This window comes from Streptomyces sp. NPDC096132 (genome assembly GCF_044763345.1).
Lineage (GTDB): Bacteria > Actinomycetota > Actinomycetes > Streptomycetales > Streptomycetaceae > Streptomyces.
The window spans coordinates 1-114805 of record NZ_JBIWGA010000018.1 but is presented as its reverse complement, the minus strand read 5'-3'; the positions used below and the strand labels follow the sequence as shown (position 1 = coordinate 114805).

Sequence of the window (114805 nt, the reverse complement as noted above, 5' to 3'; positions counted from 1 at the left end):
CGTCCGGACCGACGGGGACTGACCCACGCGGCCACGGAGGGGACCTCAACGGCCAGCGGCGCGCCCCTGCCCGCTCCTGCCTGGCACTGCTGTGGGACGGACGACAGCAGTGAAGAAGGAGAGATCCCGGCCAGGTTCTCGTGGACCGGCGCGGAGGACGGGGATCGATCATCTAGGCTCCGATCGACACCGGGACGGCGAGAACGGGACAGCCGAAGCAGGCCACGGTAAGTCAGCCGCGACCATCGCGAAAGAGGCGATGAACGCGCCACGCCGGGTCGGCTCTCCGGGGATTCCCACGAGAAGGGCGAGCACCTGCGTGCGGCGGACCTGCGTCCTCGGTCCGCGCGTCCCCGGTCCGTCACCAAGACCGACCAATTGGTCTACAGGAAGGATTCACTCGTGACCGAGTTGAGCATCTCCACCGCTGCGGGCACGTTCGACGCCCTCGTGGCCGGCCCGCCCGAGGGCCGCCCGGTTCTGCTGCTGCACGGTTTCCCCCAGACGGGACGTGCGTGGGAGCGGCAGATCGAGGCCCTTGCCGCACAGGGCCGCCGCGTCGTCGCACCGGACCAGCGCGGCTACTCCCCCGGTGTGCGCCCCGAGCGGCCCGAGGACTACCGGCTCGACATCCTGGCCGACGACGTCGTCGCGATCACGGAGGAACTGGGCTGGGCGGCCTTCGACCTCGTCGGCCATGACTGGGGAGGCGCGGTCGCGTGGTGGGTCGCCGGTGCCCACCCCGGCCGTGTGCGCACTTTGGCGGTCGTCTCGACACCGCACCCCGGCGCCCTGGCCGAGGCCCTGGGCACCGACGAGGACCAGCGCAAGCGATCGCAGTACATGATCGACTGGCGCGAGACACCGGCGACCGAGAACCGCATGCTCGCCGACGACGCCGCGGAGTTGCGCGCCGCCTACGCGGGCAGGATCCCGCAGGCAAGTGCGGACGCCCACGCCCGGCACCTGTCCCGGCCGGGTGCCCTCACCGCGGCACTGAACTGGTACCGGGCCGGCCGCCCCGACGGCGAGGTCGGCGTCATCGACGTCCCCACGCTCTATGTCTGGAGCACGGACGACGCCGTGTTCGGCCCGGCGGCTGCGCGGAACACCGGCCGGTGGGTCGGCGGGCCGTACCGCTTCGAGACCCTTGAGGGCGTCAGCCACTGGATCCCCGAGGAGGCGCCCGAGACGCTGAACAGCCTCCTCCTCGAACATCTGCGGGCGCACGGCTGACAGGGGCGCGTCGCACGCCCTGCCGACCGTTTCCCACTGTGCCCGGTTCGAGAGCCCCGGACCGGGCACAGGCGCGGGCTGTACTCAGCCGACAGCAGACGCACCGCCACAAGACCGCCGAAAGGTACCAGTCGGTCGTCCAGCTCCGCTGACAAGGGATCCACGGAGGCCGGCGCGACCGGGGCGAGATCCGGGAGGTCTTCGAGCGGGAGAGGAGCGAGTGGGGACGCTCCGCGCCCAAGGGGGCGGCGCCCCGCCAAGTGGTGTCGGGGAGCAAGGCCGGAATCCGCAGGTCGGAGGCGGTGGCTCCGCCGGATCGAGCATGGACACGCCTCAGCCGGACGCTTCGCGGCATGCAGGCTCCAGAGAGAGCGCCATGGGCCTCGAACCGGAACGCCGAGCGCTTGATCCCCCGCACCACGTCCTGACACGTCCTGCGGCACGACCCCCAGGGGCCCCACCGACACGCCCGCCGAACTCGCCGGGGCGGCGCGCCTCGATCTGCGCGAGACGTCTCTGCGCGCCGAGGTCGGTGTCTGCGGCGCCGACTCGCGAACGATGCAGGTAGGACGGGACCCGCCAATGCGGCGGGTGGTCCGCGAAGTGGTCCCAGAGCCCGCCGGGGCCGGTGCGCCGTTCGATGGGCGTGTACGGCAGATCCGGCTCGGCCGGCGCCCTCCCTGCCGCGCCCCTCTCACCCCACATTTCACCTGAACTTGATCGATCGACTCAATCAGAGGACCAAGTCGCTATAGTGGATGCATGGCTCATGTGTCCGCGGCGGAGCGCCGCCCCCAGCTGATCAACGCGGCCATCGACCTCATGACCAGGGAGGGAGTGGCCGCCGGAAGCACCCGCGCCATCGCCGCCGAACTGGGCGTGGCCCAGGCGACAGTGCACTACACCTTCGGTACCAAGGAGGATCTGTACCGGGCCGTCATGGAGCAGTTGACCCACGATCTGATCGAGCAGGTGGAACGCGCCGTACCGGAGGGCACCGGTTTCGAGGAGACGGTGGCCGCGCTGGCCTCGGCGCTCTGGCGGACACTGCGGGAGCAGCCGACCAGTCACCAACTCCTCACCGAACTGTCCATGTTCGCACTGCGTACGCCCCGTCTGCGGGAGGCCCTGGAAGGCCACTACCGCGAGGTCATGGGCGTGACGACGAAGCTCGTGGCCGAGGCCGCCGAACGCACCGGGCACCAGCTCGCCCAGTCCGCCGAGACCATCGCCCGGCTCTTCCTGGCGGGCTTCGACGGTCTGTCGGTGCAGCATCTCTCGCTGCGCGACGAGGAAGCCGAACTCGACTGTCTCCAAGCGCTGGTGTCGGCGGCCGTGGCCCTGGCCGGAGGCCGCCTGGAGCTGGTGGCACTGCCGGACGGCCCCTGACGGATCGCACCACGGCCCACCGGGACCCGGCGCCGTGGTATCCGTTCGCCCCAGGCCACCCGAGCGGCCCGGCGTGGCGCACGCAGTCAGCCTCGAACGGCTCGTAGGGCTGCGCGGCGCGTCGCCTGACGGGCCACGCACGACACAGCAGGGCCACCTCGTCCCGCACATGGCGGCACGGGATGGCCCTGGCATACGAGACTCCGGCGTACGCGCTCCGAAGGGTGGGGCCGGTCGGACCCCGCGTGACGCGACCCGACCGCCTCGCCCTCGGTCCCTCCGCGGACGGCCCCTCTCCGGGGCCGGCCGACGTGGACGGCGTCGGTCACCCCACGGGCGAGGCCACCGACCGCCGGTCCTCCGCGGCCTTCGCGCTCGCCACCGTCATCCTCATCAGGGGGATCGAGGACCCCATGGTTCCGCATGCCAGGACGAGGCTCAGTATGCCGGCGCCGGCGCCGTCGAGGATTCCTCCGACCACCAGAGGTCCGATGCCGGTGCCCAGGGCACCCGCCCCGCTCAGGGAGGCCACCAGACGTCCGGTCGGATCGATGAGCGCCGCGGCGGCGAGCATCTGCACCAGGACTGCCAGCTGACACGCCTGCCAGAGAACGGCCGCGACGACGAAGAGCACGGGATCGTGGGTGAAGGTCAGGAGCGCCATCGCGAGAGCCTGGGCCGTGACGAAGCCGACCATGGACCGCATCCGCCCGAAGTGCCGGGCAGCGATGGGCCCCACGACGGCGCCGGCCAGCCCCACGACGCTGGAGCCGGCGAGGACGGCCGCGACGGCGGAGTGCGACATCCCGGTGTGCTGACGGCCCAGGACCGAGGCGTACGACCACGCGCCCTGGGTGACCGCCCACAGCAACGCGGTACCGACGAGCAGTACCACCGAGGGCCTGCCCGAGGCCGCCTCGGCCGTGCCGGAGGATTCCGGGCCCGGTGCCGGAGGGCCGTCGGGGAGCCGACGAACCAGGGGCCAGGCGAGCAGGCAGCACAGTGCCATGAGCAGGAATCCGGCACCCTCCGCCAGGTCGTTGTTGGCCACCGGAACACCCATGATCAGCAGAGCGGTCGCAGCTACCACGCCGCAGACGGTGACCGCGGACGCCTTGTCGGCGTCGTCGGTGGCGGCGAGTGCCGCGGTGGCCGCCGCGTAGACCGCGCCGAGCCCCGCGCCGAGGACCAGGTTGGCCAGGATCAGGGTCACCGGGTCGGTGGCCAACGCCGCCCCCAGGAAGCCCGCTCCCGACAGTGCCAGGCCCAGACGGGCCATCCGTACGCGCCCGGGGCGGGCGGCCCGCCGGGCCAGCAGCAGGGTGACGACCGCGGTGGCCATGAGCTGGGTCGCCGCCACAAGCCCGGCGCCGGAGTCCGACAGCGTGAAGCGCGAGGCGAAGTCGTCGACGAAGACGGGCATCACGTTCGCTCCGCCATTGCCCAGGGTCACTCCGGTGACAAGGGCCACCGCGACGCCGAAGGTCAGGGCGGTTCCGCCGCGGGCGCTCACCGGGTGCTCGCCTGCGAGGAGCGGGCGACGGCCGGCGATCCTCGGCGTGGTGCCGAACGTGCAACAGGCATGGGAACCTCACGAGTTCGAGAAGGAGCGGGACATGTGGCGGGAAAGGGGGCCACGGACGTGCCGCACGTCCGTGGCCCCGTCGGTCGGCGAGGCGGGTGCGAGGACCGGTGGCCGTCGCGCCCGGGGCGTCAGCCGGCCCAGACGTCCTCGACGTAGCGGCCGGACTCGATCATGGCGCTCAGCCAGGCGGTGGCCTCCTCGTCGTCGGCGCCGGTGTACTTGCGGTAGGTGGCCATGAACGCCTCCCGCACGGCGGGGGCCATGCGGCGGCCGTCACCGCAGATGTACACCCGTCCGTCGGCCTCCAGGGCCGCCCAGACCTCGTCGTTCTCCCTCGCGATGCGGTCCTGGACGAAACGGGCGCCGTCCTCAGGGGCGTGGGAGAAGGTGGGCCGCATGCTGACAGCCCCGGCAGCCTCCGCCGCCTCGAACTCCTCGCGGTGCAGGTAGTCGACGTCCGGGTGGTCGCAGCCGAAGTAGCACAGCAGGGTTCCGGTGGACCGCGTGTGGTGGCGGTCGAGCACGGCCCCGCGGAACGGCGCGAGCCCGGTCCCCGCGCTGACCAGGATCACGGGTACGGACGGGTCCTGCGGCAGACGGAAGTCCTCGTTGCAGGGCAGGACCCTGGCCTGGACGGTGTCGCCGGACCGGACGGTCCGCAGGTGGTGCGAGGCGATGCCGTGGAACGTGCCCTCTCCGCCGCGGTGCGGTGCGGCGAGCAGCGACACCATCAGGTCCACCTCATCGGGTGCCGCCGTCGCGGAGGAGGAGATCGAGTAGTGGCGAGGGCGCAGGACCGGCAGCAGTTCCAGGAAACGCTCGAAGGGCAGCTCGCAGGCACGGTAGCGCTCCAGCAGGTCCAGGACGCTGCGCCCGGCGGCCGTCACCTGCTCGCGGAAGCCCTCGGGGTCCATCGCGGCGAGTTCGGACAGGGGGCGCTTCTCGGGCGGGCAGGCGGTGTGCTCGGCGAGGACGGCTACCTGCTCCGGTGAGGCGGGGTCCTGCAGTTCGACGAAGTCGGTGAGCAGGCGGCGCAGGGTGAGCGGGCGGTCCACGGGCAGCGCGCCCCGGCTGCGTCGGCGGGCCCGCAGCCGGACGGTGCGGTCCAGGTCGAGTCCGAAGCGGTCGGCGACCCGCCGGACGAGGGAGGCCGGATTGCTGGGGAGGACGGCCATATGGTCGCCGGTACGGTAGGTGACGCCCTCGGGCAGCCGCAACCGCAGGAAGCGCTTCGAACGCCCCAGTTCATGCTCCATGTCGACCAGTTCGCGGGCTTCGAGTACTTCCATCGGCTGGACGCCGTGCCGTGCCGCCAGTCCACCGATGACGGAGTCCGTCGCGTCCTCCAACTCGTAGAGCCCCGTCTCCGCTCCGGTGTCCGGCTCCGTCGTGACCGCCTCCCCGGTGGCGCCGTACCCCTCCAGCAATACGGTCCACAGGTCGTCGGTCCACCGGTCCACCGTTCCGGCGAAGTCGCCGGAGGCGTCCGCGGTGCCACGCTCCAGCAGTGACGTCGCACCGGCCGCGGCGAGCCTCTCGTCGATGAGGGCCGGGACACGCTGGTAGGTGGCTGCCCAATTGCGGTCGCCCACACCGAGGAGGGCGTAGTGGAGGCCGTCGAGCGAGCCGGGTTCAAGCCCCTCCAGCCACTCCATGAACTCGGCGGCGTCATCGGTGGGCCTACCGTTGTAGGAGGCCGCCACGATCACCACGGGTCCGCCGGTGGCCGGAAGCTTGCCCACGGCGTCGTTGAGCGAGGTCACTGATGGGGAGAAGCCTCGTTCGCCGCTGTCCGCCGCCAGGTCGTGTGCGATGCCCGCGCAGGTGCCCAGGTTGGAGCCGTGCAGCAGGGTCAGCGCGGTTCCTGTGGCACGCCGTGTCGTGGTCCGGTCGCCGGCCGCGGGAGCGCCGGCGGCGGTGGCCGCGGCGATGGGCAGGCGTCGCTCGCCGCTGGTGCGCCGGGCGAGGGTCAGCGTGAACTCGTCGGGCTTGAGGGTCAGCGACTGCTTGATCTTCAGCTGGTAGTCGGTGTGGTCGATCAGCCGGTAGCGGTGGATCACCAATGCGAGGACCAGTGTCGCCTCGTGCAGCGCGAACTGGCGTCCGATGCAGGCGCGTTCACCGCTGCCGAACGGCTTGAATAGGTGCACCGGACGCTCCGCCTCCCGCTCGGGCAGGAAGCGGTCAGGGTCGAACAACTCGACGTTCTCGCCCCAGGCCGGGTCCCGGTGCAGCCGGGGGATGAGCACCTGGATCGACTCGCCCTTGCTCACGGCGTACTTCCCGCCGATGACCGTGTCCTCCAGCGGCTCCACCGCATAGGCGGGAGCCGTCGGCCACAGCCGCAGGCCCTCGTTGAGCACCTGACGGATGTACGTCAGCTTCCCTACGTCCCCATAGTCCGGCTCGGGGGCGTCGGTGTCGCCCCACAGCGCGTCGACCTCCGCCTGCGCGCGGGCAAGGACCTCGGGGTGCTTGGTCAGGTAGTACAGGGCGAACGACAGGGCGCCGCTGGTGGTCTCGTGGCCGGCGATGAGGAACGTGATCGCCTGGTGGCGGATGTTGACGTCGTCCAGGGGTTCGCCCGTCACCGCGTCACGGGTGTGCAGCATGCGGCCGAGCAGATCGTCGGTGGCGGTGTCCCCGGAGGCCCTGCGCTGCCGGATCACCTCGTCCACGAGGTCCCGCATCACCGTGACGTCGGCGCGGAACCGCTCGGCCTGCCGCCATTTGAACAGTTCCATACCGGGGATGGACTCCCCCTTCGCCTGGGCGAAGCCGAGCGCGCGCGTCAGCGCGGAGACGAAGGGGTGCGCCTCCTCCCGGCCGAACGACTCGAAGTCGTAGCCGAAGCCGCACAGCCCGATCGTGTCGAAGGTCAACCGCGTCATGTCCTCGGCAACGTCCACGGGCTCCGTCCCCGCCGCCCGGTCCCACTTCCCGATCAGCTCACGGGCCACCTTGAGCATCGTCGCGTGATAGCCGCGCATCGCGCCGAGAGAGAACGCCGGCATGAGAACGTCGTGCGCCTTGCGCCAGTTGGGCTCGTCGTTGAAGGCCGTGAACAGCCCGTCGCCACCGATCTCCCGCAGGATCACGAGGTCCGGATGCACGTTCTTGCGGAACCTGGTCTCGTCCGCCAGCTCGGCGACCAGGTCGAGGCCGGAGGCGAAGTTGATCTCATTGCCGAAGACGCGGAGTTTGAACAGGGGGCCGAGCTCCTTGGCCTCCTTCATCACGTAGAGCAGACCGTCGGCGCCACCAGGAATGTCGAAGGCGTGGCCCACCAGAGGCAGGGCGGGGCGCTGGGGGATCGGTTCCGTTCCGCGCACGTTCGCATGAGTCATGAGCTTGCCTTTCGTTCCGCGCAGGCTGTCGTGACCAACCATACAGGCGACATTGTCAGGTGACAATGTCGTACGATTTTATTGGTCGACACAGTCGATGGTGGAACCCCAAGGAAACGGAAGACCACCATTCGAACCGGCCTCGCGCACCCGCCCGCTCCCGACCACGGGACAGCCGCCCTCGCGGCACGGGACCGCCGCCACCCGAGCCATCGACTGTCGTCGCGCGAGACAGGAAGCGGGGCCCGGCCGACGGCGACCACCGCAGACCTTGAACAGACCCCGAAATCACCCCTTACCGCCCTCAAGGTCAGCAACTGAGATCTATTAGCATCTGACCCTGTTTGCACGACACATCGCGAGGTGCAGCGTGACCAGCATGATCACAACCGCGGGCAATCTGCCCGCACCCCTCACGAGCTTCGCGGGCAGGCGCCGCGAGGTCGCCGAGATCCGACGCCTGCTCGGCGAGGTGCGCCTTCTGACACTCACGGGAGCCGGCGGGGTGGGCAAGACCCGGCTGGCCCTGGAAGCAGCCACCGGGTTGAGCAAGTCGTTTCCCGACGGCTTGTGGTTGATCGACCTGGCCCCGATCCAGGACCCCGCGATGGTGGCGCCCACCATCGCGAGCACCCTCCGACTACCAGATCTCGGCACCAGACCCGCCCTCGACCAGATCACGGATCACCTCACCCACAACCGGGCACTGATCGTCCTGGACAACTGCGAGCACCTGGTCGACGCATCCGCCGAGCTGGCGAAGAAGCTGCTCCTGGCCTGCCCGGGGCTGCGCGTCCTGGCCACGAGCCGTCAGACGCTGGAGGTCACGGGCGAGCACGTCCTCACCGTCCCTCCGCTTCCGATACCGGACGAGGCGATCGAACTGCTGCAGGAACGGGCCATCGCCGTCCGGCCGGACTTCCGCATCACCGACTCGAACCGCGCTCAGGCCGTCCGGCTGTGCACCGAGCTGGACGGGCTGCCCCTGGCCATCGAACTGGCCGCCTCCCGCCTGCGCACACTTCCCGTCGACCAGCTGACGGACCGTCTGCGAAACAGGTTCGCCCTGCTCAACGGCGGCTGCCGGACCAAGCCCCCACGCCAGCGCACGTTGCAGGGCATGATCGAGTGGAGCTACGACCTGTGCACGCCGGCCGAGCGACTGCTGTGGAACCGGCTGTCGGTCTTCGTCGGCGGCTTCGGCCTGGACGCCGCCGAGGAGGTCTGCGCGGGTGAGGGCATCGCGGAACACGAGGTTCTGGACCTGCTCGACCGGCTGGTGGCCCAGTCCGTCGTATTGGCGACCGAAGCCGAGGGGCTGCCCCGCTACCGTCTGCTGGAGACCATCAGGGAGTACGGAAGAGCTCGGCTCACTGAGTCGGGAGGAGAGCAGCGAGCGCGGCGGCGGCACCAGGAGTTCTTCCTGGCCCTCGCAGAACGGACCGCAGCCGCGTGGTTCGGCCCGGGCCAGGAGGAGACACTGGCCCGGCTGCGCGCCGAGCACAACAATCTCCTGGCGGCACTGGACTTCTGCGGGTCGGCGGTCGTGGAAGTGCCGGAACACCCACAGGCCCGGCCGGCACTCCCTGGACCGGAGGAAACGGAGTTGGTGGATCAGGATCAAGCAGACGCACAAACCACGCTCCGCCTGGCCACGGCGCTCCGCTTCCACTGGTGTGCCGACGGGTTCCTCGGCGAGGGGCGCCGTCAGTTCGAGCGGCTGCTGACGGCGGCACCCGAGCCGACTCCTGTCCGGGCGAGGGCGCTGTGGGCGGCTGCCTGGGTGGCACTGCTGCAAGGCGCTCTCGCGACGGCCGACCGGTGGCTGGACGAAGCCGAAGAGCTGAGTGAACGGCTCAACGATCACTCCGTCCTGCCGTATGTGCACGGCTTCCGCGGTGCGTCGGCGGCGTTTCGGGGCCGGATGGAAGAAGCCATGCCCCTCTACGAGGAGGCCCTGGCCGCGCATCGGGCGGCCGGTGAGGGGGGCGAGATGCTGTTCTGGCAATTCCAGGTGGCCATCACCCAGGCCCATCTCGGAGACCCGCGTTCCGCGGACACCAGTAGGCGTGCGGTGGAGATCGCGGAAGCCCACGGGGAACGGCTCTACGGGTCGTACGCACTGTGGGCACTGGGTTACGCGCTGTGGGCGGACGGCGACATGGAAGAGGGCCTGTCGTTGACCCGGGCCGCGCTGGAGACCCTTCGAGGCTTCAACGACTACGCCGGGACCGCGGCGGCACTGGAGGTGTTCACCTGGATCACGGCGTCTCGCGGCAATCACGAGCGGGCGGCTCAGCTGCTGGGCTCCGTGTACGCCCTGTCCCGGGAGATCGGCGCCTGCCCCGTCTCCACCCTGGGCACGCACCGCGCACACTGCCGGGAGACGGTCCTCTCCGCACTGGGTGAGGCCGGATACGACAAGGCCGTCGCGGAAGGCGCCAGGCACGACAGTCCGGCTCAGGCCATCGCCCTCGCTCTGGCCCCGGGAACCGACACCGGCCAAGGAACCTCGGCCACGGCCACGAGCTCGCTGACCTGCCGGGAGCGGGAAGTGGCCGCGCTGGTGGCCAAGGGCATGACCAACCGGAAGATAGCGACCGTGCTCAGTCTTTCGCCGCGCACCGCGGACCGCCACATCGAGAACATCAGGGCCAAGCTCGGCGTCAGTTCCCGCGCCCAGATAGCGGCCTGGTGGGTGGGGAGCCGGGGGTCCCTCTCGTAGGAGCAGCAGGGTGAAACTACCCATCCCGCCCGACGGGGGAAGTACCCATTGAGTCGCGGGAACCCTGCGGCGATGCTCCTCACATGAAACACACAGGGGAGTCCGGAAGCGCGCCAGGCCCGCCTTCGGACCGCGAGCACCGACGAGGCCCGGCCACCGCCCTCAGCGGCGGCGCGCCACGCAGGGCGCACCCCTGAGACGGTTCACCCGCGCCGGACCCCGCTCGGCGTCCGGCTGCGAGTCAGTGATCAACAGCCCCGGCGGATCCCGGACCTCACTGTCCGGGGACACGGACCGACCCGCAAACGCCCTGGGCGATCGCGATCCGATTTCGCGCTGAAGGCCGCGGACGAACCCGCCGCCCCGCATGTGCGGCCGGTGCACGGCCGCACAGTGCACAGCGCCCGGGTGCGCGACCCCAGGTAGCCCCGACCACCCACAGCGCCTCATGGGAGCGCTCCCGTAGTTCGGTCAAGCAGGGAACGAATGCGCATGAAAATTCCTCCGATCCGGCCACCCCCTGGGGTGGAGGGTCGGAAATATCCCGATATAGGACGGTCGACCGAAATCCTCTGCCCATTCGGGAGAAACGACGGATCCCTAGTTCTCCACACGCCCAAGAAAGGGGAAAAGTGAGAAGAAACACAAGAATGAAGCGTCTCATCGGAGTGACGCTCGCAAGCGTCGTCGCATTCGCATTTCCGATGACAGCCGACGCCACGGCGGCAGCCTCCCCGGAAGTCCCGCAGAAGGCACCGAGCCAGACGCAGCTGCAGCAGCTCGACAGGGTCGCCACCGCGCACTCCGCACTCGGCGTCTTCGGCGAGGCCGGCACGTCCAACCCTCTGCTGGTGCTGCCCTCCGGGACATCTGCCGCCGAGAAGGCACAGGTCAAGGCAGAGATCCCCGCCGGCTTGAAGGTCAGGATCAAAGTCAGCAAGCTCACCAGGAACGAGGTCTCCGGCGTCTTCAAGACCCTCAAGGAGGCCAAGTGGCACAAGGATGCGCGCAAGTACGGCGTCGGCTACACCTACGACGGCGAGAAGGACAAGGTAGTCGTCAACCTTGAGGCTCCCAGGTCTGCGGCGAGTTCCTTGCAGTCACGGTTCCCGGACGCGGTCGAGACGATGCCCGGCCGCTTCACGCCGAACAACAACCGGTTCAACGACTACTCACCCTTCTGGGGCGGAGGTTCGATCAACGGCGGGGGGATGACTTGCACCGCCGGCTTCACCGTCAAGCACCGGGTGGACGGCCAGAAGCAAATGATCACCGCTTCGCACTGCTTCGACTGGAACACGGAGGTCAAGACCCCGGCCGGCAATTCTCTCGGAAATGTCACGCGAATCCACCAGTGGATCGACGCCGAGGCGATAACGGGCAAGAACTACACCGGGCGCATCTTCACCGGCGGCTATGCCTCGAGCGAATCCACCGCCTGGGTCAGCAACTACACCGACTGGATGTACTGGGGCCGCAAGCTCTGCGTCAGCGGGCAGACCACCTTCAACCACTGCGGTCACCCGATCTCGTACTCCACATACGGCTTCTGCTACATGTGGTTCGGTACCTGGCACTGTGTCGACCAGAACGACGCCTTCCTCATGGACCGTGGAGGGACCAACAATCCCTGCTACTGCAACGGAAACTTCACCAAGCCCGGTGACTCGGGTGCGCCCGTCTACGAGCCGGGGGCCTATGGAGACGCCATCATCGCGGGCATTCACCACGGCGCCGTGTGGAACTACAACGGCGCCGACCGCATGATCAACATCAGGGCCGCCACGATCCTCCGATCGATGAACGCCGACATGGTGTACGGCGACGGCTGAGCCTGCGTGTCGGCCACGGGGTGGCCCCGGATCACCGCGGGCCACCGCGCGGCATCATCGCCTCAGCCTCTCGTCCCTGTCCGCAGGACAGCAAGCTCATCAAGGACGACCTCTGGCCCGGGCCTGGTCATGACCAGGCCCGGGCCACCCTCCCTGCGGACACCATCCCCTGTCGCCGAGCGGCCCCACATCCATCCGGTCGCTCCCCAGCCGGTCGCCGACGCGAAGCCTCATCACTCCGTCGACTCTCCTGCCGACCATGACACGGCAGCCGCCCGCAAGGCGCTGCCCCCACGCACCTGGAGTCTCACCATGAAACCCTCCGGCCGCCGAGCCACCACCTCATCGAGCGCACGCACGGACCACGGTTCCGGCCACAGTGGACATGTAGGCTTCCGGATCGGTGGATGGCTCGCCGCCAGCACGCCCTATGTGGCGCCCCTGGCCGCCATCGGCGGGCTGCTGACCGTCCTCGCCTTCGCCATCAGCGGCCCCGACATCACTATGACGATGTCGACGCTCCTGAACGACGGCTCGTGGACGGACCCCGACACCTGGGCCGCGCTGCTGCTGCAGACCGGCGTCAGCGCACTGGCCCTCTTCGCACCGCTCGTCGCCGGGTACGTCGCCTACGGCATGGCCGGACTGCCGGCGCTGGCCCCCGGTGTCATCGGCGGCATGGTCGCCATGAACTTCCAGTCCGGCTATCTCGGCGGTCTGGCCGCCGGCGTGACAGCGGGCACGGTCACCCTGCTTCTCCAGCGGATCACCGTGCCCTCCCCACTACGGAACGCCGCCTCCATGGTGCTCTGCCCGTTCCTCTCCACAGTGGTCACCACAGCGGCGGTCTATGTGGTCGCCGGACCGCAGATCGCCTCCCTCGCACAGTGGCTGAACCACGAACTGCCGCCACTGACCTGGGGAAGCAGCGTCGTGTGCGGCATGGTGCTCGGTCTGATGGTCAGCTTCGACCTCAGCGGAACCATCAGCAAAGCGGCCATCGCCTTCGCCGTCACAGGCATCGAGACCGCGCCGAACAGCCTCAACTTCACCCTCATGGCGACGGTGGTGGCGTCCGCCATGGTCCCGCCGCTGGCCCTGTCCCTCGCCACCCTGGTGCGCGGCTCCCTGTTCACTCCGGCCGAGCGGACCTACGGAAAGGGCGCCTGGCTGTTCGGGGCGGCCTTCGTCCCGGAGGGGGCCATCCCGTTCGCTCTGGCCGACCCGTTGCGGGTGATCCCGGCCTCCATGGTGGGCGGCGGCGCCGCCGGCGCCCTGACGATGACCTTCGGCAGCACCCTGACGGTGCCCTACGGCGGCGTCTTCGCCGCAGGGCACCTCGGCGGAGCCTTGCTCTTCCTGGCGGCCGTGGCCGTGGGCGTGCTCGTGACGACAGCCCTCGTGCTCGTCCTCAAGGGTCTGCCACGTACGGCGGCCGGGACAGTCCCCGTCATCCGCGCGAAGGTCGGGGCGGCACGCTGACCACTTCCACCCTCAGCCCGGCCGAGTGCGGTCCGCACTCGGCCGGGCGACGTCGTTCGCGCGGCCCGGAGCCGCTCCCCCACCGACTCAGCCCTTCGCCCCGGGCTCAGCCGGCGGTGGCGTGCGACTGCCAGAACGCGACCGCGTCGTCGAGCCAGCCATCGGCGGGCGTACCGACGCCGAGACCGTATCCATGTCCTCCGGAATCGGTCCTGTGGTACTCCACCGCGATACCGATGGTCCACCTCGCCCACACGGGGCGACACGGCCACGCGCGGTGGGCCGGGGTACGTTCCGCACCCGCGGACCTCCGAGCCGGACCGTTGCCTGGCTGCCGGGCTCAGCGACCAAACCGCAGCCCGCGGCCGACGCGTGATCCGTTTCGTACCGCAGAAGCTGCCCCGTCAGCGCGCCCGGTGCGTCACGTCTGCCCGACAGCCCTTTCAAGCCCGTCGAGGATCAGCCCGAGCCCGAATTCGAACTCGTCGCTGTAGTCATAGCCGGGGCCGAGCACGTGCTCGGCCGTCAACTCGGCCAGGTGCGGATACTGGTCGGTCGGGATCTGCGCCAGGATGCCCTGAGCCAGTTCCGCGGTCTCACCCGGCGTATCGAACGGGAGGCCGCGCTCCTGCAGGGCGAACCCATAGATGTAACTGTCGAGGGCCGAGTACGCGTGCGCTGTGAGCACAACAGAGAAGCCGGCCCTCCGAAGGCACCCGATGACGGCGTCGTGATGCCGCAGCGTCCGGGGGCCGGGCGACGTGCGAGACTCCATCAGGCCGATCGCCCAGCGGTGGCGGGACAGAACCTGGCGAACCGAGATCGCCCGCTGACGCATCGCCGTCTTCCAGTTACCCCCATCGCACGGCAGATCGATCTCACCGAACACCAGGTCGATCATGCCATCAAGGAGGTCCTCCTTGTTGGCCACGTGGGTGTAGAGGGACATCGCCTCGACCTCGACCGCCTCGCCGAGCTTGCGCATGCTGAGCGCCGCGAGCCCGTTCTCGTCCGCCAGGGCGACAGCGGCGCGGAGCACTCTTTCACGGCTGAGTGGGATCCGGGGCGCTCGATGCCGCGCAGTCCGCCGGGTCATCTGAAGTCCTCTCGTCATCGACCTTGACAACCTTACGCCGTACGGATGAACCTTACAACGTAAGGACCTCAAGGGATCTGGAGCGGAGCGATGCGGAGCGAGCGATTCGACAACCCGACACAGCCGGCCGCTGTGGCCGCCGAGGGGAAGACCATGAGATCGATCGTCCAGGACCGGTACGGGCCGGCGCCCGAGGACGTTCTCCGGCTGACGGAGATCAGTACGCCCACGATTGGACGTGCCGAGGTACTGGTGAAGGTGCACGCGGCCAGCGTGGACCGGGGCACATGGCACCTGATGGCCGGCCTTCCCTATCCCGTCCGAATGGCAGGATTCGGACTTCGCAAGCCGAAGAGCTCCAACCCGGGCCGCAACCTCGCCGGGACCATCGAAGCAGTCGGAGCCGACGTGACCGGCGTCAAGCCGGGTGACGAGGTGTTCGGCATGTGCAGCGGCTCGTTCGCCGAGTACGCGCGAGCCCGGACCGACAAGCTCTCGCGCAAGCCGGCGAACCTCTCCTTCGACCAGGCGGCTGCCGTGCCCGTCTCCGGACTCACCGCCCTGCAGGCCGTTCGCGACCATGGACGAGTCCGGGCCGGACAGAACGTGCTGATCGTCGGCGCGTCGGGGGGCGTCGGAACCTTCGCCGTACAAATCGCCAAGGCATACGGAGCCGAAGTAACGGCCGTGTGCAGTACATCGAAGATGGACCTGGTCCACGGCATCGGCGCGGACCAGGTCATCGACTACACCCGAGCGGACTTCGCCGACGGTCAGAACCACTACGACGTCATCCTCGACATCGGAGGCAACCGTCGGCTCTCACATCTCCGCCGCGCCCTCACCCCGAAGGGACGGCTCGTCATAGTCGGAGGCGAGACCGACGGACGGTGGCTCGGCGGCGCTGACCGTCAACTCCGGGCTCAGTTGCTGTCGGCGTTCATCGATCAGAAGCTCGGCACCTTCATCACATCGGAGAACGCCAAGGACCTGACGGCCATCCGCGAGCTCATCGAGTCCAGCAAGGTCGCCCCCGCCATCGACCGGACCTACCCGCTCGGCAAGGTCGGCGAAGCCATCCGCCACATGCTGGACGGACGGACCCGCGGCAAGCTCGTGATCACTATCTGACCGGACACCTGAACGACGGCGCCGACCAGCGCCCCCGGAGTCCCCCGAAAGGCTCCCGGAGCCGACTGCCTAGGCTGCGGGCGTGAACTACAGCGAACTTGAGGCGGATGTTCTCCGACTGATCGTCGGAGCCACGGAGGGTCACGCTCGTGCCTTCGGGGAGGAGACGGTCACTCGTCTCATGCGGCCGGAACTCTCGTCGGCGCGCCGATGACGAACTCACCGAAGACTCCCGGGTGGCACGCACCACCGCTTGTTCGAACATCCTGACGATCAGCGCCGCCGAGCTGCGGGACAAACTTGCGACGATCTATGACGCCATCCTGATTGATGACGGTCTGGACACCGGAGTCCTCACCGTCATCAGCGCGTTGGCGCGATGGAAGAGCTATCTGGAGCAGAACCGGCGCGGCGAGCTCTACGAACTCGCCATCCGTTCCATCGAGGACGTCGACCACCAGGTGTCCACCGATCTCGACGACTTCCTCGCCGCACCGGAGATGGCCTCCGAGTACGAGCGCGTCCGTCGGCTGCTGGACCCCGGCGCGCGGCAGACGCCGGACTCGGCGCACGCGGTCCGGGATTCCAACACGTGATCTTCCTCATCCGCATCGAGCCGTAGCGCTCTCCGCCTCGCTCGTCGGCACCTGGCGGCCGTAGGCGCCACACGCGCGGGTCGAGAACACCGCCGATGTCCGCCGCAAATCGGCCCCTCGCAAGGGCCGTCGGCCAACGAGCTGCTCCGGCGGCGCCCACGTCAGGTGGAGGGGCGTATGTCACCGGGCACAGACCGGCCTGCCGGACCCGCGCCTGCTCTGCCCAGTGAGCCGGGAGAACGTTCGTCGGGCCGGGCCACTCGCGTGGGCGGCGTGCTTCTTGGGTGGCGAGTTCTCAGCCGGCCGTGGAGTGTGACCGCCAGAACGCGACCGCGTGGCTGAGCCAGCCGTCGGCAGGCGTACCGACGCCGAGACCGTATCCATGTCCTCCAGAGTCGGTCCTGCGGTACTCCACGGCGACGCCGACAGCACGCAGGTCCTCGACAAGGCGATCGACCGCGGGCACCGAGATCACCTCGTCGTCCGCGGCGACGGTGACGAAGTACGGCGGGAAGGATGCCGAGTACGGTCCGAACGGGGTACCCGGATATGCGGTGATGATGGCGGCGGGAGGGTGGAACCCGTGCGCCCGTGCGCCCAGCGGTCCGTCGGTGCCCCAGCTCGACACGAGCCGTCCCCCGGCCGAACTGCCCCAGACCGAGTAGTCGTCCAGGCTGAGACCCCATGCGTCGGCGTGTTCGGCGAGCAGGATCATGGCCCGGGCCATGTCCTCGTTCGCGCGTGCCAACGGCACTGAGACAGCGTCGTTGGCTTCCTTGCCGACGCGGTACTTGAGGGCGGCGACGTTGTATCCGAGCGCGTGCAGGGCCCTGGCATGGGGGAAGGCTTCCTGGATGGAGGCGACGGAGGTGAATCCGCCGCCGGCGGCGACGAACGCGAGCGGTTCGCCCTGGACACCGGGGACGAAGAACAGACCTGCCGCCGCCTTGTCCGGTTCGGCGGCGATCTCGTCCCCGCTGTAGAGGGGGTGGAAGATGGTCCTGCCCTGGTTGACCTGGTCGATGAGGAAGTTGAGACCGTCGACCATGGTCTGCGGATCCCAGGCGCCCAGGTGTGGTGCAAGTGCCTCGATGGTGAGCGGGCGGGTGATCTCGGCGTACTCGCCGGACTCCCAGGGCACCATGTAGTCGCCGAAGCCCGCGAACGCCGGGTGGTTGACGATGTCCGCGAAGGTCGAGTCGGTCGACAGGTGCGCGAACGAGCGGGCGCTTCCGGTGGCGAGTGCGACGTCAGGGTTGGTCATTGAGATCCTCCAGGTCGTGGACGCGTCATGCACGCGACGGGCTCATGCGATGTGCGGGGGGGGTCAGAGGTCGTGAGACCCGGCGAACACGGGCCGAGCCGCGGGGGCCATGCCTCGTGAAGAGCCCTTCGTCTGGGCAACGGCTGGCTGCGGCATGCCGACACACCCCGTCACGGGCTCCGTGAACAAGCTCTCGGCTGTCCGCCGTTCGCGATGCCTCGCAGCGGGCGACCGTTCTGCGGCACTCGGCCGGCCGCGCTGTCGGCGGCGGCACCAGGTGTGGATGGCACCGCGGTGTCCTTCGAACGCCGGTCGCGGGGGAACCCGAAGTGCCTCGGCTCGCGATCTCAGGCCGGGCGAGCCGCCCTCACAGAACTTCTTCGAGGCTCGCCGGACCGCCCAGCAGAGCCGGCCCGTCGACGAAGCGGCCGTCGGCGACACGCCGCACGAATGCGACGGTACGGTCCACCGCCTCGGTCGCCTCGGGCAGGAACCCCGTCCCCGCCTGCCACACGTGGAACATCTTCGGCCACACCTGCAGTTCGACCTCCACACCCTCCCGTGCCGCGCGGTCGGCCACCGTCAGCGAGTCGTCGAGGAGGCGCTCGGCGCCGGAGACCTGGAGGAACAACGGCGGCAGACCAGTCATGTCGGCGAGGACGGGACTGACCAGGGGGTCGTCAGCGGAGTGCCCGGCCAGGTAGTCGTCGTGCATGGCCTGGCCGAGCCCGTCCGGCAGCAGCGGGTCGGAGTCCGCGTTGTCGGCCCAGCTCCCCTGGGAGAACCGTTCTTTTCGCAGGTCGAAAACGCCGCCGTAGAGCACTCCGGCGAGGATGCCGGGGTGGTTCTCCGACGAGCGGCTCAGCAGAACCTCGAGCGCGAGGTTGGCGCCCGCGGACTCCCCGGCCACCACAACCCTCGGCGCCAGCGAAGCGGCATGGTCGAACGCGGCCAGGCAGTCGTCGAGTCCCGCCGGGAAGGGGTCCTCGGGAGCCAGCCGGTACTCGGGCAGCAGCACCCGCGCCTTGGTCCCCAATGCCAGGTGCGCCGCGAGCCCGCGTGATCCCCGGGCCAGCCCTGAGCGGAACCCGCCGCCGTGGATAAAGAGGATCACCAGGTCGTCGCGGGCACCGTCCGGAGTCATCAGGTACGAGCCCGCCCGGAGCACCTCGGCGGACTCTTCGACAACGCCCGGCACCGGGCGGTACATGTCCGCGAGGCCGGCTGCCTGCTCGCGTTCCGCCGCGAGATCCATGGGCCCACGCTGGGCCGCGGACTGGTAGAACCAGCCCTTCATCAGGGCATAGGTGGCACTGGGCATGGCGGACGGCTCCTTGTCGGCACCCCGTGCGGGGGATCCCTGTCGCCACATCGGTGGTGACGTCGTACAGAAGGGATCGTACCCTTGAATCCCGAATAGGAGTAGGTTTTCATTGCCGGGGCACGCCGGAACACTCCGGTCGCAAGGTCGACCGAAGGGCGCACGGCCACAAGGGGCCACTTTCACCACAGCAATGAATCGATTCAACATTTCACAAATCCACCGGTCCCGTTCCGGGGGCCGTGTCGCATCCCGAGGTTTACATGCCTGACATCTCTGCAGTGAAGGCCGCACTCACCGGCCAGCGGATCGAGACGCCGTCCTGGGGGTACGGCAACTCCGGCACCCGCTTCAAGGTCTTCGCCCAGACCGGCGTCCCCAGGACGCCCTACGAGAAACTGGACGACGCCTCGCGGGTCCACGCGTTCACGGGAGTGGCGCCCAAGGTGTCACTGCACATCCCCTGGGACAAGGTCGACGACTACGGCGCGCTGGCCAAGTACGCGCAGGAGCGGGGCCTGGAGTTGGGCGCGATCAACTCGAACACCTTCCAGGACGACGACTACAAGCTGGGCAGCGTCTGCCACCCGGACTCGAAAGTACGACGGAAAGCCGTTGACCACCTGCTGGAGTGTGTCGACATCATGGACGCGACCGGCTCGACCGACCTCAAGCTGTGGTTCGCCGACGGCACCAACTACCCGGGCCAGGACGACATCGTGGCCCGGCAGGACCGGCTGGCCGAGGCGCTGGCGGCGGTGTACGAGCGGCTGGGGGACGAGCAGCGGATGCTGCTTGAGTACAAGTTCTTCGAACCCGCTTTCTACAGCACGGATGTCCCGGACTGGGGCACGGCGTACGCGCACTGCCTCAAGCTCGGGCCGAAGGCGCAGGTCGTGGTCGACACCGGGCACCACGCACCGGGGACCAACATCGAGTTCATCGTCGCCACCTTGCTGCGCGAGGGCAAGCTGGGCGGGTTCGACTTCAACTCACGCTTCTACGCCGACGACGACCTGATGGTCGGCTCCGCGGACCCGTTCCAGCTGTTCCGCATCCTGTACGAGGTCTCTCGGAACGGCGGCTTCGAGACCCGGCCGAACGTGGCGTTCATGCTCGACCAGTGCCACAACATCGAGGCGAAGATCCCTGCGGTGATCCGGTCGGTCATGAACGTCCAGGAGGCCACGGCCAAGGCCCTGCTGGTCGACCGGGAGGCGCTGCGCGCCGCGCAACAGGCCGGTGACGTGCTGGAAGCGAACGCGGTACTGATGGACGCCTACAACACCGACGTACGACCGCTCCTCGCCGAAATCCGCGAGGACGCCGGCCTCGACCCCGACCCCGTCGCCGCCTACCGGGCCTCGGGGTGGCAGGAGCGGATCGCCACCGAACGTGTCGGCGGTACCCAGGCCGGCTGGGGCGCCTGACTCTCCCGCCCCCGCACACCCGCAACGTTCCCCTATACAAGGAAGACACCCGCTCATGGCTACCCATCCCGAAGCCGCTGCTCTGCTCGCTCGGTCTCGTCGGCTTGGTGCTGACCCCCGTAATACGAACTACGCGGGTGGCAATACGTCCGCCAAGGGGACCGACATCGACCCCGTCACCGGGGGTGATGTCGAGTTGATGTGGGTCAAGGGGTCCGGGGGTGATCTGGGGACTCTGACCGAGGGTGGGCTGGCCGTGCTGCGGCTCGACCGGTTGCGCGCGCTCAAGGGTGTGTATCCGGGGGTGGAGCGCGAGGACGAGATGGTTGCCGCGTTCGACTACTGCCTGCACGGCAAGGGTGGGGCGGCGCCTTCGATCGACACCGCCATGCACGGGCTGGTCGACGCCGCGCACGTGGATCATCTGCACCCCGACTCCGGGATCGCGCTGGCCTGTGCCGCCGACGGGGAGAAGCTGACCGCCGAGTGCTTCGGGGACAGCGTGGTGTGGGTGCCGTGGCGGCGGCCCGGATTCCAGCTCGGGCTGGACATCGCCGCCGTGAAGGCCGCGAACCCGCAGGCCGTCGGCTGCATCCTCGGCGGACACGGCATCACCGCCTGGGGCGACACCGCCGAGGAGTGCGAACGCAACTCGCTGCACATCATCCGTACCGCCGAGGCGTTCCTCGCCGAGCGGGGAAAGGCCGAGCCGTTCGGGCCGGTCGTCGAGGGGTACGCCGCCCTCGCGCCCGAGGAGCGGCGTGAGCGCGCCGCCGCGCTCGCCCCTTACGTTCGCGCCATCGCCTCACAGGACAAGCCTCAGGTCGGGCACTTCACCGACGCGGACGTCGTGCTCGACTTCGTGGCGCGTGCCGAGCACCCCCGGCTCGCCGCGCTCGGTACCTCCTGCCCCGACCACTTCCTGCGCACCAAGGTCCGGCCGCTCGTCCTCGACCTCCCGGCGTCCGCTCCCCTCGACGAGGCGATCGCGCGACTCAAGGAGCTGCACGCCGAGTACCGCGAGGAGTACGCCGCCTACTACGGGCGCAACGCCCTGCCCGACTCCCCCGCGATGCGCGGCGCCGACCCGGCGATCGTGCTGATCCCGGGCGTCGGCATGTTCAGCTTCGGCAAGGACAAGCAGACCGCGCGTGTCGCGGGCGAGTTCTACGTCAACGCGATCAACGTGATGCGCGGGGCCGAGGCGGTCTCGACGTACGCGCCGATCGAGGAGTCCGAGAAGTTCCGGATCGAGTACTGGGCACTGGAGGAGGCCAAGCTCCAGCGGATGCCCAAGCCGAAGGCGCTGGCCACGCGGGTCGCGCTGGTGACCGGTGCGGGCAGCGGGATCGGGAGGGCCATCGCCGAGCGGCTGGTCGCCGAGGGTGCCTGTGTCGTCGTCGCCGATCTCAACGCGGAGAACGCCTCGGCTGTGGCGGAGGAGCTCGGTGGGCCGGACAAGGCCGTCGCCGTCACCGTGGATGTGACCAGCGAGGAGCAGATCGCCGAGGCGTTCAAGGCCGCCGTGCTCGCCTTCGGTGGAGTCGACCTCGTCGTCAACAACGCCGGGATCTCCATCTCCAAGCCGCTCCTCGAGACCTCCGCGCGCGACTGGGACCTCCAGCACGACATCATGGCGCGCGGTTCGTTCCTCGTCTCGCGTGAGGCGGCCCGGGTGATGATCGCCCAGGAGCTGGGCGGTGACGTCATCTACATCGCGTCCAAGAACGCCGTCTTCGCCGGGCCGAACAACATCGCCTACTCCGCCACCAAGGCCGACCAGGCACACCAGGTGCGGCTGCTCGCCGCCGAGCTGGGCGAGCACGGCATCCGGGTCAACGGCGTCAACCCCGACGGGGTCGTGCGCGGGTCCGGCATCTTCGCCGGCGGGTGGGGTGCCCAGCGTGCCGCCACCTACGGCATCGAGGAGGAGAAGCTCGGCGAGTTCTACGCCCAGCGGACCATCCTCAAGCGCGAGGTGCTGCCCGAGCACGTCGCCAACGCCGTGTTCGCGCTGACCGGCGGCGAGCTGACGCACACCACGGGACTGCACGTCCCGGTCGACGCCGGCGTCGCCGCCGCCTTCCTGCGATGACGACCGCAGCTCCGCGAGCCAGTCGGCCGGGGATCGCCGTGTCAGCGCGGCGGTCCCCGGTTCGAGGTTCACGTCCGGCGTCAGAGTCTCCTCGCCCAGCGCCTCTACCCCACCTCGCCCTCTCCGTACTCCTCAACCAGCCGCGCCCACCGCGGAGGTACACCACATGAGCACCATCCCGCCGTCCTCCGCCTTCCCCTCCGCGTTCGCGGCTGTCGATCTCGGGGCGACCAGCGGGCGAGTCATCCTCGGCCGGGTCGGCCCGGACAACCTCGACCTGACCGAGACCCACCGGTTCGCCAACACCCCCGTCCAACTGCCCGACGGGCTGCGCTGGGATGTCCTCGCCCTGTTCCAGGGCATCCTCGACGGGCTGCGCGAGGCTGCCCGCGCCGGAGGTGTCGGCTCCGTCGGTGTGGACACCTGGGCCGTGGACTACGGGCTCCTCGACTCCTTCGGTTCACCGGTTGGTCACCCCTACCACTACCGCGACAGCCGCACCGAGGGGGTCGCCGACCGCGTCTGGTCCAAGGTCGGGCCCACAGATCTGTACGAGATCACCGGCGTGCAGCATCTGCCCTTCAACACCGTCTTCCAGCTCGCCTCCGAAACGGGGAGCGCGCGGTTCGCCTCGGCCCGCACGCTGTTGCTCATGCCGGACCTGTTGGTCCACTGGCTGACGGGATCCATCGGCGCCGAGGAGACCAACGCCTCCACGACCGGGCTCTTCGACGCCCGAACCGGAACCTGGTCCAAGGACCTGCTCGACCGTCTCTCCATCGATCCCGGTCTGCTGCCGCCGCTGCGCGCCCCTGGCGACCCGGCCGGCGTCATCCTGCCGCACGTCGCCGCCTACACCGGGCTGGCGACGGACACACCCGTCACCACCGTCGCCTCCCACGACACAGCGTCCGCGGTCGTCGCCGTACCGGCCACGGAGCCCCACTTCGCCTACATCTCGTGCGGCACCTGGTCGCTGGCCGGGCTCGAACTGGACAGCCCGGTCCTGACCGAGGCATCCCGGGCCGCAAACTTCACCAACGAGCGCGGAGTCGACGGCACCATCCGCTATCTCCGCAACATCATGGGGATGTGGCTGCTGGAGGAGTGCCGCCGCACCTGGACCCGGCAGGGCCTTCCCTCGCACATCCCCAGCCTGCTCGCCGACGCGGCCCGTGCCGAGCCGTTCACCGCGGTCGTCGATCCGGACTCCCCCGAGTTCCTCTCTCCCGGCGACATGCCCGAACGCATCCAGGAACACTGCCGTCGCACGGGCCAACCTGTCCCCGACAGCCGGGGGGCCATGGTCCGCTGCATCCTGGAGAGCCTGGCCCTGGCCCACCGCCGCACACTCCGTCAGGCCGCCGAGCTCGCCGACCGTGACATCACCCATGTCCACCTCGTGGGCGGTGCCTCCCGCAACGACCTGCTCTGTCAGCTCACCTCCGACGCCACCGGCCTTCCCGTGATCGCCGGCCCGACCGAGGCCACCGCTCTGGGTAACATCCTCGTGCAGGCCAGGGCCGCCGGCCTGATCGGTGACCTGCCCGCGATGCGCCGACTCGTCGCCGACACCCAGCACCTGCGGCGGTACGCCCCTCGGGGCGACACGGCCGTCTGGGACGCCACCGAGGCCAGGCTCACGCCCACCGGAAAGGACTCGTGATGCGCGTCGCGCTCTTCGCCACCTGTGTCAACGACGCCGTCTACCCGTCCACCGCCATCGCCACCGTCAAGCTGCTCGAACGTCTTGGCGTGGAGGTGGATTTCCCCTCCACACAGACCTGCTGCGGTCAGCCGCAGTTCAACACCGGCTACCGCCGGGAGACCGAACCGCTGGTCCGCCGCATGGTCCGCGCCTTCGAGGGTTACGACCACGTGGTCACCCCGTCGGGGTCCTGCGCCGCGATGGTGCGGGACAACTACCCGCGCATCGGCGCCAGGGCGGCCGGGGAAGGACGCGGTGGAGAACTCGCCGACGGTGCCGCGTCACTCGTGCCGCGGACATACGAACTGACCGAGTTCCTGGTGGACGTGCTGGGCGTGACCGATGTCGGAGCCTACTTCCCGCACACGGTCACCTACCACCCGTCCTGCCACGGCCTGCGCATCCTGGGGTTGGGCGACCGGCCGCGCAGGCTGCTCCAGGCCGTCAAGGGGCTGGAGCTGCGCGAGCTGCCCGGGTCCGACGAGTGCTGTGGCTTCGGCGGTACGTTCGCGCTGAAGAACTCCGATGTATCGGCGGCGATGGGCGCCGACAAGGTGCGCAACGCCGAGTCGACGGGCGCGGAGGTGCTGTGCGCCGCCGACAACTCGTGTCTCATGCACATCGGCGGCACCATGACCCGGCTGAGCACCGGCATGCGGCCGGTGCACATCGCGGAGATCCTGGCGAGCACGGAAAAGGAGCTGCTGGCATGAGCGGCGGGACGTTCGTCGGGATGCCGGCCTTCCCCAAGGCGGCCCACGAGGCCGTCAACAACCAGACCCTGCGCGGAAACCTGCGCCACGCCACGCACACCATCCGCGCCAAGCGGGCCAAGGCGGTCGCCGAGGTGTCCGACTGGGCCGAGCTGCGGGAGGCCGGCAAGCGGATCAAGGACCATACGCTGCGTCATCTCGACCGCTATCTCGTGCAGTTGGAGGAGTCGGTCACGGCGGCGGGCGGGACCGTGCACTGGGCGGCCGACGCCGAGGAGGCCAACCGGATCGTGGCCGATCTGGTGAAGGAGACCGGCGAGTCCGAGGTCGTCAAGGTCAAGTCCATGGCCACCCAGGAGATCGGGCTGAACGAGGCCCTTCTCGAAGAGGGCATCCGCGCCTACGAGACCGATCTCGCCGAGCTGATCGTGCAGTTGGGCAAGGACCGGCCCTCGCACATCCTCGTCCCGGCCATCCACCGCAACCGGGGCGAGATCCGGGACATCTTCGCGAGGGAGATGGGCGAGTGGGGGCGCGCGGCACCCGAGGGGCTCACCGACACGCCCGCCGAGCTGGCGGAGGCGGCCCGGCTGCATCTGCGGGAGAAGTTCCTGCGGGCCAAGGTGGGCATCTCCGGCGCCAACTTCATGGTCGCCGAGACGGGCACCCTGGTGGTCGTCGAGTCCGAGGGCAACGGGCGGATGTGCCTGACCCTGCCCGAGACCCTGATCTCCGTCGTGGGCATCGAGAAGATCGTGCCGACCTGGCGGGACCTGGAGGTCTTCCTCCAGACCCTGCCCCGCTCCTCGACCGCCGAGCGCATGAACCCGTACACCTCGACCTGGACCGGCACGACGGACGAGGACGGTCCGCACCACTTCCATCTGGTGCTGCTGGACAACGGCCGCACCGACACCCTCGCCGACGAGGTCGGCCGCCAGGCCCTGCGCTGCATCCGCTGCTCGGCCTGTCTGAACGTCTGCCCGGTCTACGAGCGGGCCGGCGGGCACGCCTACGGCTCCGTCTACCCCGGCCCGATCGGCGCCATCCTCAGTCCCCAACTGCGGGGCACACAGAGCGAGATCGACGCCTCGCTGCCGTACGCCTCCTCGCTGTGCGGTGCCTGCTACGAGGTCTGCCCGGTCGCCATCGACATCCCCGAGGTGCTGGTGCACCTGCGCGAGCGCGTCGCAGATCAGGGCGGGGGCGGACACCGGCTGGAGAAGGCCGCGATCAAGGCCGCAGGTTGGATCCTCGACCGTCCGGCCGTGCTCGCGGCCGGTGAGCGGCTCGCGTCCAGGACCCGCGGAGTGCACCCCAACCGGCTTCCGGGCCCGGGCGCCCGTCAGTGGACCGAGAGCCGCGATCTGCCGAAGATGCCTGCCGAACCGTTCCGCGACTGGTGGAGGAAGAACCGCTCATGACCACCTCCCGTGACCGAGTCCTGGCTCGGGTACGACGCGCGCTCGCCGACGCGCCCGATGTCCCCGAGGTATCCCGCGACTACCTCGTCAGCCATACTCCGGACGCGCCCGCCGCGATCCTCGACCTCCTGCACGAGAACCTCGCCGACTACCGGGCCGTGGTCCACCGCAGCGCGGAGGACCAACTCCCGGCCCTGATCGGTCGCCTGCTCGCCAAGGACGGGGTCGGCAGCGTCGCCGTCCCACCGGGGCTGCCCGCCGCGTGGCTGACGGACACCGACGCCGAACAGTGTCCCGACGACGGTGCGTTGTCCCCGTACGAACTCGACGGCATCGACGCCGTGGTCACCAGTTGTGCACTGGCCATCGCCGAGACCGGGACCATCGTCCTGGACGGCGGTCCCGGTCAGGGCCGCCGTGCCCTGACCCTCGTCCCCGACCTCCATGTGTGCGTCGTCCGCGCGGCCGACCAGGTCGTGGCGTCCGTGCCCCAGGCACTGCCCCGTCTCGACCCCACCCGCCCGCTGACATGGATCTCCGGACCTTCCGCGACCAGCGACATCGAACTCGACCGGGTCGAAGGCGTACACGGCCCACGAACCCTGCAAGTGATCATCGTGACCGGCTGAGCGGGGCGGCGGCTACGCGTCGCCTCCGCCGGTGCGGACCGTGATGCGCTCCGCACCTGCCTGTCGCGGCAGCGTGGCCGGAGTCGAGCCCCCACCGGTCATCCCGCGGGTCAGTCGCTCCCCCTCGATGTCCACGTCGGGCAGGACGCGGTTCAGGAACCTCGGCAGCCACCACGCCCGGTCGCCGAGAACGGCCATCACCGCCGGTACGAGCGTCATCCGGACGACGAACGCGTCGAGCAGCACCCCGACACCGAGGGCGAATCCCATCCCCTTGATGACCTGCATGTCGGCGAGGACGAAGGAGCCGAAGACGGCGATCATGATCAGGGCGGCGGCGGTGACAACCTTGGAGCCGTGCCCGAAGCCCCGGATCATGGCGTCGGTCGCCGGTCGCCCGTGGGCGTACTCCTCACGCATCCGCGAGACGAGGAACACCTCGTAGTCCATCGCCAGGCCGAAGAGGATCCCGACGAGGAGCATCGGCAAGAAGCTCAGGACCGGTCCGGTCTCCTTGATCCCGAGGAGACCGGAGAGCCAGCCCCACTGGAAGACCGCGACCAGCGCGCCCAGGGAGGCACCCAGCGACAGCAGGAAGCCCAGGGCCGCCTTCAGCGGTACCGCAAGCGCGCGGAAGACCACGATCAGCAGGACGAGGGCCAGGCCCATCACCAGCAGGCAGTACACGGGCAGGGCGGCGGAGAGTTTGTCCGCCACGTCGATGTTGACCGCGGTGGTGCCGGTGACGTCGATTGCCGTGTCGGTGCGGTCCTCGACGGCGTCGCGAGCATGCCGGATCTCGGCCAGGACCCGCTGGGTGGCCTCCGTCTCGGGGCCGCTGGACGGGGTGACGCTGATCAGGGCCGCGTCTCCCGACTTCGCGGGCACCACGGGGGACACGGCGGCCACACCCGGCAGCCCCTTCACGGTCGAGGTGACTTCCTCTGCCGCGGACGCCACCGCCTTCTTCCCGCCTTGGACGAGGACGACCAGGGTGCCGCTGTAACCGGGACCGAAGCCGTCGTCGACGAGCTTCTGGGCGCGGGCCGAGGAGGTGTCGGCGTCCTGTGTGCCGCCGAGCCCGAGCCGCAGGTCGGCCGCCGGAACGGCGAGGATTCCCAGGCCGAGCAGGGACACGACGAGGACGGTCCAGCGGCGCCGCGCCAACAGGCCGGCCCAGCGCACACCCGTGGCGGGGCGGTCCTTCCGAAGGGCGGCGCGTTCGGTGGAGCGCCTCAGCACCGGCACCGAACTGGTGGCGATCCTCCGGCCGATCAGGCCGAGCACGGCGGGGAGCAGGGTGACGGCGATCAGTACGGAGAGCACCACGGTTGCCGCGGCGCCGAGGCCCATCACCGTGAGGAACGGGATGTGGACCACGGACAGCGCGGCCAGCGCGATCACGACCGTGGCGCCCGCGAACACGACCGCGCCGCCCGCCGTGGCGGTCGCGAGCCCCGCGGACTCCTCGGGATCCATGCCGCCCCGGACCTGTGTCTGGTGGCGGGAGACGATGAAGAGGGCGTAGTCGATGCCCACGGCGAGCCCGAGCATCACGGCGAGGATGATCGACGTGCTGTCCATCGTGACGACGCTCGTCAGGGACATCAGGCCCAGGACGCCGACGGCCACACCGACGAGCGCGGTGGCCACCGGGACGACCGCGGCGCGCAGGGAGCGGAAGACGAAGACCAGCACACCGAGGGCGATCAGCACGCCCACCGCTTCCCCGGGCCCCATCACCTCGACCTTGGCCTGGGAGAACGCGTCACCGCCGAGTTCCACGGTCAGCCCGGCCCGGCGGGCCCCCGATGCGGCCATCTCGACGCCCGCCTTGGTGGCCTCGGGCAGGGTGTCGCCCTTCTTGGCGGAGAAGGTCAGCTGGGCGATGCCCGTCCTGCCGTCGGCCGACACCGTTCCCGCCTTCACGTCCGGGGCAGTGGCCGCTGTCACGCCCGGGACGTCGGCGATCCGGTCGACGGTCCGGCGCACGGTCTTCGCGCTGTCCCCAGTGATGACGGCCGCGCCGTGCGGCGTCCGGAACACGATCTTCCCGGTCGTGTGCCGGTCGTCCGTGGGGAACTTGGACCGCACCACGTCGAGTGTGCGCTGGGCCTCGGTGCCCGGAATGGTGGTGGCGGAGGCGAAAGGCCTCATCAGACCGAGCGCGGCCACGACCGCCATGAGAAGGAGGACGGACCATGCGCCGATGACGGACCATTTACGCCGGTAGGCGAAACGGCCCAGGCGGTACAGAAGCGTGGACACGCGAGAACTCCCGGATGCCAGGAACGGAGAAGGGATCTGTGTGATCCACGCTAGGAACGTGGCGCCCGCTTCCCCGCCGATACGGCCTCCGAGAGCCGGTCTTCACACACAACTCCCATGAACGGAGGCACGGCGATCCGACATGATCGAACAACACCACGGGGTGCGGTGCGCGCGACGGGAGACAAGCGACATGAGTGACCGGACGTCCACTGACGACGCCGCGTCGCCGCCGCGACTCGGACGGCTTCTGCTGGTCGACGACGAGCCGGCGATCCTGGACTCCGTCGGGCGGTTCCTGCGGTTCATCGGGTACGACGTCCGCACCGCCGCCACGGCGAAGGAGGCCCTGACGGCCGCGCGGGACTTCCTGCCCGAACTGATCCTGCTCGACGTGATGCTGCCGGACGGCGACGGTTTCGAGGTGATGCGGCGCCTGCGCGCGGACGGTCTGCCGCACGCCGTCGTCTTCCTCACCGCCCGGGACACCCGGCAGGACCTGGTCAGGGGCCTCACGGCAGGCGGTGACGACTACATCACGAAGCCCTTCGGCCTGGACGAGGTGGCCGCCCGGATCGGTGCCGTGCTGCGCCGTACCCGGCGTACCGGCCGAGAGGACCCGGTCCTGCGGGTGGCGGACCTGGAACTGGACCAGGCCATGTACACCGTGCGGCGCGCCGGGGCCGCCATCGACCTGTCCCCCACGGAGTTCCGGCTGCTGCGCTACCTGATGCTGCACAGCGGACGGGTGGTCCCTCGTGCCCAGCTCCTCGAGCACGTCTGGTCGTACGACTTCAACGGAGATGACACCGTGGTCGCCACCTACGTCAGTTATCTGCGCCGCAAGCTCGACCCGCTGGGCCCCCCGCTGATCCACACGCAGCGCGGCGTCGGCTACAGCGTCCGGGAGCCGGGGTGCTGAACCGTATCCGGCGGTGGCCGCTGCGGACCCGGCTCGGCACGCTCGTCACCGCCCTGTGCGCGTGTGCAATGGCCGCAACCGCGTTCGCCTGGGTCGTCAGCGGGGACGCGGCCGTCATCGTGACCGTCGAACTGGCCGGGCTGACCGGCGTGGCAGTGGTCAGCACCGCGGTGGTGCGCCGCGAACTGCGCCCCCTGGAGCGGGCCGCGGACACCGCCGACGCGATCGCGGCCGGCGGTTTCGGCCACCGGCTCACCGTGGCCGCCACGGACCCGACCACCGAGGTCGGCCGGCTCACCGAGGCGCTGAACGGCATGCTCGAACAGATCCAGGCCGCCCTCAGCGCACGCGAGCGGTCGGAAGAGCGGATGCGCCAGTTCGTGGCCGACGCCTCGCACGAGCTGCGCACCCCGCTGCAGTCCCTGCGCGGCTACGCCGAGCTCTACCAGCGGGGCGCGCTGCCGGATACGGCCGCGGTCGACGAGGCCGTGGAACGCATGCTGTCCGAGATCCACCGGATGACACGGCTGGTCGAGTCCCTGCTGACGCTGGCCCGGTTCGACGTGGAGGACGCGGCGGACCTGGAGCCGGTCGACCTCAGCCGGATCGCCCACGACTCCTGCCGTGACGCCGCCGCGGTGGAACCAGAACGTCCGTTCCGGTTGGCCATCGAGGCCGAAGTGGTCGTCCTCGGCGACGAGGCACAACTGCGGAGCCTGCTGGCCAACCTCCTCGGCAACGTCCGTATGCACACGCCCGCCGACACGCCCTGTCGCGTCGAGGTGCGTACGACGGGAGACGAGGTACTGCTCCGGGTGGAGGACGAGGGACCGGGCATCCCCGAGGACGCCGTCGCCCACGTCTTCGACCGCTTCTACCGTGCCGACAAGGGGCGCAGCCGCACCCGCGGGGGCAGCGGGCTCGGTCTGGCCATCGTCGCCGCCGTGTCGGAACTGCATGGCGGCCGGATCCACCTCGACAGCGGCCCCGGCCGCGGCACCCGGCTGGATGTCGTGCTGCCCCTCATCGATGACCGGCACTTCCCGTGAACGCTATCCCTGCGAACAAAGGAACACCATGGCCAGGATCACGGACAGGACGGTCCTGATCGTCGGGGCCTCGTCGGGAATCGGCGCGGAAGTGGCGCGCCTGCTCGCCCCCGGCGGGAACCGGTTCGTCCTCACGGCACGGCGCGCCACCGAACTCGCCGCGGTGGCGGATGAGGTGCGTGCGGCGGGCAGCGCCTGTCTGGACCTCCCCGCCGACGCCCTGGACCCTCGGGCGGCCGCCGAAGTGGTGAAGGCAGCGGTCGCGGAGTTCGGCGCCGTCGACGTCGCGCTGCTCAACGCCGGCCAGGGCCCGGACATGCCGATGGACCAGGTGTCCGTTGCCGACGTCTCGCAGATCATGGCACTCAACTACGACGTGGTGGTCAACTACCTCGTCCCGCTGGTCGGGCAGATGGGAGGCCAGCCGGCCGGAGGCCTGATCGCGCACACCAACTCGTTGGCGGGTCTGATGGGCCTTCCCCGTCAGGGTCCGTACTCGGCGGCGAAGGCAGCCGCGCGCACGCTCCTCAACGCGGCGCGGGTCGAACTGGAGCCCCGGGGCATCCGGTTCACCTCGATCCACCCCGGCTTCGTCGCCACCGACCGGATCAGTGGGGACGGCTTGCCCAAGCCGTTCCAGATCAGCCAGGAGCGAGCGGCACGACACGTCGTACGGGCCCTGGAGAGGGAACCGGCGCAGGCCTACTTCCCGTGGCCCACAGCGGCGTTGGTACGCACGCTGCGAGCTCTGCCCACGCCGGTGTCCGCGCTCCTGCTCAGGAGGTTGGCCTCCGGCCAGGAACGCGGCGCCGTCAGGCGCGTCCCTCCAGTTCGGCGAACTTCGCCTCCAGGTCGCTGAGGAACTTCTCGCTGTTCGGGATCATTCCCGCGATCGTCCGGACCGTGGTGCCGGCGGGGGCGGGCCCCGATCCGCCCTCGATGAACTCGGCCGCCTCCGGGATGTAGGAGATCAGCAGGTCCTTGAAGACACGGGCGGCCTCCTCGCGGTCCATCAGGGCGTCGATGTCCATGTCCACCGACAGCGGGGGCAGTTCGGCCGCCTCGGAATCGAGCGTCACCGTCCAGCTGTGGCGGCCCGATCCGACCCCGACGATCTCGTCGCCGTCCGGCAGGAGGACCTCGGCGGTGGTGTTGGGCGGCACGAGCGCTTCGACGGTCAGTTCCGTCCCGGTCAGGGTCCAGGAGACCGCGGCCTCACCGTACGGAGTGCGCAGCTTCGCGCCCGCGTGGGTGAGGTCGCCGCCCGGGCGGGGCTGGATGCGCAGGCGCCGGTAGCCGGGGGCGGCGGGGGCCAGGCCGGCGACGGTGCGATGCAGCCAGTCGGCGACGGCGCCGAGGGCGTAGTGGTTGAAGGAGGTCATCCCGCTGGGGTTGACCGTACCGTCGGGCAGCAGGCTGTCCCAGCGCTCCCAGATCGTGGTCGCGCCCATGGTGACGGGATACAGCCAGGACGGGCACTCCTTCTGCAGGAGCAGGCGGTACGCGGTGTCCGCGTGGCCGGTGCGGGTCAGGGCGTCGCAGATCAGCGGGGTGCCGACGAAGCCCGTGGCGATCTTGTGGCCGTGGCCGCGGACCAGCTTCGCGAGCCGCTCGCCGACGCGGGCGCGCTGGGCCTCGGAGTCCAGCAGCTCGAAGCAGATCGCCAGGGCGTACGCGGTCGGCGCGTCGGACATCATCCGGCCCGCGCCGGTGACGTACTCCTGCTGGAACGCCGTCCTCACCTCACCGGCCAGGGCGCGGTAGCGTTCGGCGTCCGCGGTGTGGCCCAGGATCCCGGCGGTGCGGGCGAGGAGTTCGGCGGAGCGGGCGAAGTACGCCGTGGCGACCAGCTCGCCCGGGGTCGCGGCGCCGTCGGGCCGCCCGGCGGGGGCCGTCGGGTCGAGCCAGTCACCGAACTGGAAGCCGCTGTCCCACAGCCGGCTGTCACCGGCGAGCGAGGCCACGTGCTCCACCCAGGCCCGCATCGAGCCGTACTGGGCGGCCAGCACACCGGTGTCGCCATAGCGCTCGTGGAGCACCCAGGGCACGAACACGGCCGCGTCGCCCCAGGCCGCGGTGGGGGTGTCGGCACCGGCCACCCCCACTCGGGGCACCACGAACGGCACCACGCCGTCCGCGCCCTGCTCGACGGCGAGATCGGCGAGCCACGAGCCGAGGAAGCCGGCGCTGTCGTACAGGTACGAGGCGGTCGGCGAGAAGACCTGGATGTCGCCGGTCCAGCCCAGCCGCTCGTCACGCTGCGGACAGTCGGTCGGAACGTCCAGGAAGTTGCCCCGCATGCCCCACACCACGTTCTCGTGCAGGCGGTCGACGAGCTCGTCGGAGCACTCGAACGATCCCGTGCGCTCCAGATCCGAGTGCACCACCACGGCGCGTACCGCCGAGGGATCGAAGCCGTCCGGCTGTCCCATGATCTCGGCGTACCGGAAGCCGTGGAAGGTGAAACGGGGCTCGAAGACCTCCTCGCCGTCTCCGCGCAGGATGTAGCTGTCGGTCGCGGCGGCCGTGCGCAGGGGCCTGGTGCACAGTTCGCCGTCCTCCAGGATCTCGGCGTGCCGCAGGGTGACCTGGGTGCCGCTCGCTCCGGTCACGGTCAGCCGCAGCCGGCCGACAAGGTTCTGGCCGAAGTCGAGGAGTGTCCTGCCGGAGGGGGTGGTCGTCACGGAGACCGGGGCGATCTCCTCGATCCGGCGTACCGGAGGGCCGTCGGGCGCCACGAGGGTGCCGAGGTCGCGTTCCAGGACGCGCACCCCGCCCCAGCCGGACTCGTCATGGCCGGGCCGCGACCAGCCGGAGCGCTCCAGCCGGGCGTCGTACGCCTCGCCGTCGTAGATGCTGGAGGAGAGGAGTGGACCGCTCGCCGCGCGCCAGGACCCGTCGGTCGTGATCCGCTCGGTCGTACCGTCGGCGTACTCCACCTCCAGCTGGGCCAGCAGGGCGAGGCGGTCGCCGTAGACCGCCCGGGTCTTGCCGTCGAAGCCGATGCGGCCCCGGAACCACCCGTCGCCCAGGACCGCGCCGATCGCGTTGCGGCCCGGCCTGAGCAGGTCGGTGACGTCGTGGGTCCGGTAGCGCAGGCGCTTGTCGTACGCCGTCCAGCCCGGCGCCAGGACCTCGTCGCCGACGCGGACGCCGTTGATCTCCGCCTCGTACACGCCGAGCGCGGTGGCGTACAGGCGTGCCCTGCGCACGGGACCGCGCAGCTCGAACTCACGGCGCAGGAACGGCGAAGGCTGGTCCGCCTGCGGGTCCTCGTCCCAGTCCGGGGTGACGAAGACGGCCGACCAGTCGTCCGGAGCGAGCAGCCCGGCCTCCACCGGTGCCGGCGTGCTCCACGCGGAGACCGCGCCGTCGGAGCCGGTGACCCGGACCCGGATGTCGGCCCTACCGCGCGCCGGGAGCGCGTCGAACGGCCAGGGCACGAGGACGGAGTCGGCCGACTCGACCCGCGCCGTGACGGCGGGATCGTCGCTGTCGGGCACGGTCAGCTCGATCTCGTACGCCGTCTGGGTCCAGTCCGGGACCTCGGTGAGCGTGGTCCACGACAGCCGGGGGCGTCCGGTTCCGAGACCGAGCGCATCACGCACGTGCTCGAACCGGACGTCGCTCACGACACCCGTCCGGTCAAGGGCTACCTGACTCACAGTGGTCCTCACTCTCGTGCCTGGCACGACCGCGTGCCTGTATACAACGTAAGCCGCCGCATTGAATCGATTCAAAACCCGCGGGCGAGAACAGGCCGCCCGACAGGGGTGGCCATAAAGATCCAGACAGCGACTCAAAAAGTTATGGACGAAACCCTAGCCATGAATCCCGAACGTAGCTAGGTTTCCGCCATGTGAACTTCTCGTTCACGCTAAATCCCACCGGCTCAGAGGCCTACGGGAGCCGCACCCACTCCCTTGTCCGCCCCGCCCTCGCCTCACGGCAGAACAGCCGAGACGAGACAGGTTGACAAGCCGAGATGCCACTCCCAGCATGACCGCCACGGAATTGAAAGGTTCCAACTAGCGGGCACGTTTGCGCCGTTGCCCACCCCTCGGACGCGTCGTTCGTGTCGTACGAACCTCCCCCACCGCCACGACGAGGTCCCCCAGCCCCAACCGCCGCTCACCACCCTCCCTCCAAAGAGAGGCCACATCGCCGTGCCTTCCTCCACCACGCCCTCGCCATCACCCGCGACCACACCGGCACCAGCGGCCAAGACCCCCCGAGCCGGCATGGGCGCCCGTCTCGCTCTCGTCGCCCTCGCGCTGATGTGGCCCACCCAGCTGCTGTCGCTGGCCGGCCTGCTCGGCGGCAACGCCCAGGCCTCGGTGGCGATCCACTTCCGCACGACCGAAATCGCCTGGTTCATCCTGGTCAACGCGCTGGTCGGCACCGTGATCGCGCCGTTCGTCGTGAAGCTCTCCGACTTCTACGGCAAGCGCAACGTCATGATCGTCATCACCGTCGTCGGTCTCGTCGGCGACATCATCGCGGCTCTGGCCACCAACTACACCACGCTGCTCGTCGGCCGTGGCATCGCCGGCTTCTACGCCCCCATCGCGGCCCTGGCCTACGCGTCCGTCCGTGAGCTGTTCCCGCCCAAGCACGTGGGTGCGGCCAGCGGCGTGATCGGCAGCGGCATCGCCTTCGTCGCCATCGGCGGCCCCTTCCTCACCGGCTGGGTCATCGACTCCTTCGGGTGGCGGGGTGTGATGTGGTCGCTTGCCATCGCCACGGCCATCGGTCTGGTGCTCCTGCTCACGGTGGTCCCGGAGACCCCGCACCGGGCGGAGCGGACCAAGGTGAACTGGCTGGGCGGCGTCCTCCTCGGCGGCGGCGCGGCGGCACTCACGTACGGCATCGGCAAGGGGGGCGAGTGGGGCTGGACCGATTCCAGCACCCTGTCCTTCTTGTTCGGGGGCGTCGCGGCGATCCTGCTCTACGTCGTCTCCGACCTCAAGGTCACCCACCCGCTCTTCGACCTGACGATGGCGTCCCGTCGTGGCGTCTGGTCCGTCTTCCTGGCCACCGCACTGATCGGCGCGACCATCTTCGGCACCGGCATCATCGGCCAGCTTCTGGTGCTCTACCCGAAGATCCCCCAGGTGTCCGACGGGCTCGGCATGACCGCCACGCACTACGCGGTGATCGGCATCCCCGCCAGCATCCTCATCCTGGTCGTCGGCTTCGGCACCGGTGTCGCACTGCGCAAGATCGACGCCCGCCTGCCGCTGGCGCTCGGTGCCGCGTTCGCCGCCGTCGGGTTCCTGCTCCAGCGGAACTGGCACTACACCAGCGTCCAGCTCATGCTGCTCGGGATCTTCTCCGCGATCGCCATGGGCCTGATGGTGTCCTCCATCCCGGTCCTGATCATCGAGGCGGTCAGCCCCGAGGAGCAGGCCACCGCCAACGGACTGCAGAGCATGGCCCAGGGCGTATTGACGACCATCGTCACCCAGATCGTCTACGTGATCCTCGCCAAAGACAGCACGGTGCTCCAGGGCACCCGCTTCTACCAGGACGCCGGCTACAAGAACGCGATGCTGTTCGGTGCCGTCCTGGCCGTGGTCGGACTGCTCTCCGTCGCCCTGGTCCCGAAGCTCAGGCGTGCCGAGGAGGTCGAGGCGGGCGAGGCTGTGGCCGCCGCCTGAACACGTCCCCCTCTCCGGGGTCGCCGCCCGAGCACTGCCCCGTCGCGGCGGCCCCGGATCCCCCACCCGCCCGCCCGAAAGGCAGGAACGGCCCATGACCCGTCGGCAGACGGTGGACGAAGCGGACCTCACCCGGCGCCTCGACGCCATGTCCCTCAAAGAGAAGGTGACCCTGCTCACCGGCGGCGACGCCTGGACCCTGACACCGGTCGTCGCCGCCGGCCTCGCTTCCCTCGCCTTGTCCGACGGACCCGCGGGCCCCCGCGGCACCGCCTTCGGTGACGCCGTGACCCCCTCTCTCCTCTTCCCCAGCCCCACCTCTCTCTCCGCCGCCTGGGACGAGGAGACCGCGTACGAGGCTGGTCGGCTGATGGGGCTCAAGGCCCGGCAGATGGGCATCCACGTCCTGCTCACCCCCACGGTCAACCTGCACCGCTCGCCCCTGGGCGGACGGCACTTCGAGTGCTACTCGGAGGACCCGCTCCTCACCGCCCGCACCGCGGTGGGCTTCGTCAGGGGCCTGCAGGCGACCGGCGTGGCCGCCACCGTCAAGCACTTCGTGGGCAACGACTCCGAGACCGAACGGACGACGTATGACGCCCGGATCGACGAGAAGACCCTGCGCGAGACCTATCTGGCTCCCTTCGAGTCCGCCGTGAAGGAGGCCGGCGCGTGGGTGGTGATGGCCGCCTACAACGCGGTCAACGGCACGACGATGACCGAGAACGAGGAACTGCTGAACGGCCTGCTGAAGGAGGAGTGGGGCTTCGACGGCGTCGTCGTCTCCGACTGGCAGGCCACCGGCTCCACCGAGGCCTCGGCCCTGGCCGGTCTCGACCTGGTCATGCCGGGGCCCGACGGGCCGTGGGGCACCGCGCTGCTGGCCGCCGTGGAAGACGGGCGGGTTCCCGAAGCCGTGATCGACGACAAGGTCCGGCGCATCCTGCGGCTGGCCGCCCGGGTCGGCGCGCTGGACGGCGTGGACGCGCCGGAGTCCGCGCCCGTGCCCGAGGACGTCCGCTCCCGCATACGGGATCTTGCGGTCCGCGGTTCCGTACTGCTGCGCAACGACGGACTGCTGCCCCTGCGCCCGGACGCCCTGCGCAAGGTCGCCCTGATCGGTCCCAACGCCGTCCGTTTCGCCACGCAGGGCGGCGGCAGCGCCCACGTGACCCCCGAACACGTCGTCACCCCGCTCGAAGGGCTGCGCCGTGCGCTGGGAGACGGCGTCGAGATCACCGTCCACCAGGGCGCGTTCCCGCATGCGAGGCTCCTGCCGCTGGGGGGTGGCACCGCCACCGACCCGGTCAACGGTGAGCCCGGTGTACGGCTGGAGTACCGGTCGGCCGACGGAACCGTCTTGTCCGAGGAGCACAAGGCCCCGGCAGCCAACTGGTTCCCGCTCCTGCTCGCCGACGAGGTGACGGAACTGTTCGTACGGACCCGGCTCACACTCCGGGAATCCGGCGTCCACCGGCTGTCGGTCATCGGCCCCGGCCACATCACGCTGCACGTCCCGGGGCACGCACCGCAGACCCACGAACAGCTCCAGGACGACGACGACATCGTCTCCCTGGCGCTCCGCCCGCCGGCCCACACCTTCGCCTTCCCCGCGAGCAGGGGCGAGACCGAGATCCTGGTGCGCTTCCGGCCGCAGCGTCACCTGCCGTACCCGATCACCCTGCTGGGCCTCGGGTACGACACCCCTCGCGGTACCGACGAGGAGGAACTGGACGCGGCCGTCACCGCGGCCGCCACAGCCGATGCCGTCATTCTGATGGTCGGCAGCGACGCCGACACCGAGACCGAGAGCGTCGACCGCGCGACCCTCGCCCTGCGCGGCCGACAGAACGACCTCGTGGAACGAGTCTGCGCCGCCAACCCGCGCACCGCTGTCGTCGTGAACGCCGGCGCGCCCTACCTGCTCCCCTGGGCCGACCGGCCCGCCGCCCTGCTCTGGTCCTGGTTCCCCGGCCAGGAGGGAGGGGACGCCATCGCCGACGTCCTCACCGGCTCCGAGCCCGGCGGCCGTCTGCCCACCACCTTCCCCGCCGCCAAAGCCGACGTACCGGTCCTGTCGACGCGGCCGGTGGACGGAACGCTGGACTACTCGGAAGCCGACCTGATCGGCTACCGCGCCTACGCCGCGCGCGGCACCACGCCCCTCTTCCCCTTCGGCCATGGTCTGTCGTACACGACCTGGGACTACGAGGACTTCGTCGTGACCGGAGACATGGATCGCGGCCTCTCGATTCGCGTCACGCTCCGCAACACCGGGACACGTGCGGGCCGCGAGGTCGTCCAGGCATACCTTGCCCCGGCCGACGACGAGCCGCAGCGTCTCATCGGTTTCGCCGCGGTCGAGGCGGCGGCAAGCGAGGCCGTGATCGCCACGATCACCGTGCCGGCCAAGGCCCTGACCGTCTGGAGCGCCGTCGGCCGGGTTCCGCGTTCCGGGCCGCACCGGCTGCGCGTCGGACGTTCGGCGGCCGACCTGCGACTGACCGCCGCCGTACCTCGCGCGTCGTGATCACGATCAGCTCCCCGGCGAACCCCCGCACCCATGAGTGAAGTACGGTCTGACCGTGAGCACACCACGCAAACCCAGGGGCCCCTATCGCAAGGGACTGGAGCGCCGCAAGCAGATTCTGCGGGCGGCTCTCGAGGTCTACAGCGAGCAAGGCGACCGCGGCTCGTCACTCAAGGAGATCGCCGACCGTGTGGGCATGTCCCAGGCAGGTGTGCTGCACTACTTCGACTCCCGGGAGGACCTGCTGCTGGCTGTGCTGGCCGAGCGGGACGCCCTGGACACCGAAGCGGTCGTCGATGTGATGTCGCCGGGCGAGGCGGTGGCCCGGACCGTCGGTCACAACGCCCGGCAACCAGGTCTGGTCGACCTGTTCGTGACCCTGTCGGCCGCCGCGTCGGACCCGGAGCATCCCGCCCACGCGTTCTTCAAGCGACGGTACACGGAGCTGAGCGCGCAGATCCAGAACGGCCTGGATCACGGGCAGCAGCAAGGACGGATCCGCGGGGACGTCGACTCCGAGCTCATGGCACGACTGCTGCTCGCGGTGTCCGACGGCATCCAGCTGCAGTGGCTCCTGGACCCGGGCGTGGACATGACCGTGTTGGTCGAGGCGTTCAACCGGATGTGCGCCCCCGACGTGGGCGAGAGCCCGGGCCCCGCGCCGGTCGGCGAGTCCGGCTGACACGCGCGTCTGTCCCTACGGGGAGAACAACCGCGCCGACGTCGCCTCGGCGATGCCTCAAGCACCTACGCCCTCCGCGGCGCCCCGTCCACCCTGCCGGGGGTAGTCATGCCACATCCGCGACCAACGGTCAGCCAACGCGGTCGCGCGCACGCAGCGCCGAGCATGGCGGTACCTTTCCGTACCTGGGCATGCGACGCGAGCGAAGAACGCCCGCCACGAGGCCGTTCCGGGCGGTCCGCCGACGAGGTCGAGCGAGCCGCACACCATGAGCACGCGCATCACAGACGAGGAACAATGAGCTCGCACTTCCGCCATCTCGCGGCTCTCGGGAGCTCGTTCGCCGCAGGCCCCGGGATCGAACCGATCGCGAACCGAGCGGCAGGGCGCTCGGCACGCAACTATCCTCACCTGGTCGCCCGGCGGCTCGGCGCCGAGCTGACCGACCTGACGGTGTCGGGAGCGACGACCGAAAACGTCCTGGACGCTCCGCAGCGCCGTATGCGGAGGGAATTCCCGCCGCAGCTCGAAGGGGTGCCCTCGGATGCGGATCTGGTGACGATCACGGTGGGTGGCAACGACCTCGACTACATCGGCAGCATGTTCATGCTCGGCATCGCGGGCCGGCTGTCGTCCTCCCCCTGGACCCGGCCGCTGCGGGCGGTGCTGCTGCCCGGACCCGACGTGCCGAACCCGACGGCCGAGACAATCGAGCGGGCCACCGCCCGCCTCTGCCAGGTGGTCGAGGCGGCGCGTGGCCGGACACCCGGCGCCCGGATCCTCCTCGTCGACTACCTGACGGTCATCGGGCCCGGCACCCGTCCCAGCCGTGCGGCGCCTTTCGACGAGGCCGGCATCGACGCACTGAGGCGGCTGGGAGAGACGGTCTCCCAGATCTTCGGGGCCGCCGCATCCCGGTCGGGTGCGGAGCTCGTGCGGATGGGGGAACTCAGCCGTGGGCATGCACTGGGGTCCGCGGATCCATGGGTGAGCGGACTGCCGGACCGTCTCCGTCATCTCGGGAAAGTGGCGCCGTTCCACCCGACCGCGGAGGGCATGCGGTCTGTAGCGGACGCCGTCGTCGAGCACCTGAAGACGTGAACGCCGTCGCCGGGAGGTCCGTGCTCGGCGAGAACGAGCTGTTCGGGTCCCTTATCGAAAACACCATACTGAAATAAAGCACTCCAACCGGTTCAGAGCGGACATCGGCCATGCCCCTTCTCTCATCCAACAACCGGCCGTCCGCCTTCGACGGCCTGGCCGCAGCCGTACTCGATGACAAGGGGACGATTCTGCGCTGGACCGACTCCGCGGCGGCTCTCACGGGGCTCACCACCGACGAGGCCTGCGGCCACCCGGTGTGGGACCTTCTGGTCCGCGCCCACGGCACCCCGGCGCGACGCCTGCGCGGAGGGTCCGCGATTCCGCCTCGCGGCTGGGCGCGCATCCGGCAATCATCCGGCGCCGTCGTCGAGGTCGCCTTCCGCACGACACGTTTGACAGGCTCACCCGACTTGCTGGTCCTGGCAACCCCCTCACAGGACGTGACCGACCGTGACCGGGGTGTTGCACTCCTCGACGCGCTTGTTTCCCAGAACAGCATCGGGATCACTCTGTACGACACCGACCTCTCGATCGTGCAGACCAACGCGTCCTCCGATGTCCTCGGCGGCCCCGGCGTCCCGATCGGCAGCCCCGCGGACGATGTGGTGTCCTGGGATGACGCCAAGGACATCGAGTACACGCTTCGCCAGGTTCTGGCCACCGGCAAACCAGCGTTCGACGGCGAGCGATGGGTGCGGCTACAGCACGATCCGGCACTCCGGCGACGCCTGACGCTCCATGCCTTCCGGCTGCAGGACTCCCAGGGCAACCCCACCGGGGTGGCGGTGATGCACATGGACACAACCGAGGAACTGCTCGCCCGTCGGCGACTGGGCCTCTCCCACGAGGCGGCCGTACGCGTCGGGGCCTCGCTGGACGTCCGGCGCACCGCGCAGGATCTGGCGGACGTGCTCGTGCCGGCCCTCGGCGACCTCGCGGGGGTCGAACTGGCGCAGGCCGTGTTCGACGGCGCCGACCCTCCGCGAGGACTGGGCGGGGGAGATCTTCACCTGCGCCACGCCGCGCTGGCACCGGCCGCGGTCGGGCCTCTGACCGGCATCGACCTCGGTGACGAGCTTCCGCCGGTCCCCGACAGCCCTCTGCTGCGCGGCCTCCAGCAGGGCAGGACAGTCGTCCTCGGACGTGAGGAACTCATCGCCATGCTCGGAGATCCCCAGCTGGTCGAGCTTCTCCTCCCCAAGTCCTTCCGCTGGGTGATGCTGGCACCCCTCTGGGCACGCGGTTCCCTGCTGGGTGACGTGACGGTCTGGCGCATCGAGCGGTCCGATCCCTTCACCCCGGAGGACGCGGACCTCCTGACCGAGGTCGCCTCGCGCGCCGCGCTCGCCCTCGACAACGCCCGGCGGTACACCCGCGAACACCGTGCGGCGGTCGCCCTGCAGGAACGCATGCTTCCCCCGGCCACCACCGACACCCCCGCCGCCGAGACCGCCGGCGCCTACCTTCCCGCAGGCGACGGGGCGGACATAGGAGGCGACTGGTTCGACGCTCTGACCCTGCCCTCTTTCAGGGTCGCTCTCGTCATCGGCGACGTGGTCGGCCACGGCATGCACGCGACCGCCGGCATGGGGCGGCTTCGCGCCGCCATCCAGACTCTGGCCGATCTCGAACTGGAACCGGAGGAAGTACTCACCCGAACAGCGGACCTGGTCCAGCGTCTCACGGCGGAGGCACCGCCCGCGGAGCAGGACGGCGTCGGGGCCACCTGCCTGTACGCGATCTACGACCCGGTCACCGGGCGCTGCACCATGGCCAGTGCCGGTCACCCGCCCCCCGTGGTCATCCACCCCGACGGGACCGCGCACATCGTCGCGGTCTCCGCGGGACCTCCGCTCACCGTCGGCGGCATGCCGTACGAGACGACCACGATCGACATCGAGCCCGGTAGCGTCCTCGCCCTCTACACGGACGGCCTGATGGATCGAGACAGCCGGGACCTCGATGAGGCGCTGCGCCGGCTCACCGCCCGTCTCGTCTCGTCATGCGGTCCGGAAGCCGTCCTGGCGGACGCCGGCCACGCCCTGCTCGCCGACCTCGCGGTCCAGCCGCGACGCGACGACATGGCCCTCCTGCTGGCCCGAACACGGTCGATCCCGAAGGAGGCAACCGCTGTGTGGGAGTTCCGGGGCGATCCCACCGTAGTGTCCGAAGCCCGGAAGCTGACGGCCCGCCAACTCACCGCGTGGGGGCTGCAGGATCTTGTTTTCACCACCGAGCTCATCGTCAGCGAGCTGGTGACCAACGCGATCCGCTACGCGGGCGGACCGGTGGGGCTGCGACTGATCCGCCACGACGTCCTGGTGTGCGAGGTGACCGACCCCAGCAACACCCAGCCCCGCCTGCGGCGTGCCCGCACGACCGACGAGGGAGGGCGCGGCTTGTTCCTCGTCGCTCAGCTCACCGCGCGCTGGGGCTGTCGATACGGCCAGAACGGGAAGACGATCTGGGCCGAACAGCCCATCGACAACGCCCGCTGAGGCGTCCTCCCCACACCGGCCACACGACGCCGGGGCTCGCCGGTGAACCACGTACGGGGGCGGCCGAGATGAGACGCTCCGGTCTTGACGGAGTCGGTTTGCCGCACAACTGACCTTCCGCAGCCGATCGCATCCCATGAAGTGGTGCAGCGGGATGTTGGCCATGAGCCTTGATCGTGGACACACCAGCGGCTGGATCCTGAGGATCTGGGAACGGACATCTGGTGGTCGTGAAGTACTATCCGCCGCAGTTCAAGGTGGACGCATGACGGCGGAAGTGCAAAGCTCCCCGCAGTATAAAACTGCCGATCATCATTGACACCTGGGTCTCCGATCACTACGGAGATCCACATGCCGAAGTCCACCCCCACCACCCCGCCGCTTGACCGTGAGGCCAAGCGGCGCCTGGCCGTCATACGCCACGTCGAAGAGGTCACCGGGAACGTCGCGATGTCCTGCCGGTACTTCGGGATCAGCCGGCAGGCGTACTACACCTGGTACCGCCGCTACCAGGCCGAAGGCGTCGAGGGCCTGCGCACCCGCTCCAAGGCGCCGAAGACCTGCCCGAACGCGACCCACGTCGAGGTGGTCGGGAAGATCATCTACCTGCGGCAGAACTACCACTTCGGCCCCGAGAAGATCGCCATGTACCTCAAGCGGTACCACGACGTCACCATCAGCAAGTCCGGCGTCTGGCGCATCCTCAACCGCCTGGACATGGGCCGCCTGCCAGCCTCACAGCGCTACAAGCGCCACGACCGCCGGTGGAAGCGCTACGAGAAGCAGCTGCCCGGCCACCGGGTCCAGATCGACGTGAAGTTCATCGAGCCCCTCGCCTCGATGCCACAAGGGCGCCGCGGCGGCCGCAACAAGTACTTCCAGTTCACCGCCATCGACGACTGCACACGGCTGCGCGTCCTGCGGATCTACCCGACGCTGAACCAGGCCACCGCCATCCAGTTCCTCGACTACGTCATCCAGCGCCTGCCGTTCCAGGTCGAGGTCATCCAGACCGACAACGGCGCCGAATTCCAGTCCGCCTTCCACTGGCACGTCCTCGACAAAGGCATCGCCCACACCTACATCAAGCCCCGCACCCCACGCCTGAACGGCAAGGTCGAACGCTCCCACCGCATCGACGCCGAGGAGTTGTACCAGCTCCTCGACGGCGTCATCATCGACGACGCCGAGGTCTTCAACGACAAACTGCGCGAGTGGGAGGACTATTACAACTACCATCGCCCCCACGGCGGCCTCGGCGGCCAGACCCCCTACGAACGCCTCAAGCAGAAGACCACGGCCCAGGCGTAACCGGTGATCGTCAGTGGCACATTGACAGACGCAGTCGCGCTGTACAAAGGCTGGGCAGCGGGTGATGCGGGAGCCACCGGACTTCACGGCCTGATGGAGGTCGGTTACTCGGGAGCCCCTAGTTGAGCAGACCGTAGACGATGCTGCTCGTGGCAGTGGTAACGGCCGGAAAGCCCCACTCCAGACCAAGATCCGGACCATACCCGGGCCAGCGCTTCGAAAACTCCGTCGCCACAAGCTGTTTCAGCTGGTCAGGCGCATGGAAAGCCGGTACCACCAGCAGACGAAGAATCTGCCGGGACGAACGCGCACCGCGCGCAGGCGCAGAACTTTGCCCATGCCTACGGTGGTTAAGCGACAAGTCCGGGCTCGGTCTCTCAGCCCGGCCACCCACCACGCAGCGACTCCAAGCCGATCAACCTCAGATGCCCGAGTTCAACGGAGCGTAATCAGCACCAAGTCAGCACGGGACAGGTGAAGACGGGTGATGACATGGGCTTTTAGTCAGCACCAAACCAGCACGGGAGTCAGCACCGCACCGTCAAATCACCCCGAACTACGCGTCCCGGACGGCACTCGCTTCGACCGCCTTCGAGACCCTGAACCGCCCGATGCGAGCTGGCATGGTGGCCGCACGCATAGGCAAGCCTCGAACTATGTTGCCCTGCCACATGTGCGCCTGACCTGCATGTTTCTACGGTGTGACGACACGGAAACGTCCCCGCCAACCGCTTGGAAGTGGTGCCGATGTCCTCCCCCGCGACCGCTCCCCCGCCCCCCGCCGACCTCAAGCGCATCGTCGCCGCCAGTCTCATCGGCACCACCATCGAGTGGTACGACTTCTTCCTCTACGGCTCCGCCGCGGCGCTCGTGTTCAACAAGCTGTTCTTCCCTGACTCCGAGCCGCTCGTCGGCACGCTGCTGTCCTTCCTGACGTATGCCGTCGGATTCGCCGCGCGGCCGCTGGGGGCGCTGGTCTTCGGGCACTACGGTGACCGGCTCGGCCGCAAGCGGCTGTTGGTGCTGAGTCTGCTGCTGATGGGCGGGGCGACCTTCGCGATCGGGCTGCTGCCGACGCACGCGACGGTCGGCGCCGCCGCGCCCGTGCTGCTGACGGTGCTGCGGCTGGTGCAGGGCTTCGCGCTGGGCGGTGAGTGGGGTGGGGCCGTGTTGCTGGTGTCCGAGCACGGGGACGCGCGGCGGCGCGGGTTCTGGGCCTCGTGGCCGCAGACCGGTGCGCCGGCGGGGCAGTTGCTTGCGACCGGCGTGCTGTCGCTGTTGACGGCCGTGCTGTCGGACGCCGCCTTCGGCTCCTGGGGCTGGCGGATCCCGTTCCTGCTGTCGGGTGTGCTGGTGGTCGTAGGTCTGTGGATTCGTCTCTCTGTCGATGAATCGCCCGTCTTCCGGCAGGCGTTGGCGCAGGCCGAGGCCCGCCGGGCCGACCCGACGGCCGACGCCGAGAAGCTGCCGCTCGTCGCCGTCCTGCGGCACCACTGGCGTGACGTGCTGGTCGCGATGGGCGCGCGGATGGCGGAGAACATCTCCTACTACGTCATCACCGCCTTCATCCTCGTGTACGCCACCATCTCGGCCGGTGTCTCCAAGCAGACCGCGCTCAACGCCGTGCTGATCGGCTCGGCCGTGCACTTCGCGGTCATCCCCGCCTGGGGTGCGCTGTCGGACCGGATCGGACGGCGGCCGGTGTATCTGCTGGGCGCGGTCGGGGTGGGGCTGTGGATGTTCCCGTTCTTCGCGCTCGTCGACACCGGCGACTTCGGCGGCCTGGTCCTCGCCGTGACCGTGGGCCTGGTGCTGCACGGCGCGATGTACGCGCCGCAAGCCGCCTTCTTCTCCGAGATGTTCGCGACCCGGATGCGCTACTCCGGCGCCTCCATCGGTGCCCAGTTCGCCTCGGTCGCGGCGGGCGCCCCGGCACCGCTCATCGCCACCGCCCTCCTGGCCGACTACGACAGCTCCACCCCGATCGCCCTGTACGTGATCGCCGCGGCCCTGCTGACGGTCGTCGCCGTGGGAGCGGCCAAGGAGACCCGCCACCGCGACCTGGCCGAGGTCGGGCCCTCCCTCGGAGCCGAGCCCGCGCCCACGCCGGCCGAGGACGCGCGCGCCGTCTGATCCCCGGGGCCCCGCCGACCCGCCGTCCGATCCCAGGCGGGCCGGCCGGCCCGCCCTCTGTTCCCGGGCCCGCCGGCCCCCGTACCCACGTGCGGGGGTCAGCGCGCTGCCGGGACCGCCAGTCGGCGCAGTCGCAGGGCCAGTTGTATCTCCAGGGCGCGGGACGGGCTGTGCCAGTCGTCGCCGAGGAGGCGGCCGACGCGGTCCAGGCGCTGGGCGACGGTGTTCACATGGACGTGGAGTTCGTCCTTGGTGCGGGCCGGGCTCATCCCGCAGGCGAAGTACGCGTCGAGGGTGCGCAGCAGGTCGGTGCCGCGCCGTTCGTCGTACGCGACGACCCGGCCGATGGTGCGGTCGACGAAGCCCGTCACGTCCCGGTCGCCGCCGAGGAGCAGCCCCAGGAAGCCGAAGTCCTCGGCGGCGGCGCCGTCCCCGGAGCGGCCGAGCAGTCGCAGGGCGTCCAGACAGCGGCGTCCCTCCTCGTACGCGGCGGCCACGGCGTCCGGGTGGGCGGCGAGGTCCCGGACGGGGGCGGAGGCTCCGACGGTGACCGCCTCGTGGACCGCGGTGCCCAGGTGCCGGGCGGTGCGGCGGGCCACTTCCGTCGCGGTGTCGCCGGGTTCCAGGGGCAGCAGCAGGACGGTGCCGCCGTCGCGGGCGGCGGCCAGGCCGTGCCGGGTGGCCGCGAGGTGGGAGGCGGCGGACCACAGACGCCGGCGGGCGGCCGCCTCCTGGTCGGCGTCGGGCGCGGTGCCGTCCAGCCGCGCGGCGAGCACGACGTGGGTGGCGTCGAGATCGGCGCGCACCCGGAAGGCCCGCTCGCGCAGCAGGCGCGGATCGCGGTCGCGGGCGTCGAGCAGATCGTCGAGCAGCTCCCCGCGGACGCGCTGCTCGGCCTCGGCCGCGGAGCGTCTGGCCAGGAGCAGCAGCGAGGTGACCATCGCGGCGCGCTCCAGGGTGCGCTGGTCGACGGGGTCCAGGCCGGGGTGGCCGCGCAGCACGAGCGCGCCGAGCAGTTCGCCCCCGGCGGCCACCGCCGCGATCCAGTCGTCGGCGTGCCGTACGGCGTGGCCTTCGGCACGGGAGGCCTCCAGCGCCCGGGCCGGTGCGGTCTCGGTGAACTCGACCGTGCCGTCGAGGACCTGGGACACGGCGGCGGCCACGTCGTGCACCCCGCCGCCGCGCAGCACGAGTTCGGCGAGCCGGTCGTGGACGTCGGAGGCGCGCTCGATGACTGCGCTGCGGTCCTGGATGATCTCGTTGGCACGCTCCAGGCCGGCCAGGGCCGAGCGGGTCTCCGTCAGGAGGTTGGCGGTGTCGATCGCGGCGGCCGCCAGCGCGGCGAAGGAGCCGAGCAGCGCGATCTGCTCCCGTTCGAAGACCCGGGCGCGCCGGTCGGCGGCGAACAGCACCCCGATGACGTCCGTCCCCAGCGTCAGCGGGACCCCGAGGATCGCGACCAGGCCCTCGTCGCGCACCCCCGCGTCGATGGCCGTCGTGTGGCGGAAGCGGTCGTCGCGGAAGTAGTCGTCGGTGACGTACGGGCGCGCGGTCTGGGCGACCAGGCCGCCGAGCCCCTCCCCCATGCCGAGACGGAGCTGCTGGAACCGGGCGGCGACCGAGCCCTCCGTGACCCGCATGTAGGTGTCGCCCCTGGCCGGGTCGTGCAGGCTGAGGTAGGCGACGTCGGTGCCGAGCAGGGAGCGGGCGCGCTGCACGATCGCCCGCAGGACGGCGTCCACGTCGCGCAGGCCCGCCAGATCGTGGGCGGTCTCGAACAGCGCCGACAGCTCGGCCTCCCTGCGGCGCCGGCCCTCCAGCTCCGCGCGCACGCGCAGCGCCAGCAGCTTGGCCCGCTCCAGCGCCGCGATCCGCTCCGCGGACCGTCCCTCGGCGCGGGCGAGCGGCACCGGCCGCTCGTACGCCTCGGCGTCCGCGCCCCGGGCGAGCAGCTCGAGGAACGGCGCGTCGGCGTCGTGTGCGGTATCGAGGGCTGTCGTGGTGCCCTCCACGTGATCACGGGACATGCCCACAGGATTCCCCATCATGGGCGCGCCTCGTCAGGCCTGTGGAAAACGTGGACGACGCCGGAGCACCCGGTGCGAACAGATGTTCAGTGTGCGGTCCAGCCGCCGTCGAGAACCAGTGAGGTACCGGTGACGAAGGACGCCTGCGGCCCGCACAGGTACGCGACCGCCTCGGCCACCTCCTCCGGTTCGATGAGCCGCTTGACGGCGCTGTCGCGCAGCAGCACCTCGGCGGGCACGCGCTCCTCGGGGATGCCGTGCGCCCGTGCCTGGTCGGCGATCTGCCGCTGCACCAGGGGGGTGCGGACGTAGGCGGGGTTCACACAGTTGGAGGTGACGCCGTGGGGGGCGCCTTCGAGGGCGGTCGTCTTGGACAGGCCCTCCAGCCCGTGCTTGGCGGCCACGTACGCCGACTTGTACGCGGAGGCGCGCAGTCCGTGGACGGAGGACACGTTGACGACACGGCCCCAGCCCTGCCCGTACATGTGGGGCAGGGCGCCGCGGATGAGCCGGAAGGGTGCCTCCAGCATCACGGTGAGGACCGTGTGGAAGACGTCCGGCGGGAACTCCTCCAGGGGGCTGACGTGCTGCAGCCCGGCGTTGTTGACCAGGACGTCGGTCCCGCCGGCGGCGAGTTCGGCGGCGTCCAGGTCGGTGAGGTCCAGGACATGGGGTTCGATCGCGCCCGGCAGACCGGCCGCGCTCCCGGCGAGCGCCTCCAGGCCGTCCGTGTCCCGGTCGACCGCCCGGACCTTGGCCCCGGCTGCCGCCAGCCGCAGCGCGCAGGCGCGGCCGATGCCGCCGGCGGCGCCGGTGACGAGGGCGGTGCGGCCACCGAGGTCGAGCGAGGGGGCGGGGGCTGCGGGGGGCGTGGTCATGGCTCGACCCTAGGCAGCGCCCCGCCCCCACCCCATGTGGTCAGCCCCCACACTTCACTCGGACAGCGTGGTCTCGAACCACGTGGGTTCGTGGGAGAGCGCCTGCTTGATGCGGAACAGCTGTCGTTCGTGCATCGGCGGCAGGGCGTCCACCTCGAACCAGCCGACCTCGACGGACTCGTCGTCGTTGACCCGCGCCTCGCCGCCGACCGCCCGGCAGCGGAAGGTGACGTCCATGAACTGGCATCGGTCACCGTTGGGGTACTCGACCTGCCGCCCGGAGCGGATCAGGACGATGCGCTCGGGGACACAGCGCACGCCCGTCTCCTCCTCGACCTCCCGCACGGCACAGTCCGCGGGCTGCTCGCCCGGGTCCGGGATACCTGTGATCACGGTCCACTGACCGTTGTCCGCACGCCGTCCCAGCAGGACGCGCCCGTCATCGTCGAAGACGACGGCGCTGACGCCGGGAAGCCACAGAAGCTGGTGGCCGGCGGAGGCCCGGATCTCGGTGATGAACTCAGGAGTCGGCATGGGACCGACCCTAACCGGACCTCCGCCCCGGGGAAGCCCTCAGGCTCCGGCGCCCCGCCGGGCGCGCACCCCCGCGACGATCGCCCAGCCCAGACCGCCCGCCGCGACGAGTACCAACGCGATCTCGGGGAGGATGCCGAGCCGGGTCGCGGGGGTCTCCGAGGACCGCAGCGGCACCTTCTGCACCAGGCTGTCCGCGACGAACATGCCGGTCTTCTGGGTGATCCTCCCGTCCGGCATGATGATCGCGCTGACGCCGCTGGTGACGGGCACGGTCACGGTGCGGCTGTGCTCGACGGCGCGCACCCGGGACATGGCGAGCTGCTGGTAGGTCATCTCGCTGCGGTCGAAGGTGGCGTTGTTGCTGGGCACGGAGATCAGCTGGGCGCCGTCGGTGACCTCGGAACGGACGGCCCAGTCGAACGCGGCCTCGTAGCAGGTGACCAGTCCGACCTTGGCGCCGTCCATGGTGAACACGCCCGGCTTGGTGCCCCGACTGAAGTCCTGGTGGACCATGGACGTCCACTGGCTGTTGATCGCGCCGATGAGCGAGCGCAGCGGCAGGTACTCGCCGAAGGGCTGGATCTGCCGCTTGTCGTACGTCTGGGTGGGGCCCTTCACCGGGTCCCAGAGGATCTGCTCGTTGTAGAGCTTGCCGTCGCGCTCGACGACCCCGCCGACCGAGATGGGGACGCCGATCGCCTTGGCGGCCTTGTCGATGACGGCGGCCGCGTCGGCGTAGGCGAAGGGGTCGATGTCGGAGGAGTTCTCGGGCCACAGTACGAAGTCGGGCTGGGGCTTCTTGCCGGCCTTGACCTCGGCGGCCAGCCGTTGCGTCTCGCGCGCGTGGTAGTCGAGGACGGCCCGGCGCTGGGAGTTGAAGTCCAGGCCGAGACGGGGGACGTTGCCCTGGATGACGGCGACCGTCGCGGTGCCGTCCTCCGCCTTGTCGCTCACCAGGGAGCGCGCGGCCAGCGCGGCCGCGAAGGGGACGGCAAGGCTGAGCAGCGCCACGGCGGCGGCCGACCTGCGCACCTCACCGGTGCGCCGCCGGTCCGAGGCGAGGCGGACGACGTCGTAGAGGCCGAAGCCGCCGAGGACGACCGCGAAGCCGAGGACGGGCGTGCCGCCGAGCGCGGCCAGCGGCAGGAAGACGCCGTCCGCCTGACCGAAGGCGATCTTGCCCCAGGGGAAGCCGCGGAACGGCACACGCGCGCGTGCCGCCTCGCCCGCGATCCAGAGGGCCGCCGCCCAGACCGGCCAGGCCGGCAGCTTCGAGACCTTGGCGACACCGACACCGACCAGGGCGACGAAGACCGCCTCGATGGCCACCAGCGCGAGCCAGGGACCGGGGCCGACCTCGACGCCGGTCCACACCAGGAGCGGCAGCAGGAAACCGAGGCCGAAGAGGTAGCCGAGGCCGAGGGCCGTCTTCCAGCTGCGGCCGCGCAGCACCCAGCCGAAGACGGCGAAGGCCGGCAGGGCCAGCCACCACAGGGTGCGCGGCGGGAAGCTGACGTAGAGCAGCACTCCGGCGCCCGCCGCTGCGGCGGCGGGGAGGAGGCGCAGGAGCCGCGCCCGGCGCGAACCCGGCGCGGCCTGGGGCTCCAGCTGGTCGGGCTGGCCCACGGAAGTTGCGGTGACGGTCACTCCGGGAGTGTACGGCGGGTCACCTTTTGGCCGACAGCGCGGTCCACGGGGGCCGCCCCCGACGAGCCACGGTTCGTGCGCGACCCCGGCACGAGCATCCACAAACCGCCCATCAGCCGTTACGGTGTGCCAGAGCTCCGGTCGCACAGGTGTCCGGGGTGTCACAGGTCGGGGGGCGACCGGGTACGGGGGGTCGGGTGGGGTCCACGGGTTCCACGGGGATGACGTCGGCGGCCGGCGCGGACGCCGACGGAGAGAGACGAAACGTTTCCGACGCCGCGGGGGTGGCGGTGCTCGGGGCCTGCGCCGTCTGGTCCCTGGTCACGGCGGCCGTGCACGGCGGACGGCCCGAGGGCGTGCTGCTCGCGGTGCTGGCGGTGGCGGCCGGGTACGCGGCGGGGCGGATCGGCGGGGTGCTGCTGCCCGTGGCCGCGCCCGGTGCCGCGGCGCTGACCGGGCTCGTCATGACGGTGGCGGTGCCGCGGCTTGCGCCCGGGCCCGAGATCGCCGCGCCGCTGGGCCACGCGGGTGCCACGGCCGCGGTGCTGACGCTGTCGGCCGGTGCCGCGTGCTGCGCCGCCCGGGCGACGCCCGTGCCCCTGCTGCGGCTCGCCCTGACGCTGCTCGCCTGTGGTGTCGTGGTCGCGGGGGCGGTACTGGGTTCGACCACGGCGGTCGTGACGTGCGGTGCCGTCCTGCTGTGCTCACTGGTGGCCGGCCGGATGCGCCATCGGGGTCCGGCCCTCGGCGCCCTGGCCCTGGCCACGGCCCTGGTGACCGGCCTGACCTGGGCGGTCGCCGCGAACGCCCTGCCCGCCGGGCTCGCCGCATCCCTGGAGGACCAGCTCACCCACCGCCGGGTCGACCTGTGGCGCGACGCCCTGCGCCTGGCGCGCGGCGATACCGGTCTCGGCGTGGGACCCGGTCGCTTCGGGGAGCTGAGCGCCACGGCGGCGCAGTCCACCCTGTCCGACGGCAAGCCGCACTCGGCGCCGCTGCAGCTGGCGGCGGAGCAGGGTGTCGTAGGAGTACTGCTCCTCGCGGCGGCCTTCTGCTGGGTGCTGTTCGCGCTGTGGCGCGCGCCCCGCCCCACGCCGGTCGTCCTCACGGCGGGCGCCACGCTCACCGCGGTCGCGGCGCTCGCCGCCGTCGGCAACGCGCTGAGTTTCACCACGGTGTCGGTCGGCGCGGGCCTCCTGGCAGGTCTGGCGACGGCCCGCCCACTCGCCGACGAACCGGCACCCGTGTCACCGGCCGAAGCCGGCAGGGAGCGCCCCCGCGACCGCCCGGCCGTGTGACGTCGGGGCGCGCCGCCGCGACCGCCCACCGCCCGGCGGTATGACGTGCGTGCGCGGGGCCGAGCGTCCGGCGGCATGACGTGGGTGCGCCCCGTCACGACCGCCCGGCCGTGTACATCGGTGCGCGTCCCCGCGACCGCCCGGCGGTATGACGCGCGTACGCAGGGCCGAGTGTCCGGCGGTACGACCTCAGTGCGCAGGGCCGGGCGTCCGCGCCTGCAGCCGGGCCCTGATCGCCTGTACGGCGGACTCGGCGTCGTCCACGGTGATCGTGAACGTATGGCCGTCCCACAGCCGCAGCACCACTCCCTCACCACGGCGTACGACGACGGCGGTGCCCTTCTCCGGGCGCCAGCGGTAGCCCCAGCCGCCCCAGTGGCGGGGGGTGACGAGCGGTTCGAAATCGGCCCCGGCGACATGGGAGAGCGGGATGCGGCGGCGCGGCACGCCGATGTGTCCGCAGCGGACCTCCAGCACGTCCTTGTCGAGCTTCAGGTCGACGTGGACGAAGGCCAGGGTGCCGAAGAGGACCAGCAGTCCGGCGGCGATGCAGCCGACGACGGACATGACGAGGGGTGCGGTGCCGGACGTCCAGGCGGAGTCGACGGCGAGTTCGATGCCGAGCGCCATGCAGGCGGCGCCGACCAGCGCGAGCAGCCACTGGAACCGGTTGGTGGCGCGGCCGGTCCAGACGTCCGAATGCTCGGAATGCGGGGTGTCCTCGCCCTGGGGGTGATCGTGGGAGTGGTCCCTCATATACATGAGGTTACTCAGGTTTCGCTGCGCGGGTAGGGCGTTGCGCAGGGTGACTGGGCCGAGCGGGCGGGGTCTGCTCCCGGTGACCGTCGGTCACTGAGCGGGACTGACGGCCTGGAGCAGCCGGCCTTCCGCGTAGGCGAGGGCGGGCTGCGGGAGGCCGCCCTCGCGGCCGCTGAGCAGGACGGTCACGGAGCCGAGGCCGTCCGTCTCGGGCTCGAGGCGGGCGCCGATGCGGCGCAGGGCCTGCGCGGCGACGGCGCCGGCCGAGCCGTGCAGGACGAGGGGCGGCAGGACCGGGTTCTGGACGGCGGCGCGGATGCGGTCGGCGACGAGCTCGTAATGGGTGCAGCCCAGGACGACGGTCGTCACGTCGTCGGGAGTGAGGGCGGCGGCCGCGGCGACGGCGGTGGTGATCGCCGCCTCGTCCGCGTGCTCCACGGCCTCGGCCAGTCCCCAGCAGGGCACCTCGACGACCGTGACCCCGTCGGCGAAGTCCTCGATCAGACCGCGCTGGTACGGGCTGCCGGTGGTGGCGGGGGTGGCCCAGATCGCGACGGGGCCGCCGCCGGCCGCGGCCGGCTTGATCGCGGGGACGGTGCCGATCACCGGGATGCCCGGTTCGAGGCGGGCGCGCAGGGCGGGCAGGGCGTGCACGGTCGCCGTGTTGCAGCCGACGATGAGGGCGTCGGGCCCGTGGGCGGCGGCGGCCTCGGCGACGGCCAGGGCGCGCCCGGTGAGGTCCTGCGGGGTGCGCGGGCCCCAGGGCATGCCGTCGGGGTCGAGGGAGAGCACCAGATCGGCGTCGGGTCGCAGGCGCCGTACCGCGGCGGTGGCCGCCAGCAGGCCGATTCCGGAGTCCATGAGCGCGATCTTCACCCGGCCACGATAGACGATGTGCTCCTGCGGCCCGGCCGGGTGGGGCAGACTGCGCGGGTGAGCGCCGTCGTGTGGATCGCCGCCGTGTCCCTGGCCGCCTGGCTGTGGCTGTTGCTCTGTCAGGGCTTCTTCTGGCGTACGGACGTGAGACTGCCGGCCCGGAGGGAGCCGGACGCGTGGCCGTCGGTGTGCGTGGTCGTCCCCGCGCGCGACGAGGCGGCGGTGCTGCCCGCGAGCCTGCCGTCGCTGCTCGCACAGGACTACCCGGGGCGGGCGGAGGTCTTCCTCGTCGACGACGGCAGCTCGGACGGCACCGGGGAGCTGGCGCGCGAGCTGGCGCGGCGGCACGGCGGGCTGCCGCTGACCGTCGGCTCGCCGGGTGCGCCGCCGGCGGGCTGGACCGGGAAGCTGTGGGCGGTGCGGCACGGCATCGCCCTGGCACGCGCGCGTGAGCCCGAGTACCTCCTGCTGACGGACGCCGACATCGCGCACGCGCCCGACAGCCTGCGGGAACTGGTGGCGGCGGCGCGGACCGGGGGCTTCGACGTCGTCTCGCAGATGGCGCGGCTGCGGGTGGAGAGCCTGTGGGAGCGGCTGGTCGTGCCAGCCTTCGTCTATTTCTTCGCGCAGCTGTACCCGTTCCGCCGGATCGGGCGGCGCGGGACGCGGACGGCGGCCGCGGCGGGCGGCTGTGTCCTGCTGCGCGCGGAGGCGGCGGAGCGGGCGCGGATCCCGGAGGCCATCCGGCACGCCGTCATCGACGACGTGGCGCTCGCGCGCGCGGTGAAGCGCGCCGGCGGTCACATCTGGCTGGGGCTGGCCGACCGGGTGGACAGCGTGCGTCCCTACCCGAGGCTGCGCGACCTGTGGCGGATGGTCTCGCGCAGTGCCTACGCGCAACTGCGCCACAACCCGCTGCTGCTGGCCGGCACGGTGCTCGGCCTGGTGCTGGTGTACCTGGTCCCGCCGCTGGCCCTGCTCACCGGACTCGTCGCCGGCGGTACGGCCGCGGCGGTGCTCGGCGGGCTGGCGTGGCTGGTGATGACGGGGACGTACGTCCCGATGCTCCGCCACTACCGGCAGCCGCTGTGGCTCGCGCCCCTGCTGCCGTTCACCGCGTTCCTCTACCTCCTGATGACGGTGGATTCCGCGGTGCAGCACCACCGGGGGCGCGGCGCGGCCTGGAAGGGCCGCACCTACGCCCGCCCGGACGCCGTGACCGACGAGGGCTGAGGCGCCGGAGAGGGTCTACTTGCGGCCCGGTGTCCAGTTCATGCCCCACCCGTACGCGTGGTCGACGGTCCGCTGCGGACTCACTCCTCGTTCCGGCACGAGATAGCGGGCCTCGCGCTGGACGATCAGGTCACCGCCGTTGTTGGTGATCAGCGCGAGGGCGCACACGGTCGAGGGGATGGTGCACTCGTCCAGGGAGAAGTCGATCGGGGCGCCGTACTGGGGCTGCAGGGTGACCGTGGCGTGCAGGTCGGCGAAGGAGCGGGCCCCTTCGTAGACGGTCACGAAGACGAGGATGCGCCGGAAGGCGTTCCTGTGGTCGAGGTTGATGGTGAGGTTCTCGCCACGGGCGACGGCGCCGGTGCGGTCGTCGCCGTCGAGGTGGATGTACGGCGGCTGGTGCAGGGCGCCGAAGGCGTTGCCGAGGGCCTGGACGACGCCCTTGCGGCCGTCGGAGAGTTCGAAGAGGGCGCACAGGTCGAGGTCGAGGTCGTTGTGGAGCGCGACCGCGCGGCCTCGTTTGCTGCCCCATCCCGAGAACTGCTTGCGGACCTCCCAGTTGAGGTTCACGCGCATGACGCCCGAGGTGCCGCCCTGTTTGGCGAGCGACACGGCGGGGGCGGCCTTGGTGAGGGTCACCTTGGTCAGCCGGACCGGGGTGGCGGGCGGAGCCGGTGGCGGGGGCGGCGGGGCCTGGTGGACGGGCGGCGGCACGGTGGCCGGCAGCGCGGGCATGGTCGGCTGGGCGGACAGCGGCGGTGGGGCCGGGGCCGTATGGGGTGGCGGCGGGGCCGGGGCGGTCCGGGGAGCGGGTGGTGGTGCCACGTGCTGGGGCTCGTCCACGGCGATGCCGAAGTCCGTGGCCAGCCCCTCCAGGCCGCTGCCGTACCCCTGCCCGACGGCGCGGAACTTCCAGGCTCCCTGGCGGCGGTAGAACTCCCCCAGCACGAAGGCCGTCTCGACGGTCGCGCCGGTGCTGTCGAACCGGGCGGCGACGGTGCCCCGCGCGTCGTCCCGTACCTCGATGTAGAGGTCGGGCAGTTGGGCGAAGGTGCCGCCGTCGGCGGAGGCGGCGAGGACGACGGTCTCGATCGCGGGCTCCACGCGCGCGAGGTCCACGAGGAGTGTGTCGGTCACCCGGCCGCCGGCGTCGCGCTTGCCCTCGTGGCGGACGGCGCCGGAGGAGTGCGCCGGCTGGTTGTAGAAGACGAAGTCGGCGTCGGAGCGAACCTTTCCGCCCACGAGCAGCAGCGCCGAGGCGTCCGCGTCGGGCACCCCGGGTCCCGAGCGCCAGCCCAGTTCGACCCGCAGTGCCGTCGTCGGCACCGGGGTGTTGGACCCCTTCGGCATCGACATGTCCGCCCCCCTCACGTTTCCGTGCGCCGAGCCGCGCCCGGCGCCTCTCCGGATGTCTACCCGGTCAATCTGTTCCGGGGTACGGGGAAGGCCTGTGAAAGGCGCAGGACCACGCTCCACCGACCCGCCGGTAACCCGCCCGGAACTCGGCTTTTACACGATCACAGCGGTGTTCGCCGCCCCTTTTTGCCGAGTTCGCTCGCATTGGGGATCCGAGGTCACTGCCGACACGGAAAACAACCCTCTTATCGGTCTCCCCAACCAGCACATCGTGGGCTTAACTTATGTGCCATGACCTCCCCCCGCTCCACCTATGGCGGCTACTACTCCGCCTTCCCGGACACCCCGATCTACGACTCGCTCGTGGCCGAGCGGGGCACCCCGCAGATCGCACCGATCCGGGTCCCCGCCGCCTACGACACGCCGAGCAGCAGCAACCTGCCCGCGCTGCCGTCGGCGCTGCCCGCCCTCCCGGCGGCCCCGTCCCAGGCGTCCTACGGCTACCCGCAGGCGCAGCAGCCCTCGCCGCTGCAGCAGGCGCCCGCGGCGTACATCCCGCCGCAGGCCTCCGCGCCGCGTGGCTACCCGGGTCCGCAGGCCCCGCAGCAGCCGCGCCCGGCGGCGCCCGGCATGGGCTACGAGGCGATGCGCCCCGCAGCTCCCCGGCCGGCCGCGCCCCAGTACCAGGATCCGTACAACAACCAGCAGTACCGCGGCTACTGAGCCGACCCGGAGGTTGTCGGTGCCACCTGGCAGGATGACCTCATGGGGAATGCGGAACTGCTGTCCATTCACGTCCATCCGGTCAAGGCGTTCCGGGGCCAGGCACCCCGGGAGGCCGTCGTGGAGCCCTGGGGGCTGGCCGGAGACCGACGCTGGGCGCTGATCGACGACGGGGGAAAGGTCGTCACGCAACGCCAGCAACCGCGCCTCGCGCTGGCCGCCGCCGAGCTCCTGCCCGGCGGCGGCCTTCGGCTGTCCGCGCCCGGGCTCGAGCCGCTGACCGTGGCGGTGCCGGATCCGGTGGGCACCGTCTCGATGGAGATGTTCCGCGACAAGGTGGAGGGGGTCCTCGCCGACGCGGCGGCGCACGCCTGGTGCAGTGCCTATCTCGGCGCCGACATACGTCTGGTCCACATGGACGACCCCGCGACACGCCGACCGGTCGATCCTCAGTACGCGCTGCCCGGCGAGACCGTCACCTTCGCCGACGGCTACCCGCTGCTGGTCACCACGGTCGCCTCGCTGGACGCCCTCAACTCCCTGATCGCCGACGGTGAGCACGCGACCGAGGGCCCGTTGCCGATGAACCGGTTCCGGCCGAACGTGGTCGTGGCGGGCACCGACCCCTGGGCCGAGGACGGCTGGTCGCGCCTGGAGATCGGCGAGGTGGCCTTCCGCGTCGCCAAGACCTGCGGACGGTGCGTGGTGACCACCACCGACCAGGCCACCGCCGGGCGCGGCCGGGAACCCCTGCACACCCTGGGCCGGCACCGCCGCCTCGGCGGCAAGCTGGTCTTCGGCCAGAACCTGGTCCCCCTCACCCGCGGCACCATCCGGGTCGGCGACCCGGTGCGTGTGACCGGATAGATCCGGCCGCGTTGCGAGAGACGCCCAGGTGCGGGAACCTCCGCCGGGTGCTCGAGCGTTGGGCGTCGTGAGAAGTTCATGAGAGGTCCCGGCGCAGGTGATTTCGCTCTCTCTTCGACCGGGCTCCCGCGTGAACGGCTCCGGTGGGGGTTATCACGGAGGGGTAAGGGGGTGCGGGACGGTGCGCGTGATCGGTGGAATCTGGCGCTGGCGGCACAATCCGCTGCGCCGCGGGACGGATCTGGCCGAGGCGTGGGTGGCGTTGTCGGCGCTGCTGCTGATTCTCCTCGTCGCGCCCGTCGTGGGTTCCCTGATCGGCTCCGTCGCCCAGGACTCGCTGCAGCGGTCGGTCCGCGAGCAGCGGCAGGCCCGTCACGAGATCACGGCCACCGTCGTGCGGAAGGTGGCCGGTTCCCCGCTGGAGGCCGACCCCGAGGCCGCTTCCGGGCGGGAGGCCCGCAGCCGGGTCCTCGCCGACTGGACCGCCCCGGACGGCACCGCCCGGCACGGCACGGTCCTCGCGACCCTCAAGGCCCCGCACCGCGGCGACCACTTCGAGATATGGACCGACACGCACGGCAGTCTGGTGGCCCGTCCGCTGGACTCCGCCACCGCCACGACACACGCGGTACTCGCCGGATTCGGCGCGGCCCTGCTGACCGCCGGCGTGGTCGAGGGCGGTAGGCGGCTGATCGTCTGGCGCATGGTGCGCCGCCGGTACGCCCGTTGGGACCAGGCATGGGACCGCGCGGGCCCGGACTGGGGCCGTACAGGTACCGGCAGCTGACGTCGTTCGGTCACTGGTCAACCCACCGCCCGCGCGCACGCTACGGTGGTCCGGCCGAATGATGCATGATTCGGCATCAAACCCGCGTACGACAAGGTGGGGGCACAGCAACGCCATGGCACAGGGCACGGTCCAGGTGACGCACACCGGCACATCGAGGTGGCGGCGCCGCACGGGTGAGTACGCATCGCTCGCCGCCGCCCTGGAGGCCGCGGCCGAGGGCGACGTCCTCACCATCGCTCCCGGCACGTACCGGGAGAACCTCGTCGTGCAGCGGTCGGTGACCCTGCGCGGCCCGGAGGGCTCTCCCGGGTCCGTGCGGATCGCCCCGGTGGACGGGGTGCCGCTGACGGTGCGCGCGTCGGCGGTGGTGCAGGACCTGCATGTGGAGGGCCAGGACGCGGCCGCGCCGGCGGTGCTCGTGGAGGAGGGCACGCCGGAGCTGCTGGACATGCGGATCGTCACGCGGTCCGCCGCGGGCATCGAGGTGCGCGGCAGCGCCCGGCCGACGGTCCGGCGGTGCACGGTCGACAATCCGGCGGGCATCGGCATCGCCGTGGTCGACGGTGGTGGCGGTGTCTTCGAGGAGTGCGAGGTCGTCGCGGCCGGGCAGGCGGGCGTAGCGGTGCGCGGGGGCGCGCACCCCCGTCTGGAGCGCTGCAGGGTGCACCACACCTCCGGCACCGGCCTGAGCGCCACCGGCGACAACTCCGGGCTGGAAGCGGTGGGTTGCGAGATCTACGAGGTCCGCGGCAGCGGCGTCCAGGTCACCGCCCGGGCCACGGCCCACCTCACGGACTGCGACGTGCACCGCACCACCGCCGACGGCGTCACGATCGACACGGACGCGGTGCTGACGCTGGCCGACTGCCGTATCCACGACATCCCGGAGAACGCGATCGACCTGCGCTCCCGCTCCGTCCTGACGCTGACCCGCACGACGGTGCGTCAGTTCGGGCGCAACGGGCTGTCGGTGTGGGACCCGGGCACGCGGGTGGACGCCAACCAGTGCGAGATCTTCGACAGCACCGGTGACTACCCGGCCGTCTGGGTGAGCGACGGCGCCACGGCCGTCCTCGACTCCTGCCGGGTGCACGACGTGCCGGACGCCCTGTTCGTACTCGACCGCGGCTCGCGCGCGGACGTCATCGACAGCGACCTGTCCCAGGTGCGCAACACGGCCGTGTCGGTGAGCGACGGCGCGACCGCCCAGCTCGACGACTGCCGGATCCGGGACGCGGCGACGGGTGCCTGGTTCCGCGACCACGGCAGCGGCGGCACGCTCAACAACTGCACCGTGGACGCCGTCCAGACGGGCGTGATCGTCACCAAGGGCGCCGATCCCACGGTCGAGCGCTGCACGGTCGCCTCCCCCGCCGAGGCCGGCTTCTACGTCTCCGCCGGGGGCCGCGGCAGCTTCCTCAACTGCCGGGTGACCGACAGCGGCGGCTACGGCTTCCACGTCATAGACGGTTGCCGCGCCACCCTGCGCAGATGCCGTACCGAGCGCTGCGCGCGCGGGGGGTACGAGTTCGCCGACGCCGCGCCCGGTGCGGGTCCCGTGGTCGAGGACTGCGCCGGCGACGAGAGCGCGGGCGTGCGGGCCGCGCGGGAGACGGCCGTCCAGGCGACCGTACCGTCGGCGGGTCTGCTCGGTCCGATTCCCGAGCAGCGGGTGACCGTGCCGGAGGCGCAGTCGGCCGCGGCCGGGCCTCAGACGCCGGTGCGGTCCTCCAAGGACGTTCTGGGTGAACTCGACGCGCTGGTGGGCCTGGAGAGCGTCAAGCGCGAGGTGCGGGCGCTGACCGACATGATCGAGGTCGGCAGGCGCCGGCAGCGGGCCGGACTGAAGGCCGCCTCGGTCAAGCGCCACCTGGTCTTCACCGGATCCCCCGGCACCGGCAAGACGACGGTCGCGCGTCTGTACGGCGAGATCCTCGCCGCGCTGGAGGTGCTGGAGAAGGGTCATCTCGTCGAGGTGTCGCGTGTCGACCTCGTCGGGGAGCACATCGGCTCCACCGCCATCCGCACGCAGGAGGCGTTCCAGCGGGCGCACGGCGGGGTGCTGTTCATCGACGAGGCGTACGCGCTGTCGCCGGAGGACGCCGGGCGGGACTTCGGCAAGGAGGCCATCGACACCCTCGTGAAGCTGATGGAGGACCACCGGGACTCCGTGGTCGTGATCGTCGCGGGCTACACGGCCGAGATGGAGCGCTTCCTGACGGTCAACCCGGGTGTGGCGTCCCGCTTCTCACGGACCATCACCTTCGGTGACTACGGCCCCGAGGAGCTGCTGCGGATCGTGGAGCAGCAGTCCGACGAGCACGAGTACCGGCTGTCGCCGGGCACCGCGGAGGCCCTGCTGAAGTACTTCACGGAGATCCCCAAGGGCCCCGCCTTCGGCAACGGACGTACGGCACGCCAGACGTTCGAGGCGATGGTGGAGCGGCACGCGAGCCGGGTCGCCCAGCTGGCGGAGCCCAGCACGGACGACCTGACGCTGCTGTACGCGGAGGACCTGCCCGAGCTGCCCTGAGCGGGCTCAGGCGCGCTGTACGGGCACCTCCGTGCGCAGCCGGGCCAGCAGGCGTTCGCGTTCCTGCGCGAAGGCCGGGTCGGCCTGGTAGTCGGAGTGGCCCAGGATGGGCGCGGGCAGCGGGTGCTCCGCGGTGCGGCCGTAGGCGAGGGGGTCCGCGAGGGGTTCGCGGTCCACCTCGGGGCCGCAGTCGTCGCCGGACAGGCGTACCGGGCCGCCGATGGGGTCGGTGAGCCGGTACAGGTTGCGCCAGCAGTCGATGTCCTCGTGGAGGGCGGCGAGCGCGGCCGGGCCGAAGTGGGCCGGGAACCAGCGGCCGTAGAGACGCTCGATCGGGGAGCCGTAGGTGAGCAGGGCGACCCGCTTGCGGTCGGAGGGCGTCAGCTGCCAGGCGGCGGCCGCGGCGAGGACGCTGCCCTGGGAGTGTCCGGAGATGACCAGGCGGCCGCCGGTGGCCCGGGTCCACGTGGACATGCGCCAGGTCAGGTCGGGCACCGCGCGCTCGGCGTAGCAGGGCGGGGCGAAGGGGTGGGCGGCGCGCGGCCAGAACGTGCCCACGTCCCAGAGGATGCCGATGGTGCGCCGGGCGGAGGCGTCCTTGTAGGCGCGTCGGCCCCAGGTGACGAAGAGTATGAAGCCGAGGCCGATCAGCCAGGAGCCGAGCGCCTGCGCGGCCTGGGCGGCGCCCTGTACGAAGGGTCCGGCACCCTGCGTGGCCCGGACCGGTGTCTTCCCGGTGCCGAACGCCCCGACGAGGGCGCCCGCGCCCAGGAGCAGGGTCGTGGTGGAGGTGACGGCGACGAGGAGGGGGCCGCGGTCGGTGAGCGTGGCCATCGACCGGGCGCGGGCGATACGGCCGGTGCGGGCCGGGTCGCCGGGGTGGGCGTCGTAGTCACGGGCCACCGCGACGCGCTCGGCCCGGGTCAGCTGCCAGGTCCTCCGGCCGAGCAGCCCGCAGAGCACGAGCAGGACGAGGAGCAGCGCGGGGATCACGGACGCCTGCCAGGTCAGCAGCACCGGCGGGCCGTCGAGGAAGGTCCCGGTGCCGTCCAGCCAGTCCGAGACCCGCTGCGACACACCACCGGACATGACACCGCCCAGAGCACAGGCGAGCATCGCGACAGCGGGCCCACCGAGACCGCGCAGCGCGGACCGCGCCCCGCCCCCGGCCTCGACACCGCGCTCGCCCGGGTCACTCGATGTGCCGTCCCCCTTGGCCCCCCGGTGCAGAACATGGGCCACGGCGGCCAGGGTGATCACCAGTGCCCCCTGGGCCAGGGCGATTCCGCCGAAGGTGGCGTCGCCCGGGAGGCGGCCGGAGGAGTGCCAGCCCGGGCGGTCCCAGGCGGCGTAGACGAGGGTGAGGGTGAGGAGGACCAGGGCGGCGAGGGGGAGGCGGTGGACGAGGTGGGCGTCGAGGCGGCGGTCGAGGCGGTGTTCGCTGCGTCCGCGTCGGCACACCACCCAGACCACGGCGAGCGCGCCGGCCGCCAGGGACACCTCCAGCAGTCGGCCGAGGGTGTCCAGGAGGGCCGGGCCGCCGGGGCGGTGGTCCTCGCGGGCGGCGGCCGTGCCGACCGCCGCGGCCACCGTGAGCAGGCCGGCCGCGGTGTGGGCCGCCCGCAGCCGGGCCACGAGGCGGCGGCCGTACCAGAAGCCGGGGCGGCCGAGCGCGGTGTGGGCTGGGGAGTTCGCGGGCTCGGGGCCGCGGTCGAGGGGCTCCTGGGACTCGTACGCCCGCCAGGTGCGGTGGGAGAGGTACCAGAGGAGGCCGGTCAGGGCGGTCGGGACCAGGGCCGCGAGGGCGAGGCGGCGGCCCGGCGGGCTCCACCAGCCGCCGTCGGAGACGGTGGGGGACAGAAAGCCCAGCCAGGAGTGGCGGGCGGCGCACGCGCGCGTGCCCGCGCACTGCCAGGCGGTGAGGTCGAGGGCGACCTCGCAGGCCGCAGCGACGAGCAGCACCGTCAGGCTGAGGCCCGCGAGGCGTACGAGCAGCCCGTACAGGCGGACCGCGCGGGTGCCCTCGCGGGCGGCAGGGCGCATCCAGTGGGCGAGGTTCACGACCATGAACGGCAGCAGCAACAGCCACAGGACGCGAGTGCCGTTGCCGGAGGTCAGGTTGGACCAGACGTAGGCCTCCGGTACCGGCCGGCCGTCGTGGTCACGGGCCGTGGTGGTCGCGTCGGCCGTCGGTGCGTCCGCGTCGGCGTCCTCCGCGCGCCGGTAGACCGCCGCCGTCTCGTCGCCGGTGATCCGCACGGTGCGCGGATCGTTCAGCATCTTCTCGGGCGTGGCGCCGCCCACGCCGTGGACCAGGAGTTCCAGAGCCCCGCTGCCCGCAGAGGAACGTTCCACTGTTCGCACTTCCCCCATGACACGCCGCCTACCCGTCTTCGTGCGGGCACAAGGTTCTCCGCTCCGGAGGGCGTCTACACCTCGGCGCACCGAATCTCCCCGATCCGCGTGACACAGGAACATCACAGCCTCGTGGTGGCATGCACGCGTCGGGGTGGTGGCACCGTGCGGGGCCGGTCGTGCGAGGATGGGACGCCCCGCGCACCGCTGCCAGGCAGAATATTCTCGTCTCAGCAGGTGAGCGGGCCTGTCGAGCCGTTCGAGGAAAGGACCGGAGCGTACGTGAGCGAGAATCAGAACCTCCTCGCGGAGCAGCGCCGCGCCCTGATCCTGGACGAGGTTCGTCGCCGGGGCGGTGTCCGGGTCAACGAGCTGACCCGCAAGCTCGGCGTGTCGGACATGACGGTCCGCCGCGATCTCGACGCGCTGGCCCGGCAGGGCGTACTGGAGAAGGTGCATGGCGGCGCGGTCCCGATCGTGGAGGCGAGCACGCACGAGCCGGGCTTCGAGGCCAAGTCGGGTCTGGAGCTGACCGCCAAGGAGGACATCGCGCGGGCCGCCGCGGAGCTGGTCTCCCCGGGCAGCGCGATCGCGCTGTCGGGCGGTACGACGACGTATGCGCTGGCGCACCAGCTGGTGGAGGTGCCGGACCTGACCGTGGTGACGAACTCGGTGCGGGTGGCCGACGTCTTCCATGTCGCGCAACGCACCTCGGGCCCCCGTCAGGGCGCGGCCACGGTCGTGCTGACCGGCGGAGTGCGCACCCCGTCCGACTCGCTGGTGGGGCCGGTCGCCGACCAGGCCATCGCGGCGCTCCACTTCGACCTGCTCTTCCTCGGTGTGCACGGGATATCGGCCGAGGCGGGCCTGTCGACGCCGAACCTGGCGGAGGCCGAGACCAACCGCCGCCTCGTGCAGTCGGCGCGCCGGGTCGTGGTGGTCGCCGACCACACCAAGTGGGGTGTGGTGGGTCTGAGTTCCTTCGCCGCCCTGGAGCAGGTCGACACCCTGGTCACGGACGCCGGGCTGCCGGGCGCGGCCCGCGCGGAGATCTCCGAGCATCTGCGGCAGCTCGTGGTGGCCGGAGAGACCGACGCGGTGGGGGCAGACATCTGACGGGGTGACGGCTAGGGTGACGCACCCGTCGACCGAGGGGGTTCGTGTCGCCATGGTCCGTCGTCTGCGTGCCGAAGGGCTCGACTTCGTCGCGGCCGCTCCCGTACGGCTGGTTTTCACACGGGAGGTCTCCGCCTCACCTGAGCGGGTCTTCCACGCGCTGGCCTCGGACGTCTCCGGCTGGGCCGAGTGGTTCCCGGCCGTCACGTCCGTCCGGCCGCTCGACGAAGGAGCGGGGCGGGACGTACGACTGCGGGGCGGCACGCGGTTCCGGGAGACGGTGCTCGCGGCGAAGGAGCCGGAGGTGTACGCCTACCGGGTGGACGTCACCAACGCGCCGGCGGTGCGGGCGCTCGTCGAGGAGTGGCGGCTCGCGCCGGCCGGGTCGGGGACCCGGGTGCAGTGGACGTTCGCCGCGGACGGGCCGGTCCTGGTGCGGGGTGCGCTGCGGCTGGCGAGGCCGGGGCTGGGGCGGTCCTTCCGGGACGCGGTGACGCGTCTGGACCGACGGCTCACGACACGCTCGTAGGACGTCACGGCACCGTCGCGGGCCATCCCGAAGCGCTCGCGGGCCCTACTCGGGCCACACCCCCGTCGCCAGCAGGGACTCGATGGCGGCCGTGTAGGGGGTGATGTCCAGGCCCTGTTCGGCCAGCCAGGCGTCGGAGTAGTACTTGTCGAGATAGCGGTCGCCGGGGTCGCACAGCAGGGTGACCACGCTGCCCCGCCGGCCGTCGGCGACCATCTCGGCGGCGATCTTGAGGGCGCTCCACAGGCCGGTGCCCGTCGAACCGCCCGCCCTGCGGCCGATCGCCTGCTCCAGGGCCCGTACGGCGGCGATGCTGGCGGCGTCGGGGACCTTCATCATGCGGTCGACGGCACCCGGCACGAAGCTCGGCTCCATGCGCGGCCGGCCGATGCCCTCGATGCGCGAGCCGCAGTCGCAGGTGACGTCCGGATCGCCGGTGGTCCAGCCCTCGAAGAAGCAGGAGTTCTCGGGGTCGGCGACACAGATGCGGGTGTCGCGCTGGGTGTAGTGGACGTAGCGGGCGATCGTCGCGGAGGTGCCGCCGGTGCCGGCCGTGGCGACGATCCAGGCGGGCTCCGGGAAGCGCTCCAACTCCAGCTGGCGGAAGATGGATTCGGCGATGTTGTTGTTGCCGCGCCAGTCCGTGGCCCGTTCGGCGTAGGTGAACTGGTCCATGTAGTGGCCGCCGGTCTCCGCCGCGAGGCGGGCCGACTCCTCGTACATCGTGCGGGGGTCGTCGACGAAGTGGCACCGGCCGCCGTGGAACTCGATGAGGCGGATCTTCTCCGCGCTCGTCGTGCGCGGCATGACCGCGATGAAGGGCACGCCGATCAGCTTGGCGAAGTACGCCTCGGACACGGCGGTGGAGCCGCTGGACGCCTCGATCACCGGGCGGTCCGGCCGGATCCAGCCATTGCACAGGCCGTAGAGGAACAGCGAGCGGGCGAGGCGGTGCTTGAGGCTGCCGGTGGGGTGGGTCGACTCGTCCTTCAGGTACAGGTCGATGCCCCAGCTGTCCGGGAGCGGGAAGCGCAGCAGGTGGGTGTCGGCGGAGCGATTGGCGTCGGCCTGGACCTTGCGGACGGCTTCTTTCAGCCAGTCGCGGTAGAAGACGTCGCTGTGGTCGACGTCGAGGGTGGTGCCGGTCCGGGTCTGCTGGGGGGTGGTCACGGCAGGAGCTCCTTACACGCTTCGCGCCGGCGGCGCCTGGCGCGGCCGGCACATCGATCATAAGCACCTTCCGCACCGCTTCTCACCTGCATAAACACACCTTTGGGGGCCTCAAAGCCGGCCCTGGGGGGCGAACCCGTGCACACGGGGGGCGCATTCGCGCGAGTGCTCCTGAAGACCCTCGCCCGCGTGTCGTACGTACTGGTGCTCGACGCCGGGCGCGGGCAGACTGCACCGGCGGGGCGAGCTCCCGGACAGGCGCTGAAGGCCCTGGCCGCGACGCGGGTCCCGGACGGGGGCGCAGACTGGATCACGGACACGACGAGTTCGCTCACACGAGTGCGATCGCAAGGGGGCGGGGAGGCATGGCGGAGCCGGAGTTCACGGCGACGGGCGTGCGGATCGGGAAGAGACTGCGCTCGCTCACCCGGGCCGGACAGGTCCGGATCAGCGGCGGCAGGCTGGAGCTGCTGACCAGCTACGGCAGCGAGATCGACAGCGCGCCGGTGCAGGCGGTCCGCGCCTCCCGGCCCTGGTTCGCTCCGGAGGACCGGGCGCTGGCCGACCTCAACGGCAACCGGTACCTGCTGACCCTCGGCGACCACGACCCGGCGCCGGGCGAGCCCGGGCCGCCCGCGGCGCGCCGGTTCATCGAGGCCGTGCGGAAGGCCGCGGGCCGCAACCGCTGACGCAGCGCGAGTTGCGCCGCCGCACCCCCTGAGTCACGCTGTTCTCACGTCACTCTGGGTTTACCGGCGATAACGCTGCGAACCAGCCCGCCGGCCACTGCAGCAGGCGGCCGCCTTGCGCAGCAGCTCTGCTCGATCGATCCGAACTCCGTGTTCTTCCGGACCTCAGTCGGGGAGTCGCAGCCGTGATCAGCAACCCAAGCAGGCACTGCACGGTGGAGCTCCAAGCCCTGCCGTCGCGGATCGGCCAGGTCCGCAGAATCGTATCGGCGCAGTTGCGCTACTGGCATCTGGACGCCCTCATAGACCGCGCCGCGCTCGGTGTGACCGAGCTGTTGACCAACGTCCACCTGCACGCCCAGCCCGACAAGATGTGCGTCGTGGAGATGGAGCTGCTGCTCGACCGGCTCACCGTCTCCGTGCGCGACCACGATCCGCGGCTTCCGGAGGTGGGAGACGTCAGGACCACCGGGGCGCTGGCCACGTGCGGGCGCGGGCTCGCCATGGTGGCCGCGGTCAGCGAGAGCTGGGGCGCAAGGCCGGACGGCGAGTCCGGCAAGGTCGTCTGGTTCACGCTGCCCGCTGCGGTCCCCACGCCCGAGCGGTCGGCGCGTCCGCCGCGCCGTACGCCCCGGGAACAGGTCGCGCCCCGGTTCACGGAGGTCGTCTCCGTCGACGCGCACCGGCCCGCCCATGCTCCCGCCCGGTCCGCCGTCGTCGGCTGACCGGGCGGTGACCTGCCCTTCGCGGTGACCTGCCGTTCCCGGCAGGGCCCCGCGGGGTCACTCGGTGGCGATGGCCCGCAGGACGTCCAGGCGGGCGGCGCGCCGGGCCGGGCGCAGGCCCGCGAGGGCTCCGGCGGCGAGGCCCACCAGGGCCACCGCGGCGAGTTGCGCGGGCGGCAGCGCGAAGGCGAACGCGCTGTCGCTCGCCCCGTCGGAGGCCCGGACCAGCACCCAGCCGAGGAAGGCGCCGAGGGCCAGACCGCCCACCGTGCCGAAGGCGGCGACCAGGACCGACTCCCAGCGGACCATGGCCCGCAGCTGGGACCGGGTCTGGCCGACGGCCCGCAGCAGGCCGAGTTCGCGGGTGCGTTCGTGGATCGCCAGCGTCAGGGTGTTGGCGATGCCGAGGAGCGCGATGAGGACCGCGAGGGCGAGCAGGGCGTAGACGAGGGTGAGCATCATGTCGATGCCGCCGGCCGAGGACCGGGCGTACGCGTCGCGGGTCTGGACCTCGGGGTTGCCGTAGTGCGCGGCGACCTTTTCGACGGCCGTCTCGCCCTGTGCGGTGCTCACGCCGTCCTTGAAGGAGACGGCGATCAGGGTGTCGGCGTCCTGGGTGCGGTGCGGGGCCCAGGCGGCGCGGGTGATGACGTAGTCGCCGGCGAGTTCCGACTGGCCGTAGACCGCGCGGACGGTGAAGTTCTTCTTCTCGCCGTCCGTGAAGGAGAGCCGGGCCGTGTCGCCGAGGCGCAGACCCTGCCGGTCGGCTTCCTTCCCGGTGACGGCGAGACCGTCGGTGCCGAGGTCGCGCAGCTCTCCCCGCACGGTGCCGAGGTCGAAGGTCCGGGCCAGCGCCGCCGGGTCGGTGACGGTCAGCGCCCGCCCCTCGCCGTTCACTTCGGCGACGCCGCGGCCGAGGCCCACGGCGGTGTCGACCTCGGGCAGCGTGCCGATCGCGGGGGCCAGCTTCGGGCTCAGCCCGCTGCCGCCGGCGCCGAAGGACGGTGTGCTGACGGCCACGTCACCGGCGAAGGACCGGGAGACGGTCTGGTCCATGGTGGCCTTCAGCGAGGCCCCGAAGACGGTGAACAGGGACACCACGGCCACGCCGATCATCAGGGCGCTCGCGGTGGCGGCCGTCCGCTTCGGGCTGCGCAGCGCGTTACGGCGGGCGAGTCCGCCGGTGACGCCCCGGAGCCGGTCGAGGGGGCCGCCGAGGACGCGTACGGCGGTGCCGGCGGCGACCGGGCCGAGGACCACGAACGCGACCACGACGAGGACGGCGCCGGAGCCCGCGAGCCAGACCGACGGGGAGACCAGGACGCCGGTCAGGGTGACCGCGACGGCGAGGGCCATCAGACCGGTACCGATCACGGCGCGCGGGCGGGAGGCTCCGGAGGTGTCGACGGCCGTCTCGCGCAGCGCGGCCAGCGGGGCGGTGCGGCCGGCTCGTACGGCGGGCAGCAGCGCGGAGCCGAGGCAGACCAGGACGCCGACCGCGAGCGGGAGGGCCAGGGACAGTCCGCTGATCACCAGGTCGCCCTCGGGGAAGGGGAACCCGATGGCCGGGAACAGCGCCCGCAGACCGGCCGCGATGCCGATGCCGCCCGCGAGTCCGGCGGCCGAGGCGGTCACGGCGACGGCGCCCGCCTCCACGAGGGTGGCCGCGGTGACCTGGCGGCGGGCGGCGCCGAGGGCGCGCAACAGGGCGTTCTCGCGGGTGCGTTGGGCGACGACGATCGCGAAGGTGTTGTGGATGGAGAACGTCGCGACGAGCAGGGCGACTCCGGAGAACACCAGCAGGAACGTGGTGAAGACGGTGAGGAATCGACTGGCGATCATGTCGGTGTTCTCCCGCGCCGACTCCTGACCGGTGATCGCCTCGACTCCCTTGGGCAGTAGGGGAGTCAGCCGGTCCACGAGCTGCGTCTGGCTCACGCCGGGCTCGGCGCGCACCACGATGCTCGTGGCCCGGCCGGGCCGCGCGGTGAGGTACTTCTCGGCGTCGGCGCGGGTCATGCCGGTGTAGGTCACCTGGGCCATGCCGTCCTCGCCGCCGAAGGTCGCGAGTCCGACGATCGTCACACGGACCGGGTCGGGCGTACGGAGGGTGGTGGTGTCGCCGATCTCCAGCCCGCCCTTGTCGGCGGTGCCGCGGTTGACGACGACCTCGCCGGACCGGGCGGGGACGCGGCCTTCGGCGAGCCGGTACGGGTTGAGCTTCGGGTCGGTGATCCAGTTGCCGGCGAGGGTGGGCGGGCCCTGGCCGCCGATCGGCTTGCCGTCGCTCCCGACGAGTTGGCCGGCGCCCTGGATGTCCGGGGCGGCGGCCGCCACGCCGGGGACCTTCTCGATGGTCCCGACCAGGGAGGTGCTGACCGGTTGGCGTACCCCCTGGCTCTCGCCGGGGGTGGTGATGGCGTCGGCGCCGCGTACGACGGCGTCGGTGCCGGCGGTGGCGCTGCCGAACATCGAGTCGAAGCTCGCGCGGAGCGTGTCGCCCATGACGAGGGTGCCGGCCAGGAAGGCCACGCCGAGGAAGACGGCGAGGAAGGTCCCGGCGAACCGCCGCTTGTGGGCGCGCAGCGCGGAGAGGCTGAGGCGGAGGGACGCGTTCATGACGGCACCTCGAAGGCTTTCATGCGGTCCAGGACGCGGTCGGCGGTCGGGGACTCCATGCGGTCGACGAGCCGTCCGTCCGCGAGGAAGACGACCTCGTCGGCGTGGGCGGCGGCCACCGGGTCGTGGGTGACCATGACGACCGTGCGGCCGGTGTGGCGCACGGTCCGCGCGAGGAGCCCGAGGACCTCTCCCCCGGAGCGGGAGTCGAGGTTGCCGGTGGGCTCGTCGGCGAACACGACGTCGGGGCGGCCGGCGAACGCCCGGGCCACGGCGACGCGTTGCTGCTGGCCGCCGGAGAGCTCCGCGGGCCGGTGGTGGAGCCGGTCGCGCAGGCCGACGACGTCGATCAGGGCGTCGATCCACTCGGCCTCGCCCCGGACGCCCGCGAGGTCCAGCGGCAGCCGGATGTTCTCCGCGACGGTCAGGGTCGGGACCAGGTTGAACGCCTGGAACACGAAGCCGACGCGGTCGCGGCGCAGGAGCGTCAGAGGGCGGTCGTCGAGGGCACCCAGTTCGGTGTCGCCGATGTAGGCGGCACCGGACGTCAGGGTGTCGAGGCCGGCCGCGCAGTGCATGAGGGTGGACTTGCCCGAGCCCGACGGGCCCATGATCGCGGTGAACCGTCCGGCCGGGAAGGCCACGGTCACCCCGTCCAGGGCCCGTACGGCGGTGTCGCCGGCGCCGTACACCTTGACGGCGTCGGCGACCCGGGCGGCCGTCCCGGTGGCGGTCACGGTGCTCATGCCGCACCGCCCTTGCCGTCGAACCGGTCGTACCGGCCGAACTGCTCGTCCAGGACGGACAGCCGGCGCCAGTACTCGTCCTCGTCGATCTCGCCGGAGGCGAAGCGCCGGCCGAGGACGGCGAGGGGCGAGTCGCCGGTCGGACGGTCCACGCGGTTCCACGGACCGCGGCGGCCGCGCCACACGGTGCGGCGCAGGAGCGTGACGACGCCGACGACGGCGGCCGCCCAGATCAGCGGGAGGAACAGGATCCAGGGGCCGGGGCCGCCGCCGTCCCAGTTCGCCAGGGTGTTCATCTCGGGTCATCTCCTCGGTGAGGGTCCTCGGGTGCTGCGATGCCTCGAGAGTCCCGCCGGGAGGGGGTCCGGGTCGTCGTACGGCCAGCGGCAGTGCGGGTACCTCGTGGGGAGTACGCGCGCGTGCCGTGGATGCTCCTCGGGGCGCGGGTCGGGCCTCGGAGACTCGCGTGGCGTGGCGCTGAGGGCCGGCCGCGGGCGGTGGCCCGATCGTGTCGGTCCTTGTCCCGCGAGAACGCTGTCGATCTCCGGGGGGCCGGGAAGGATGGGGCCGACGGACGAAACCGCAGGTGAGGAGTGGTGCGGCCATGGCCCTGGAGATGCGTGACCGATGCGAGCGCTGTACGACGGCCGTCCTGCCGCCCGACGCGCCGGCCCTGATCTGCTCCTACGAGTGCACCTTCTGCGTGGCGTGCGGCGAGGCGATGGAGGGCGTCTGCCCCAACTGCGCGGGCGAGTTGGTGCCCCGGCCGCGCCGAGCCGTCGGGATGTGACGGCTCGGGACACCCTCCCGCCGCGTCGGAGCTCAGGGGTTTGTCAGGCGTTGTCGTCGAAGCTGGCGAAGTAGGCGGCGGCCATGTCCTCGTCGCCGTGCCCCTGCGCCGCCGCCCGCTCCAGGCGTTCCGCGCTCGCGGCCGCCACGTCCAGGCGGACGCCGTTCCTGCGGCCCGCCTCGACGATGAGACGCGCGTCCTTGGCCGCCGTCTCCACCGCGAACTGGGCCGGGGAGAGCCGGTCGTCGAGGACCATGGCGGCCTTGGCCCGCAGATAGCCCATGTCCAGCGGGCCGCCCTCGATGAGCCCGAAGAACGCCGCCGGGTCGACGGACAGGGACTGGGCGAGGGCCAGCACCTCGCCGGTCGCCGCGGTCGCGGCGATGACCCAGCTGTTGGCCACCAGCTTCAGTCGCGTGGCGCTGCCCGCGCCGCCGTCCTCGCCGGTCCACACCGTGCGCGCGCCGACCGCGTCGAAGACGGGAGCGACCGCGTCCCGGTGCTCGGCCGGGCCGGCCGCCAGGACCGTGAGCTGGCCGGCCTCGGCGGGCTGACGGGTGCCCAGCACCGGCGCGTCGAAGAAGACGAGCCCGTGCTCGCGGGCGAAGGCGGCCAGGTCGCCGATCGCCTCGACGCCGGCGGTGGTGGACTGCACCCAGGCGGCGCCGGAGCGCAGGGCCGGCGCGGCCTGGCGCATGACGTCCAGGGCGGCGGGGCCGTCGTAGAGCATGGTCAGGACGACATCGGCGCCCTCGACGGCCTCGGCGGGGGTGTCGGTGACGGTGACGCCGTCGACAGTCAGCGGTTCGGCCTTGGCGCGGGTGCGGTTCCAGGCGCGGACGGTGTGTCCGGCGCGGGCGAGGTTGCGGGCCATGGCGGCGCCCATGATGCCGGTGCCGAGGACACTCACGGTGGTCTTGTCGGTCATGGCTTCAACCTACTTCGACGCGGCGCTCACGAGGCCGTCCAGCCAGGCCTGGTGACCGTTGAGCATCGGGTTGGGGCGCTCGTTCGCCAGGGCCGCCGCGGGCTGTCCCAGCTGCGTCTCCTGGGTGAGGATCCGGACCCGGCCGCCGGGCAGGTCCTCCACCAGCCAGGCGTGCAGCACGTCCAGCCGCTCCTCCGGCTCGCCGTCCTGCTTCGCCGTCCAGGACAGCCGGCCGGGGACGCCTTCGCCGGGGGCCTGGAACTCGACGACGTGCGCGTCCAGGGGCGGGAAGCCGAAGGTGCCGAAGCTGAAGACCAGGTCGTCCGCGAGCCGGGGGCCTCCGCCCTGCGGGAAGGAGATGTCGGCGACGTTGTCGTAGTAGCCCTCCCACTCGGAGGTGTCGGTCAGGAAGTGCCAGACCCGGGGGGCCGTGAGGCCCTTGACGATCACCTCGTTGGAGACGAAGTTGTCGCCGGTGCCGGGCAGGTACTTCTCGGGCCAGTTGATCGCGTTCTGCGTGGTCATCGGGGGGTCCTTCCGGGGAGCGGGGGTGCCGCCGGTCGGCGACGTCCTCGACGATAGGGCGGTCGCTCATCGGGAAACCAATAGACAGGTCGATATCTGCCATCGGGATGCCGATGTGTCCGCCGGATACCCTGGTCGGTATGAATGACAGGACGGCCGACCTCGCCGAGACCGTGACCGCAGGTGCCCGGCAGCTCCCGGCGCACGCCGACCTGAACCTGCTGCGCACCTTCCTGGCCGTGTACCGCTCCGGCTCGTTCACGGCGGCCGCCCCGCAGCTGGGCCTGTCGCAGCCCACGGTGACGGCCCAGATCCGCACCCTGGAGCAGCAGACGGGGCGTGAGCTGTTCACCCGGCTGCCCCGGGGCGTCGAGCCCACTCCCCTCGCGCACGAGCTCGCGGCCCAGGTCGCGCCGCCGCTGGACGCGCTGGCCGCGCTCGAGGGCGGGGGACCGTCGGCCGGGCGGACCGCGCCGGTGCATCTGGCGGGGCCGTCGGAGCTGCTGTGCGTACGGGTGCTGCCCGCGCTGGCGCCGCTCGTCGCGGGCGGACTGCAGCTGAGGGTCACGCAGGGGCAGACCGAGCCGCTCCTGGAGGAGATGCGGGCCGGGCGGCACGACCTGGTGATCGCCACCCGGCGGCCGCGCGGGCGCGCCCTGGAGTCGGTGCCGCTGGCCGACGAGGAGTACGTCCTGGTGGCCTCCCCCGCCTGGGTGCGCCGCGTCGGCGAGCACCCGGAGGCGGGCGACCTGTGCGCCGCGCTGCGGGACGTCCCCCTGGTGACCTACGCCGAGGACCTGCCCATCGCCCGCCGCTACTGGCGGAACGTCTTCGGCAAGCAGCTCACCGCCAGTGCCGCGGTCACGGTGCCCAACCTGTACGCGGTGCTGTCGGCGGTCAACGCGGGCGCCGGGTACAGCGTTCTGCCGCACTCCCTGTGCCAGGAGTACGTGGACGCGGGCCGCCTCGTCCTGCTGCACGAGCCCGAGGAGCCGCCGCTCAACACCCTGTTCCTCGTGCAGCGGCCCGGCGCCGACGCCAACCCGGACGTACTGCGGGTCCGCGACCGGCTGCGGACGGCGGCCGCCGCTTGGTGAGCGATCACACGGGTGATCGGGCCGCTCGGCGGGCCGCCCGGTCGCTCAGGCCGCGCTGAGCGCCCCCAGCGGGTCGTCGAGCACCGGCTGCCAGGCCAGTTCGGCCGCTCCGACGAGGCTGTTGTGGTCGAGGGTGCAGGCGAGGATGGGGACGCCACCGCTGCGGCCCCAGAGGCTGCGGTCGGCGACGACGGCGCGCAGGCGGTCGGGATCGGCGTCGAGGAGGGTGCGGTGCAGGCCGCCGAGGATGATGCGGTCGGGGTTGAGGATGTTCACCAGGCCGGCGAGGCCCAGGCCCAGCCGGTCGATGAGGGCCTCGGCGGCCGTGCGGACGACGGGATCGCCGTACTCCTCACGGACCAGTTCGTTGGCCTGCTGGAGCAGGGAGCCCTCCGGACCGGGCTCGCGGCCGGCGGTCGTCAGCAGCGCCAGCGGGTCGGCCTCGACGTCGAGGCAGCCGCGGCTGCCGCAGTGGCAGGGGCGGCCCTCGGGATTGACCGTGAGGTGGCCGACTTCGAGGGCGAGCCCCGAACTGCCCGTGTGCAGACGGCCGTCGAGGACCAGCGCGCCGCCGACGCCCCGGTGCCCGGTGGCCACGCACAGCAGGTCGCGGGCGCCGCGTCCCGCGCCGTGCCGGTGTTCGGCGAGGGCGGCGAGGTTGACGTCGTTGCCCACGAAGGCGGGACCGGTGATCCCGGCGGCATGGACGCGTTCGGCGAAGACCTCCCGCACCGGAGCCCCCACCGGCCAGGCCAGGTGCAGGGGGTTCAGCGCCAGGCCCTCCGGTTCGGTGACCGCCGACGGCACGGCGAGCCCGGCGCCCACGCACCGGCGGCCGGTCCGCCGCAGCAGGTCCGCGCCGGCGTCGACGGCGGCACCGAGCACCTTCGCCGGATCCGCGTCGACGGCCTCGCAGCTGGGGGTCGTGACGACGATCCGCCCGCCGAGGCCGACCAACGCGGCCCGGAACCCGTCGGCGTGCACCTGTGCGGCGAGGACGACCGGGCCCTCCTCGGCGACTTCGAGCCGGTGCGAGGGCCGGCCCTGCGAGCCGGCGGCGGCGCCGGGCCGCGCGTCGACCCGGATCAGCCCCAGCGCCTCCAGCTCCGCGGCGACCGCGCCGGCCGTGGCGCGGGTGACGCCGAGTTCCGCGGTGAGCACCGCCCGGGTGGGTGCCCGCCCGGTGTGCACGAGCTCCAACGCGGGCCCGAGCGCACCGCGCCCCCGGTCCAACCGCGCCCTCGAGGTGGTCCCTTCCCCCGCCGGCCGGGGGTCCGCCTTGCCGCTCATGAGGGGGAGTCTCCCATGATCCGTTCCTCAGATGTCGCCGGGCAAGCCGCTGACCCGCAGGGTGATGTTCAGCCGCCCCGTCAGCCCCAGCGCCGCCGGTCCGGTCCCCGGCCGCACCCGCGGCACCCCGTGGTACGCCAGGCGCGAGGGGCCGCCGAACACGAACAGGTCGCCGCTGCGCAGCTCCACGTCGGTCCAGGGCCGGCCCCGGGTCTCGGTGCCGCCGAAGCGGAACACGCACGTGTCCCCGAGGCTCAGGGACACCACCGGCGCGTCGGACGTCTCGTCGGCGTCCCGGTGCATGCCCATGCGGGCGTCGCCGTCGTAGAAGTTGATCAGCGCGATGTCGTACGCGGCCGGGGTCGCCGCCTCCGGTCCCAGGGCGTCGGTCACCGCCCGCCGCCCCAGCTCGCCCAGCCACGCCGGGAAGGGCTTCACCGGTGTGCCGTCGCCGTCGACGACCGTGCGGGCGTACGCGTACGGGTACCAGTGCCAACCCAGACAGACCTGTCGGGCGGTCATCGTGCCGCCGCCGGGGGTGTGGACCGTGCGCAGGCCCGCCGGGGGCCGGGCCCAGTCGCGGCAGGCTTCCAGGAGCTCGCGCTGTCCGTCCGCGTCGAGCCAGTCGGGCACGTGCACCGCGCCCGGCGCGACCCGGACGCGCTCCCGGGGAAACAGCTCGCCGTCCATGGGCCCATCCTCCCCCACCGCACCGGCACCGGTTCTGAGCTGCGGCTCGGCTAGCCTTGGGGCACCATGAACGACCGTATGACGACGCCGTGGGGCGAGGTCGCCCTGGCCCGCTTCCCCGAGGATCCGCGCGACCGGCTGCGTGCCTGGGACGCCTCCGACGCGTATCTGCTCGACCACCTCGCGGAACAGGACGTTCCGCTGTCCGGCACCGTCGTGGTGCTGGGCGACCGCTGGGGCGCGCTGGCCACGGCGCTCGCGGCACACGGCCCGGTGCAGATCACCGACTCCTGGCTGGGGCAGGAGGCGACCCGGGCGAACCTCGCGCGGGCCGGCGTCGAGACCGGCTCCGTCCGGCTGCTCACCACCCAGGACCCGGTGCCCGAGCGCGTCGACGTGCTCCTGGTCAGGGTGCCGAAGAGCCTCGCGCTGCTGGAGGACCAGTTGCTGCGGCTGGCGCCCGCCGTGCACCCGGGCACGGTCGTGATCGGCACCGGCATGGTGAAGGAGATCCACACCTCCACGCTGAAGCTCTTCGAGCGGATCCTCGGTCCCACCCGGACCTCGCTCGCCCGGCAGAAGGCCCGGCTGATCTTCTGCACCCCGGCCCCGGCCCTGTCCCGCCCCGCCAACCCGTGGCCGTACTCCTACGACCTTCCGGGTGACGTCGGCGCGCTCTCCGGCCGTCCGGTCGTCAACCACGCGGGGGTGTTCTGCGCCGAGCGGCTGGACATCGGCACCCGGTTCTTCCTGAAGCACCTGCCGACGACACACGGCACACGGCGGGTCGTCGACCTGGGCTGCGGCAACGGGATCGTCGGCACGGCGGTGGCGCTGGCCAACCCGGAGGCCGAGGTGCTGTTCACGGACGAGTCGTTCCAGGCGGTGGCCTCGGCGGAGGCGACGTACAAGGCGAACGGGGTGCCGGGGCACGCCGAGTTCCGGGTCGGCGACGGGCTGACCGGCGTCCCGGACGGCAGTGTGGACGTCGTGCTGAACAATCCGCCGTTCCACTCGCACCAGGCGACGACGGACGCGACGGCATGGCGGATGTTCACCGGAGCGCGGCGCGTGCTGCGGCCGGGCGGCGAGCTGTGGGTGGTGGGCAACCGGCATCTGGGCTACCACGTGCGGCTGAAGCGGCTGTTCGGGAACTGCGAGACCGTCGCCGGGGACCCGAAGTTCGTGGTCCTGAGGGCGGTCAGGCGCGGGTGAGCAGGCGGACGATCCGCTCCACCGTCCGCGCCATCGCCTCCCGTCCCACGCTCAGGTAGCGGCGTGAGTCGACCGCCGTGGGGTGGGCGTCCAGGAACTCCCTGATCGCGTCGGTCATGGCCTGGTTGAGGGCGGTGCCGATGTTGACCTTCGCGATCCCGCCGGCGACGGCGGCGGTCAGCTGGCCGTCGGGGACCCCGGACGAGCCGTGCAGGACCAGGGGCACGTCGACGGCCGAGCCGAGCCGTCCGAGCAGGTCGTGGTCGAGGGCTGCGGTGCGGGTGGTCATCGCGTGGACGCTGCCGATGGCGACGGCCAGCGCGTCCACACCGGAGTCGGCGACGAAGGCCCGGGCCTCGCCGGGGTCGGTGCGGGCGCCGGGCGTGTGCGCCCCCTTGCCGCCGATCTCCCCCAACTCGCCCTCGATCCAGAGCCCTTGGGAGTGGGCCCAGTCGACGGCGGCGCGGGTCGCGGCGAGGTTCTCGTCGTAGGGCAACCGGGAGGCGTCGTACATCACCGAGCTGAATCCGGCGTCGGCGGTCTGGCGGAGCAGGGGGTCGCTCTGGACGTGGTCGAGGTGCAACGCGACGGGTACGGCGGCCCGTTCGGCGGCGGTGACGGCGGCGCGGGCGAGCGGCAGCAGCCGTCCGTGGCGGAACCTGACGGCGTTCTCGCTGACCTGGAGGACGACGGGTGCGTCGGCGGACTCGGCGCCGGTGAGGACGGCCTCGACGTGTTCGAGGGTGATGATGTTGAAGGCGGCGACGGCGGTACGGGCCGCGCGGGCGCGGGTGACCAGTTCGGCGGTGGTGGTGAGGGGCACGGCAGCTCCCGGTCGAACGGTCAGAGGATCACGGAGCGGGTGAGGTGGCGGGGCCGGTCCGGGTCGAGCCCCCGGGCGGCGGCGACGGCCACGGCGAGGCGCTGGGCGCGGACCAGTTCGGCGAGGGGGTCCAGCCCGCCGGACACCCACGACGCGCCGGTGGCACGCACCTGTCGGTCCAGTCCCTCGGGCGCCTCACCGATCATCCAGGTGGCGGTGCCGGCGGTGCTGACGCTGATGGGGCCGTGCCGGTACTCCATGGCCGGGTAGGCCTCGGTCCAGGAGAGGGAGGCCTCGCGCATCTTGAGGGCCGCCTCGTTCGCCAGTCCCACGGTCCAGCCGCGCCCCAGGAAGGTGAACTGCCCGCATTCCAGGAGTCCTTCGGGCAGTGGCTCGGCGAGTGCGGTGCGGGCGTCGGTGACGACGGCGTCGGTGTGCAGCCCGAGGTGGGCGCGCAGGAGGGTGAGCGCGGTGGTCGCGAACCTGGTCTGCACGACGGAGCGTTCGTCGGCGTAGTCGAGGACGACGACCTGGTCGGCGGCCCGTACGACCGGGGTGTGCGGGTCGGCGGTGACGGCGGTGGTGCGCCGGCGCCCCTTGAGGCGCGTCAGCAGGTCGAGCACCTCGGTGGTGGTGCCGGAGCGGGTGAGGGCGAGGATCCGGTCGTAGGGACGGTGGTGGGGGAACTCGGAGGCGGCGAAGGCGTCCGTCTCGCCCTGTCCGGCGCCCTCGCGCAGGGCGGCCGCCGCCTGGGCCATGAAGAAGGAGGTGCCGCAGCCGACGATCGCGACCCGCTCCCCCGGCTCCGGCAACTGCCCCTTGTACCGGGCGGCTTCGCTCGCGGCCCGGGTCCAGCACTCGGGCTGGCCGGCCAGCTCGTCCTCGACGTGGGTCATGCCCCACCTCTCCCCGACAATGATGGTTCCTGCAAGATAGAGCTGACTTTCGAGCAACTTCAAGCATGCGAACGGAGACCGGCGATGTCCCGCGACGCCCGTTGGAAGGCCCTGCTGGAACTGTTGGTCGAGCGGGGCCGGCTGGACGTGGAGGACGCGGCGGCGGAGCTGGCGGTGTCGGCCGCGACGATCCGGCGGGACTTCGACCTGCTGGCCGAGCAGCAGATGCTGGTGCGCACCCGGGGCGGGGCGGTGGTGCACGGGGTGTCGTACGAGCTGCCGTTGCGCTACAAGACGGCCCGGCGGGCCTCCGAGAAGCAGCGGATCGCGCAGGCCGTCGCGGATCTGGTGGCGCCGGGCGAGGCGGTCGGGCTGACCGGGGGCACCACGACGACGGAGGTGGCGCGGGCGCTGGCCGTGCGCGGCGACCTGACGTCCGGTTCGCCGGCGCTGACCGTGGTCACCAACGCGCTGAACATCGCCACCGAGCTGGCCGTGCGGCCCCAGTTCAAGATCGTGGTGACGGGCGGGGTGGCCCGGGCGCAGTCGTACGAGCTGGTCGGGCCGCTCGCGGACGGGGTGCTGGGGCAGATCACGCTCGATGTGGCGGTGCTCGGGGTGGTGGGCTTCGACGTGACGGACGGTGCCACCGCGCACGACGAGGCCGAGGCGGCGGTCGACCGGCTGCTGTGCGAGCGCGCCGGGCGGGTCGTGGTGGCCGCCGACTCCAGCAAGCTGGGGCGGCGGGCGTTCGCCCGGATCTGCGCGGTCGGCGCGGTGGACACCCTGGTCACGGACACGGCGGCCGACGCCGGTACGGTCCGGCGGTTCGAGGAGGCGGGGCTGCGGGTCGTCGCCGTGTGACCCGGGCAGTCGTGGATGTCCGTGGCGTGGGCCGGCTCCGAGGGTGCGGGACCGGGCGCCGGAGGAGGACCGGCACCCGAGTGGGGCGGATGCCGGTCCGTTCAAGGGGCGGCGAGTGAACTACTCGCCGGCGTGGGCGAGTTCGATGTCGTGGTCGTCCACGTCACCGCCCGCGAGGCTGATCCCGGTCGCCCTGGGCGGGTAGCCGGTCGCGATGACCGTGTACTGGCCGCCGTCCAGGTCGGAGAAGACGTACGCGCCGTCGCTCCCGGTCGTCGTGGAGGCGACGACGTTCCCGGCGGCGTCCACCAGCGTCACCCGCGCGTCGCCCACCGGAGCGCCCGCGCCGCGTACCGTGCCGCGGACCTGGGCGCCGGGCCGCAGCTCGACGTCGACCCGGGTGAGGCCGGTGGAGCCGATCTCCACGGGCAGCGCCAGCGGCCGGTGCCCGGGCGCGCTGACCGCGACGGTCACCGGTCCCGGCACCAGGTCCGCCACGGTGAACTCGCCCTTGCCGTCGGTCCGCACCCCGGCCGGCACATCCCCGCGCACGTCCGTGACGATGACGACGGCCCCGGCGACCGGCCCTCCGCCGTCGGCGGAGCGCACCACGCCGGCGAGCCCGCTGCTGCCGACGAGCAGCACGTCGTACGTCACCGGGGTCGCCCCCACCACGACGGTCGCCGCCTGCGGCTGGTGGCCGTCGGCGGCGGTGATCAGGACGTACGTCCCCTCCCCCGGCGCCTCGACGGCGTAGGCGCCGTCGGGACCGGTGACCGCGCGGCCCGACTGCCGTCCGCCCGGCGAGATCAGTGTCACCGCGGCTCCGCCCACGGGCGTGCTTTCCGCACCCCGCACCTGCCCGCGCACCGGATGTCCGCCGCCGCCCGGCTCACCGTCGGCGAGTCCCGGCACCGTCGCGACCAGCTCGGCGACCGCACGGGCCAGCGGGACGGCGACGGCGGCTCCCACGGCCCGCGCCTCCGGTCCGGCACCCAGGACCCGCTCGTCCCGTTCGGCACCCGCCGCCTCCCGGTCACCCGCCCCCGTCAGGGCCGACCGCCCGTCCGCTTCCGCCCGCGCCGAGGTGTCCGGCGCACCCTCCGCGGAGACGGAACCGTCGGCCGAGAGGGCACCCCCGGCCGAGTGGGCATCGCCGCCCGTCTTCTGCCGGGGAATGAACGCCGCCACCAGCAGCGCCAGCACCGCCGCCCCGGACCCGACCGCCATGACGACCTTGAACCCGTTCTCGGAGGGCAGCGCGACACCCCCGAAGGTGGTGGTCATCTGCGCCAGGATCACCCCGGCGAGGGCACTCGCGGTCGAGGTGCCGATCGACCGCATGACGGTGTTGAGGCTGTTCGCGGCGGCGGTCTCGGAGGGGGCGACGGCGCCCATGATGAGCGCGGGCATGGCCCCGTAGGCGAAGCCGATGCCGGCGCCGATGACGCAGGAGACCAGGACCAGTTGCCACACGGCGTCCATCAGCACGATGCCCAGCCCGTATCCGGCGGCCACGATCACGGCGCCGAGCATCAGGGTCGTCTTCGGCCCTCGTGTCCTGGACACCAGCGCGGACAGCGGCGCCGTGGCCATCATGACCAGGCCGGTGGGGGCCATGACCAGTCCGGCGTCCAGCAGCGACCTGCCGAGTCCATAGCCCGTCGCCTCAGGCAACTGCAGGAGCTGGGGAAGAACCAGGGACATCGCGAACATCGAGAACCCGAAGGCCGTCGAGGCGAGGTTGGTGACCAGCACCTGACCGCGGGCGGTGGTCCGCAGATCCACGAGGGGTTCACGGACGCGCAGTTCGAACAGGCCCCAGAGGACGAGGACCACGATCGCGGCGGCGAACAGCGCGAGCGTGGTGGCGCTGCTCCAGCCCCAGTCGGCCCCCTTGGAGATGCCCAGCAGCAGGCAGACCAGCCCGGCCGCCATGCCGAGGGCGCCCACGAGGTCGAAGCGGCCACCGCCGCGCACCGCCGACTCGGGCACGGCCGCCGGGACGAGCACGGTGGCGACGACACCCAGCGCGGCGGACGTCCAGAAGAGCACATGCCAGTCGAAGTGGTCCGCGATGAGCGCGGCCGCGGGCAGGCCGAGGGCGCCGCCTACGCCGAGGGAGGCGCTCATCAGCGCGGTGGCCGAGCCGAGCCGCTCGGCGGGCAGTTCGTCGCGCATGATGCTGATGCCGAGCGGAATGACACCGGAGGCGAGACCCTGCAGGGCCCGGCCGACGATCATCGGCGCGAGCGTGTCGCTGAGGGCGGCCGTGACGGATCCGGCGACCAGCGTCACCAGGCTGACCAGCAGCATGCGCCGCTTGCCGTACATGTCGCCGAGCCGCCCCATGACGGGGGTGGCGACGGCGGCGGCGAGCAGGGTGGCGGTGACGGCCCAGGCCGCGTCCGAGGCCGACGCGTCCAGCAGCTTCGGCAGCTCCGGGACGATCGGGATCACCAGCGTCTGCATGAGCGACACCACGATCCCGCCGAAGGCCAGCACCGCGACGACGAGGTTGGCCCGCGGCGCGGCAACCTCCCCCGCTCCTGCGGGTGTTGGGTGCGCGTGGGACATGGTCGGGCCTCCGTGGGGGGATGCGAGCCTGCACGACTGCGCAGCATCGTAGGCCCAGTTGATTGAGTCAACCAACTAGAACTTTTGGTGCCCGGAACGTGAAGATTCCGGGCAGGGGCGCTCCCTGCCCGGAATCACGTGACGACCGCTAGAGCGCGCGCTCCAGACGGTCCGCCACCAGCTTCACGAACCGTCCGGGCTCCTTGGGGCGGCCGCCCTCGGCGAGCACCGCGAGGCCGTGCAGGAGTTCGGCGGTCCCGGCGAGCTCGGTGCGGTCCTCACGCTCCTGGTAGGCCTGGTTCAGGCCCTGCACGAGCGCGTGACCGGGGTTGAGTTCGAGGATCCGCTGCGCCTTCGGCACCTCCTGGCCCATCGCGCGGTACATGTTCTCCAGCGCGGGGGTGAGGTCGCCGGTGTCGGAGACGATGCAGGCCGGGGAGACGGTGAGACGCGAGGAGAGGCGCACCTCCTTGACGTCGTCGGCCAGTTGCTCCTTCATCCAGGCGAGCAGACCGGCGTACTCCTCGCCCTGCTTCTCCCGCTCGCCGTCGGCCTTGTCGTCTGCCTCGCCGCCGAGGTCGACCTCGCCCTTGGCCACGGACCGCAGCCGCTTGCCCTCGAACTCGCCCACCACGTCGACCCAGACCTCGTCGACGGGGTCGGTGAGCAGCAGGACCTCGATGCCCTTGGCGCGGAACGCCTCCATGTGCGGGGAGTTCTCGATGCTCTCGCGGGACTCGCCGGTCAGGTAGTAGATGTCCTCCTGACCCTCCTTCATCCGCTCGGCGTAGGCCTCGAGCGTGGTCAGCTCGTCGTCGGCGTGCGTCGTCGCGAAGGACGCGGCGGCGAGCAGGGTGTCGCGGTTGTCGGGGTCGGTGAGCAGCCCCTCCTTCAGGACGGAGCCGAACTCCCGCCAGAACGTGGCGTACCGCTCCGGGGCGGCCCCCCTCATGTCCTTGACCGTGGCCAGGAGCTTCTTGGTCAGGCGGCGCTGCATCATCCGAATGTGCCGGTCCTGCTGGAGGATCTCCCGGGAGACGTTCAGCGAGAGGTCCGCCGCGTCCACCACGCCCTTGACGAAGCGCAGGTAGGGCGGCAGCAGCGCCTCGCAGTCGTCCATGATGAAGACGCGCTTCACGTACAGCTGCACACCGCGCTTGTAGCCCTGGGTGTAGAGGTCGTGCGGGGCGTGCGAGGGCACGAACAGCAGGGCCTGGTACTCGAAGGTGCCCTCCGCCTGGAGCCGGACGGTCTCCAGCGGCTCGCGCCAGTCGTGGCTGATGTGCTTGTACAGCTCGTGGTACTCGTCGTCGGACACCTCCTCGCGCGAGCGCGCCCACAGCGCCTTCATCGAGTTGAGCGTCTCGGGCTCGGGAGCGGTTTCGTCACCCTCGGCCTTCGCGGGGACCGTCCGGATCGGCCAGGTGATGAAGTCCGAGTACCGCTTGACGATGTCCTTGATCGTCCAGGCGGAGGTGTAGTCGTGGAGCTTGTCCTCGTCGTCCGTCGGCTTCAGGTGCAGGGTGACGGAGGTGCCCTGCGGCGCGTCGTCGACCCGCTCCAGCGTGTACGTGCCCTCGCCGCGCGAGGACCAGCGGGTGCCCTGGCTCTCCCCGGCGCGCCGGGTCACCAGGGTCATCTCGTCCGCCACCATGAAGCCGGAGTAGAAGCCGACGCCGAACTGCCCGATGAGCCCCTCGGCGCTGTCCGCCTCCTGGGCCTCGCGCAGTTCCTCGGCGAACTGGGCCGTTCCGGAGTTGGCGATCGTGCCGATCAGTCGGCCGACCTCCTCGTACGACATTCCGATCCCGTTGTCCCGGACAGTGAGCGTACGGGCCTCGGCGTCGGTGTCGATCTCGATGTGCAGGTCGGAGACGTCGGCGTCGAGCGCGTCGTCCCGCAGCTTGGCGAGGCGCAGCTTGTCCAGCGCGTCGGAGGCGTTGGAGACGAGCTCGCGCAGGAAGACGTCCTTGTTCGAGTAGACCGAGTGGATCATCAACTGGAGCAGCTGACGGGCCTCTACCTGGAACTCAAACGTTTCGGTCGACATGGTTGGGGTGTACCTCACACGTTCCGGGGTCTCCTGGACTGGTGAGGCCACTTTACAAACACCGGGTGGGGCGGGGATCAGCGTTGGCCGAGGTCGTCCGCCCGGGTGACCCGGATCTTCGACTGTCCGTGCGGGAGCGCCTCCCAGTCCTCCATGAAACGCGCCCGCAGACCGTGCTTCTCGGCCAGGGCGACGAGGGTCTCGGTGCGGTAGTAGAAGTCCTCCCGCAGGACGTGGTGTTCCTCGCCCTCGGTGCGGTCGAAGGTGAAGTCGAACCAGCCGCCCGGCGCGAGCACCCGGCCGACGTTGGCCAGGCACTCCTCGATGACGGGCAGCGGCGAGTGGGAGAAGACGCTGTGCGCGTGGACGACGTCGAAGCGGGCGTCGGGCAGGAACCGCAGGGTCAGGTCGCGCACCGGCGTCAGGCACGGCATCCGCTGCTGCAGGCCCATCTCGACGATCGTGTCCTGCGCGGCGACGAGGATGTCGGGCGAGATGTCGACGCCGGTGTAGTGGCCGGGCTCCAGGTGCCGGATGAAGCGCCAGCCGCCGCGCAGGTTGCCGCAGCCGATCTCCAGCATGCGGTGCTCCGGGCGCAGCCCGTGGGTGACCAGGTAGTCGAACTGCAGGGCCCCGAGCGCCAGCCAGCGCTCGCGGTTGCGGCTGCCGACCGCCGCGTCCGGATCGGCGCGGGTGTCGGAGCGCATCACCGCGCGGTAGTAGGAGATGTGGTCGGGGTGGCGGTGGCGCAGCCACAGGTCGCGGGCTGCGCGGGCCAGATGCCGGGGGATCCGGCCGGGGTGGCGCAGCGCGTAACCGACGCGGTGGGCGAACGCGGCACGGTTGGCGGTGAGGTTCTTGGCGGGCACGGTTCCCTGCCTTTCCGAGGTGGCCTGGTTGCTGGTGCCGCGGCAGGCAACGTTTGCCCGTCAAGGAGCGGCGTCGTGGGGGTCCCCCCGCTCGAGCGAAGCCGAGAGTGGGGGAGCGTGCCGGGCGCCGCGACGGGGCAAACGTTGCCTGCCGCGGCACTAGATGCCAGCGTCGGTGCACGGACGGGGTGTCCGCCTCGGTCGACAGTCTGCGCCGCCGGGGCGGTTCGGGCGATCCCCATGTCAGCCGATCGGTTGATGCGATCGGGCCCGCGCCGCGTTAGACACGGAGGATGAGACACACCCGACCGGAGGAACGGCGGCTGGCGGCGGTCGTGCACGTGGCGTTCTTCCTGCTGCTCGGCTCGTCGTTCGTCCGCTTCCTCAGTCGTGACCAGGGCGGGGCGCGCACCGGGTGGGTGGTGGCGCTGTTCGCCGTCTTCTGTCTGCTCTACGTCCTCGGCCCGTTCCTCGCGCCGGCGCCCCCGCCGGGGTCGGCGCCCACCGGCCGGCATCTGGTGTGGCTGGGCTCGGTGTCCGCGGTCTGGGTGGTGCTGCTGGTGCTCGCGCCGAGCGCCACCTGGTGCGCGATGCCGCTGCTGTTCGCGGGGCTGCACGCGCTGCCGCCGCGGCTGTCGGTGCCGCTCGCCGCCGTGCTCACCGCGCTGGTCGTGATCTCGGAGGTGCGGGTGGCCGAGGGCGCGCTCAACCCGAACATGGTCGTGGCGCCGCCGGCCGTCGCCGCGGTCGCCACCGCCGTCCTGGTGCATCTGCAGCGGCAGGGGGCCCGGCAGCGGGTCCTGATCGACGATCTGGTGCGGACCCGCCGGGATCTCGCGGCCACCGAGCGGAGGGCGGGGGTGCTGGCGGAGCGGCAGCGGCTGGCCACGGAGATCCACGACACCCTCGCGCAGGGTCTGTCCAGCCAGCGGATGCTGCTCCAGGCCGCCGAGCGGGTCTGGGCGACGGATCCCGAAGCGGCCCGGGAGCACATCGGGAAGGCGGCCGAGATCACCTCCCGCAGCCTGGCCGAGGCCCGCCGCTTCGTGCACGACCTGGCGCCCGCCGACCTCGACGGGCAGTCCCTGCCGGCGGCGCTCACCGCGCTCGCCGGGCGGGAGAGCGGCCCGGGTCTGACGGTCGGCTTCCGGCTGGACGGGGTGCCCGGTCCGCTTCCGGAGCGGGTGGAGGCGATGCTGCTGCGCATCGCCCAGGGCGCGCTGGCCAACGTGCGCGAGCACGCCGCCGCGACCCGGGCGGCGCTGACCCTGACCTGTCTGGACGACCAGATCTCGCTGGACGTCGCCGACAACGGCCGCGGCTTCGACGTACGCCCGTCCGAGCGAGCCCCGGCGGGGCCGGTGCCGGACCGTACGCGCGGGCACGGACTGCCCGCCATGCGGATCCGGGCCCGGCAGTCCGGCGGCACACTCACCGTGGAGTCCGCCCCGGGCGAGGGCACGGTGGTGTCCGTGGCGGTCCCGCTCGTCCTCGACGCCCCCAAGGAGCCGGTTCCGTGAGTACGCCCGTACGTCTTCTGCTGTGCGACGACCACGCCGTCGTACGGGCCGGTCTGCGCGCGCTGCTGTCGAGCGCCGAGGGCATCGAGGTGGTCGGGGAGGCGGGCGGCGGCGAGGAGGCGCTGGCGCTCGCGGCCCGGCTGCGCCCCGACGTCGTCCTGATGGACCTCCAGCTCGGGGAGGGGATGGACGGGGTGACGGCCATCCGGCGGCTGACCGCCGAGGGCTCGGCGGGATCGCGCGTGCTGGTGCTGACCATGTTCGACACCGACGCCGACATCACCCGAGCGATCGAGGCGGGCGCCACCGGCTACCTCCTCAAGGCCGAACGCCCCGAGGAACTGTTCACCGCGATCCGCAGCGCCGCCTCGGGCCGTACGGCGCTGTCGCCGCCGGTCGCCGACCGGTTGCTGGCCCGGATGCGCAGCCCGGCCCCCACGCTGTCGGAGCGCGAGCACGAGATCCTCGGCCAGCTGGCCCGGGGCCTGGGCAACCGGGAGATCGCCCGGGCGCTGTTCATCAGCGAGGCGACCGTCAAGACCCATCTCGGGCGGATCTACGGGAAGTTGGGGGTGGAGACGCGGGCGGGCGCGGTGGCGGTGGCCAAGGAGCGGCGGCTGCTGCCGTGAGGAGCGAGCAGACAGGCACGGACGCCAACTGTCGACAGAATGGCACTCTAGGGCCGCCACACCCCTTGACCCGTCCATACTGTCGACACTAAGAAGGGAGGGCGAGCCGCGCCGCGTCTCGTACGGACGTCGCGAGAAGGGGGTCCATGTGACCGGCAGGCTCTCCGGGAAAGTCGCTCTCGTCACCGGCGCGGGTGCCGGGATCGGCCAGGGCTGTGCGCTGCTCTTCGCCGAGCAGGGCGCGACCGTCGTCGGCTGTGACATCGACCCGGCCGCGGCCGAACGCACCCGCAAGACCGCCGCCGACCGGGGGCTGACCGTCGAGGTGCTCGCGCCACTGGACATGACCGTCCCCGAGGACGCCCGGCGCTTCGCGGACGAGGCGTACGGGCGGCACGGACGGATCGACGCCCTGGTCACCGCCGGCGCGATCGCCCCGCACATGGCGACGGCCGCCGGGATGGACTTCGCCGCGCAGTGGACGCCGACCCTGCGCGGCGAGGTCGACGTCGTCTTCCTGCCGGTGCAGGCCGTGTGGCCGCACCTGGAGGCCTCGGGCGGCGGCTCGATCGTCAACTTCGCCTCGGTGAACGCCTTCCGGGGCAGCGGGACCTTCGGGATGGTCGCGCACTGCGCGGGCAAGTCGGCGGTGCTGGGCCTGACGCGTCAACTCGCCGTGGAGGGCGGCCCGTCGGCGATCCGCGCGAACACGATCTCGCCGGGCATGGTGCGCACCCCCGCGACGGAGTCCGCCGGGGCCCACGACGGCGCGGCACGCGAGGCGCTGCTGGCCCGGATTCCGCTGGGCCGGGTCGGCACCCCCGAGGACATCGCCTGGTGCGCGGTGTACCTGGCGTCGGACGAGTCGGCGTGGGTGACGGGCGGGAACTTCCCCGTCGACGGCGGAGTGCTGGCCAAGTGAGCCGACCGCGCCGGGCGCCGGGAGGCCGTACGGCGACGGCGGGCGGACCTGCGGCTCCGCCCCGCTCGTCAGGAGGCCGTACGGCGACGGCGGGCCGGCTTGCGCCCCCGGCCCGCCTCCTGCTCCAGTTGCTCCTCCACCGCCCGCTGCGCCCGCACCGTCGCTCCCGCGATCAGTGCGGCGGCCAGTTCCCCGTCGCGCTCCTCGACGGCCTGCAGCAGCCGCTCCTGGTCGTCGACGCTGTAGGCGAGCCGGCCGGCCCGGGTGAGGCTCAGGTGCCGCAGCATCAGGGTGCGCAGGGCGAGCGAGTCCAGGATCTGCTTGAGCGTGGCGTTGCCGACGATCTCGGTCATCCGTTCCTGGAGCGTCACATGGCTCCAGAAGTAGCCGTCCACATCACCGGCGTCCGCCAGCTTCCGCATCCGCTCGACCCGGGTGCGCAGTTCGGCGATCTCCTCGTCGCTCGCCCGCTCCACCAGCAGGGCCGCGAGCATCGACAGCAGGTTCTTGCGCACCTGGTAGATGTCCCGGATGTCCTGTGGGGAGGGGGCGGCGACCCGGGGCCGGCGCCGCGCCTTCATCTCGACCAGGCCCTCCTGCTCGAGGAGCATCAGCGCCTCCCGCACCGGCGTGCGACTGGTGTCGAACCGGCGTGACAGATCGACGCTGTTGAGGTCCTGGCCGGGTTCCAGCCGCCCCTCGATGATGCCCGCGCCGACCCATTCGGCGATCTGCGCGACCAGCGGCTCGCGCCGGTCCCGCAGCCGCAGGAGGCGCTCCAGCACGAGGTGCGTGTCCTGATCGGTCATGCGGCACTTCTCCCTGCCTGGTCATGGCTCACAGCCAATTCAACGGTGTCGACACTATCTCAACGCCCCACCCGTTCCGGTGGGGATGTCCCGCTTCCTGTCGACAGGGACCAACAATTAATGGAGGAATCATGAAGCGAGTCCGTACGAGCGCCGCGGGACCCAGCAGACGAGCCGTGGTCGGCGGAGCCGCACTGGCCGCGTTCGCGACGACCGGTGTCACGCAGGGGACGGCCTCCGCGGCCTCGGCCGGGGAGTCGTCCCAGCCGTGGGAGCCCGTGCCCGTCCCCGCCCAGGTGCCGGTCACCGAGTACCAGGTGCCGGTCTCCGGGGGCGGGAGTCTGTGGTGCTGGGACACCGGCGGCGACGGGGAGGCCGTCGTCCTGCTCCATCCGGGCTCGGGCAGCGGGGAGAGCTGGCCGTACCAGCAGCCGGTGCTGGCCGCGGCCGGCTTCCGGGTGATCGGCTACTCGCGGCGCGGGGCGTACAACTCGGTCGCGGGCACCAGGGCGGAGGCCGACACCGCCTCGGGCGACCTGAACACCCTCGCCGACCGGCTGGGCCTGGACCGCTTCCATCTGTCCGGGTCGGCGGCGGGCGGTCCGGTGGCGGTCGACTACGCCCTCTCGCAGGAGGACCGGCTGCGCAGCCTCACCGTCTCGGGCAGCATCATGGGCATCCAGGACACGGAGTACCAGGAGCTGACCTCGGCGCTCCAGCCCGATCCGTTCGGTGACATGCCCGTGGACTTCAAGGAGTTGGGCCCCTCCTACCGGGGCGGCGACCCGGACGGGGTGGCGGCCTGGCTGGAGATCCACGAACGGGCCCGCACCGCCGACGCCTTCGCCCAGTCCCTCGCCCGCACGATCACCTGGTCGGCCCTGGAGACGCTCACCCTGCCCGTCCAACTCGTCACCGGGGACGCCGACCTGTACAGCCCGCCCTCGGTGATGCGCCTCAACGCCGGGCACCTCGCGGACGTGGAGACCCATGTCGTCCGCGAGGCCGGCCACAACCCGCACTGGGAACAGCCCACCGCCTGGAACCGCCTCCTGATCCACTTCCTCGGGCGGCACAGCGGCTAGACGTCCAGGGCGACCAGGAAACGGGACACCATGTTGTACGCGGCCACGGTCGCCGTCAGTTCGATCAGCTCCGCGTCGGTGAAGTCGGCGCGGAGGGCGTCGAACAGTTCCTCGGGGACGTGGATGTCGCGGGTCATCGCGTCGGTGTAGGCGATGACCCGCGACATCCGGGCGTCGGCTTCGGGCTTCTCCCGGGTGAGCTCGGTCAGTTCGGCGTCGCCGAGACCGGCCCGCCGCGCCTCGGGTTCGTGCGCGGTCCATTCGTACGGGGCGCTGTTGAGGACGGCGATCCTGAGGATCACCGACTCCCGTACGTCCGCCGGCAGTTCCAGGCGAGCCCGGATGGCACCCAGGAGGCTGTTCCAGCCGTCGGCGAGCTGCGGGCTGTGCAACAGCATCCGGTCGAGCGGGCGCAGAGCGCCGCCCCGGCGGTCGCGGATGCGGGCGGCGATCTCGCCGGTGCCCTCGGTGTCGGGGAGTCGTGCCATGCGGGGTCCTTTCACAGGGGGCGGGCGCAGCGAGACAACAACCGCATCGCCTCGGGGCGTTCGACGGTCCCGAGGGCCACGGGCTCGCCGAGGACCATGACTTCCTCACCGGTGAAAGCAGGCCAGGCCGGCAGCCCGCCCCCGTTGGGGTCGGCCGTCTCGACGAACCGGGCCCAGGCGTCCGCCATGGTGCGGGCCAGTTCGCGGTCGGCTTCGGTCCACGGCCAGGAGCGGCGGTCCAGGTTGTCGAGGACGTAGGGGAGTTCGGCGGTGTGGTGGACGCCGTAGTCCGGCAGTCCGTCCCGTGGGGGTGCCAGGTCCAGGTCCTCGGGCAGCGGGGGCCTTCGGGTGAAGCGGTACAGCCAGGTCGGCGCCGTCTCCCGGTGGGCCGTGGCCCACTGCCAGACGGGGTGGGTGAAGCGGCTCTCGCCCGTGAACCGCCGCGCCGTGAGCCGGGCCTGAGTCGCGTCCCGTACGGGGTACACCTCGTCGGTGCCCGGTTCCACCGGCAGCCGGCGCAGCACGTCCAGGGTCGCGTACACGGACCCCTCGTCGGTGTTGGTGCCGACGAGCAGGGGCACCGGGTGCTGCCGTCCGGCCGCGAAGACGCGGTCGCTGGGCTCGGTGAGGACCCGGCCGTCGACGACGGGCCCGAAGTGGCCCCGCAGCACGAGTTCCACCCCGTCCAGCCGCCGCAGTCCCGCGAGGTCCCGGTCGCCGAACGCCTCCGCCCAGCGCAGCCCCTGCTTCTGTGCCGAGGCCTGGTCGACGAGGGGTCCCTCGGCGCGGCCGATGCCCGAGGCGCTCTGCCCGAGGGCCGCGCGGAACAGGGGCCGGGCCGCCGGTGACGCCATGAGGTGGCAGATGTGGGCGGCTCCGGCGGAGTTGCCCGCGAGGGTCACCCGGTCCGGGTCGCCGCCGAAGGCCGCGATGTTCTCCCGTACCCAGGTCAGGGCGGCGACGATGTCGAGCAGCCCGTAGTTGCCGGACGCGCCCAGGTCGTCCTCGGCGGCCAGTTCGGGGTGGGCGAGGAAGCCGAGGGCGCCGAGCCGGTGGTTCAGGGTCACGAAGACCAGACCGCGGCCGGCCATCGCGGCACCGTCGTGGATCTCCTGGCCGCCGTGGCCGTAGCGGTTGCCGCCGCCGTGGATCCAGACCATCACCGGCAGTCCGGCGCCGGGCGCCGGGTCGGGGGTCCAGACGTTGAGGTAGAGGCAGTCCTCGCTCATCACCAGCGCCCGCCGGTCGGCGAAGTTGGTGTGGTACATGATCGAGTCGCGTGGGGGCTGCGGCTGGAGGGGGGCGGGTCCGAAGTCGTACGCCCGTCGCTCGCCGTCCCAGCGGGCGGCGGGCCGGGGTGGCCGCCAGCGCAGTTCGCCGACGGGCGGCTCGGCGAAGGGGACGCCCCGGAAGACGGCGACACCGCGCTCCCACTCCCCCGCCAGCCGCCCGCCGCCCGTCCGGGTCCGGATCACGCGGGCGCCTTGTGCAGCGTGCCGTCCTTCATGATCGCCGTCAGCCGGTCGCGGTCCTGGAGGAGGGCGATCTCCTCCAGCGGATCGCCGTCGACGAGGACGAGGTCGGCGAGGAACCCCGGCCGGATCAGGCCGAGTTCGTCCTCCAGGCCCATGATCTGTCCGCCGTACCGGGTGGCGGCGCGCAGGGCCTCGGCCGGGGTGAAGCCGAACCAGTCGACGAACAGCTCCAGGTCGCGCAGGTTGCGGCCGACGGGGTTCCAGGCGAAGCCGTAGTCGCCGCCGGGGACGACCCGTACGCCCCGCCGGACGAGCTCCGGCACCACCTCGCGCACGGCCGCCGCCGTCGCCTCGACCTCCATGCCCGGCTCGGGTTCGCTGCCGGCCTCGTGGAGGTTGGCGTGGATGATGCCGGGGGTGGGGGCGACGAAGATCCGGTCGCGGGCGGCTTCGAGGAGGTCGAGGGCCTCCTCGTCGGCGAAGGTGCAGTGGTAGACGGCCCGGATGCCGTGCCGTACGGCCATCTTGACCGACTCGGCGGCGTGGGCGTGGGCGGTGAGCCAGACGCCGTGCTTGCGGGCGGTGCCGGCCGCGGCGGCGACCTCCTCGTCCGTGAACTGCACGATCCGTGAGGTGCCCTGGACGACCGCGCTCTCCCCGGACAGGGACAACTTGACGATGTCGACGCCGAGTTCGGCCATGTCGGTGACGAAGCGGGACACCGACTCCGGGTCGGAGGCCCGTCCGTCGACGCCCGGGAAGTCGTAGACGCCGGGCTCGACCATGCCCGCGGTGCCCTCCCAGGACGCGGCCTTCAGGCGCGGGCCGGGCATCCAGCCCTCGGCGAAGGCCTTGCGGGCGGCGGTCTCGGTGCGGGGCAGCCGGTTCCCGCCGGAGTAGGCGCTGGTGATGCCGTGGTCCAGGAGGACGCGTCCGGCGTGTGCGACGAGCAGCGCCTTCTCCTCGTCGGGCTCGTCACGGCGGCGGGAGAGGTGCTCGACGGTGGAGCCGAAGCCCAGGTGGGCGTGGGCGTCGACGAGCCCCGGCAGCAGGGTGCCGCCGCCTCCGTCGATCACCCGGGCGTCGGTCCGCAGGTCGCGCGGGATCCGGTCGGCGACCTCGGTGATCCGGCCGTGCTCCACGAAAACCTGGGCCACAAAGGGGTCGCTGCCGGTGCCGTCGAAGACCTGGACGTCGGTGAACAGGGTGCGTGTCATGGCGTCGCCCTCCGGAAACGGTGCCGCATCTCGCCGACTCCCCCGATACGGCTGACCAGTTCGTCGTCGGGGGTCAGGAACCGCTGGGGTGTGCGCCGATTGCCGACGCCCGCCGGGGTGCCGGTGAAGATCAGGTCTCCGGGCAGGAGCGTGCAGAACTCGCTGAGGTGGGAGACCAGTCGGGGAATCGGGAAGATCATGTTGCCGGTGCGGTCGCGCTGGACGGTCTCCCCGTTGAGTTCGCAGGTCAGCTCGAGGTCGTCGCGGTCGGGGAGCTCGTCGAGGCTGACCAGGGCGGGGCCGATCGGGCCGAAGCCCGGATGCGACTTGGCGAGCGAGAACTGGGCGGGGTGGCCCGCGAGTTGGGCGATGCGCTCGGAGAGGTCCTGCCCGACGGTGAGCGCCACGACCGGCTCCCAGCCCTTCTCCACCGGCACCCGGCGGGCCTCACGGCCGATGACCGCCACCAGCTCCAGCTCCCAGTCGACGTGCCCGGGCGGCAGTTCGACGGTGGTGTACGGGCCGGTGAGGCAGGTCGGGAACTTGGTGAAGACGAGGGGAACCTCGGGCTCCGCGTAACCCGCCTCGGCCGTGTGGGGGCGGTAGTTGAGGGCGACGGCGAAGATCTGCCGCGGGGCGGGGACGGGGGCTTCGAGCTCTGACTCGTCGTAGGGGCGCCCCCCTGTGGCGTCCCTGGACCAGTCGAGCAGCTCGTCCCAGCGGTCGAAGATCCGCCCCTCGAAGTCCGACGGGACGTCGACGGCCCCCTCCGCGGTCAGCGCGACTGTCCTGCCCGCGAGTTGTGCGATGCGCATCCGGCGATCACACCCACTGTTCCGCGGGCGGCTCGTCCGTGCCGTACGCGTCCCGCCAGGAGACCACCCGGTTGCGCAGCACGCCGAGGCCCTCGATCTCGGCCTCGACCACGTCCCCGGGCTTGAGGTAGTTGGCGAACGGGTCCTCGGTGCTCGCGGCCACCCCGGCGATGGTGCCGGTGGTGATGAGGTCGCCGGCGCTGTAGGTCTGCGGGGAGTGGTAGGCGACCAGCTGCGGGATCGACACCGACATCCGGGCGGTGTTGGACTTCTGCCGGACGTCTCCGTTGACCCGCAGCTCCATGTCGAGGTCGTGCGGGTCGTCGATCTCGTCGGCGGTGACGATGTACGGGCCGATCGGGCAGAAGGTCTCGATGGCCTTGGAGAAGGAGAAGACGCCCGACTCCATCTCCTTGCGCTGGACGTCACGGGCGGTGATGTCGTTGAAGACCAGGTACCCGGCGATGTGCTCGGCGGCCTGTTCGGCGGAGAAGAAGCGGCCCGGTTTGCCGATGACGACGGCGAGTTCGAGTTCGTAGTCGAGCTCCCGGGTGAGGTTCGCCGGGTAGACGATCGGCTCGTCCGGGCCGATGATCGCGTCGACGTTCTGGAAGAACACGATGCCCTTGTTGACGGGGTGGGACCAGTCGACGCGGACCAGGTCCTCGTGGTGCTCACGGAAGTTGCCGGCCGTGTGGAAGAACTTCCTGGGCACGATCGGCGCCCGCAGTCGCACGCTGTCGAGCGCGCACGTGCGCCCCGTCTCGCGGACCCGGCCCTCCCATGCGAAGAACTCCCGGGTGGAGGGCACCTCCAGCTCCACGACGGTGTCCCCGTCGAGCCGGCCCACCAGCCCCGCCTCCGGTCCCGCGTCGAATGTCACCAGCTTCATCAGACCTCCCTAACTGTCGACACTCAGCCTGCCGATCACGTCGTTGACCGTCAAGAGGCGCGCGAAGTGTGGACACAAAACCCTGGCGTGGCTTACGGTCCGGGCATGCGGACAACGTGGGACTTCGCGGGTACCCGCGCCCTGATCGCCGGAGCCGGCGGGATCGGCGCGACGGTGGCCCGGGCACTGGCCGAGGCGTACGCGGACGTGGTCGTCCTCGACGTGGACAAGGACCGGCTCGACGAAACGGCCCAGGACGGTGTCACCGGCATCGCGGCCGACCTCACCTCGGCCGGCGCCTGCCGTGCCGCGGTCGACGAGGCGGTCCAACTCCTCGGCGGCCTCGACGTGTTCGTCCACGCCGTGGGCGTCAACGACCGCAGACCCGTGCTTCAGACACCCGACGAGGTGTGGGAGCGGCTGCTCGCCGTCAACCTCAACAGCGCCTTCTGGCTGGGCCGCGCGGCCGGCGCGGTCATGGTGCCGCGCGGCTACGGGCGGATCGTCTACCTCTCCTCCGTCTCCGGCCTGCTCGCCCACCGGGACCACGCGCCGTACGCGGCCACCAAGGGCGGGGTGAACCAACTGATGCGGGTGATGGCCCGCGAATGGGCGGCCGACGGGGTCACCGTCAACGCCGTGGCCCCCGGCTACACCGAGACCGACCTCACCCGCGGCTACCTCGCCCGCCCCGGCGTCCGTGACTCCCTGGAGGCGCTGGTGCCCGCCGGGCGCCTCGGCCGCCCCGAGGACCTCACCGGGCCGGTGCTCTTCCTGGCCTCCGCCGAGTCCGGATTCGTCACCGGGCAGGTGCTGTACGCCGACGGCGGGCGAACCCTCGTATGAACTCCCCCACGCTTCACCAGACTTCATGAACGGAGAGACCGTATGAACCCCGTCCCCGAACGGTTCGCCGGCAAGACCGTCCTCGTCACCGGCGCGGGTACCGGATTCGGCGCCGAGATCGCCGTACGGGCCGCCCAGGAGGGTGCCGACGTCGCCGTCCACTACCGCGGTTCGCGCGCGGGCGCGGAGGCGACGGCCGAGCGGGTCACGGCCCTCGGCCGCAAGGCGATCCTCGTGCAGGCCGACATCGCCGAGCACGACCGGATCAGGCGGCTCGCCGACGAGGTGTGGGCGCACTTCGGGCGCCTCGACGTGGCGATCAACAACGTCGGTGACGTGGCCCGCGAGCAGATGTCCTGGCGGGACATCACCGAGGAGTCCATCGACCACGTCCTCGCCGTCGACGTCAAGGGAACACTGCTGTGCACCCATGAGTTCGGGGCGCGGATGCTGGAGCAGGAGGGGGGCGGCGCGATCGTCAACGTCGGCTCCACGGTCGTCGTCCGCGGGAGCGCGCGGGCACCGCAGTACGCGGCCGCCAAGTACGGCATCATCGGCCTCACCAAGTCGTACGCGCACGCCTTCGCGCCGGCGGTACGGGTGAACGTGTTCGCGCCGGGGTTCATCGAGACGGCGGCCACGCTGGGGCGTGAGGACTGGAAGGGCGGGCGGGGGGATGCGCTGCGGGCGGCGACGCCCATGGGGCGGATCCCCGGACCCGAGGAGCTCGCGGGGGCGGCGCTGTTCCTGGCGACCGAGGACGCGCACCACATCACGGGTGGGTTCCTGGTCGCGGACGGGGGCTACAACATGATCGGCGCGTAGCGCTCCGCGGGGGGCGCGTATTCGGCTGCGGGTCCGACGTGGCTGGTCGCGCCCGCGCGGCGGTAGCCGCATATCGATTACAGCCCCGCGCCCCTGGGGGGTGGCTTCGCCCCCCTCGCAAACGCCGGCCCCCGGGATCTGGTTCGCATCCCCGGGGGCCGGTTCTTTTTGTGGTTACGCCACCGTCAGGGTGAGGGCGCCCGTGTACGTGGTGCCCGCCTTGAGGGTCGTGGTGGTGCCGTCGACCGTCAGGGTGACCGTCTTGCCGGACGGGGCGGTCACGGTGGCGTCCGAGGCCAGGGTGAGGGCGCTCAGATACGACGTGCCGGTGACCGTCCAGGTGGAGCCGGCGCCCAGGGTGACGAGGACGCCGTTGTTGACGACCGCGCTCGGGGTGTTGGTGACCTCGCTGATCTCGCGGTACTCGGCCGAGGTGATGGTGGAGACGCTGTGCTTGGCCGTGCTCGCGGAGATGACGCCCTCGACGGTCGAGCCCGTGAAGGACAGGGTCAGGTTCTGGCCCTGGAGGCTCGCGTTGCCACCGCCCCGGACCGAGTTGTAGAAGTCGCCCGTCAGCTCGATGTCCGTGAAGATGGCCTTCGCGTCGGTGGACTGGCTGCTGGTGGTGACCCAGCTCGACGACTTGGTCGGCGATCCGGTCGGCTCGGTGTACGTGCCGATCGTCTCGGTCTTCCAGGCCTTTCCGGACACCGAGACACTGCTCGGGCGGTCGGTGTCCATGAGCTGGAAGATGACGCCGTTGCCGGCGTTGATGGTGGCGCCCTCGGAGCCGTCCACGGTGACCGAGCCGGCGACCGCCTTGCACATGAAGGTGGTCTCACCGGTGTTGACCTCGGTGCCACCGTCGATGGTGACGGACCCGGCCGCGTACCACAGGACCATGAAGCGGCCGGCGTTCACGACGGTCGACTTCTCGTCCAGGGCACTCAACTCGGCGCTGGTGAGCCCGATTTCGAGGGAGTCGTTGAGGTCGGCGACGGCGTCCGCGGTGCTGTCGCCGTAGTGGGCCGACGCGCCCCAGTGGATGAGGGCGTAGTCGCCGACGTCGAAGGTGCAGCCCAGGAAGTGCTCGGTCACGTTGCCGATGGCGTACGAACCGTAGCCCTGGCCGCCGGTGTTGGCGATGGTGCTGTTGATGGCGGTGAGCGTGCAGTAGCTGCCTCCGTCGACGGAGAGCACGCCCCATTTCTCCGAGGAGATCGTGGAGTTGACGTACGAGGCGCGGGTGCTCGCGCCGAGCAGGTTGGTGGTGCGGACGTTGCCGGACAGGCCCAGCATCCACGGCACGGTGATCATGTAGCGGGTGTCGCCGGTGCCCGCCGTCGGGTACTCGTCGGGGACGGTGCCGTCGGCGCAGTGCAGGGTGGAGTTCTTGACGATCACGTTGGCCGTGGCGTCGGCGATGACCGCGGTGCGGACCACGCCGACGTTGCTGATGGTGGCGCCGTCCAGGACGAGGGTGGTGCCCTCGCCCGTTCCCACGACCGAGGCGCCGTAGCCGATGAAGTCGCAGCGGCCGTTCCCGTCGAAGGCGATCTTCGGGTTGGTGAGGGTGTAGCTGCCGCCGCCGGTGACGTAGACGCCGTTGAACGCCTCGCCGTTGGACAGCAGTTGGATGTTGGAGGCCCCGGTGTCGGTGATGGTGCCGCCCCGTACGTTGGAGGGGACCGACTTGGCCTCGTCGACCCCGTCGGCGTCGACGTAGATCGCCTGGCGGAAGGGGAAGGTGAGGTCGTCGTAGGCGAGGTCGTTGGCCTCGGCGACCGTCAGGACGATCGTGCCGCGGTAGGTGCCGGCGGCGATGGCGGTGGCCGCTCCGCCGTAGCCGTCGGTGAGTTCGGCCAGGTCGCTGCCGGTCTCCACGCCGTTCACGGTGAGGCTCAGGCTGTAGCCGTCGGGGACGGTGATGACGCCGCCCTCCGCGATGGTCAGGACACTGGCGGTGGTGGTCTCGGTCAGCTCCAGGGTCTCGCCGGAGGCCACGGTGATCCGCTTGCCGGCCTTCGTCGTCGCCGCGTGGGCGACGGCCGGGGCGGTGAGGGTGGGCGCGAAGGCGGCGGCCACCGCCACGAGCAGGGCGCGGGGACGGCTCCGGTAGCTGAGCTCGGGGCCTTGCCTGCCGGTGGTGTGTGTCACGGTGAACTCCCTTGTTCTCGGTGTCGGTCGGGGGTGTCGGGGCGCAGGGGAGGGTGGTCGTCCGAGGGAACGGACTGTTTTCGGGCATGCCGGACCGACGCGTGGCGTCGGCCGGTGGAGGGGGGTGGGTCTGGGTGGGGGAACGCGCGGTGGGTCAGACCGCGCGGGGCGCCAGCTCGATCTCGCCCCGGATCAACGCCAGGACGCGGGTGCGCAGTTCGGCGAAGCGGGGGTCGGAGCGGGTGGTGAGCTGGTCGCGGTCGGTGCCGAGGGGGATGGTGAGCGTGTCGAGCACGGCCGTCGGCCTGCCGCCGAGGACGACGACCCGGTCGCCGAGGTAGACGGCCTCGTCGATGTCGTGCGTGACGACGACCACGGTGATGCCGAGCCGGCGGCGCAGTTCCAGGGTGAGGTCCTCCAGCTCGAACCGGGACTGGGCGTCGACCGACCCGAACGGCTCGTCCATGAGGAGCACGGGGGCGTCGTACGCCAGCCCGCGCGCGATGGCGACACGCTGCTGCATACCGCCGGAGAGCTGCCAGGGGTACTTGTCGCCGACGCCGGCGAGGCCGACGGCTTCCAGACACTCCAGCGCCCGCTGTTTGCGTACGGCCTTCTTCACGCCCCGGCCCTGGAGCGGGAAGGCGACGTTGTCCCAGACGCGCAGCCAGGGCAGCAGGGAGCCGCGGTAGTCCTGGGAGACCACGGCGATGTCGGCGTGCGGCTCGGTCAGCGGCTGGTCGCCGTACCGGACCCGCCCCGACGTGGGCTTGGTCAGTCCGGCCAGGCAGCGCAGCAGGGTCGTCTTGCCCGCGCCGGACGGGCCGACCAGGCACACCGACTCGCCGGGGTCCACGCGCAGGGACAGTGCGTCGAGGACCCGGTGCTGCTGCGGTCCCTGGCCGAAGCACATGCCGAGGTCCTCGACGTGCAGGCTCGATCCGCGTGTCATACGACGACTCCGTTGCTCTTGACGCTGTCGGTGCTGTCGGTGGCCCCGGCCGGGACGGGGCGCGGGGAGCGCACCCGGGGGGCGCGCTGGTGGTACCAGCCCAGGAGGCGGTGCTCGACCAGCAGGAGCAGCACGCTCAGGGCGTAGCCGAGGACGCCGATCAGGATGGTTCCGGCCCAGGTCTCGGCGACGTGGAAGCTGGATCCGCTCTGCAGGATGAAGTTGCCGAGGCCGATGGGCGATCCGTAGATCTCGCTGACGACCATGAGGACGACGGCGACGGACAGGGCGACCCGGATGCCCGCGAGGATCTGCGGGAGCGCGCCGGGGAGGATGACGCGGCGCAGCCGGAGCGGCCAGGGGATGCGGTAGCCGCGGGCGGTCTCGTGGACGGCCGGGCCGATGGCCTGAACGCCGCTGACCGTGTTGAGCAGGATCGGCCACACCGAGCCGAGGAAGATCAGGAAGATCTTCGGTCCGGAGCCGATGCCCAGGGTGAGGATGATGACGGGCACGAACCCGACGGTGGGGGTGGCGCGGGCGAAGTCGAGGAGCGGGCCGGTGGCCAGCCGCAGGGTGCGGATCTCGCCGATGACGAGTCCGGCGCCCACCCCGACGACGGTGGCGAGGGCGAGGCCGCTCAGGATGTTGCGGAGGCTGAACAGCAGGTCCGAGAAGAGGTCGCCGTGGACCAGCTCCCGCCACAGCGCGGCGAGGACCTCGGTGAGGGGCGGGAAGTAGAAGCTGGTGCTGCCCGCGGTCGACACCAGCAGGACGACGAACACCAGGGCGGGCAGCCAGAGTTGACGCAGGACCGGTTTCCAGGGCACGCGGCTCACTCCTCTCCCGCCCGGGCGGGCGGACGCCAGCGCAGCAGCCGGTGCTCGGCGAACTGCGCGAGCAGCGTGATCGTGTACCCGATGGCCCCGGCGGTGAGGATGTAGGCGTAGGCCCGCGCGGAGGCGCCCGCCTGCTGCGATTCCATGATCATGTGGCCGATGCCGGGGAGGGTGGTGAGCACCTCGACGCCGATGGCGACGAGGACGGACGTGGTGGCTGCCAGCCGCAGCCCCGTCATGATCGACGGGACCGCGGCCGGCAGGACCACCCGGCGCAGCCGCAGCAGCCTCGGGATGCGGTATCCGCGCACGGTCTCGTGGACGGCCTGGCTCACACTGCGCGCACCGTACTGGGCCTGGAGCAGCACCGGGAAGACGCAGGCGATGAAGACGACGGTGGCCTTCATTCCGGGGGTCGAGCCGAGGACCAGCAGGAACACCGGGAGCAGGGCGATCACCGGGAAGGACCGGAGGATCTCCAGGAGCAGCCGGGAGGACTCCTCGGCGGCCGCGTACACGCCGGTGAGCAGGCCGACCGGGATGCCCACGGCGATCGCCACGAGCAGCCCGGTGACCGCGCCGCGCAGGGTCTCCCCCACCGCCTGCCAGAAACCGCCGCTGCCGACGAGGTCCCCGAAGGCGACGGCCACGGAGCGCGGCCCCGGGAGCGCGGTCGCGCTGACCACGCCGATCGCGGTGATCAGTGCCCACAGCGTCAGCACGGCGACGAGCGCGGCCAGTTGGAGCAGACGGACCTTGAGCACCGCTACTCCCCGGCCGAGGTCGGGGCCTGGTCCCAGTAGAGGGCGTCGTCCTTGGGCTCCTTGTCGAGCAGGTCGAACTCGTGCATCTTCGTGATCACCGTGCGCATCACGGTGGTGTTGAGATTCTTGTCGTAGTAGTTGGTGTCGTGGGCGTCGATGAAGTCGGCGGGTACCTGGGTGTACTTCTTGTCGATCGCCTTGACGGCGTCGGGGTGCGCGTTGGCGTAGTCGATGGCCTTGGCGACGGCGTCGATGAACTTCTTGGCGGTGTCCGCGTTCTTGGCCAGGTACTCCTGGCTGGAGAACAGCAGGCCCTGGACCATGCCGGGGACGTCGTTCATGCCGTTGCCGATGGAACGCAGCCCGCTGTCCTTGCCGGCGAAGTAGAAGGGGCCGAAGGAGAAGATCGCGTCGGTCTTGCCGGAGGTGGCGGCGTCGGTGAGCGAAGTCGTCGGCAGGGCGACGAACTTGACCTTCGACGGGTCGCCGCCGGCTTTCTGCACGAGGTACTCGCAGATGAACTGGATGGTGCCGCCGAGCGCGGAGACGCCGACGGTCCTGCCCTCCAGGTCCGCGAACGACTCGATCTCGCTGCCCTTCTTCACCAGCAGTCCGTCGGTGGGGTCCGTCTTCGCCGTCGCGGACTGCAGCCCGGTCACGATCCGTATGGGCATGTCCTGGGCGGCGCCCTTGAGGAAGCCGGAGCTGTCCGTCATCGCGAACTGCGCCTCGCCGTTGAGGACGGACGGCGCGTTCTGCGAGGTGTCCTGGGCGCCGGCCTTGATCGTGACGTCGAGGCCGGCGGACTTGAAGTAGCCCTGCTGCTCGGCGATGTAGAGCGGCTCGAAGATGGCGCCGTTGGAGCGCAGGACGGTGACCTTGGCCTTGCCGTCGGCGGTGGTCGCCGTGGCGGAGTCGCCCCCGCAGGCGGTGAGGGTGAGGGATCCGGTGACGGCCAGCGCGGACAGGACGATCAGGGTGCGACGCCGCGGGGTTCTCGAGGTGTCCATGAAACGGCTCTCCTTGGTTACTCACGTGCGAACCAGTACGAGTTCAGGTCGACTGGTGCGAGCAGTTACGTCCGCGCGTGTCCCGCGGCGGCGTAGGCGGTGGTGGATTCCCCGGGGGTCATGTAGGTGCGGAAGCGGCCCTCGGGGTCGTACACGGCCCGGATCTCCTCCAGGCGCGCGGCGTTGGCGGGGCTGAGCCCGTGGTCGAAGCGGTCGGCGAGGTTGTTGTCGGAGAACTGCAGCCCCGCGGACAGGTGCTGGAGTTCGGCGAGCCGGCCGTGCGCCCAGCGCTCGTGGGCGAGGTCCTCGGCCGGGTCGGTCCAGCCCGCGTTGGGCGAGAGGTACAGCTTGGCCTGGCTGGACCAGCAGGCGTCCGGGCGCTCGGGGTATCCGCCCCAGAGCATCCACAGGACGTGGCTCGTGGTGTCGGGGATGGTGTCGAACAGCGGCCGGGACGCCTCCAGGACCTTCTCGACCGGTTCGTCGGTCCAGATCCCGTCGAGGGCCCAGCGCATGCCCGGCGGGGTGAGCCGGTCGGCGTGCTCGTACAGCGCCGCGACAGTGGTCTCCCGCGCGACCAGCGCCCGGATCGCCCGGTCCCGGAAGGGCGCGTCCTCCAGCGGGGCGAGGATGCGTTCGTCGCCCTCGCAGAAGGCGGTGGCGGTGACGGACACCGTCTGCCGGTCCTCACCCGGCGTGCTGTGCTTTTCTGGGGGCAAGCCCCCAGACCCCCACCCCACCTTCACCGAGAACTCCACGGCGGGTGACAGGAGTTCCAGAGTGTCGTAGGCCCACGCCAGTACCTCGTCGCGCAGCTCCAGCGGGTAGCTGTGCACGGTCCGCAGGAGCGGGCGGGGCAGGTCGTGCAGGGCGAGGTGGAAGCGGGTGACGACGCCGAAGAAGCCGGGGCCGCTGCCCCGGGCCGCCCACAGCAGGTCGGGGTGGGTGGCGTCGGTGGCGTGCACCAGGGTGCCGTCGGCGAGAACGACGTCGATCGCCTCGATGCTCATGCAGGCGGGGCCGAGGCGGCGCGAGTTCCAGCCGTATCCGCCGCCCAGGAGGAAACCGCCGAGGCCGACGGTGGGCGCGTGCCCGGTGGGGAAGAACAACCCGTGTGGAGCGAGCTGTTCGAGCAGGGCGGGGCCCTTGACCGCGGGCTGGACCGCGGCGGTGCGGGTGGCGGGGTCGACGGTGACGTCCCGCAGCCGGGAGAGGTCGAGCAGCATGCCGCCGTCCCGGACTCCGTTGCCCACCCAGCTGTGCCCGCCGGAGCGGATGCCGATGGTGAGGCCCTCGCTGCGGGCCAGTCGTACGGCGGCCACCACGTCCTGCTCACTGTCGGCGAGCACGATGACCTCGGGGTACCGGTCGGGCTTGCGTTCGTTCCAGACGGCGTCGAGCCGGGCCTGTTCGTACGCGGCGTCGTCGCGCCTGAGCAGGCGGTCGGGGGGCAGCACAGCCATGGCGGTCCTCCTCTCACGGGGTTCGAGTCGGGACACTACTGTCGACACTTTGGGCCTTCAAGGGCGGGAACAAGGGAAAAACCTGTGGGTTTCTGCCGACACTAGTGAACGCTCTGGTGAACGGCCGGAAAGTCGAAGAGCTCCGCCGGGTTGTCCACCAACAGCCGCCTGAGATGGGCCGGGTCCGGGGCCATGTGCTCGAGGAGGTCGACGAGCAGACCGTCGTCGGGGGCGTCACCGGTGATGTTGACGTGCGGATAGTCGGTCCCCCACACGACCCGCTCCGGCGCGTACGCCACCAGGGAGGCGGCCAGCGCCACGGCGTCGGCATACGGCGGCCCCTGCCGGGAGACCCGGTCGACGCCGCTGACCTTCACCCACACGTTCCCGCTGTCGAGCAGGGCGCGCAGGCTGCGCAAGGCCGGACTGTCGGGTCCGGCCGCGAGGTCGACCCGTCCGATGTGGTCGACGACCACCCGGCCCGGGAGGGCCCGTACGAGGTCTTCGAGGACGGCGATCTCCTCGCCGCGGACATGGAGTTGGGCGGCCCAGCCGAGTCCGTCGACGCGTTCCAGTACGGCGTCGATCTCGTCGCGGGTGGGCGGGGTGCGCAGATGGGGCAGGAAGTTGAGCCGGAAGCCGCGTACGCCGGCCCGGTGCAGTTCCTCGATCTCGGCCCGGGTGCTCGTCTCGCCGATCAGGGCCACACCGCGCAGCCGTCCCCCACCCGATCTCAGGGCGTCCAGCAGGACGGAGTGGTCGTACCCGTGGCAGGAGGACTGCACGACCACGGCCCGGTCCAGTCCCAAGTGGGCGTGCAGGGCACGGAGTTGTCCCTTGGGTGCGTCCAGGGGCGTGAAGGTGCGGTCCGGGGCGTAGGGGAAGAGGTCGGCGGGCCCGAGGATGTGGCAGTGGGCGTCACAGCTGTCCCGCGGAAGCGCCAGGGACGGGGTACGCGGGGCGGGATGCGGGGGCGGGCAGCCGGGGGAGGGAACCAAGGCGGGCTCGTGGACGGCGGGTTCAGTCACAGCGGGCCGTCATTCCGCCGTCGACGACGATCTCCGTGCCGGTGACGAAGCGGGCCTCGTCGGAGGCGAGGAAGAGCGCCGCGTACGCCGTGTCCCTGCCGTCGCCCATGAAGCCGAGCGGGATCCGGGCCTGCCGCTGGGCCAGCAGCTTTTCCACGTCACCGCCCGCACGCTGATGAGCGAGCCGGGCCTCCACCATCGGGGTGTGCAACTGGCCGGGCACGACGGTGTTCACCCGGATGTTGTCGGGCGCGTACTCCACGGCGGTGACCCGGGACAGCTGGATGACCGCCGCCTTGGCCGCCGCGTACCCCACCTGCGCGGCGCCGGTCCAGCGCAGCCCGGACGCCGAGGCGGTGTTGACGATGGCGCCCCGGCCGCCGCGCCGCATGACGGGTACGGCGTACTTGCAGGCGAGGAAGGCGCTGGTGAGATTGGTGCGCAGCTGGCTCTCCCAGTCCTCCAGGCTGAGCTCCACCGCGCCGCCGGGCCGGGAGCCGCCGACGTTGTTGACAAGGATGTCGATGCGGCCCGTCAGGCGCTCGCACTGCGCGAAGCAGTCCTGGACGGCGTCGGGTTCGGTGACGTCCAGGACCGCGGTGTGCGCGATGCCGCCCTCGTCGCGGATCTGCCGCGCGGTCACCTCCAGGGACTCCTTGTCCCGGTCGGTCAGGAACACGGTGGCGCCCTCGCGGGCGAAGATCACCGCGGTGGCTCGGCCGTTGCCCCAGCCGGGGCCGACGCTGCCGGCGCCGCCGATGACGGCGATCCGGCCCGCGAGGCGGCCGGGCCGTGGGCCGGGCAGTTCGCCGGACGATTCTTGGGTCACGGGGTCTCCTTCACTCGCTCGAATGGCTAAACTGTCGACAGTTCTAGCCAAGTGTCGACAGGAAGTAAACATCCAGGGCCTCGATGCGAAGGGATTGCCAATAGTGTCGACAGGTGGCTTCTATGACGAGGACAGGAACCCTGAAGGAGGCACATGGACAAGCCGCCCGTGTTCACGCCCGAGGAGATCGCCCGCTTCCGCGCGGAGCTCGCGGCACGCCGCGCGCCCGGCGCGCACGAGCCCGGCCGCTGGTCGGTGAGCCCGCTCAACCGCCGTACGGACGTGGTGGGTTCACTGCCCCCGTCGGTGCGGCTGCGGGACGCGACCCTGCGCTCGGTGGAGACCCTGCCGGGCGTCGTCGCGACGGCCGGGGCGAAGGAGGGGTTCCTGCGCAGGCTCGTGGACAGCGGAGTGCCCGAGGTCGTCACGGCGGGGCTCGGCGGCCGGACCGACGCGGCGCTCAAGGGCGAGGTGGAGCTGGTCAAGGGCGAGAACCCGGAGTGCCGGGTGGTGTGCCCGCTGATGCGTTCCACGCAGGACGTCGACCGCGCGGCCGCGGCCGGTTACGACGCCGTACAGGTGTGGGTGCAGGCGTTCGGCGAGGCGTCGCTGCTCTACCAGGCGCCGGCGTACGGCCGGGCCTGGCGCGGCGAGGAGTGGCGCACCGACGACACGCCGCGCGACCGGGCGGCCGTACTGGCCCGCGCCGCGCGGCTCGTCTCGTACGCCCGTGCACGCGGCCTCGACGTGATCGTGCCGCTGCTGATGGTGTCGTACGCGACCGAGGAGAGCCACGAGGAGTCGGTCACCGCGCTGGCCGCCGCCGGCGCGAGCGAACTCACCCTCTTCGACGGGCCGGGCGCGATGAGCCCCGAGGCGTACGCGCACCTGGTCCGGCTCACCCGCGCCCTCGCCCCCGCCGTCGAGGTCGGCCTCCACCCGCACAACACCTTCGGTCTGGCGGTCGGCTGCGCGGTCGCCGCCGTCCGCGCGGGCGCCACGAGCGTCGAGCTGTCGGTCAACGGCTACTGCGGCGGACCCGGCAACGCCGACCTCGCGGCGACCGCCCTCGCCTTCGAAGCCCTGTACGGGGTGCGCACCGGCATCAGGACCGACCGTCTGACCGAACTCGCCCGGGCGGGCGAGGAGCTGACGGGCTATCACACCGCCTGGAACCACCCCGTCACCGGCAGCCACGCCTTCTGCTGGGGCGGCCTGGACTTCATCACGCAGGAGACGGAGGTCGACCCCCTCCTCCACAACTGCCTGGAGCCCACCCTGGTCGGCAACGCCCGCCGGGTCCCCTTCACCCCCGACAGCGGCCCCTACACCCTGGCCGACAAGCTGGCGGCGCAGGGCCTCCGACTCGGCCGCGCCCAGGTGGACGACGTCCTCGAGCGGGCCCGGAAGCTGATGGCACGCGAGGGCCGGCTGCTCACGGACGACGAACTGGCGGCGCTCGCCGAGGAGGTGCGGTGAGCCCGCGGCTGCGACTGCTCGCTCCCGCCGAACTCGACGCGGAGCAGCGGCGGTTGTACGAGGACATCACCGGCGGTCCGCGCGCCGCGGGTCCGCAGCACTTCGCCCTCACCGACGACGAGGGGCGTCTGCTGGGGCCGTTCAACGCCATGCTGCTGAGTCCCGCGGTCGGCCGGTCGCTCCAGGAGCTGGGGGCCGCCATCCGCTACCGGACCCGGCTCACCGCGCGGATGCGCGAGATCGCGATCCTCGTCGTGGCCCAGGTCTGGGACAGCGCCTTCGAACGCCACGCGCACGAACGCGTCGGCGCCGCGGCGGGTTTGACCGAGGCCGAGCTGCTCGCGCTTCGTTCGGGCGGGGATCCCGGGCTGTCCGACCCTGCCGAGCGGGCCGCCTGGACCTTCACCCGCGCCCTGACCGGCCGGTCCGGCACCCTCGACGAACAGGAGTACACCGCCGCCCGCACCGCCCTGGACGAACGCACGCTCTTCGAACTGTCGACACTTGTCGGCTACTACGGCACGCTGGCCCTCCAACTCCGCGTCTTCGCGGTCCCGGCTCCGGCTCCCCGGGCCGGTGCGACGCCAGGTGACAATGGCGCCATGTTCGATCATCACGAGGCCGTCGCCTTCCGCCGACTGGACCAGGACCCTTCCGCCGAGGCCGGACTGTCCGCGCTGCTGGCCGCCTACCATCTGCGGACGGAGGCCGAGAAGGGCAGTCCGGTCGCCGACGTCGAAGCGCTGCCGGAGCGCTACCGGGCGGAGATCCTGGACCCGCGGGCCGCGTTCCTCGACGACGTCGTCCTGGTGGCCCTCAGCGGCGACACCGCCGCGGGCTGTCTGGTGGTGACCGCCCCCGTCGACGGGCGCTCCGAGGTCAAGCGGCTCTGGACGGACCCGGCCTTCCGGGGCCGGGGCATCGCCTCCGGCCTGTTGACCGCCGCGCTCGCGCAGGCCGGGGAGAGCGGCGTGGAGGCCGTGCGGCTGTCGGTCTGGGAGTGGCGCACGGGGGCCGTCTCCCTGTACGAACGCCTCGGCTTCACCGTCACCGAGTCCTGGGACGCACGCGAGGGGCTGGTGTGCATGGAGCGCCCGGTGTGAGGAGTGGGCGCGTCGGTGGCCACCTTGCCACCCTCCCGCCACCCTCCTAGCCTGACTTTGTGCCGCAAATAAACAAACCCCGAACGCACAGTGTCGTGCCGGGCACCTCCCTCACCCGTCTCCGGATCGCCATCACCGTCTTCTTCGCCCTGGACGGCTTCGTCTTCGCCGGCTGGGTCGTGCGCATCCCCGCCATCAAGGAGCAGACCGACGCCACCGCCGGCACCCTCGGGCTGGCCCTCCTCGGCGTCTCCGCCGGAGCGGTCGTCACCATGATCCTGACCGGACGTCTCTGCCGCCGCTACGGCAGCCACCCGGTCACGGTCGCCTGTGCCGTCCTGCTGTCCCTCAGCGTCACGCTGCCCCCGCTCACCCACTCCGCCCTCACGCTCGGCGCCGTGCTCTTCGTGTTCGGCAGTGCGTACGGCGGGATCAACGTCGCCTTCAACAGCGCCGCCGTCGACCTGGTCACGGCGCTGCGCCGGCCGATCATGCCCACCTTCCACGCGGCCTTCAGCCTGGGCGGCATGGTCGGCGCCGGGCTCGGCGCGCTGGTCGCCGGGTCCCTGTCCCCCACCCGCCATCTGCTCGGCCTCGGGATCGTCGGCCTGCTCGTGACCGCCGTCGCGGGACCGGCCCTGCTGCGACAGGCGCCACCCGCCCCGGCGGGAACGGCGACGCCCTCCTCGGAGACGGCCCCCCGCCGTCTCGACCCCCGCACCCGCCGCCTGGTCCTCGTCTTCGGCCTCATCGCCCTGTGCACGGCCTACGGCGAAGGGGCCCTCGCCGACTGGGGCGCGCTGCATCTGCAGGAGGACCTGGGCTCCTCCGCCGGCGCCGCGGCCATCGGCTACTCCTGTTTCGCGCTCGCGATGACCGTAGGCCGGCTGACCGGAACCACCCTGCTCGAACGGCTCGGCCGCACCCGTACGGTGGTGGCCGGAGGCACGGTCGCGGCGGCCGGGATGCTGCTCGGCTCGCTCGCCCCGGCCCTGTGGGCGGCGCTGCTCGGCTATCTGGTCACGGGGCTCGGCCTGGCCAACCTCTTCCCGGTGGCCGTCGAACGCGCGGGCAGGCTCGCCGGGCCCGGCGGAGTCGCCATCGCCTCCACCCTGGGCTACGGAGGCATGCTCCTCGGGCCGCCCGCCATCGGCTTCATGGCCGAGTGGTTCTCCCTGCCCGCCGCCCTGACCAGCGTGGCCGTCCTGGCCGGGCTGGCCGCACTGATCGGCCTCGGCACACGACGAGCGACCTGAGCGCGACGAAACACCGAGCTCGGACCGCGCTCCATCCGGCAGACTCAGCCCCATGGACACAGCCGAGTTCATCCACATCCTCGACCGGGAGGGCCGGTCGCTGGCCGACGCGGCAGCCGGGGCCGGGCCCGACGCCAAGGTGCCGACCTGCCCGGACTGGCAGGTCAGGGACCTGCTGCGGCACACGGGCATGGTGCACCGCTGGGCGAGGTCGTTCGTGGCCGAGGCCCGCGCCGCCTACCACCCGGTCGACGGCGAACCGGACCTCGACGGCCCGGAGCTGCTGGAGTGGTTCCGCGAGGGGCACCGCCGGCTCGTCGACACCCTCGCCGCGACGCCGCCCGACGTGGCGTGCTGGCACTTCCTGCCCGCTCCGTCACCGCTGGCGTTCTGGGCGAGGCGGCAGGCGCACGAGACGGCCGTGCACCGCGTGGACGCCGAGTCGGCCCTGGGCCGCACCCCGCGGGAGAGCGCCGGGAGCCTTCCCGTCGCCTTCGCCGCCGACGGCATCGACGAGCTGCTGAGCGGCTTCCACGCCCGCGCCAAGAGCCGGGTGCGCACCGACGAGCCCCGGGTGCTGCGGGTACGGGCGACGGACCTGACGGAGGACGCCGTGTGGACCGTACGGCTGTCCCCCGAGCCGCCCGTGACGGAGCGGACGGGTGACGGGGACGCCGACTGCGAGATCGCCGGCCCGGCGGCGCGGCTCTACCTGGCGTTGTGGAACCGGCTGCCGTTCCCCGCCGTCACCGGGGACGCGGCGCTCGCGGACCTGTGGCGGGAGAGGTCCGCCGTCAGCTGACGCCGGCGTCCGGCCGGGCCAGCATCCGGGTCAGCACCGCGCGCTGCACCGGCAGTACGTCGCCGTGCAGCGCGCGTCCCTTGCCCGTCAGCGCGACCCGGACGCCCCTGCGGTCCTCGGCGCACAGGCCGCGCTCGACGAGGCCGTCCTTCTCCAGCCGGGCGATCAGCCGGGACAGCGCGCTCTGGCTGAGGTGGACGCGCTCGGCGATCTCCTGGACGCGGTAGCTGCACGTGCCGTCCGCCGGAACCGATTCGGCAAGCACGTCCAGCACCTCGAAGTCACTGCCGCACAGCCCGTGCTGATGCAGCGCGCGGTCGAGTTCGCACTGGGTGCGGGCATGCAGCGCCAGCATGTCCCGCCACTGCTCGGCCAGCGCCTGCTCGGTTCTCTCGGCCTCGCCCTTCTTCGCCGCCATGGCCCGCACCGTAGCAGAGAAACGGCTTTGTTGCATCGGAATTAAATGCGTTTGCATTCGATGCATGCGCATGTACTGTCTTCGCCATGACCTCTCCGCTCACCTCACCCGTGTCCGGCGTGCCCGAGGGACGCTGGACCTCCCGGCTGTGGGGCACCCTGCTGGTGCTGTGCGCCGCGATGTTCCTGGACGCGCTCGACGTGTCGATGGTCGGCGTGGCCCTGCCGTCCATCGGCTCCGACCTGGATCTGTCGACGTCGACACTGCAATGGATCGTCAGCGGTTACATCCTCGGCTACGGCGGACTGCTGCTCCTCGGCGGCCGCACCGCCGACCTGCTGGGCCGCCGCCAGGTCTTCCTGGTCGCCCTCGGTGTCTTCGCGGTCGCCTCGCTGCTCGGCGGACTCGTCGACTCGGGCCCGCTGCTGATCGCCAGCCGTTTCATCAAGGGCCTCAGCGCGGCCTTCACCGCCCCGGCCGGGCTGTCGATCATCACGACCACGTTCCCCGAGGGCCCGCTGCGCAACCGCGCCCTGTCCATCTACACCACCTGCGCCGCCACCGGCTTCTCCATGGGCCTGGTCCTCTCCGGCCTGCTCACGGAGGCCAGTTGGCGCCTGACCATGCTGCTGCCCGCGCCGATCGCCCTGATCGCGCTGGTCGCGGGCCTGAGGCTGCTGCCGCGCAGCGAACGCGAGAAGGACCACAACGGCTACGACGTCCCCGGCGCCGTCCTCGGCACCGCGTCGATGCTGCTGCTGGTGTTCACGGTCGTCCAGGCACCGGAGGTCGGCTGGGCGTCCGCGCGCACCCTGCTGTCCTTCCTCGCGGTCGCCGCCCTGCTGACGGTGTTCGTCCTGGTGGAGCGGCGCTCCCCCGGCCCCCTGATCCGCCTCGGCGTACTGCGCTCCGGCAGCCAGGTCCGCGCCCAGCTCGGCGCGATGGCCTTCTTCGGGTCGTACGTCGGCTTCCAGTTCCTGGCCACGCTCTACATGCAGTCGCTGCTCGGCTGGTCGGCGCTGCACACGGCCCTCGCCTTCCTGCCTGCGGGTGCGCTGGTGGCGGTGTCCTCGACCAAGGTCGGCGCGATCGTGGACCGGTTCGGCACGCCCCGGCTGATCGCGGCCGGCTTCGCCCTCATGGCCGCGGGGTACGCCCTTTTCCTGCGCGTCGACCTCGACCCGGTGTACGCCGCCGTGATCCTGCCGTCGATGCTGCTGATCGGCGCGGCCTGCGCGCTGGTCTTCCCCTCGCTCAACATCCAGGCCACCAACGGCGTGGCGGACCACGAGCAGGGCATGGTCTCCGGTCTGCTCAACACCTCGGTCCAGGTGGGCGGCGCGATCTTCCTCGCCGTGGTCACGGCGGTGGTGACCGCGGGCGCCCCGGCCGACCCCACCCCCCAGGCCGTCCTGGACAGCTACCGGCCCGGCCTCGCGGTCGTCACGGCGATCGCCGCAGCGGGCCTCCTCATCACCCTGACCGGCCTGCGCACCCGACGCGACGGGGGCTCGGTCGTGGTCGCAAGGTCCACCACGAAGGAGGCGGACGCGGAGCGCGTGGCGGTCCGCGGCCAGGGCCTGTCCGGCGGATCAAGTCGGAGGAAATCGACTGAGCCTCATCAGCGCACCTGAGCGGGGCCTGACGCGTCCAGGTGCAAGGCGGAGGAGGGAGTCGAGGCGATGGGGGTCCCCCCGCTCGAGCGAAGCCGAGAGTGGGGGAGTCGGCGACCGACGACAACGCGGCAGATGGGCGTGTCAGGCCCCGCGTCTCCGGCATGATCCGCCGGACAGGCCCTAGGTCGGTCCGCAAAGTCCCTCCCCCAGAGGGGGTGCCCCCAGCCCCGCGGTGTCCGGTGCGTGCTCTCGGCGTGCCGGGCGGGCACCCGCGTACTGGTTGTACTCGGGTGTTCGCCCGGTGCGGCGGTGGGGGTAC

Annotated in this window: 91 protein-coding genes and 1 pseudogene; 49 read left to right on the top strand and 43 right to left on the bottom strand. The window is 71.6% G+C overall.

The features are described 5' to 3' along the window. Positions 1 to 402: 402 nt before the first annotated feature. Together ACIRF9_RS35195 and ACIRF9_RS35190 are read left to right on the top strand one after the other, a co-directional pair. A complete protein-coding gene (locus ACIRF9_RS35195; RefSeq protein ID WP_403830658.1) occupies positions 403 to 1236 on the top strand; it encodes an alpha/beta fold hydrolase in 834 nt (277 codons plus the stop codon). 762 nt (positions 1237 to 1998) lie between these two features. Continuing rightward, positions 1999 to 2625: a TetR/AcrR family transcriptional regulator gene (locus tag ACIRF9_RS35190; RefSeq protein ID WP_403830655.1), complete on the top strand. Its 627-nt coding sequence runs from the start codon at positions 1999 to 2001 to the stop codon at positions 2623 to 2625. A 325-nt stretch (positions 2626 to 2950) separates the two neighbouring features. Here the strand turns inward: ACIRF9_RS35190 and ACIRF9_RS35185 are convergent, their stop codons facing one another. Together ACIRF9_RS35185 and ACIRF9_RS35180 are read right to left on the bottom strand one after the other, a co-directional pair. Next, positions 2951 to 4138, bottom strand: a complete 1188-nt coding sequence (locus tag ACIRF9_RS35185) for an MFS transporter (RefSeq protein ID WP_403830652.1) — start codon at positions 4136 to 4138, stop codon at positions 2951 to 2953. A 200-nt stretch (positions 4139 to 4338) separates the two neighbouring features. Next, entirely contained in the window at positions 4339 to 7557 is a 3219-nt protein-coding gene (locus tag ACIRF9_RS35180) for a bifunctional cytochrome P450/NADPH--P450 reductase (RefSeq protein ID WP_403830650.1), read from the bottom strand. Between the two features lie 379 nt (positions 7558 to 7936). On the opposite strand from ACIRF9_RS35180, the gene ACIRF9_RS35175 reads away from it, so the two are divergent. The 3 genes from ACIRF9_RS35175 to ACIRF9_RS35165 all read left to right on the top strand — a co-directional run bounded on the left by ACIRF9_RS35175 (position 7937) and on the right by ACIRF9_RS35165 (position 13596). After that, positions 7937 to 10282 (top strand): ATP-binding protein, encoded by a 2346-nt coding sequence (locus ACIRF9_RS35175; protein ID WP_403830648.1) that lies wholly within the window; start codon positions 7937 to 7939, stop codon positions 10280 to 10282. A 650-nt stretch (positions 10283 to 10932) separates the two neighbouring features. Then, positions 10933 to 12114 (top strand): hypothetical protein, encoded by a 1182-nt coding sequence (locus tag ACIRF9_RS35170; protein ID WP_403830645.1) that lies wholly within the window; start codon positions 10933 to 10935, stop codon positions 12112 to 12114. 312 nt (positions 12115 to 12426) lie between these two features. Further along, positions 12427 to 13596: a PTS fructose transporter subunit IIC gene (locus tag ACIRF9_RS35165; protein WP_403830643.1), complete on the top strand. Its 1170-nt coding sequence runs from the start codon at positions 12427 to 12429 to the stop codon at positions 13594 to 13596. Between the two features lie 421 nt (positions 13597 to 14017). On the opposite strand, the gene ACIRF9_RS35160 is transcribed toward ACIRF9_RS35165, so the two are convergent. Further along, positions 14018 to 14692, bottom strand: a complete 675-nt coding sequence (locus ACIRF9_RS35160; protein ID WP_403830640.1) for a TetR/AcrR family transcriptional regulator — start codon at positions 14690 to 14692, stop codon at positions 14018 to 14020. Between the two features lie 90 nt (positions 14693 to 14782). Between ACIRF9_RS35160 and ACIRF9_RS35155 the strand changes: the two genes are divergently transcribed. Together ACIRF9_RS35155 and ACIRF9_RS35150 are read left to right on the top strand one after the other, a co-directional pair. Further along, the gene (locus ACIRF9_RS35155) at positions 14783 to 15823 is read left to right on the top strand and encodes an NAD(P)-dependent alcohol dehydrogenase (RefSeq protein ID WP_403830637.1); all 1041 of its coding nucleotides are present in this window, start codon (positions 14783 to 14785) and stop codon (positions 15821 to 15823) included. Positions 15824 to 16059: 236 nt separating this feature from the next. Beyond that, positions 16060 to 16419 carry a hypothetical protein gene (locus ACIRF9_RS35150; protein ID WP_403830634.1) on the top strand — a complete coding sequence of 120 codons (360 nt, stop codon included), beginning with the start codon at positions 16060 to 16062 and terminating at the stop codon, positions 16417 to 16419. 295 nt (positions 16420 to 16714) lie between these two features. Here ACIRF9_RS35150 and ACIRF9_RS35145 read toward each other — a convergent pair whose 3' ends face one another. Then, positions 16715 to 17683 carry an alpha/beta hydrolase gene (locus ACIRF9_RS35145; RefSeq protein ID WP_403830633.1) on the bottom strand — a complete coding sequence of 323 codons (969 nt, stop codon included), beginning with the start codon at positions 17681 to 17683 and terminating at the stop codon, positions 16715 to 16717. A 367-nt stretch (positions 17684 to 18050) separates the two neighbouring features. Continuing rightward, positions 18051 to 19004 (bottom strand): alpha/beta hydrolase, encoded by a 954-nt coding sequence (locus ACIRF9_RS35140; RefSeq protein ID WP_403830631.1) that lies wholly within the window; start codon positions 19002 to 19004, stop codon positions 18051 to 18053. Between the two features lie 263 nt (positions 19005 to 19267). Here ACIRF9_RS35140 and rhaI point away from each other — a divergent pair, with 263 nt between their 5' ends. The 6 genes from rhaI to ACIRF9_RS35110 all read left to right on the top strand — a co-directional run bounded on the left by rhaI (position 19268) and on the right by ACIRF9_RS35110 (position 27003). Further along, positions 19268 to 20434, top strand: coding sequence for an L-rhamnose isomerase (rhaI, locus tag ACIRF9_RS35135; protein WP_403830628.1), 1167 nt, complete (start codon positions 19268 to 19270; stop codon positions 20432 to 20434). A gap of 55 nt (positions 20435 to 20489) precedes the next feature. Next, on the top strand, positions 20490 to 22529 hold the full coding sequence (locus ACIRF9_RS35130) for a bifunctional aldolase/short-chain dehydrogenase (protein ID WP_403830626.1): 2040 nt from the start codon (positions 20490 to 20492) through the stop codon (positions 22527 to 22529). Between the two features lie 166 nt (positions 22530 to 22695). After that, complete coding sequence (locus ACIRF9_RS35125; RefSeq protein ID WP_403830624.1) at positions 22696 to 24195, top strand: rhamnulokinase family protein; 1500 nt, start codon at positions 22696 to 22698, stop codon at positions 24193 to 24195. Continuing rightward, entirely contained in the window at positions 24195 to 24950 is a 756-nt protein-coding gene (locus ACIRF9_RS35120) for a (Fe-S)-binding protein (RefSeq protein WP_403830622.1), read from the top strand. Before ACIRF9_RS35125 ends, ACIRF9_RS35120 begins: the two co-directional genes overlap by 1 nt. Then, positions 24947 to 26374 (top strand): LutB/LldF family L-lactate oxidation iron-sulfur protein, encoded by a 1428-nt coding sequence (locus ACIRF9_RS35115; RefSeq protein ID WP_403830620.1) that lies wholly within the window; start codon positions 24947 to 24949, stop codon positions 26372 to 26374. Before ACIRF9_RS35120 ends, ACIRF9_RS35115 begins: the two co-directional genes overlap by 4 nt. Next, entirely contained in the window at positions 26371 to 27003 is a 633-nt protein-coding gene (locus ACIRF9_RS35110) for a lactate utilization protein C (RefSeq protein ID WP_403830617.1), read from the top strand. The genes ACIRF9_RS35115 and ACIRF9_RS35110 overlap by 4 nt, the downstream gene beginning before the upstream one ends. A gap of 12 nt (positions 27004 to 27015) precedes the next feature. Here the strand turns inward: ACIRF9_RS35110 and ACIRF9_RS35105 are convergent, their stop codons facing one another. Next, positions 27016 to 29271: an MMPL family transporter gene (locus ACIRF9_RS35105; protein ID WP_403830614.1), complete on the bottom strand. Its 2256-nt coding sequence runs from the start codon at positions 29269 to 29271 to the stop codon at positions 27016 to 27018. A gap of 193 nt (positions 29272 to 29464) precedes the next feature. Between ACIRF9_RS35105 and ACIRF9_RS35100 the strand changes: the two genes are divergently transcribed. The 3 genes from ACIRF9_RS35100 to ACIRF9_RS35090 are packed head-to-tail and all read left to right on the top strand — an operon-like array spanning position 29465 to position 32101. Continuing rightward, positions 29465 to 30193, top strand: coding sequence for a response regulator transcription factor (locus tag ACIRF9_RS35100; protein WP_403830612.1), 729 nt, complete (start codon positions 29465 to 29467; stop codon positions 30191 to 30193). Continuing rightward, the gene (locus ACIRF9_RS35095) at positions 30187 to 31242 is read left to right on the top strand and encodes a sensor histidine kinase (protein WP_403830610.1); all 1056 of its coding nucleotides are present in this window, start codon (positions 30187 to 30189) and stop codon (positions 31240 to 31242) included. The genes ACIRF9_RS35100 and ACIRF9_RS35095 overlap by 7 nt, the downstream gene beginning before the upstream one ends. 28 nt (positions 31243 to 31270) lie before the next feature. Next, positions 31271 to 32101, top strand: coding sequence for an SDR family NAD(P)-dependent oxidoreductase (locus tag ACIRF9_RS35090; protein ID WP_403830608.1), 831 nt, complete (start codon positions 31271 to 31273; stop codon positions 32099 to 32101). On the opposite strand, the gene ACIRF9_RS35085 is transcribed toward ACIRF9_RS35090, so the two are convergent. Next, positions 32055 to 34874: a glycoside hydrolase family 78 protein gene (locus ACIRF9_RS35085; RefSeq protein WP_403830606.1), complete on the bottom strand. Its 2820-nt coding sequence runs from the start codon at positions 34872 to 34874 to the stop codon at positions 32055 to 32057. The two genes, ACIRF9_RS35090 and ACIRF9_RS35085, sit on opposite strands and share 47 nt — an antisense overlap. Before the next feature lie 609 nt (positions 34875 to 35483). Between ACIRF9_RS35085 and ACIRF9_RS35080 the strand changes: the two genes are divergently transcribed. The 7 genes from ACIRF9_RS35080 (at position 35484) to ACIRF9_RS35050 (ending at position 47160) form a co-directional block, all read left to right on the top strand. Continuing rightward, a complete protein-coding gene (locus ACIRF9_RS35080; RefSeq protein WP_403830604.1) occupies positions 35484 to 36902 on the top strand; it encodes an MFS transporter in 1419 nt (472 codons plus the stop codon). Between the two features lie 94 nt (positions 36903 to 36996). Next, complete coding sequence (locus ACIRF9_RS35075) at positions 36997 to 39432, top strand: glycoside hydrolase family 3 protein (RefSeq protein WP_403830601.1); 2436 nt, start codon at positions 36997 to 36999, stop codon at positions 39430 to 39432. Between the two features lie 55 nt (positions 39433 to 39487). After that, a complete protein-coding gene (locus tag ACIRF9_RS35070; RefSeq protein ID WP_403830599.1) occupies positions 39488 to 40114 on the top strand; it encodes a TetR/AcrR family transcriptional regulator in 627 nt (208 codons plus the stop codon). Between the two features lie 297 nt (positions 40115 to 40411). Next, on the top strand, positions 40412 to 41215 hold the full coding sequence (locus ACIRF9_RS35065; protein ID WP_403830597.1) for an SGNH/GDSL hydrolase family protein: 804 nt from the start codon (positions 40412 to 40414) through the stop codon (positions 41213 to 41215). Between the two features lie 110 nt (positions 41216 to 41325). Then, the gene (locus ACIRF9_RS35060) at positions 41326 to 43716 is read left to right on the top strand and encodes a SpoIIE family protein phosphatase (RefSeq protein ID WP_403830595.1); all 2391 of its coding nucleotides are present in this window, start codon (positions 41326 to 41328) and stop codon (positions 43714 to 43716) included. 351 nt (positions 43717 to 44067) lie between these two features. Continuing rightward, positions 44068 to 45027, top strand: coding sequence for an IS481 family transposase (locus ACIRF9_RS35055; protein ID WP_403830593.1), 960 nt, complete (start codon positions 44068 to 44070; stop codon positions 45025 to 45027). A gap of 747 nt (positions 45028 to 45774) precedes the next feature. Beyond that, entirely contained in the window at positions 45775 to 47160 is a 1386-nt protein-coding gene (locus tag ACIRF9_RS35050; RefSeq protein WP_403830591.1) for an MFS transporter, read from the top strand. A gap of 98 nt (positions 47161 to 47258) precedes the next feature. On the opposite strand, the gene ACIRF9_RS35045 is transcribed toward ACIRF9_RS35050, so the two are convergent. The 4 genes from ACIRF9_RS35045 to lnt form a co-directional block, all read right to left on the bottom strand. Next, entirely contained in the window at positions 47259 to 49187 is a 1929-nt protein-coding gene (locus ACIRF9_RS35045) for a helix-turn-helix domain-containing protein (RefSeq protein WP_403830588.1), read from the bottom strand. 86 nt (positions 49188 to 49273) lie between these two features. Beyond that, positions 49274 to 50065, bottom strand: a complete 792-nt coding sequence (locus tag ACIRF9_RS35040) for a 3-hydroxybutyrate dehydrogenase (protein WP_403830586.1) — start codon at positions 50063 to 50065, stop codon at positions 49274 to 49276. A gap of 54 nt (positions 50066 to 50119) precedes the next feature. Beyond that, positions 50120 to 50599 carry an NUDIX hydrolase gene (locus ACIRF9_RS35035; RefSeq protein WP_403830584.1) on the bottom strand — a complete coding sequence of 160 codons (480 nt, stop codon included), beginning with the start codon at positions 50597 to 50599 and terminating at the stop codon, positions 50120 to 50122. Positions 50600 to 50638: 39 nt separating this feature from the next. After that, entirely contained in the window at positions 50639 to 52249 is a 1611-nt protein-coding gene (lnt, locus tag ACIRF9_RS35030) for an apolipoprotein N-acyltransferase (protein WP_403830582.1), read from the bottom strand. A 221-nt stretch (positions 52250 to 52470) separates the two neighbouring features. On the opposite strand from lnt, the gene ACIRF9_RS35025 reads away from it, so the two are divergent. Next, positions 52471 to 53547 (top strand): O-antigen ligase family protein, encoded by a 1077-nt coding sequence (locus ACIRF9_RS35025; protein WP_403830580.1) that lies wholly within the window; start codon positions 52471 to 52473, stop codon positions 53545 to 53547. 189 nt (positions 53548 to 53736) lie between these two features. Here the strand turns inward: ACIRF9_RS35025 and ACIRF9_RS35020 are convergent, their stop codons facing one another. Then, the gene (locus tag ACIRF9_RS35020; protein ID WP_403830578.1) at positions 53737 to 54303 is read right to left on the bottom strand and encodes a hypothetical protein; all 567 of its coding nucleotides are present in this window, start codon (positions 54301 to 54303) and stop codon (positions 53737 to 53739) included. Between the two features lie 93 nt (positions 54304 to 54396). Further along, positions 54397 to 55182, bottom strand: coding sequence for a glutamate racemase (locus tag ACIRF9_RS35015; protein ID WP_403830575.1), 786 nt, complete (start codon positions 55180 to 55182; stop codon positions 54397 to 54399). A gap of 39 nt (positions 55183 to 55221) precedes the next feature. Between ACIRF9_RS35015 and ACIRF9_RS35010 the strand changes: the two genes are divergently transcribed. Continuing rightward, complete coding sequence (locus ACIRF9_RS35010; RefSeq protein ID WP_403830917.1) at positions 55222 to 56415, top strand: glycosyltransferase; 1194 nt, start codon at positions 55222 to 55224, stop codon at positions 56413 to 56415. Positions 56416 to 56430: 15 nt separating this feature from the next. On the opposite strand, the gene ACIRF9_RS35005 is transcribed toward ACIRF9_RS35010, so the two are convergent. Then, positions 56431 to 57765 (bottom strand): TerD family protein, encoded by a 1335-nt coding sequence (locus ACIRF9_RS35005; protein ID WP_403830915.1) that lies wholly within the window; start codon positions 57763 to 57765, stop codon positions 56431 to 56433. A gap of 297 nt (positions 57766 to 58062) precedes the next feature. On the opposite strand from ACIRF9_RS35005, the gene ACIRF9_RS35000 reads away from it, so the two are divergent. From ACIRF9_RS35000 to ACIRF9_RS34985, 4 genes are all read left to right on the top strand, one after another. Continuing rightward, entirely contained in the window at positions 58063 to 58494 is a 432-nt protein-coding gene (locus ACIRF9_RS35000) for a DUF6643 family protein (protein WP_403830572.1), read from the top strand. Positions 58495 to 58536: 42 nt separating this feature from the next. Beyond that, on the top strand, positions 58537 to 59361 hold the full coding sequence (locus ACIRF9_RS34995) for an MOSC domain-containing protein (protein WP_403830569.1): 825 nt from the start codon (positions 58537 to 58539) through the stop codon (positions 59359 to 59361). A 181-nt stretch (positions 59362 to 59542) separates the two neighbouring features. Continuing rightward, positions 59543 to 60148 (top strand): hypothetical protein, encoded by a 606-nt coding sequence (locus tag ACIRF9_RS34990; RefSeq protein WP_403830567.1) that lies wholly within the window; start codon positions 59543 to 59545, stop codon positions 60146 to 60148. A gap of 115 nt (positions 60149 to 60263) precedes the next feature. After that, complete coding sequence (locus ACIRF9_RS34985; RefSeq protein ID WP_403830565.1) at positions 60264 to 62684, top strand: right-handed parallel beta-helix repeat-containing protein; 2421 nt, start codon at positions 60264 to 60266, stop codon at positions 62682 to 62684. Between the two features lie 6 nt (positions 62685 to 62690). Here the strand turns inward: ACIRF9_RS34985 and ACIRF9_RS34980 are convergent, their stop codons facing one another. Beyond that, positions 62691 to 65057, bottom strand: a complete 2367-nt coding sequence (locus ACIRF9_RS34980; RefSeq protein ID WP_403830563.1) for a hypothetical protein — start codon at positions 65055 to 65057, stop codon at positions 62691 to 62693. A 264-nt stretch (positions 65058 to 65321) separates the two neighbouring features. Between ACIRF9_RS34980 and ACIRF9_RS34975 the strand changes: the two genes are divergently transcribed. Together ACIRF9_RS34975 and ACIRF9_RS34970 are read left to right on the top strand one after the other, a co-directional pair. Further along, on the top strand, positions 65322 to 66155 hold the full coding sequence (locus ACIRF9_RS34975) for a DeoR/GlpR family DNA-binding transcription regulator (RefSeq protein WP_403830560.1): 834 nt from the start codon (positions 65322 to 65324) through the stop codon (positions 66153 to 66155). 52 nt (positions 66156 to 66207) lie between these two features. Beyond that, entirely contained in the window at positions 66208 to 66684 is a 477-nt protein-coding gene (locus ACIRF9_RS34970; protein ID WP_403830558.1) for an SRPBCC family protein, read from the top strand. A 45-nt stretch (positions 66685 to 66729) separates the two neighbouring features. Here ACIRF9_RS34970 and ACIRF9_RS34965 read toward each other — a convergent pair whose 3' ends face one another. Further along, a complete protein-coding gene (locus ACIRF9_RS34965) occupies positions 66730 to 67854 on the bottom strand; it encodes a PLP-dependent cysteine synthase family protein (protein ID WP_403830555.1) in 1125 nt (374 codons plus the stop codon). A 365-nt stretch (positions 67855 to 68219) separates the two neighbouring features. On the opposite strand from ACIRF9_RS34965, the gene ACIRF9_RS34960 reads away from it, so the two are divergent. Both ACIRF9_RS34960 and ACIRF9_RS34955 read left to right on the top strand, forming a co-directional pair. Continuing rightward, a complete protein-coding gene (locus ACIRF9_RS34960) occupies positions 68220 to 68543 on the top strand; it encodes a hypothetical protein (RefSeq protein ID WP_403830553.1) in 324 nt (107 codons plus the stop codon). Positions 68544 to 68728: 185 nt separating this feature from the next. Continuing rightward, positions 68729 to 69268 (top strand): ATP-binding protein, encoded by a 540-nt coding sequence (locus ACIRF9_RS34955; RefSeq protein WP_403830551.1) that lies wholly within the window; start codon positions 68729 to 68731, stop codon positions 69266 to 69268. Positions 69269 to 69325: 57 nt separating this feature from the next. Here ACIRF9_RS34955 and ACIRF9_RS34950 read toward each other — a convergent pair whose 3' ends face one another. Genes ACIRF9_RS34950 through ACIRF9_RS34940 form a run of 3 tightly spaced genes read right to left on the bottom strand, consistent with a single transcriptional unit; the run spans position 69326 to position 72929 of the window. Beyond that, entirely contained in the window at positions 69326 to 71887 is a 2562-nt protein-coding gene (locus ACIRF9_RS34950; protein ID WP_403830549.1) for an ABC transporter permease, read from the bottom strand. After that, the gene (locus tag ACIRF9_RS34945; protein ID WP_403830546.1) at positions 71884 to 72633 is read right to left on the bottom strand and encodes an ABC transporter ATP-binding protein; all 750 of its coding nucleotides are present in this window, start codon (positions 72631 to 72633) and stop codon (positions 71884 to 71886) included. The genes ACIRF9_RS34950 and ACIRF9_RS34945 overlap by 4 nt, the downstream gene beginning before the upstream one ends. After that, positions 72630 to 72929, bottom strand: coding sequence for an SHOCT domain-containing protein (locus tag ACIRF9_RS34940; protein WP_403830543.1), 300 nt, complete (start codon positions 72927 to 72929; stop codon positions 72630 to 72632). Before ACIRF9_RS34940 ends, ACIRF9_RS34945 begins: the two co-directional genes overlap by 4 nt. Positions 72930 to 73237: 308 nt before the next feature. Between ACIRF9_RS34940 and ACIRF9_RS34935 the strand changes: the two genes are divergently transcribed. Further along, a complete protein-coding gene (locus ACIRF9_RS34935) occupies positions 73238 to 73423 on the top strand; it encodes a DUF1272 domain-containing protein (RefSeq protein ID WP_403830541.1) in 186 nt (61 codons plus the stop codon). Positions 73424 to 73466: 43 nt separating this feature from the next. On the opposite strand, the gene ACIRF9_RS34930 is transcribed toward ACIRF9_RS34935, so the two are convergent. Beyond that, on the bottom strand, positions 73467 to 74351 hold the full coding sequence (locus ACIRF9_RS34930; protein ID WP_403830537.1) for an NAD(P)-dependent oxidoreductase: 885 nt from the start codon (positions 74349 to 74351) through the stop codon (positions 73467 to 73469). Between the two features lie 9 nt (positions 74352 to 74360). Further along, positions 74361 to 74876: an SRPBCC domain-containing protein gene (locus tag ACIRF9_RS34925; RefSeq protein ID WP_403830535.1), complete on the bottom strand. Its 516-nt coding sequence runs from the start codon at positions 74874 to 74876 to the stop codon at positions 74361 to 74363. Between the two features lie 140 nt (positions 74877 to 75016). Between ACIRF9_RS34925 and ACIRF9_RS34920 the strand changes: the two genes are divergently transcribed. Beyond that, positions 75017 to 75973: a LysR family transcriptional regulator gene (locus tag ACIRF9_RS34920; protein WP_403830532.1), complete on the top strand. Its 957-nt coding sequence runs from the start codon at positions 75017 to 75019 to the stop codon at positions 75971 to 75973. Between the two features lie 45 nt (positions 75974 to 76018). On the opposite strand, the gene ACIRF9_RS34915 is transcribed toward ACIRF9_RS34920, so the two are convergent. After that, positions 76019 to 77263, bottom strand: coding sequence for an ROK family protein (locus tag ACIRF9_RS34915; protein WP_403830530.1), 1245 nt, complete (start codon positions 77261 to 77263; stop codon positions 76019 to 76021). Between the two features lie 27 nt (positions 77264 to 77290). After that, complete coding sequence (locus ACIRF9_RS34910) at positions 77291 to 77953, bottom strand: alpha-ketoglutarate-dependent dioxygenase AlkB family protein (protein ID WP_403830528.1); 663 nt, start codon at positions 77951 to 77953, stop codon at positions 77291 to 77293. 78 nt (positions 77954 to 78031) lie between these two features. On the opposite strand from ACIRF9_RS34910, the gene ACIRF9_RS34905 reads away from it, so the two are divergent. Next, on the top strand, positions 78032 to 79168 hold the full coding sequence (locus tag ACIRF9_RS34905; RefSeq protein ID WP_403830913.1) for a methyltransferase: 1137 nt from the start codon (positions 78032 to 78034) through the stop codon (positions 79166 to 79168). On the opposite strand, the gene ACIRF9_RS34900 is transcribed toward ACIRF9_RS34905, so the two are convergent. Both ACIRF9_RS34900 and ACIRF9_RS34895 read right to left on the bottom strand, forming a co-directional pair. Continuing rightward, positions 79155 to 79991: a ketose-bisphosphate aldolase gene (locus ACIRF9_RS34900; RefSeq protein WP_403830526.1), complete on the bottom strand. Its 837-nt coding sequence runs from the start codon at positions 79989 to 79991 to the stop codon at positions 79155 to 79157. The genes ACIRF9_RS34905 and ACIRF9_RS34900 overlap by 14 nt on opposite strands. Positions 79992 to 80011: 20 nt before the next feature. Beyond that, entirely contained in the window at positions 80012 to 80887 is an 876-nt protein-coding gene (locus tag ACIRF9_RS34895) for an SIS domain-containing protein (protein ID WP_403830524.1), read from the bottom strand. A gap of 84 nt (positions 80888 to 80971) precedes the next feature. Here ACIRF9_RS34895 and ACIRF9_RS34890 point away from each other — a divergent pair, with 84 nt between their 5' ends. Next, entirely contained in the window at positions 80972 to 81751 is a 780-nt protein-coding gene (locus ACIRF9_RS34890; RefSeq protein ID WP_403830522.1) for a DeoR/GlpR family DNA-binding transcription regulator, read from the top strand. Between the two features lie 120 nt (positions 81752 to 81871). Here ACIRF9_RS34890 and ACIRF9_RS34885 read toward each other — a convergent pair whose 3' ends face one another. The 3 genes from ACIRF9_RS34885 to ACIRF9_RS34875 all read right to left on the bottom strand — a co-directional run bounded on the left by ACIRF9_RS34885 (position 81872) and on the right by ACIRF9_RS34875 (position 87247). After that, positions 81872 to 84328, bottom strand: coding sequence for an MFS transporter (locus ACIRF9_RS34885; RefSeq protein ID WP_403830520.1), 2457 nt, complete (start codon positions 84326 to 84328; stop codon positions 81872 to 81874). Between the two features lie 148 nt (positions 84329 to 84476). Beyond that, on the bottom strand, positions 84477 to 86378 hold the full coding sequence (gene htpG, locus ACIRF9_RS34880; protein ID WP_403830517.1) for a molecular chaperone HtpG: 1902 nt from the start codon (positions 86376 to 86378) through the stop codon (positions 84477 to 84479). Between the two features lie 77 nt (positions 86379 to 86455). Beyond that, positions 86456 to 87247 carry a class I SAM-dependent methyltransferase gene (locus tag ACIRF9_RS34875; protein ID WP_403830514.1) on the bottom strand — a complete coding sequence of 264 codons (792 nt, stop codon included), beginning with the start codon at positions 87245 to 87247 and terminating at the stop codon, positions 86456 to 86458. Positions 87248 to 87540: 293 nt separating this feature from the next. Between ACIRF9_RS34875 and ACIRF9_RS34870 the strand changes: the two genes are divergently transcribed. From ACIRF9_RS34870 to ACIRF9_RS34860, 3 genes are all read left to right on the top strand, one after another. Beyond that, positions 87541 to 88767, top strand: coding sequence for a sensor histidine kinase (locus ACIRF9_RS34870; RefSeq protein WP_403830512.1), 1227 nt, complete (start codon positions 87541 to 87543; stop codon positions 88765 to 88767). After that, positions 88764 to 89396, top strand: a complete 633-nt coding sequence (locus ACIRF9_RS34865; protein WP_403830509.1) for a response regulator — start codon at positions 88764 to 88766, stop codon at positions 89394 to 89396. The genes ACIRF9_RS34870 and ACIRF9_RS34865 overlap by 4 nt, the downstream gene beginning before the upstream one ends. A 148-nt stretch (positions 89397 to 89544) precedes the next feature. Then, a complete protein-coding gene (locus tag ACIRF9_RS34860; protein ID WP_403830507.1) occupies positions 89545 to 90318 on the top strand; it encodes an SDR family NAD(P)-dependent oxidoreductase in 774 nt (257 codons plus the stop codon). A gap of 68 nt (positions 90319 to 90386) precedes the next feature. Here the strand turns inward: ACIRF9_RS34860 and ACIRF9_RS34855 are convergent, their stop codons facing one another. After that, complete coding sequence (locus ACIRF9_RS34855; RefSeq protein ID WP_403830505.1) at positions 90387 to 91127, bottom strand: GntR family transcriptional regulator; 741 nt, start codon at positions 91125 to 91127, stop codon at positions 90387 to 90389. A 131-nt stretch (positions 91128 to 91258) separates the two neighbouring features. Here ACIRF9_RS34855 and ACIRF9_RS34850 point away from each other — a divergent pair, with 131 nt between their 5' ends. Next, the gene (locus tag ACIRF9_RS34850) at positions 91259 to 92212 is read left to right on the top strand and encodes an alpha/beta fold hydrolase (protein ID WP_403830503.1); all 954 of its coding nucleotides are present in this window, start codon (positions 91259 to 91261) and stop codon (positions 92210 to 92212) included. Here the strand turns inward: ACIRF9_RS34850 and ACIRF9_RS34845 are convergent. Genes ACIRF9_RS34845 through ACIRF9_RS34825 form a run of 5 tightly spaced genes read right to left on the bottom strand, consistent with a single transcriptional unit; the run spans position 92209 to position 97099 of the window. Beyond that, positions 92209 to 92700: a carboxymuconolactone decarboxylase family protein gene (locus ACIRF9_RS34845; protein WP_403830500.1), complete on the bottom strand. Its 492-nt coding sequence runs from the start codon at positions 92698 to 92700 to the stop codon at positions 92209 to 92211. The genes ACIRF9_RS34850 and ACIRF9_RS34845 overlap by 4 nt on opposite strands. Before the next feature lie 11 nt (positions 92701 to 92711). Further along, entirely contained in the window at positions 92712 to 94175 is a 1464-nt protein-coding gene (locus ACIRF9_RS34840) for a carboxylesterase/lipase family protein (protein ID WP_403830497.1), read from the bottom strand. After that, a complete protein-coding gene (locus ACIRF9_RS34835) occupies positions 94172 to 95392 on the bottom strand; it encodes an amidohydrolase family protein (protein WP_403830495.1) in 1221 nt (406 codons plus the stop codon). The genes ACIRF9_RS34840 and ACIRF9_RS34835 overlap by 4 nt, the downstream gene beginning before the upstream one ends. After that, positions 95389 to 96207, bottom strand: coding sequence for a fumarylacetoacetate hydrolase family protein (locus tag ACIRF9_RS34830; protein WP_403830493.1), 819 nt, complete (start codon positions 96205 to 96207; stop codon positions 95389 to 95391). Before ACIRF9_RS34830 ends, ACIRF9_RS34835 begins: the two co-directional genes overlap by 4 nt. 7 nt (positions 96208 to 96214) lie before the next feature. Beyond that, complete coding sequence (locus ACIRF9_RS34825; protein ID WP_403830491.1) at positions 96215 to 97099, bottom strand: fumarylacetoacetate hydrolase family protein; 885 nt, start codon at positions 97097 to 97099, stop codon at positions 96215 to 96217. Positions 97100 to 97204: 105 nt separating this feature from the next. On the opposite strand from ACIRF9_RS34825, the gene ACIRF9_RS34820 reads away from it, so the two are divergent. Next, a complete protein-coding gene (locus ACIRF9_RS34820) occupies positions 97205 to 97945 on the top strand; it encodes an SDR family NAD(P)-dependent oxidoreductase (RefSeq protein ID WP_403830488.1) in 741 nt (246 codons plus the stop codon). Between the two features lie 42 nt (positions 97946 to 97987). After that, positions 97988 to 98770, top strand: a complete 783-nt coding sequence (locus tag ACIRF9_RS34815) for an SDR family NAD(P)-dependent oxidoreductase (RefSeq protein WP_403830485.1) — start codon at positions 97988 to 97990, stop codon at positions 98768 to 98770. A 174-nt stretch (positions 98771 to 98944) separates the two neighbouring features. On the opposite strand, the gene ACIRF9_RS34810 is transcribed toward ACIRF9_RS34815, so the two are convergent. The 8 genes from ACIRF9_RS34810 to ACIRF9_RS34775 all read right to left on the bottom strand — a co-directional run bounded on the left by ACIRF9_RS34810 (position 98945) and on the right by ACIRF9_RS34775 (position 107812). Further along, a complete protein-coding gene (locus tag ACIRF9_RS34810; RefSeq protein WP_403830482.1) occupies positions 98945 to 100927 on the bottom strand; it encodes a hypothetical protein in 1983 nt (660 codons plus the stop codon). Between the two features lie 154 nt (positions 100928 to 101081). Beyond that, on the bottom strand, positions 101082 to 101879 hold the full coding sequence (locus tag ACIRF9_RS34805; RefSeq protein ID WP_403830480.1) for an ABC transporter ATP-binding protein: 798 nt from the start codon (positions 101877 to 101879) through the stop codon (positions 101082 to 101084). Next, positions 101876 to 102709, bottom strand: a complete 834-nt coding sequence (locus ACIRF9_RS34800) for an ABC transporter permease (RefSeq protein WP_403830476.1) — start codon at positions 102707 to 102709, stop codon at positions 101876 to 101878. Before ACIRF9_RS34800 ends, ACIRF9_RS34805 begins: the two co-directional genes overlap by 4 nt. A gap of 5 nt (positions 102710 to 102714) precedes the next feature. Next, positions 102715 to 103482 (bottom strand): ABC transporter permease, encoded by a 768-nt coding sequence (locus ACIRF9_RS34795; protein ID WP_403830474.1) that lies wholly within the window; start codon positions 103480 to 103482, stop codon positions 102715 to 102717. Between the two features lie 2 nt (positions 103483 to 103484). Continuing rightward, positions 103485 to 104492, bottom strand: coding sequence for an ABC transporter substrate-binding protein (locus ACIRF9_RS34790; protein WP_403830470.1), 1008 nt, complete (start codon positions 104490 to 104492; stop codon positions 103485 to 103487). Positions 104493 to 104557: 65 nt separating this feature from the next. Next, positions 104558 to 105955 carry an FAD-binding oxidoreductase gene (locus ACIRF9_RS34785; protein ID WP_403830468.1) on the bottom strand — a complete coding sequence of 466 codons (1398 nt, stop codon included), beginning with the start codon at positions 105953 to 105955 and terminating at the stop codon, positions 104558 to 104560. Between the two features lie 101 nt (positions 105956 to 106056). Next, the gene (locus ACIRF9_RS34780) at positions 106057 to 106983 is read right to left on the bottom strand and encodes an amidohydrolase family protein (protein WP_403830465.1); all 927 of its coding nucleotides are present in this window, start codon (positions 106981 to 106983) and stop codon (positions 106057 to 106059) included. Then, positions 106976 to 107812 (bottom strand): SDR family NAD(P)-dependent oxidoreductase, encoded by an 837-nt coding sequence (locus ACIRF9_RS34775; protein WP_403830462.1) that lies wholly within the window; start codon positions 107810 to 107812, stop codon positions 106976 to 106978. The genes ACIRF9_RS34780 and ACIRF9_RS34775 overlap by 8 nt, the downstream gene beginning before the upstream one ends. Before the next feature lie 153 nt (positions 107813 to 107965). Between ACIRF9_RS34775 and ACIRF9_RS34770 the strand changes: the two genes are divergently transcribed. The 5 genes and pseudogenes from ACIRF9_RS34770 (at position 107966) to ACIRF9_RS34750 (ending at position 112452) form a co-directional block, all read left to right on the top strand. Further along, a complete protein-coding gene (locus ACIRF9_RS34770; protein WP_403830460.1) occupies positions 107966 to 109291 on the top strand; it encodes a hypothetical protein in 1326 nt (441 codons plus the stop codon). Between the two features lie 149 nt (positions 109292 to 109440). Then, positions 109441 to 109689: pseudogene (locus ACIRF9_RS34765) on the top strand (carboxymuconolactone decarboxylase family protein); the annotation flags it as partial. A 204-nt stretch (positions 109690 to 109893) separates the two neighbouring features. Then, positions 109894 to 110394, top strand: a complete 501-nt coding sequence (locus ACIRF9_RS34760; protein WP_403830910.1) for a GNAT family N-acetyltransferase — start codon at positions 109894 to 109896, stop codon at positions 110392 to 110394. A 95-nt stretch (positions 110395 to 110489) separates the two neighbouring features. Further along, positions 110490 to 111650 (top strand): MFS transporter, encoded by a 1161-nt coding sequence (locus ACIRF9_RS34755; protein WP_403830458.1) that lies wholly within the window; start codon positions 110490 to 110492, stop codon positions 111648 to 111650. 52 nt (positions 111651 to 111702) lie between these two features. Further along, positions 111703 to 112452 (top strand): maleylpyruvate isomerase family mycothiol-dependent enzyme, encoded by a 750-nt coding sequence (locus ACIRF9_RS34750; RefSeq protein WP_403830456.1) that lies wholly within the window; start codon positions 111703 to 111705, stop codon positions 112450 to 112452. Here ACIRF9_RS34750 and ACIRF9_RS34745 read toward each other — a convergent pair. Further along, complete coding sequence (locus tag ACIRF9_RS34745; RefSeq protein WP_403830454.1) at positions 112445 to 112870, bottom strand: MarR family winged helix-turn-helix transcriptional regulator; 426 nt, start codon at positions 112868 to 112870, stop codon at positions 112445 to 112447. The genes ACIRF9_RS34750 and ACIRF9_RS34745 overlap by 8 nt on opposite strands. A gap of 86 nt (positions 112871 to 112956) precedes the next feature. Here ACIRF9_RS34745 and ACIRF9_RS34740 point away from each other — a divergent pair, with 86 nt between their 5' ends. Then, complete coding sequence (locus ACIRF9_RS34740; RefSeq protein ID WP_403830450.1) at positions 112957 to 114504, top strand: MFS transporter; 1548 nt, start codon at positions 112957 to 112959, stop codon at positions 114502 to 114504. The last annotated feature ends 301 nt before the right edge of the window (positions 114505 to 114805 follow it).

Bases quoted from the DNA above. Each gene is read 5' to 3' on its own strand.
- ACIRF9_RS35190 (WP_403830655.1), top strand. From the start codon at position 1,999: ATGGCTCATGTGTCCGCGGCGGAGCGCCGCCCCCAGCTGATCAACGCG.
- ACIRF9_RS35180 (WP_403830650.1), bottom strand. From the start codon at position 7,557: ATGACTCATGCGAACGTGCGCGGAACGGAACCGATCCCCCAGCGCCCC.
- ACIRF9_RS35175 (WP_403830648.1), top strand. From the start codon at position 7,937: ATGATCACAACCGCGGGCAATCTGCCCGCACCCCTCACGAGCTTCGCG.
- ACIRF9_RS35170 (WP_403830645.1), top strand. From the start codon at position 10,933: ATGAAGCGTCTCATCGGAGTGACGCTCGCAAGCGTCGTCGCATTCGCA.
- ACIRF9_RS35165 (WP_403830643.1), top strand. From the start codon at position 12,427: ATGAAACCCTCCGGCCGCCGAGCCACCACCTCATCGAGCGCACGCACG.
- ACIRF9_RS35160 (WP_403830640.1), bottom strand. From the start codon at position 14,692: ATGACCCGGCGGACTGCGCGGCATCGAGCGCCCCGGATCCCACTCAGC.
- ACIRF9_RS35155 (WP_403830637.1), top strand. From the start codon at position 14,783: ATGCGGAGCGAGCGATTCGACAACCCGACACAGCCGGCCGCTGTGGCC.
- ACIRF9_RS35145 (WP_403830633.1), bottom strand. From the start codon at position 17,683: ATGACCAACCCTGACGTCGCACTCGCCACCGGAAGCGCCCGCTCGTTC.
- ACIRF9_RS35140 (WP_403830631.1), bottom strand. From the start codon at position 19,004: ATGCCCAGTGCCACCTATGCCCTGATGAAGGGCTGGTTCTACCAGTCC.
- rhaI (WP_403830628.1), top strand. From the start codon at position 19,268: ATGCCTGACATCTCTGCAGTGAAGGCCGCACTCACCGGCCAGCGGATC.
- ACIRF9_RS35130 (WP_403830626.1), top strand. From the start codon at position 20,490: ATGGCTACCCATCCCGAAGCCGCTGCTCTGCTCGCTCGGTCTCGTCGG.
- ACIRF9_RS35125 (WP_403830624.1), top strand. From the start codon at position 22,696: ATGAGCACCATCCCGCCGTCCTCCGCCTTCCCCTCCGCGTTCGCGGCT.
- ACIRF9_RS35120 (WP_403830622.1), top strand. From the start codon at position 24,195: ATGCGCGTCGCGCTCTTCGCCACCTGTGTCAACGACGCCGTCTACCCG.
- ACIRF9_RS35115 (WP_403830620.1), top strand. From the start codon at position 24,947: ATGAGCGGCGGGACGTTCGTCGGGATGCCGGCCTTCCCCAAGGCGGCC.
- ACIRF9_RS35110 (WP_403830617.1), top strand. From the start codon at position 26,371: ATGACCACCTCCCGTGACCGAGTCCTGGCTCGGGTACGACGCGCGCTC.
- ACIRF9_RS35100 (WP_403830612.1), top strand. From the start codon at position 29,465: ATGAGTGACCGGACGTCCACTGACGACGCCGCGTCGCCGCCGCGACTC.
- ACIRF9_RS35090 (WP_403830608.1), top strand. From the start codon at position 31,271: ATGGCCAGGATCACGGACAGGACGGTCCTGATCGTCGGGGCCTCGTCG.
- ACIRF9_RS35080 (WP_403830604.1), top strand. From the start codon at position 35,484: ATGGGCGCCCGTCTCGCTCTCGTCGCCCTCGCGCTGATGTGGCCCACC.
- ACIRF9_RS35075 (WP_403830601.1), top strand. From the start codon at position 36,997: ATGACCCGTCGGCAGACGGTGGACGAAGCGGACCTCACCCGGCGCCTC.
- ACIRF9_RS35065 (WP_403830597.1), top strand. From the start codon at position 40,412: ATGAGCTCGCACTTCCGCCATCTCGCGGCTCTCGGGAGCTCGTTCGCC.
- ACIRF9_RS35060 (WP_403830595.1), top strand. From the start codon at position 41,326: ATGCCCCTTCTCTCATCCAACAACCGGCCGTCCGCCTTCGACGGCCTG.
- ACIRF9_RS35055 (WP_403830593.1), top strand. From the start codon at position 44,068: ATGCCGAAGTCCACCCCCACCACCCCGCCGCTTGACCGTGAGGCCAAG.
- ACIRF9_RS35050 (WP_403830591.1), top strand. From the start codon at position 45,775: ATGTCCTCCCCCGCGACCGCTCCCCCGCCCCCCGCCGACCTCAAGCGC.
- ACIRF9_RS35045 (WP_403830588.1), bottom strand. From the start codon at position 49,187: ATGTCCCGTGATCACGTGGAGGGCACCACGACAGCCCTCGATACCGCA.
- ACIRF9_RS35040 (WP_403830586.1), bottom strand. From the start codon at position 50,065: ATGACCACGCCCCCCGCAGCCCCCGCCCCCTCGCTCGACCTCGGTGGC.
- ACIRF9_RS35035 (WP_403830584.1), bottom strand. From the start codon at position 50,599: ATGCCGACTCCTGAGTTCATCACCGAGATCCGGGCCTCCGCCGGCCAC.
- ACIRF9_RS35025 (WP_403830580.1), top strand. From the start codon at position 52,471: ATGACGTCGGCGGCCGGCGCGGACGCCGACGGAGAGAGACGAAACGTT.
- ACIRF9_RS35020 (WP_403830578.1), bottom strand. From the start codon at position 54,303: ATGAGGGACCACTCCCACGATCACCCCCAGGGCGAGGACACCCCGCAT.
- ACIRF9_RS35005 (WP_403830915.1), bottom strand. From the start codon at position 57,765: ATGCCGAAGGGGTCCAACACCCCGGTGCCGACGACGGCACTGCGGGTC.
- ACIRF9_RS35000 (WP_403830572.1), top strand. From the start codon at position 58,063: ATGACCTCCCCCCGCTCCACCTATGGCGGCTACTACTCCGCCTTCCCG.
- ACIRF9_RS34995 (WP_403830569.1), top strand. From the start codon at position 58,537: ATGGGGAATGCGGAACTGCTGTCCATTCACGTCCATCCGGTCAAGGCG.
- ACIRF9_RS34985 (WP_403830565.1), top strand. From the start codon at position 60,264: ATGGCACAGGGCACGGTCCAGGTGACGCACACCGGCACATCGAGGTGG.
- ACIRF9_RS34980 (WP_403830563.1), bottom strand. From the start codon at position 65,057: ATGGGGGAAGTGCGAACAGTGGAACGTTCCTCTGCGGGCAGCGGGGCT.
- ACIRF9_RS34970 (WP_403830558.1), top strand. From the start codon at position 66,208: ATGGTCCGTCGTCTGCGTGCCGAAGGGCTCGACTTCGTCGCGGCCGCT.
- ACIRF9_RS34960 (WP_403830553.1), top strand. From the start codon at position 68,220: ATGGCGGAGCCGGAGTTCACGGCGACGGGCGTGCGGATCGGGAAGAGA.
- ACIRF9_RS34950 (WP_403830549.1), bottom strand. From the start codon at position 71,887: ATGAACGCGTCCCTCCGCCTCAGCCTCTCCGCGCTGCGCGCCCACAAG.
- ACIRF9_RS34945 (WP_403830546.1), bottom strand. From the start codon at position 72,633: ATGAGCACCGTGACCGCCACCGGGACGGCCGCCCGGGTCGCCGACGCC.
- ACIRF9_RS34940 (WP_403830543.1), bottom strand. From the start codon at position 72,929: ATGAACACCCTGGCGAACTGGGACGGCGGCGGCCCCGGCCCCTGGATC.
- ACIRF9_RS34935 (WP_403830541.1), top strand. From the start codon at position 73,238: ATGGCCCTGGAGATGCGTGACCGATGCGAGCGCTGTACGACGGCCGTC.
- ACIRF9_RS34930 (WP_403830537.1), bottom strand. From the start codon at position 74,351: ATGACCGACAAGACCACCGTGAGTGTCCTCGGCACCGGCATCATGGGC.
- ACIRF9_RS34925 (WP_403830535.1), bottom strand. From the start codon at position 74,876: ATGACCACGCAGAACGCGATCAACTGGCCCGAGAAGTACCTGCCCGGC.
- ACIRF9_RS34920 (WP_403830532.1), top strand. From the start codon at position 75,017: ATGAATGACAGGACGGCCGACCTCGCCGAGACCGTGACCGCAGGTGCC.
- ACIRF9_RS34915 (WP_403830530.1), bottom strand. From the start codon at position 77,263: ATGAGCGGCAAGGCGGACCCCCGGCCGGCGGGGGAAGGGACCACCTCG.
- ACIRF9_RS34910 (WP_403830528.1), bottom strand. From the start codon at position 77,953: ATGGACGGCGAGCTGTTTCCCCGGGAGCGCGTCCGGGTCGCGCCGGGC.
- ACIRF9_RS34905 (WP_403830913.1), top strand. From the start codon at position 78,032: ATGACGACGCCGTGGGGCGAGGTCGCCCTGGCCCGCTTCCCCGAGGAT.
- ACIRF9_RS34895 (WP_403830524.1), bottom strand. From the start codon at position 80,887: ATGACCCACGTCGAGGACGAGCTGGCCGGCCAGCCCGAGTGCTGGACC.
- ACIRF9_RS34890 (WP_403830522.1), top strand. From the start codon at position 80,972: ATGTCCCGCGACGCCCGTTGGAAGGCCCTGCTGGAACTGTTGGTCGAG.
- ACIRF9_RS34885 (WP_403830520.1), bottom strand. From the start codon at position 84,328: ATGTCCCACGCGCACCCAACACCCGCAGGAGCGGGGGAGGTTGCCGCG.
- htpG (WP_403830517.1), bottom strand. From the start codon at position 86,378: ATGTCGACCGAAACGTTTGAGTTCCAGGTAGAGGCCCGTCAGCTGCTC.
- ACIRF9_RS34870 (WP_403830512.1), top strand. From the start codon at position 87,541: ATGAGACACACCCGACCGGAGGAACGGCGGCTGGCGGCGGTCGTGCAC.
- ACIRF9_RS34855 (WP_403830505.1), bottom strand. From the start codon at position 91,127: ATGACCGATCAGGACACGCACCTCGTGCTGGAGCGCCTCCTGCGGCTG.
- ACIRF9_RS34850 (WP_403830503.1), top strand. From the start codon at position 91,259: ATGAAGCGAGTCCGTACGAGCGCCGCGGGACCCAGCAGACGAGCCGTG.
- ACIRF9_RS34845 (WP_403830500.1), bottom strand. From the start codon at position 92,700: ATGGCACGACTCCCCGACACCGAGGGCACCGGCGAGATCGCCGCCCGC.
- ACIRF9_RS34835 (WP_403830495.1), bottom strand. From the start codon at position 95,392: ATGACACGCACCCTGTTCACCGACGTCCAGGTCTTCGACGGCACCGGC.
- ACIRF9_RS34830 (WP_403830493.1), bottom strand. From the start codon at position 96,207: ATGCGCATCGCACAACTCGCGGGCAGGACAGTCGCGCTGACCGCGGAG.
- ACIRF9_RS34825 (WP_403830491.1), bottom strand. From the start codon at position 97,099: ATGAAGCTGGTGACATTCGACGCGGGACCGGAGGCGGGGCTGGTGGGC.
- ACIRF9_RS34820 (WP_403830488.1), top strand. From the start codon at position 97,205: ATGCGGACAACGTGGGACTTCGCGGGTACCCGCGCCCTGATCGCCGGA.
- ACIRF9_RS34815 (WP_403830485.1), top strand. From the start codon at position 97,988: ATGAACCCCGTCCCCGAACGGTTCGCCGGCAAGACCGTCCTCGTCACC.
- ACIRF9_RS34805 (WP_403830480.1), bottom strand. From the start codon at position 101,879: ATGACACGCGGATCGAGCCTGCACGTCGAGGACCTCGGCATGTGCTTC.
- ACIRF9_RS34790 (WP_403830470.1), bottom strand. From the start codon at position 104,492: ATGGACACCTCGAGAACCCCGCGGCGTCGCACCCTGATCGTCCTGTCC.
- ACIRF9_RS34785 (WP_403830468.1), bottom strand. From the start codon at position 105,955: ATGGCTGTGCTGCCCCCCGACCGCCTGCTCAGGCGCGACGACGCCGCG.
- ACIRF9_RS34770 (WP_403830460.1), top strand. From the start codon at position 107,966: ATGGACAAGCCGCCCGTGTTCACGCCCGAGGAGATCGCCCGCTTCCGC.
- ACIRF9_RS34760 (WP_403830910.1), top strand. From the start codon at position 109,894: ATGTTCGATCATCACGAGGCCGTCGCCTTCCGCCGACTGGACCAGGAC.
- ACIRF9_RS34750 (WP_403830456.1), top strand. From the start codon at position 111,703: ATGGACACAGCCGAGTTCATCCACATCCTCGACCGGGAGGGCCGGTCG.
- ACIRF9_RS34745 (WP_403830454.1), bottom strand. From the start codon at position 112,870: ATGGCGGCGAAGAAGGGCGAGGCCGAGAGAACCGAGCAGGCGCTGGCC.
- ACIRF9_RS34740 (WP_403830450.1), top strand. From the start codon at position 112,957: ATGACCTCTCCGCTCACCTCACCCGTGTCCGGCGTGCCCGAGGGACGC.